This window comes from Microbacterium sp. NPDC064978, from assembly GCF_044543605.1.
GTDB lineage: Bacteria > Actinomycetota > Actinomycetes > Actinomycetales > Microbacteriaceae > Microbacterium > Microbacterium meiriae.
The window spans coordinates 448,281-561,876 of sequence record NZ_JBITWF010000002.1 but is presented as its reverse complement, the minus strand read 5'-3'; the positions used below and the strand labels follow the sequence as shown (position 1 = coordinate 561,876).

Sequence of the window (113,596 nt, the reverse complement as noted above, 5' to 3'; positions counted from 1 at the left end):
GAGAGGTACCCGAGCCAGTTGTCAGGCGGTCAGCAGCAGCGCGTCGGGGTGGCCCGCGGGCTCGCCGCCGATCCGAACATCCTCCTCATGGACGAGCCGTTCGGAGCGGTCGACCCCATCGTGCGCGCCGACCTCCAGCAGGAGACCCTGCGGCTGCAGCACGAGCTCGACAAGACGGTCGTGTTCGTCACGCACGACATCGACGAGGCGTTCCTCCTCGGCGACCAGGTCGTCATCCTCGACAAGGGCGCCCGGATCGTGCAGGTCGGCAGCCCGAGCGAGATCATCGAGAACCCGGCCGACGACTTCGTCTCCTCGTTCATCGGAGCCGACCGCGGCCGTCGCGCGCTGCACCTCAAGCAGACCCCGCGCGGGACCGTGGTCGTCGACTCCGAGGGCCGCACGCAGGGAGCGATCGTCGATGCGCCGGAGGGCGTGGTCGACGGAGCAGATGCGATGAAGGCGGCCCCGTGAACTGGGTCGGCGACAACCTCGGGCTGATCCTCGAGCTCACTGCCGTTCATCTGCAGCAGAGCGCGATCGCCATCGTGCTCGGGTTCGTGCTGGCGCTCCCACTGGGGTGGGTGGCCTGGCGGTATCAGCTCGTGAAGGGTCCGGTCATCGTCCTGACCGGACTGCTGTACACGATCCCGTCCCTCGCCCTCCTGATCTTGCTGCCGTCTGTGGCGGGCTACCCGGCGCGCAGCCCGGTCAACCTCGTCATCGGTCTCACCATCTACGCGATCGCGATCCTCGTGCGCGCGGTGTCCGACGGCCTGGACTCGGTCGACCCCGCGATCCGGCAGTCCGCGGTCGCGATGGGCTACGGCGGGTTCCGCCGCTTCTGGACGGTCGACTTCCCGCTCGCCGGGCCGGTCATCCTCGCGGGCCTCCGCGTGGCGGCGGTGAGCACCATCTCGCTCGCGACGGTCGGCATCCTCGTCGGCGTCACGAACCTCGGCTACCTGTTCACGAACGGCCTCCAGCGCCGCATCCTCGCCGAGGTCTTCACCGGCATCGTCGCCGTCGTCGTCATCGCTCTGGTCATCGACCTCCTGCTCGTGCTCCTCGGGCGTGCCCTCATGCCGTGGACGCGGGCGGCGGCCACCCCCGCCGCCGCGCGTCGGACGATCACGTTGAGGACGGCCGCATGAACGTGTTCACCGAGGCCTTCGCCTGGCTGTTCTCCCCCGACCGCTGGGTCGGGACGTACTCCCTCCCCGTCCTGTTCGGCCAGCATGTCTTCTACACGGTGGTCTCCGTGCTGATCGCCGCGGTGATCGCCGTACCGCTCGGCTGGCTCATCGGGCACACCGGGAAGGGGCGGGAGATCGCGGTCGCCGTCTCCGGAGCGGCCCGCGCCATCCCGTCCTTCGGACTCATGGTCCTCCTGGTGCTTCTGCTGGGCGTGCTGCGCACACCGCTGGCGGCGATCATCACCTTCGTCGTCCTGGCGATCCCGTCCCTGCTGGCCGGCGCCTACACGGGCCTGGAGGCAGTCGATCGCCGAACCATCGATGCGGCGCGGGCGATGGGGATGACCGGCTGGCAGGTGTTCTGGAAGGTCGAGGTGCCGCTCGGCATGCCGCTGCTGGTCGGCGGCCTCCGTTCGGCGTTGCTGCAGGTGATCGCCACGGTGACGATCGCGGCCTACGTGAACCTCGGCGGCCTCGGCTGGCCGATCATCCAGGGCATCCCGCTCCGCCGTTTCGACCAGGTGCTCGGCGGCGCGATCCTCGTCGCGGTGCTCGCGCTCCTCGTCGACCTCCTGCTCGCGCTCGCCCAGCACGCCGCGGTGCCCCGCGGTGTGCGCACCCGTCCGCAACGCCGCCGCGCTCGGGCGACCGCCCCCGCGGCCGCACCCGCCTGACCCACAGCATCGTCCCCCAGAGAAGAGGAAGTCCATGTTCACCGCACGAAAGTCCCGCCTCGCCCTTGCCGGCGGCGTCGCGCTCGCCGCCGCCCTCGCCCTCTCCGGCTGCGCCAACAGCAACCCCCTGGACGCGCCCACCGACGACTCCGGCGACGGTGGGGGCATCGACACCATCGTCATCGGCTCGCAGGCCTACTACTCGAACGAGATCATCGCCGAGATCTACGCGCAGGCGCTCGAGGCCGCCGACTTCGACGTCGACCGTCAGTTCAGCATCGGCCAGCGCGACGCCTATATGCCGGACGTCGAGTCCGGGGCGATCGACCTGTTCCCGGAGTACACGGGCAACCTGCTCGAGTACCTGGACAAGGATGCGACCGCCACGAGCCCGGACGACGTCTACGCCGCGCTGAAGGACGCGCTCCCGGACGGCCTCACCGCGCTCGACTACGCCGAGGCGTCCGACCAGGACACCTACACGGTGCTCAAGAGCTTCGCCGAGGAGAACGACCTCACCTCGATCGCCGACCTCGCGGACGTGACCACCCCGGTCACGATCGGTGCGGCGCCCGAGTTCGAGCAGCGCCCGTACGGTCCGGCTGCGGCCAAGGAGGTCTACGGCGTCGACCTCGCGTTCTCGGCCACCGGTCCCACGACGCTGGAGTCGCTGCTCGCCGGAGAGATCCAGGTGGCGGACATCTACTCCGCCGACCCCGCATTCCAGACCGAGGACATCGTGGCGCTGGAGGACCCGGAGAACATCATCCTGGCCTCCAACGTCGTGCCGATCGCGTCCAGCGACGTGGCCGACGAGATCGCCGACGTCATCAACGGCATCAGCGCCAAGCTGACCGCCGAGGAGCTCGTCGCCCTCAACGTGCAGAGCACGGTCGACCAGAAGTCGGCGGAGGACATCGCGAAGCAGTGGCTCACGGACAACGACCTCATCTGAGTCGTTCCCGCGAAGCGCCCGGCCCTCAGGGCCCGGGCGCTTCGTCGTTCTCGCCCACCCGCGTGCACAACTCCGGAGATCTCGCCCGACACGCCGCGGAGCACCCCCGGCCGACGGTGTGTCGCCCCGAATCTCCGGAGTTGTGCACGGGGCGGGGTCAGGTCCGAGCGTCCTGCTTCGGCACGACCACCTGCTTGACGATGATGAGGATCGAGGCGGTGACGGGCACGGCCACCAGAGCGCCGAGCAGGCCGAGGAGCGTGCCGCCGGCGAGAGCGCCGATGACGACGAGCGAGCCCGGCACCGCGACGGCCTTGTTCATGACCCGCGGCGTGAGCACATACGCCTCGATCTGCATGTAGACGAGGTAGATCGCGGCGAAGATCAGGGCGGCGATCGGGTTCGTGAACAGCGCGAGGATGGTGCCGATCATCCAGAACAGCACCGAGCCGACCAGCGGGATGAGCGTGACGCAGAAGGCGATGGCGGCCATGAGCGGCGGGAACGGCAGACCGAGGACCGTGTAGAGGATGAGGGCGAGGGTCGCGTTGCAGAAGGCGAGGACCACCATCCCCATCACGTAACCACCCACGGAGTCGGTGATCTGCTGGGAGATGTCGTCCGCGCGGCCGCGGTCGCGGGCCGGGACGAGGCGCAGCAGCCCCTGGCGCATGGCCGGGAGCGTCGCGACGAAGTACAGGGTCAGTACGAGCACGACGATCGCGCCCGAGATGCCGCTCGCGATGGACGCACCGACCTGCAGCGCGCCTCCGCCGATCGTCGCGAGGTTGCCGAAGTCCGACAGGAACTTCTCCACCTCCGATACGAGGTCCTGGAACTGGTCGCCGAACTGGTCGTTGAGGGTGGCGTAGATGTCGGACTTCGTGAAGTCCCGGATCATGCCGGGGACCGACTTCACGAAGCCCGCGATCTGCTCGACGACGATGGGAACGATCATCCAGAGGACGAGGCCGACGACGACGATGAGGGCGAGGATCGTCACCACGACGGAGAGCGCGCGGGACAGCCCGCGGCGTTCCAGGAAGCGGACGGCCGGGTCGAGGCCGAGCGCGGCGAACAGCGCGAGCGCGATGTAGATGAGCACGGTGGAGAGGTTGTAGAGCGCGCTGCCGATCACGAGCGCCCCGAGGCCGCCGAGCGTCACGAGGAACCCGAAGACGAACGGCCGATCGATCCGCGTCCAGAACGAGCGGCTCGGCGTGGTCGGCTCGATCACCACGGGCCGGGGCGGGCCGGGCGCCATCGGCGTGTTTCCCGGCGCCTCCACCGCGGCGCCGACGAGCGCGGCATCGACGGGGGCGGGTTCCGGGGCGCGGCTGCCCTGGTCGTCCTGGGGAGCGGAGGCCGGCGACTGGTCGTTGCTCATGAGCACACGATAGCGGTGCCCCTCGTCGGGGGCAGGGTGATCTGCGGCTCTAGAGTAGGGGCATGACTGCCGCTGAGGATCCGAAGGCCGAACTGCTCCGGCTGCGTGCGAGCATCGACAACATCGACGCGGCCCTGATCTTCCTGCTCGCGGAGCGGTTCCGCGCCACACAGCAGGTGGGACACCTGAAGGCCGAGCACGCGATGCCGCCGTCCGACCCGAACCGCGAGGAGCAGCAGGTCGCCCGGCTCCGGGCGCTCGCCGAAGACGCCCACCTCGACCCGGAGTTCGCGGAGAAGTGGTTCAACTTCGTCGTCGCCGAGGTCATCCGGCACCACACCGAGGCCGCCGAGGGACGCTGACTCCGCTCGTCAGGCCCCGCGCGCCGCGAGCAGCCGATCGCGCACCTCGCGCCGCAGCACCTTGCCGATGAGCGACCGCGGGAGGTCGTCGACGACGGTGATGCGCCGCGGCACCTTGTAGGCGGTCAGCCGCGTACGGCAGAAGTCGCGGAGCCCCTCCATGTCCTCGGCGGCGCCCTCACGGAGGACAACGGCCGCCGCGACCTCTTCGCCGCCGCTCGACCGGGGCAGCCCGACGACGGCCGCCGCCACGACGTCCGGGTGGGCTTCGAGCGCGTTCTCCACCTCGCTGGGCGCGACGTTGAAGCCGCCGGTGATGATGAGCTCCTTCCGGCGGTCGACGATGGTGACGAATCCGTCCGGTGAAACCTCCGCGATATCGCCGGTACGGAGCCAGCCGTCCGGCAACAGGGCCTCGGCCGTCTCCCCCGGCCGACCCCAGTAGCCCTGGAAAACCTGCGGTCCGCGCAGCAGCAGCTCGCCGGGCTCGCCCGTGGGCACGTCGGCGTCGGGGTCGTCGGGATCGACGACGCGGATCTCGGTGCTCGGGAACGGCACTCCCACCGTGCCGGGCCGCCGGGTCGGACCCATCGGGTTGCCGAGCGCGACGGGGGAGGCCTCGGTCATCCCATAGCCTTCGACGAGCAGCCCTCCGGTCGCCTCCTCCCAGCGCCGCACGGTCTCGACGGGGAGGCTCATGGCCCCGGAGATCGCGAACCGGACGCTCGAGAGGTCGACGGTGCCGCGTCCCGCCGCCCGCGCCAGCTGATCGTAGATCGGCGGGACGGCGGGGAGGAAGGTCGGCGGGCTCGTGCGGGCGGCGTCGGTCACGAGGCCCAGGTCGAACGTCGGGAACAGCACGACCTTGGCCCCGATGCTCAGGGCGAACGTGAGGCACAGGGTGAGGCCGTACGCGTGGAAGAGCGGAAGCACGGCGTAGAAGGTCTCCTCGCCGTCGCGGAGCCCGGGCACCCAGGCCCGCCCCTGCATCGCGTTGGCCCGCAGGTTCGCATGGGTGAGGATGGCCCCCTTGGGAATCCCTGTCGTGCCGCTCGTGTACTGCAGGACGGCGGTGTCGCCGAGCGACGGCGCGGGCGTCCGTCGGGGAAGCCGCCGGTGGGACACGAGCTTCTTCCACGGCGTCAGGTGCCGCGCGCGCGGCGTGCCGGTCAGCTTCGCCCGGGACGCCCGGGCCTTCGGGACCGGGAGTCGCAGCAGGAGGCGCTTCGACAGGGGCATCGCCGCCGTGAGGTCGACGCTCACGATGTGGTCGACCCGGAGATCGTCCGGGAATCCCGCCACGGTGTCGGCGACCTTGTCCCACACGATCGCGACCCGGGCCCCGTGGTCCTCGAACTGGTGGCGCAGCTCTCGCGCCGTGTAGAGCGGGTTGTGCTCGACGACGATCGCGCCGAGACGCAGGACCGCGTAGAAGGCGACGACATGCTGCGGGCAGTTCGGCAGCACCAGCGCCACGCGGTCGCCCTTGGTGACCCCGAGGTGGCGGAGTCCTTCCGCAGCGCGGTCGATCTGCTCACCGAGGTCCCGGTAGCTCGTGACGGCGCCGAAGAACTCGAGGGCGGGCCGCCGCGCGTACTGCCGGATGCCGGCGGCCAGCATCTCCGGCAGCGTCTGCGTCGGCTCCTCGATGTCGGCCGGCACGCCCTCGGCATAGGAGCGGAGCCAGGGACGGGAGGACAGCGGCGCGTCGGTCATACCCTCATCCTCCGACACGGACCTGTGCTCCGCCTCCCCCTTGCGCTCACCGCCGTTCGGCGGCAGTCACCCGTCCGCGAGCATGCCCATGACGATCGCGTCGACCCATTCGCCGTCCCAGCGCAGCGCCTCCCGGCGCCGGCCTTCGACGACGAACCCGGCCTTTTCGTAGGCGCGCTGCGCCCGCGGGTTGAAGGCGTACACCTCGAGCTCCACACGATGCAGCCCCACCGCGTCGAAGGCGTGACGGAGCACCGCGCGCGTGGCCTCCGTCCCGTATCCGGCGCCGAACCACCGCGGACCCGCGAGCGCGATGCGGAACCCTGCGGAGAGGTTCTCCTCGTCCAGGTCGCTGAGGACCACCTCGCCGATGTGCGCGCCGTCGTCGCGACGGAGGATCGCCCAATCCGCCCGGTCCTCCCGGTCGGCGAGCGACCGGAGCCAGGTCTCCACGCCCTCGCGCGTGAAGCGCGCGTGGGTGCCGGTCAACCGCAGCACCTCGGGCTCCTGCAGCGCCGCCCAGGTGCCGTCGAGATGCTCGGGTCCGAGCGGCACGAGGTCCAGTCGCTCGGTGGACAGCGCGGGGACGGGAGTGAGAGAGAGCGCCATCAGACGGTGAGCACCCGCCCCGTGACGATGCCCTCGACCGCGCGCACGTACGCCTGGCCGACCTCGTCGTCGGTGACCGGGCGGTGGCCGGGGAAGGTCGAGAAGTACCCGGGGGAGTTCGCCAGCACGTCGGGGGAGACCGCGTTGATGCGGATCCCCCGCGGGGCCTCGGCTGCCGCCGTGATCACGAACGACTCCAGGGCGCCGTTGGCCATCGCCGCCGCCGCTCCCGACGCGATCGGCTCTCGCGCGAGCACGCCGCTGGTGAGGGTGATCGAGCCGCCGTCGGTCACGTGGTCGAGGGCGATCCGCACGACGTCGAGCTGCGCGAGGGTCTTCCCGGTGAAGGCGGACAGGTAGTCGTCGCGGTCGAGATCGGTGAGCGGCTTGAAGGGCACGGAACCCACGGCGACCACGACGGCATCGACCGGGCCGACCCGCTCGAAGAGGCTGCGGATGGAGGCGGGATCGGTCACGTCCACGCTCTGCTCGCCGGAGCGGGACGCCCGCACGACCTCGTGTCCGCGGACGTCGAGGGTGGCGGCGACGACCCCGCCGATGCTGCCGGTCGCGCCGATCACGAGTGCCTTCATGCGGATTCCTCTCCCAGGACGGATCGAGGCGACGGACCGGCCGCCCCGCGGGATCGAGTCTCCCATCCTTGGCCGGGCGGGAGGGAGCGGATGCTCACGGACGGAACGGATGGCCACCGTCCTCAAGCACCATGCCCCTGACCCGCGACGAGGATGCTGCCATATTTCTCGATCGGTATGAATATATGTTCGACCTCCGAAGCAAGGGGAACATATGACGTCGGCCTCGTTCTCGCGGTCGTGGACAACGATCGGAACGATCGGGTGGCGTGATGCTGGGCAGATCGGCAAGGGGGCCGGAGTTGTGAGCGGACAAGCGCGCATCTGGGCGCAGCGGAAAATGATCTTTGGTACGGGCGGCTGGGACATTCAGACGATGCAACCCTGCCTCCGTCTGAACGGTGGCGGGGGCGGCAGCAAGTCGCAAAGCGTAGTCTGCTCCATCTACTAGAAGGGGGACCGTTCATGTCTCATGAAGCGACCATCGACCGGAGCAGGCGAGAAGGGGTCATCTTCCTTGCGATCGCCGCCGGCGGAATCCTCACGTTGATCTCAGCGGTTCTCGCCCTCCCCATCGGAATCGCACTAAGCGTCACTAGTGCTGTCCTAGCGGTCGTGACTCACGGCGTGAAACGAAAGCTCCTGGCAGCGATCGCGAGCTCCGGCGCAGTGCTGTGCGCGACGATTGCGCTATCGCTGCTTGCCACCAGGTTCTGACCACGCCCTGGGGAGAGGGTCAGCGCGGGCTGAACTCGGCGGCCACCACGCGGGTCGCCGCGCCGAGCAGGACGGCATCGTCGACCGCGCTCGGCACCACGGTGGGCCCGAGAGAGGGGTGCGAGGCGGCTCGGACCGCGGTGGCCGTCGCGTCGACCAGTGCGGCTCCGACGATCTCGTCGGGACCGCTCAGCACGATCGTCGGCAGGTCGACGGCGGCGGCGATGACCGAGAGCGACGTGCCGAGCCGCGCACCCGCGGCGGCGAGCACCTGCGGGCGGTCCGCTCCCGAGGCGTCCAGGCGCCGGGCGATGGCGGGAGCCGCGGCCCACGCGTGGACGCAGCCCTCGCGGCCGCACAGACAGGCCTCGCCGGGGTCGCCGCCAGCACCGACGTGCGCGAGCTCGCGGGCACCGATGGATCGTTCGACCGGGGCGCCGTCGTCGCCGACCACGCGGATCGCGGTGCCGATGCGGGTGCCGAGGCGGACGAGGAGGAAGTCGGTGCCGACGGAGCCGAACCGCTGCTCGGCATCGGCCACGAGATCGGCGTCGTCGAAGAGGTGCACGGGGGCGTCGAGGATCTCCGCGAGTCGTGGCCCGAGACCGAGCAGCGCGGAGGAGCCGGTGGGCACACCGATGCCGATGCCGAGCGCGGGACCGTCGGCGAGGCTCCGCAGCTCCGCGACGAGACCGGCGACGGCTTCCGCGGGGTCCGGGATGCGCGGCCGGTGGAGGCGGTGCGAGAGGCGCCCGTCGGGCGAGGCCAGCGCCCCGATGACCTCACCGGGCACGGAGAGGTCGAGCGCGATGACCTGCACGGCGCGCTGGTCGAACTCGATCATCACGGCGGGCTTTCCCGGCCGGGACTCCTGACTGGGTCCGCTCTCCCGGATCACGCCGTCGGCGAGCAGATCGCGCACGACGTCCGACACGGTGGGGCGGGCGAGGCCGGTGAGCCGGGAGAGATCCGCGCGGCTGAGAGCCGACTGCTCCATGAGCGTGCGCAGGACGAGGGCGCGGTTGCGTTCCCGGATGCCGCGAGCGTGGCCGTTGGACGACGTCTGCGCGTCTCGTGTCCGATCGGCGGCGCGCTCTAGGATCTGGGGGTAGCGCATGATGCTCCTCCCGATCGACGCTCGGGCTGACTAAGTTCAATGAATAAACTAACGGACCGAGCGTACGGAGCGGTACGCGCGCTGTCAATCGACGGACCTCGGCCCCGAGAAGGAACTCGCAGATGTTCACCCACGACGACGCGCTGGACACCCAGGCGGCGGTTCGGCGAGCGAACCTGCGGCGGGCGCTCCAACTCGTCTTCCAGGCGTCCGGTTCGCAGACGCGCGCCGGTATCGCGCGGGCGACCGGCCTCACAGCGGCGACCGCGTCGTCCCTCGTCGCGGAACTCATCGAGCACCGGCTCATCGCGGAGGGCGAGCAGGCGGTGAGCACGGGGGGCAAACGCGCGACCACGCTCAGCATCGACGCGGAGCATCATCTGATCCTCGTGCTCGTCGTGCAGCCGACCAGTGCGTACCTGGCGCTCGTCGCCCTCGACGGCTCCGAGGTCGCCCGCCGCAGCGTCTCCTACACGACGCAGACCCGCGACCGGGTGCTGGACGAGACCGTCGCCGAGGTGGTGGCCGCCTACGGCGCGCGGCTGCTCGCGATCGGCGTGCAGGTCCCGGGGACGACCGACGGGCGCACGGTGCTGGAGAGCGTGCAGCTGGAGTGGCACGAGGTGCCGCTGGCCGAGCGCTTCGAGACCATTGCGGGCGTCCCGGTCCTCCTCGTCAACGACGTGGACGCCGAGGCCATCGCGGAGGCCGGTCTCGACGCCGCCCCGTCGGGATACCGGCTGTTCATCCACAGCGGCGGCGGCATCGGCGCCGCGGTCACCCTCGACGGAGAGCTCGCGCCGGGGCCTCGCGACCGTGCGGGGGAGATCGGGCATGTGCAGGTGGTGTTCGGCGAGGCCGCGCGTCCGTGCCGCTGCGGACGCCGCGGCTGTCTGGAGTCGGCGGCCGCGATGGGACCGATGCTGGGGGAGGAGTTCTCGGACGCGCTGGACGTGCCGGCCGTCCGCACCCTCGTCTCCCGTGCGGATCAGACGCTGATCGACGACGGCGCGCGGGCCCTGGCCCGTGCCATCAAGCTCATCGGGGCGCTGCTCGATCCGATCGAGGTCGTCATCGGCGGTCCCGCGACGGAGCTCGGTCCTCGGTTCCTGGAGCGTGTCCGCGCCGAGAGCGGCTATCCCGCCCGCGGCACCGCCGACGTGCCGATCCGCTACGCCGATCCCCGCGTCGCTCCTTCCGCCGGGGCCGCGCAGGCCGCCCTCACCGCGGTCCTCGGCGTGCGATGGAGCCCCGAGCAGCTCCGCGCCGGCGGCCCCCGCCCCTGACCCCGCCCCTGACCTCTGCCGGCGGATGTTCCGGCTGCACGACCCGGGTACGTTCGCACGACCGGATCCGTCCGGAACCCCTGCACGCGCGCCGCGGTCGTGCAGGTGTGCCGGACGGGAACCCGGGGGGTGGACCGGAAGCCGGGTGGGTTACTTCACGCTGCCGGCGGTGAGGCCGCCGACGAGACGCTTCTCGATGAGCATGAACAGGATGATGACGGGCAGGATCGCGACGATCGAGACGCCGAAGACGTACTGCCAGCTCGTCTCGTACTGACCGACGAACTTCGTGAGCGCGACCGACAGCGGCTGGTTCTTGTCGGTGGACAGGATCACCAGCGAGGCGGCGAACTCGTTCCAGCAGGCCACGAACGTGAACACGATCGCGGTGACGATGCCCGGCCAGACGAGCGGGAGGTTGATCCGGAACAGGACCGTGAGGCGCCCGGCGCCGTCGATCTGCGCGGCCTCGTCGACCTCCTTCGGGATGCCGGCGAAGAACGAGTGCATGATCCACACCGCGAACGAGAGGTTGAAGGCAGCGTTGATGAAGATCATCGCGGTCCAGGTGTCGCCGAGGCCGAGGACGGTGAACTGCCGGAACAGGCCCGAGGTGAGCACGGCCGGCTGCAGCATCTGCGTCACGATCACGAGGAACAGGAACACCATGCGCCCGGGGAACCGGAACCGGGCCGTGTAGTAGGCCGCGGGGAGCGACACGAGCAGCACGAGGAGGGTCGCGAACACGGAGATGACGATGGTCGAGACGAGGTTGTACGGCAGTGGCGTCTCGGGCGTCGACCACATCGTGAGGTAGTTCTCCCAGTGCCACTCCACCGGGAGGTAGGTCGGGTCGACCGAGCGGATCTGCGCCTTCGTCTTCACCGAACCGAAGAACATGATGAGGTACGGCAGCACGAAGATCGCGAGCACGAGGAACCCGGCGGCGGTGCGCAGGATCACCCGGGGCAGAGTCACCTGGTCGGCGGTGTAGCGGCGCCGACGGCCGGGGATCGGCGGGGTGCGTCGTCCGCGGGAGTCGGCGGTGGTCACGAGGGCGGTCTCGGTCACGGTCATGATCAGACCTCCTTCATGGGCTTGACGATCTTGACGTAAGCCGCGACGATCGCGATCACGATGAGGAAGGCCACGACCGACAGCGCGCTCGCGACGTCGACCTTCTTCTGCAGCTCGATGTACTTGAAGATCAGGGTCATGATCGTGTCGGCGCCGTAGCCCGGGATGGACCCGGTCATCACCTTGAGGATCGGCAGCGAGTTGAAGACGTTGATGATGTTGATGAGGATCGCCACGGCGAGGGCGCTGCGCAGCTGCGGCAGGATGATCGACCAATAGGTGCGGGCGGCGCCGGCGCCGTCCATCTTCGCGGCCTCGATCGCGTCGGCGGGGACCGCCTGAAGCCCCGCGAGGATCGTGTAGGTCGTGAAGGGCAGCGACACGAACACCGCGATGACGATGGACCAGACGAACGCCGTCGTCGGGTTCTTCGTCCAGCCGTAGCCCACCGCGTCGTCGGAGAGCCCGATGTCGTAGAGGAACTTGTTGAACACCCCGAAGTACGGTTCGAGGCTGTAGTAGAAGACCATCGTGGTCATCACCACCGACGCGGCCCACGGCACGATGACCGCCATCCGCACGAGCTGGCGACCCGGGAACGCCTTGTTGAGGATCTGCGCGAGGCCGAGCGAGATGACGACCGTGAACAGCACCACCGACACGACCCAGACGATCGTGCGGACGAAGATCGGCCAGAACTCCGGGAACGTGAAGACGGTCACGAAGTTGTCGAAGCCGACCGAGCCCTTGTCCAGACCCGAGAGCGAGATGTCCCGCGTGGAGTTGAAGAACATGACGCCGGCGGGGAACAGCACCACGCCGATGATGAGCACCAGCGCGGGAGCGATCCAGGGCAGCGCCTGGAGGAGGTCCCGCCCGCCGGGGCGACCGCGCACGGCCGTCCCGACGTCCGGGGTGCGGGGGCGGCCGGTGGCCGCCCCCGCGAGGTTCGAGGATTCTGTCGTCTGGCTCATGGGGGATTCCCGAACCTCTCCGTTCCGCGGGTCAGCCCGCGTCCACCTGGTCCTGGATCTGCTTCAGCACATCGGCCGCCGGCTGGTCCTGGATCTGTCCGAACAGCGACTTGAAGGCGCCGTCCGCGGCCGACCACTTCGGGTTGGTCGACGGGTAGAACTGCGCGTCGGGCAGCACGTCGAGGAACGGCTTGAGGGCCTCCTCGCCGGACAGCTCCTCGGCGCCGGACTTCGTGACGGGGAGGAAGCCCTCCGCCTGCACCCACGGCACGTAGACCTCAGGCGAGTAGAAGTGGTCGAGGAACTTCGTGATCGCCTCCTGCTTGTCGCCGTCGTTCTCGAACGCCATCAGCTGGTCCATGACGCCGAGGGTGAACGGCGAGCCGTCCTTCGTCGGGATCGGGACGATGGAGTAGTCGAGCTCCGGGTTGTTCTCGGCGATCTGACCGACCGTCGGCGGCAGGCCGACCTGCATGCCGATCTTGCCCTGGATGAAGATGTCCATCAGCGGGGAGCGCTGCGTGGAGCCGGGGTCGGCCTGGGTCGCTCCGGCGTCGATCATCTTCTTGATCTGCTCGGCGCCGACCAGGTTCTCCGGGGTGTCGATGGTGATCTCCGACGCGTCGCCGAAGGATCCCCCGCCGCCCCAGAGCCACACGGCGGCCTCGGCCTGTGCCTCCTCCGAGCCGAGCGGCATGCCGTAGCCCGCGACACCACCGCCGAGCCCGGACACCTTGGTCGCCGCGTCGAGCAGGGAGTCCCAGTCGGTCGGCGCCTCGACGCCCGCCTGGGAGAGGAGGTCGTTGTTGACGAACAGGGCGCGCGCGGAGGCGATCATCGGCAGCGCGTAGGCGGTGCCGTCGACCTCGGCGTTGGCGAGGAAGGAGTCCTGGAAGTCGGAGTAGACGTCGTCGGACACGACCTCCTCGACGGGGTAGAGCAGCTCGTCCTCGACGAAGCCCGCGAAGGGGCCGCCGTTGTAGATGTCGGGCGCCTCGCCGGCCTGGACCTTCGTGGAGATGACCTTCTCGAGGTTGTCCCACGACTGCACCTCGAGGTTGACCTTGATGTCGGGGTTGTCTGAGGTGAACCCGTCGATGACGTCTTCCCAGAGACCCTTCGTGGCGTCGGAGTAGCTGGGGACGAGCAGGTCGAGCGTACTGGCGTCGTCGCCGCCGCCGCTGTCTCCTCCCGATCCACCGAAACCGCAGGATGCGAGCGACAGCGTGGCGACGGCCGCGACCGCTGCGGCCCCGTATCGCCGTGACTTGTTCATGGGCATTGCATTCCTCACTGTGGGTGCTGCTCCAGCGGGCGGGATCCGCTCTCCGGAGAGGGGGGTGGTGCACAGTCGCAGAACACTCCACGCGACGGTGCGTGATGATCGCGCCGCCTGAGCGGTCGTGATCGTCCGAGCGGGGGCTCGGGGGAACTCGTCCTGATTATTTGTCAGGCAAACAAACAAATCAAGATGTTGCTCTCCTGGGACGAAATACTATGATCGGATAACGCCCGAAACAATCACAAGTACGCAACATCTCGTCCGAAAGGCCTCTTCATGACCGCTTCGCTGCCCGGCGCACACATGCGCGCAGAGCTCCGCTCCCAGCCGGAGATGTGGGCCACCGCCGCCGAACTCACCGCCGAGCAGGCTCTGCTGCCGGCCCGGGGTGCACGGGTCGCGGTCGTCGGCTGCGGCACGTCGTGGTTCATGGCGCAGTCCTACGCCGCGCTGCGCGAGTCGTCCGGCCACGGCGAGACCGACGCGTTCGCGGCCTCCGAGGCCTTCGTCGACCGCGGCTACGACGCCGTCGTCGCCCTCACCCGCTCCGGCACCACCACCGAGGTGCTGGAGCTCGTCGACCGCATCAAGGGGCGCACCCGCACGATCGGCGTGATCGGCGACCCCGACTCCCCGCTCGTCTCCCTCGTCGACGATGCCGTGCTGCTGCCGTTCGCCGACGAACAGTCGGTGGTGCAAACGCGCTTCGCCACGACCGCGCTCGCCCTCTTCCGGGCGTCGCTGGGTGAGGACCTCTCCGGAGCCATCGCCGACGCGTCGGCCGTGCTGGCCGAAGACGGGGACGACATCGAGCTGCGCGATGCCGAGCAGTACACGTTCCTCGGTCGGGGCTGGACGATCGGCCTGGCCCACGAGGCCGCCCTGAAGCTGCGCGAGTCGTCACAGTCGTGGACCGAGGCGTATCCGTCGATGGACTACCGTCACGGTCCGATCGCCATCGCCGCCCCGGGCCGGGTGACGTGGCAGTTCGGAGAGGCACCGGAAGGACTGGCCGCGGAGGTGCGCGCCACGGGCGCCCGTTTCGAGCACCGCGCGATCGACCCGCTCGCCGATCTCGTGCGCCTGCACCGGACAGCCCTCGACCGTGCCGTGGCCCGCGGGCTCGACCCCGACCAGCCGCGCAACCTCACGCGATCCGTCATCCTGGATGCATGACGCCAGCGATCCCCGGAGCCGAGCGATGACCCCGAACGACGCCGCGGACGCGATCCCCGACGTCGCGAGGGACGAGGCCGGCGAGAAGCTCGCCGCGGTGCGCACGCTCGGCGCCGGGTCGCCCGTCCTGGCCTTCGACGTCGGAGGGACGGACATCAAGTCGGCGCTGTTCGATGCGGACGGGCGGGCGCTCGGTCTCCGCCGCACGCCCACCCCCACGGCCGACGGCGACCGCACCCCCGCGCTGCTCGACCGGCTGCAGGTGCTCGCCGCGCAGCTCCGCGATGAGCATCCCGATGTGACGCCGCGCGCCGCCGGGCTCGTTGTGCCGGGGATCGTCGACGCGGCCGCCGGGATCGGAGTGTTCGCGAGCAACATGGGCTGGCGGGACGCACCGCTGCGCGCGCTCGCCGCCGAGCGTCTCGGCCTCCCCGTCGCGTTCGACCACGACGTGCGCGCCGCGAGTTGGGCCGAGCACGAGCTGGGCGGCGCGCGGGCCTACGACGACGCGGTGATCCTCGTGATCGGCACCGGGATCGCGGGGGCCCTGCTCGTCGGCGGCCACCCCTACACGGCCGGAGGCTACGCCGGCGAGATCGGTCACTCCCCGATCGCCGACGGACCGGTGTGCCCGTGCGGTGCCCGTGGCTGTCTGGAGGCCGTGGCCTCGGCGGGCGCCATCGCGCGCCGCTACCGGGAGGCCACGGGGACGACCCCGGACGGTGCCAAGGACGTCATCGCCCGCGCGGCCGCCGGGGATCGGGTCGCCGCGGAAATCTGGGACTCGGCGCTGGACGCACTCACCCTGTCGCTCGCGCAGCTGACCGCCGTGGTCGCCCCCGAGGCCGTGGTGATCGGCGGCGGACTGTCGCGGGCGGGCGGCGCGCTCTTCGACGAGCTGCGGACCCGTCTCGCCGCCCGCCTCAGCTTCCACCGCCTCCCCGCGCTCGTCCCCGCCGAGCTGTCCGGCAACGCGGGCCTGATCGGCGCCGCCCTCCGCGCCAGGGAGCTCGCATGATCCTCACCGTCACCCCGAACCCGGCCCTGGACCTCACCTGGCGGGTCGATCGCCTCGTCGCAGGCGGGACGCACCGCACGGACACCGGGGCGTCCCGCGCCGGCGGCAAGGGCCTCAACGTCGCCAGGGTCGCGCACGCCGAGGGGGCGTCCGTCCTCGCGCTGACCACGGCCGGCGGTCCGGTCGGCGCGGAGTTCGCCGCGGAGCTCACGGCCAGCGGCCTGCCCCATGTGCTCGTGCCCGTCGCGGCCGACACCCGTCGCAGCATCGCCCTCGTCGACGAGGCCGCGGGCGACACCACGATCGTCAACGAACGAGGGGTGAACCCCACCGATGCCGAGTGGGGCGGGCTTCTCGCGGAGATCGTCGACCGGCTTCCCGGCGCCGGGGTCCTCGTCGTCTCCGGGAGCCTCCCCCCGGGAGCGCCGGAATCGCTCGTGCCGATGCTCGTCGCGGTGGGCGCCGACGCCCGGGTCCCGGTGATCGTGGACACCTCAGGCCCGGCCCTCCTGCGCGCCGCCGACGCCGGAGCCACCGTGCTCAAGCCCAATGCCGCGGAGCTCGCCGAGGCCACCGGCATCGACGACCCCGTCGAGGGGGCCCGGTCGCTGCTGGCCCGGGGCGCCGAGCTCGTGCTCCTGTCGCTCGGGGCCGACGGCATGCTCGCGGTGACCGCGACCGATCTCCTGCACGCCCGACTCGACGAGCCGCTCTCCGGCAACCCGACCGGTGCGGGAGACGCCGCGGTCGCGGCCTGCGCCGTGCTCTCCGCGGAGGGCGAGCGTGATCCCGAGGTCATCCTCCGCCGCGCGACCGCGTGGTCGGCGGCCGCCGTGCTCATGCCGCTCGCCGGCGACATCTCTCCACGCTGGCGCGCGCTCGAGGAGCAGCTCCGCGTGTCCCGCCCCGACCCCGCCTCTTTCCGGAAGGACCCTTCGTGACCCTCGTCTCCGCCCGGGAGCTCCTCTCCGCGGCTGCCACCGCCGGCACCGGCATCGGTGCCTTCAACGTCATCCACCTGGAGACCGCGGAGGGCCTCGTGCGGGCCTCCGCACTCGCACAGCTCCCCGTGATCCTGCAGATCTCGCAGAACTGCGCCGACTATCACGGCGGTCTGGAGCCGATCGCCCTCGCGACGCTCGCCGCGGCACGACGCGCGGAGACCCCGGTGGCGGTGCACCTCGACCACGCGGAGCGACCGGAGCTCGTCGAGGAGGCGGTGGCCCTCGGCTTCGGCTCGGTCATGTTCGACGGCGGCGCGCTGCCCTACGACGAGAACGTGGCGGTGACCGCCGAGGTCGCCGCCCGGGCGCGCGCGGCAGGGGTCTACGTGGAGGGCGAGCTCGGCGAGGTGGGCGGGAAGGACGGCGCCCATGCCCCCGGCGTGCGCACCGATCCGGACGAGGCGCGGGCGTTCGTCGCCGCGACCGGGGTGGACGCGCTCGCCGTGGCCGTGGGGTCGTCGCACGCCATGACCGACCGCACCGCCTCCCTCGACCTCGACCTCATCGCCCGCCTGCGGGCGTCCCTCCGCGGTGCCGCCTCCGACGGGACCGACGTGCCACTCGTGCTGCACGGCTCCTCCGGGGCTGCCGACGCCGTGATCGCCGACGCCGTGCGCGCCGGGATGACGAAGGTCAACGTCTCCACCCACCTCAACGGCTTCTTCACGCGCGCGGTCCGCGAGGTGCTCGCCGCCGACGAGCGTCTCGTCGACTCCCGCAAGTACCTCGCTCCCGCCCGCGCCGCCCTCGCGGACGAGGCCGCCCGGATGCTGCGACTGTTCGCCCTGCTGCCGTCGCAGAATCCCGCTCCGGTCGCAGAGGTTCCCGGCAGGGCTGCGACCTCGACGCGAAACGACGACCGGTGAAGCGCGCGGCCCGACTGCACGCGATCCTCGACCTCCTCGCGGCGGACGGGGAGGTGACGGTGGAGGAGCTGGTGGAGCGGTTCGGAGCCTCTCCGGCCACCACCCGCCGCGACCTCGACTCCCTCGCCGAGCAGCGGCTGCTCACCCGCACGCACGGCGGGGCCGTTGCCCAGACCGTCGCCTACGAACTGCCCCTCCGCTACAAGAGCCATCTCCGCACGCACGAGAAGGAGAGCATCGCACAGACCGCGGCGGCGCTCGTCACCCCCGGTATGGTGGTCGGCCTCTCCGGCGGCACGACGACCACGGCCATCGCGGCCGCGCTCGCCGCCCGCGAGGACCTGGCAGCGGAGGGCGGGATCACGGTGGTCACGAACGCCGTGAACATCGCCGCTCAGCTCGCCACCCGGCCGGAGATCAAGGTGGTCGTCACGGGCGGTGTCATCCACTCGCGCACGTACGAGCTCGTGGGCCCGTTCGTCGAGCAGCTGCTCCGCGGGGTGCGGCTGGACCTCGCCTTCATCGGTGTGAACGGGATGGACGCGACAGCCGGGGCGACCACGCAGGACGAGCGCGAGGCGGCGGTGAACCGGATGATGGCGGAGCGTGCGCGGCGCGCCGTCGTCGTGACCGACGGCAGCAAGCTCGGGGTCGAGGCGTTCTCCACGGTCGGCGGGCCGGAGCTCTTCGCCACCGTCATCACGGATCGAGGAGCCGACGGCGCCGCGGTCGATGCGCTGCGCGCCGCGGGGTACAGCGTCCTCCTCGCCTGAGGCGCTCCGGCCGCCCGCGGACACCCCGAGGGCCTCGGCGTCCCCAGATCGCCGAGGCCCTGCGGGAGCGTCGCGGCTGCATACCGTGACCCTCCCGAGCAGATGGTGTCCGTCTCGTCTTCCCGCTCCCCAGCGGCGTTTCCCCAGAACCGACGGCGCCTCCCTCGGGCCTCTCCCTTCGAGGCCTGTCGCTCGACACCTTCCGAAGAACAGGAGAGGGTGGGTGCGATTCTGATACCTCGGTCCGGCAAAAAAGTCAGAATCCGTTGCCGTGACACTGGAATGGGGCGGAAACCCCCGTCGTCAGCGCGGCGCTCGCCAGGGCGTCGGCGGGAGAAGCACCGGTCGAGAGGCCGTCGTGGACCGCGGTGAGGAGCTCGCAGGCGTCGTCGTCCGGCACCGTGACCGGGGCCGCGATGACCGAATCCGCGCCCGCGTGCAGCCAGACCCGCGTCATGCCCAGGGCCTCCTCTCCCCAGCGCACGGAGGAGCGCCCCAGCTCGCACGCCGAGAGGATCACGGTCCGCGGCACCCGGGGGATGAGGTCGACGTCGTAGCCGAAGAGCACCCCGTCGGCGAGCTCGAAGCCGGAGAACAGAGGATTGTCGACCGCATGGCGTCCGTGCGCGGCGATGTGGAGCACATCGACGGAACCGGCCAGTGCCGTGGCGGCGGTCACGGTCGCCTCGGTGCCCTGCAGCAGGCGGGTCGCCCCCCGCGTCGTCCATGAATCCGCCGCGCGCCGGACCTCTTCCGCCGCCCGCGGTACCCGTGGTCCCGCCGCGAAGCCCACGCTCGGGGTCGAGGCGGCGGCCGTCGTGCCGTGAAACCAGCGCGAGACCGAGGTCGCGAGGGTGAACGGCACGCCGTGCATGCCGGGGAGCATGGCCCACGGCACCCCGCCGAGGATTCCGGGAACGGTGACGACGAACCGCTCGGCGCCCGCGGCGGCCCCGCGCATCGGCCCGAGCAGCTCGTCGTCAAGGACTGCGAGGCGTGCCGTCAGAGCGCGCGCGGTCACCGGCCCCATCGCGCCGCCCCGCGTGAGCGCGGCCATGTCGAGGTCGGCGCGCAGGCCGTCGAGAGCGGTCCGTACCCGCGACCACGACAGGTCGACGACGGTCGCGCCGTCCGGCCGCACCACCACCCCGTGCAGGCCGGTGCCGGTGTAGACGTAGGCCAGCACCGCCGTATCGGACGGCAGGAGCGCGGAGGTCTCGGCGAGCGTCCGGCGCTCCCTCGTCGCTCCCGAGCCGGTGGCGGACCACTGCCGCTCCCGCACCCGGTCGCGGAGCGAGCGGACGGTGGGGTCGGTCGTCCAGTCCGCCCCCGCGAGGTCGGCGCGCAGCATCCGCAGTTCTGCGAGGTCGGCGGCGAGGGCGTCGTCGTGCGGGGGGCGGACGGGGGCGACCTGTTGGCTGAGGTGCCGGGCGCGCTCGGACCACTCGAAGAGCGTCGCAGGGTCGCGGCGGCGGACGGCGGCGGCGAGCCCGGTGAACACGAGGTCGCTGGCGTGCATGGCGACGGAGGCCTGCAGGTCGAGGGCGCCGAACGACCGCTGCCACGCCGACATCAGTTCGAGCCCGGCGGCCGCGGCGCGCAGCGCCTCCCCGTCACGGCCGCGTCCGGCGGCGCGGGCCGCGCGGACCTCCTGCGCACGGAGCCGCAGCGGCGTCGGGGCCGAGGCGGGGACGCGGGGGAGGCGGCCGGTGCCGTCGCGGCGGGCGCTCAGCCGCAGGGCCGTGGCCTCGGTGCGGAAGCCGCTCCGGTCGAGCTCCTGCGCCACGCGTTCCCACGCGTCCGCATCGAGGGGGCGGTCGGGCCGGATCCGCTGCCGCGCCTCCAGCTCCACCGCGGCGGCTCTGGCCGCCCAGCCGCTGCTGCCGAGGGCGGTGAAGCGTCGGGCGGCGGTGCGGGCGGCGCGCTCGGCCGCTCGAGGGTCGTGCCGGACGAGCGAACGGGCGAGGTGGAATTCGGCCTCACCACGGGCCTGGCGCATCCGCTGCGCACCGAACTGTACGGCCACGCGGCCGAGCAGCGCCTCCGCCTCGGTGGTCAGGCCCGCGTCGCGGAGCACCTCGGCGCGGTCGAGGTCGCTGATGGCGGTGGCCAGGGCGCTGGTGGCCGCGAACGTCGGCCGGGACGCGGCCATCAGGCGCAGCGCCGACACGAGGTCCCCGCCGAGCAGCGCGGCATAGCCGAGGTTGTGCGTGGCCTCGGCGAGGGAGTCCCGTTCCTCGTGCGCCTCGTAGATCCCGATCGCACGTCGGAGGTCGGCCATGCAGGTGTCCAGCTGATGGCGCTGCATCCGCACCACCGACCGGTTCATCAGACAGTTCGCGAGGGCCGGCGTCTCGGCACCGGCAGCGGTGAGGGCGTCGATCGCGGCGGTCAGGCTCGCCTCGGCCTCCTCCATCCGTCCGCCGTGCATGAGGAGGGCGCCGAGCTGCCCGCCGAGGAGGGCGACCGTCTCGGCCTGCAGTCCGTCCCTGGCCAGGGCCTCCCGGCACAGCGCCTCCGCCGCCGCGGGCTCACCGGTCTGCGCGAGCACATACGCCGTCGTGCCGTCGATCCGCGCGCGGAGGTCGACGTCGTCCGTGCGGGCGGCGGCTTTCTCCAGCTCCCGCCGGGCGCGGGTGAACTGCCGGGCGTTGGCCGCCTCGACGCCGCGTCGGTGCAGCGCGCTCGCGGACAGGGGCATCCGTCCAGGATGCCGTGCCGGGGTGGTCGTGCGGAAGGGTGCGAGGCGTCAGGACCTCTCGTGCGGCGTCGGCAGCGACGTCAGGACGGCGGCGACGGCCTTCGCGGCGACGGCGGGCTTCACGCCCTGGGCGGGGACCGCGCCGAGCTGGGCGGCGACCCGTCCGGCGATGTACGGAGCCGCGAAGGAGGTGCCGCTCCACACCGCGAAGCCGCCTCGGTAGTCGTCCGGGTCGAGCGTCTCGCGCGGCAGCCCGTCGACGTCTGCGCGGGTCGCGGCCTGCGCGCCGCCGACGAAGGCCGGCGAGGTGCTGACCACCGCGGCGCCCGGGGCGTACACCTGCACCCACGGGCCGACGTTCGAGAACAGGGCCACGGAGTGCGCCGACGGGTTCAGGGCGCCGACGGAGACGTGCGGAGCCCCGTGGTCGGACCGCAGCCCGTTGTCGGCGCCGGGCCACGGCCACAGCGACGCGGGGAAGGAGGGGCGGTCGATCGCGTCGTTGCCGGCCGAGCAGACGACCACGCAGCCGAGTTCCCTGGCCTTCGCGAGCAGCTCGTACAGCGTCGTGCTGAAGAGCCCGTCGGTCGGGGTCTCGTGGTAGTAGCTGAGGGAGAGGTTCAGCACGTCGATCGGGAAGCCCGTCGTCGGATCCTCCCGATGCCGCCGGAGCAGCTCCACGACCTGCGCCACGGTCTCGAGGAGCGTGCTCTCGTCCACCACCCCGAGCGCGCCGGCGACACGGATCGACAGGATGTCGGCGTCCGGAGCGGCCTGACGCACGAGGCCCGCGATGAAGGTGCCGTGCCCGGCCACCGCGTCGATCTCGCCGTCGAGCTGCCCGTAGAGGTCGGGGTAGCGCTCCGGGTCGGCGTCGTCCGTGAAGCCCACGGGGACGCCGTCGAGCTCCACGTGCCGGGTGACGATGTCGGACGGCAGCCAGGCGTGCTCGCCGCACCCGGTGTCGAGGACCGCTACGACCGGCCGTCGTCCGCGCTTCGGAGCGGCGGCGCGGGCCGGGGCGGGACCGAGCCAGGTGACCGGCTGCCGCGCCCCGCGTCCGGGCTCCAGGTAGTCGTCGCTGCCGCCTCCGCCGGGTGCCGCACCGCGGACGGGGTTCGTCCGGGTGAACGGGTTGGTCCGGGTGAACGGGTTCGTCCGGGTGAACGGGTTGAGTCCGACCGGATCGATCGAGAGCACGTGCTCGAGGCTGGTCCGCGGCATCGTCGAGCGCGACAGACGGCGCGCGCGTTGCAGCACCCGCCAGGCATCGGGTGCCACGGGGGACTCGCCCCTGGTCGGCTCATCCGGCGTGGTCAAGCGCGCCCGCAGGAAACCCGCGACGCCCGGCACGAGCTCGCCGTTCCCGATCTCCCGCTCCGGCGACTCCAGCTCCAGCCGCCAGCCGAAGGAGTCGGCGGCATCCCTCAGGGCGCGCAGCTCGCGGTCGTACGCCTCCTGCTCGTCGAGGGCGCGCGTGATCAGCAGGCGCTCCGGCAGGTACGCGGTGGGGAACGCTCGGATCCCGTCCACCGGTTCGGTGCTGGGGTCGAGGGCGGTCCCGCGGCGGATCGATCCCTCCGCGCGGTCCTGCCAGGTCCATCCCTGGGGTTGCTCCATCGGTCATCCTCTCCGTGGGCATCGACGGCGACGGCGTCGGCGATGCGGGGTCACAACTCGAACTGCGGGGTCTCCAGGGTGCGGGTCTCGTCGCCGACCGTCGCGGTCAGGCGCACGCGGCTGAGCCCCGACGGCACCTCGTCGAACATGAATCGGCCGGTCTCCGCCGGGGTCGTGCGGCGTTCGCGCTCGCCCTGCAGCAACACGATCTCCGCAGCGGCGGTGTCCACCCAGCCGTCGATCCGTCGTCGTCCGGACGCGGTCGTCGTGACGTGGAGGAGGATGCTCGTGCTGCCGTCGCTGAACTGCAGGGTGAGGGCGTCGGTCTCGCCGCGGACCGTGCCGAGCTGGCCTTCCACGAGGGTGAGCAGCGCGTACTCGCGGTTGAGCCCGTCCGCCGCGACCGCGGCGACCATCCGGTCGATCAGCCCGGCAGGGACCGGATCGACCTCTCCCCAGAGGCTGCGCAGGCGGGCGAAGAGCCGGGCGTCGTCCTCATCGCTCATGATCGTCCCTCCGTCCGACGGGCCGGGGCGTCGAGGAGGTCGCGGAGCTTCGCGAGGCAGCGGCTGCGGGTCGGCCCGATGCTGCCGACCGGCATGGACAGGTCGCGGGCGAGGCGCGCATAGTCGGGGCGGTCCTCGAAGGCGATCACCCGGAGGAGACGCTGGCAGCGCTCGGCGAGGCGGCGGACCGCGGCCCAGAGCCGTCGGTTCTCGTCGTCCAGCGTGGCGTGCTCCTCGGCGGACGCCTGCTCCGGAAGCAGGGCGTCCAGGTCGTCGGATTCCGCGGTGTCGACGCGACCGTTCGCCTTGCCGACCTTCCAGGCCTCGCGGCGGGCGGTGGTCGTGAGCCACGCGGAGACGGCCCGCGGGTCGGCGATGGCACCGTGGCCGCGCACGAGCTGGAGCCAGGTCGTCTGCACGACGTCTTCCGCGAGGGTGCGTTCGAGGCCGTAGGCGCGCACGACGTGCCACAGCACCGGCGTCATCAGCCGCACCAGGTCGTCCATCGAGCGGCCGTCGCCATCGCGCCACGCATCGAACAGGTCCGCGGCACGTTCCCAGCGTGCGCGCCCGTCGTCGGATGCCGGATCGAAGGCGGCGCCGGGGGCACCGTCGATCATGAAGCCCATTGTGATCACACCTACCAGGAGCACGGCAAGGGCTCGGTGATACATGTCGCGGTCCAAGAATTCCGACGCCCGAATCCGTGGGGCGACGACACCCTCGATAGCGTGGAGGGGTGATCGCTCTCGTCGTCGTGCTGTTCCTCAATGCCGGCTTCAACGTGCTCGTCTGGCCGCGGTTCTACAAGCGGGTCGCGAACGATCCGCGCGCCAGGGACGAGAACGGCAAGGCCACCCCGTTCCTCCGCGTGCACGTCATCCTCATCGCGATCGCGCTGGTGCTCGCCGTAGCCTCCGCGGCGGCGGGGATCACCGTGCTGGCGGTCGCGCCCTAGCGCACTGTCTCCGCCTCAGTCCGCCTCGTACTGGGCGGCGTGTGCGGCCCACCGAGACTCGACGGGAAGGTTGCGGAGGGCGCGATTCCCGATCGCGAGGGCGGCGGCCAGCACGCACAGGGCTGCGCAGATCAGGATGGTGCCCTGGCGTCCCGCCCACGCGAGGCCGAAGCCGGCGATGAGGGGGGCGAGCGGCATGGCTCCCATCGCAAGCACGCCGATGGCGCTGTTCGCGCGCCCCAGCAGTCGGGAGGGCGTGGCCACCATGAAGTAGCCCATCATCCCCGCATTGAGGGCGGGGAGGAGGAGCACCGAGGCACCGAGGACGACCGCGACGGCCCACGGCGCGGACACGAACGACAGCACCACGGCGCAGAGGGCGACGACCGTGAGTCCGCCGATCGTCAGCACCCCCGCCGGGATCCGGGGCACGAGGAACGGGGCGACGACCGCGCCGACGAGCATCACGGCGCCGATCGCCGCGCTGACCGTGCCGATGAGCAGTTCGGAGTGCCCCGCCTGCTGCAGGGCGTAGACGACGGTGGTGATCGCGGCGTTGAAGCCGAGGTTGATGATCGTCATGATGAGCATGACGCCGCCGAGGTCGGGGCGGGACAGCAGCCAGCCGAATCCCTCCCGGAACTCCCGCCAGGCGTTCGGGCGGGCCGGGGGCGCGTCGAGGTCCGCGTCCTCCTCGGCACCGGTGTCGGCGATGCCCGCTCGCCTGGTCTGACGGCCGAGCAACCCGGCGGTCACGGCCGCGACGAGGTGGCAGGCGGTCATGACGACGCCGACCAGCCAGCCGCCCACGCCGAGCAACAGCCCGCCCAGCGGCCCTCCTGCGAGCTGGAGGGCAGCGTCGCGCCCCTGGTTCGCGGCCTGCGCCCGCCCCATCGCGTCATCCGGGACGATCTCCTTCAATGCGCTCTCGCCGGCGACGTCGAAGAGGCCGCTCCGTGCGGCCAACAGCACGTCGATCACGAGGAGGGTGGCGAAGGTGAGAGCGCCGCCGAGGGCGAGGAGCGTGAAGGCTCCGGCCAGCACGATCCCCAGGATCGAGCCGACGAGCATGAGCACGATGCGCCGGTGCCGGTCCGCCAGGATGCCGCCGACCAGCGTGAGCAGCAGGCGGGCCACCATGCCCGCACCTGCGATGACGCCGGCCTGCGCGGGGTCGTTCGTGATGATCAGCGCGAGCAGCGGCACGGCGAATCCGAACAGGGCAGACGCCAGGCCTTTGCTCGTATCGCTGACGAGCCAGGTGAGGTAACGCGTGTTCCGCAACAGGCGGTGGGGGGTGGGCGTCATCGTCATGGCTCGACGATAGTTGCGCAAGACTAATTGCGCAACTATTCGTGCGGAATTGCGTGACTAGGATCGGGGAATGGCCGACGACGCGGAAACGACCTCCCGGGAGGACGCCGCCTTCATGACGTCGGCCATGCTCAAGGCCTACTCGCACCCGTTGCGCCGACAGATCCTCCGCCTGATCGCCCGGCGGGGATTCCTGCGCGCGGCGGACATCGCGGGCGAGCTCGATGTGCCCGCCAACAGCGCCAGCTTCCACCTGCGAGTGCTCGCCGAGGCGGGGCTCATCGAGGAGGCGCCGGAGCAGGCCAGAGACCGCCGCGACCGCGTGTGGACGGGCCGCAAAGGGGCCCTCAATGTCGGCGGTCCGGAGAACCCCGTGCCCGACGAGGCGCTCGGCGGGGCCGTCGTGGCGGCGCTCGCCGAAGACCACCAGGACCTCGTGCGGCGGGTGATGGCCTGGACCCCGGAGTACGTTTCCGGCCGCACGGCCGAGGTGCACGCGTCATTCGTGCAGCGCACCATCCGCCTCACGGAGGCCGAGTTCGACGACGTGATGCACAACATCAACGACGTGCTCTCCGCCGCCGACGCCGCGCACGACGACACCGACCCGACCGGCCGTTACTGGCAGATGGACATCGTCGTCGCCGACGACACCATCTGAGTCACTCGTCGTCGTCGTCGGGGCGCTCGCCGCTGAGGATGAGGATGCGGCGGAGGTGCATCGCCGTCAGCACGCCCGGTCCCATCGAACTGCGGACGTCGAACGTGCGGTCGTCGACGCGCTCCAGCAGGAGCCGGATCGCCCGCGCCGCCTCGCCGCGACGGCGGTGCGCCGCGCTCGAGGCGGGGTCGTCCTCGGCGATGACGTCGGCGACGGCGTGGCAGGCCGCGGACAACGGCTCGGGCAGCGCGGGGTCGAGGGGCATGCCGGCGGGGCGCTCCCAGATCGTGTCGGCCGTGGCGTCGGCGATGTCGCGGATGAGGTGCGCGATCCGGTCCAGGGTGGAGAGCTGCTCGTGGATGTGGGCGGTTCCCGCGTGCCGACGGCGCGCTCGGGGGTTGTAGCGCACGCTCTCGTCGGCTTCGGCCAGGGCCGCACGGAGGTCGGCAGTGGTCTCGGCGAGCGCGGCGGCATCGTCCGCCCACTGCGCGGTCTCCGGCGGCCAGGATTCGGAGACCGCGGAGCCGATGTCGTGCAGGTGTCCCGCGAGCTGTCGGCGGAACTCGTCCACCCGCGCCTCTGCCGACCCGATGAGCGGTGCGGGCGCGAAGAGAAGGTTCACCACCAGGCCGATCACGACTCCGACCCCCATCTGGGCCAGGTAGCCGACGGAGTAGTCGTCCGCGTTCTGACCGCCGATGATGAGCACGAACAGCGCCGCCATCGGGACGTACTCCTTGCCGACGCCGAACCAGCCGGTGCCGGAGACGAGGACGCCGAGGCCGACGACGAGGGGGATCGTCCACCACGTCGGTCCGACGGTGAGCACGATCACCGCGGCCAGACCGATACCGGTGGCCAGGCCGAACAGGGTCTGCAGGCTCGACCGCATGGACCCCATGAGCGTCGGATACATGCTCACGAGCGCGCCGAGGGGTGCGTAGTACGGGTACTCGTCGGTGACTCCCGGCATGTGCGGCGCGATTGTCCACGCGAGCCCGACGGCGAGCGCCGTCTTGACGACGAGGAGCAGGCGGGCGGGTCGGACCGCCTCGCGAATGGTGCGGGCGAGGTACGAGCGGCGCTCGCGGACGCGCAGGCGGGAAAGGTCAGGCGTCACGTCATCCTCTCCTCGCGGCGGTCGGGTGGTCCTCTCTGGCGAGGATAGGGCCGAGGGCCGCCTGCGGCCACCGGGTTGCCTCGGCTCGGGCCGCCGGGTAGAGGCGGTAGGACGCGGATGCCGCGACCGCGCGGGGTGCGCAGCCGCGGCATCCGCGGATTCGGATCCTTGCGTCAGGGCGTGGCCCGACGGAACGCGAGGAACGAGATGACGCTGAGGACGGCCACGACCACGAGCCCCCAGAGCGCGAGGCCCACGGCGCCGAGGTCGAGGATGCCGAGCCACACGTCGCCCCACAGCTCGAGCCGTGTCACCAGGTACACGACCCCCACGAGGAGGAGCGCCAGGGCGACGCCGACGATGGTGAGGACCATCGGACCCCAGCTCTTGTAGATGGTCGCGCCGGTGAACCCGACCACGAAGAAGAACAGGGCGAGGGTGAAGTAGACGACGAAGGCGCCGAGCGGGCCGGCCTCCCACAGCCACGGCAGGTGGAACACCCAGCCGTTCACGCCGTAGCCGTTGGTGGCGAGCTCGATCGCACCGCCCAGGAGGAACAGCACCCCGAGCAGTGCGCTCCCGAGGATCGCGGTCAGCAGCGTCCCGATGAAGAACTCGCGCCGGGTGACGCTCATGGCCTGCGAGAACGGGAACGTCAGCGTCATGGCCGACAGACCGATCGCGAAGAAGTACCACAGCGGCGCCTGGCCGCCTCCGCCGTACTTGGGGGCATCGCCCGGGATCATCGCGTAGATGAGGACCGAGATCACGACGGCGGAGCCGAGGATGATCAGCGGGACCCAGACGAAGGTCTGCCGGTTGATGAGCTGCAGTCGGATGACGTTGAGTGTGCGTCGCATCAGCGGACTCCTTCCGTGGTGGCATCGGCTCTCGTGGCGCCGCGGCTCTCGGCCTTCTGGGTGAGGCGGACGATGAGCTGCTGCAGCGAGACGGGGGCGAGGTCGAGACCCGCGGCCCGCACGTCGGCGCGGTCGTCGGCGGTGAGGGTGCCGAGCACGGTGGCCGAGGCGACGCGGCCGAGCTCATCCCGGTGCAGCACCTCGCGGCCGGCGGTCCAGGCGTCGACCCTGGTGGCGTCGCCGACGACGGTCACGGCGCGGTCGCGGACGGCATCGGTGTCCTCGTTCAGGAGGATCTGGCCGTTGTCGATCACGATGACCTTCTCGATGAGGTTCGCGACCTCGTCGATCAGGTGCGAGGAGAGGATGATCGTGCGCGGGTGCTCCGCGTAGTCCTCCACGAGCCGGTCGTAGAAGATCTGTCGGGCGACGGCGTCGAGCCCCAGGTAGGGCTCGTCGAAGAACGTGATCTCGGCGCGCGAAGCCAGGCCGATGATGACGCCGACCGCGGAGAGCTGCCCGCGGGAGAGCTTCTTGATGGTCTGCTTCATCGGCAGCTGGAACTCCGCGATGAGCTCGTCCGCGAGGTCCTGGTCCCAGTGCGGGAAGAACAGGCGCGCGGCGGCGAACGCGTGCCGCGGGGTCGCGTCGTCCGGGTACTTCTGGCTCTCCCGGACGAAGCAGATCCGGCCGAGCACGTGGGCGTTCTCGTACGGGTGCTCGCCGAACACCTTCACAGTGCCGGAGGACTCGAAGTTCTGCGCCGTGAGGATCGACATGAGTGTCGTCTTCCCGGCACCGTTGCGGCCGAGGAGCCCGTAGATCGAGCCTCCCTCGAGCGAGAGCGACACGTTGTCGAGCGCCCTCTTCTCCTTGTAGCGCTTGGTGAGGTTCTGCACCTCGATGACGGCGGTCATGCGGGGTTCTTCCCTTCTGGGGTGGGGGCGGATGCGGCGCGCTGCCGGAGCAGGTCCGCGAGGTCTTCCGCGCCGAGACCCAGCGTGCGGGCCTCCGCGAGGAGCGGGTCGATGTAGCGGTCGGCGAAGGCCGCGCGGCGCTCGCCAAGGAGCAGTTCCCTGGCGCCTTCCGAGACGAACATGCCGATGCCTCGGCGCTTGTGGAGCACTCCCTTGTCGGTGAGCATGGCGACTCCCTTCGCAGCGGTGGCGGGGTTGATGCGGTAGAACGCGGCGAGCTCGTTCGTCGAAGGGGCCTGCGCCTCCTCGGCCAGCGAGCCGTCGAGGATGGAGTCCTCGATCTGCTCGGCGATCTGGAGGAAGAGCGGCTTGCCTTCTTCGATCACGAGTCCTCCGTGGTTGCTGGGTTACTTACTTGACTAAGTAACCATGGGACCCGGTTCCGTGTCAACCCTCTCCTTCGCGGGCAGGCACAGCTTCGGAGATCTCTGTCGACACGCCGCCTGACGGGCGGTCCGGGCGGCGTGCCGGCCGTCAGCTCCGAAGTTGTGCACGGGGGGGGCGAGGCGGGCCGCGTACAGTGGGCTGGTGCCGGAGTTCCCCTACAGTCGCCTGCGTCGCTGGCCCGACGTCGAGGCGGACAATCTCCAGGCCCACGATGCGACCGACCTCCTGCTTGTGGAACGCGCACTCGCGCTCGACGTGCCGGGGTCCGAGACGGTCGTGATCGGCGACGAGTACGGCGCGATCACGCTGGCTCTCGCGGCTGCCGGGCGCTCCGGGATCCGGGTGCACCAGGACCTCGCGACCGGACGCCGCGCACTCGCCCGCAACGCCGAGGAGCTCGGGAGCGGTGGGTTCACCCCGCATGAACTCGACGAGGGCCTGCTCGCCGGTGCACAACTGGTGCTGCTGCAGCTCCCGAAGGCCCTCGCCGAACTGGAGGAGATCGCGGATGCGGTCGCCCGGTGGGCTGCGCCTGACGTGGTGCTCGTCGCAGGCGGTCGGGTGAAGCACATGACTCTGGCGCAGAACGAGGTGCTGGGGCGGAGCTTCGCCCGGGTACAGGCGCAGCGCGCCGAGCGGAAGTCGCGGCTGCTCGTCGCCTCCGAGCCGCTCCCGGTGCCCGAGTCGCCGCCGTTCCCGGTCACCGCGCGGCACGGCGACCTCGTCCTCGTGGCCCACGGCGGCGCCTTCGCCGGGTCCCGCCTCGATATCGGCACCCGGGTCCTGCTCGAGGTGCTCGACCTCGACGGTCCACAACTGAGGAGAACAGAGGTGACACGCGCCGAGAACGAGCGGAACGGCGGTGAGAGCAGCCGTTCTTCCGGAGTTGTGAACGGCGGACGCCGCGTGCTCGACCTCGGCTGCGGGACCGGAGCGCTCGCCGTGTCCTGGGCGCTCGCCCACCCGCAGGACCGCGTCGTCGCCACAGACCGCTCGGCCGCCGCCGTCGCCTCCGCCCGTGCCACCGCGTCGGCGAACGGCGTGGCCGACCGGGTCGAGGTCACGCACGACGACGCGGGTTCGGCGCTCGCCGCGGGGAGCTTCGACACGGTGCTCTTGAATCCGCCGTTCCACCTCGGCGCCAGCGTGCACACCGGCGCCGCGACCCGCCTGTTCGAGGCCGCCGCGCGTCTGCTCCGACCGGGCGGGGACCTGTTCACGGTGTACAACTCGAGCCTCGGCCACCGGGCCGAGATGAGCCGTCTGATCGGCCCCACCGACCAGCTCCGGCGCACCCCGAAGTTCACCGTGACGCGCACCGTCCGGCGCCCGTGAGTACGCCGCACCGAGATTGCTAGACGCTCGTACTATCCCCCGGTCAGCGGCGGAAACCCGGGTACGTCCGTGGAGCAGGATTTGCCGCTGACCGGCCATTTCGTTACGTTGGTCTGCGGGCCTGACGGCCCATAGACCAGTCCGCGGTCACGTCCTTCCTTCGATGAGCTGTGCGGCGAAGAGGCGTGGGCGTACGGTCGATCCCCTCTGCGGCGGATCCGAAATCCGCCGCCTGTGCCGCCACAGCGAAGACGTCGAACGGCCTCGTGAGGATCACCCGGGCGTAACCGAAGCAGGCTCAGCCACCCGAAGGCCGAGCCGCAGGGGAAACGTGTCCGAAACAGCACTCGAAGCGCGCCATCTGTACAAGGTGTTCGGGAGGAATCCGAGCGCCGCCGTCCGCCGACTGAAGGCCGGGGAGAGCCGCACGGCCGTCGCCGATGCGGGGACCGCCGCGGTCATCGACGCCAGCTTCACCGTCAACCGCGGTGAGATCTTCGTCATCATGGGCCTGTCCGGATCGGGCAAGTCGACCATCATCCGCATGCTCAACGGCCTGCACGACATCACCGCCGGCACCGTCACCGTGGGCGGCGACCCGATCACGGGGATCCCGGCCGCGCGCCTGCGCGAGATCCGCCGCGACCGCATCTCGATGGTGTTCCAGCACTTCGCGCTGCTGCCGCACCGCACGGTCGCCGCGAACGTCGCCTACCCGCTCGAACTCAAGGGGGTCGGCAAGGCCGAGCGCCAGGCCAAGGCCGAGGAGATCCTCGCCCTCGTCGGACTCGAGGGGCAGGGAGACAAGCTGCCCTCCGAGCTCTCCGGCGGCATGCAGCAGCGCGTCGGCATCGCCCGCGCCCTCGCCGCCGACAGCGACATCCTGCTCATGGACGAGGCCTTCAGCGCGCTCGACCCGCTGATCCGCCGCGAGATGCAGGAGCAGCTCCTGGAGCTGCAGCAGAAGCTCCAGAAGACCATCGTCTTCATCACGCACGACCTCAACGAGGCCATGTTCCTCGGCGACCGCATCGCCGTCATGCGCGACGGGCGCATCGTGCAGATCGGCACGCCGGAGGACATCCTCATGGACCCGGCGAACGACTACGTCGAGCAGTTCGTGCAGGACGTCGACCGCGCGCGCGTGCTCACCGCCGCGAACGTCATGGAGCGTCCGCGCCCCGTCGTCGCCGAGTCGGCCGGTCCCCGCACGGCGCTCCGCCAGATGCGGGACGCCTACATGTCGGCGACCTACGTGGTCGGCAAGGATCGCCAGCTGGTCGGCGTCGTCACCGACCGCGACGCCGTGAAGCTCGTCCGTCAGGGCGCCACGCGCCTCGACTCGATCATCAAGCCGGTGCTGCAGAGCGTCCGCGAGGACGACGTCCTCATGAACCTGTTCGTCCCCGCCGTCGAGTCGCCGCTGCCCCTCGCGGTGACGGATGCCGACGGCCGCCTTGCGGGCGTGATCCCGCGCGTCACCCTGCTCGCGGCGCTCGGTCCCGGGCCCGGAGCGACCGAGGAGATCCTGCTGCCGATGACCCCCATGCCCCAGGCCGAGATCGACGCCGTGCTCGACGACGGATGGACGGCCGAGCCCGGCCCTTCGACGAGCTCAGGGACCCAGGGTGGGTTCGGCTCAGAGGCCCAGGTCGACACGGAGGAGGTGCGCTGATGGACGGTTTCCGCATCCCCGTCGGCGACTGGGTCGCCGCCGGCGTCGACTGGATCACCGCCAACCTCGACGGTCTGCTCGACGCGGTCTCGTTCGTGGTGAGCTTCCTCGTCGACGGCCTCACGCGCCTGCTCCTCACCCCGCATTTCGCGGTCATCATCGTGATCGCTGCGCTGATCGCCTGGGTCGTGCGCTCGTGGCAGCTCGCGATCGGCACGATCCTGTCGTTCGGGCTCATCGTCGCCATGGACCTCTGGGTCCCGGCGATGCAGACGCTCGCGCTGGTCCTCGTCGCCGCCGTGGTGGCCGTGCTGATCGCGGTGCCACTGGGCATCTGGTCGGCGCGCAACGCGACGGTGCGCGCGACGTTGAAGCCGGTGCTCGACTTCATGCAGACCATGCCGGCCTTCGTGTACCTGATCCCTGCGATCGTGTTCTTCGGCATCGGTGTGGTGCCCGGACTCGTCGCCACCGTGATCTTCGCGCTGCCTCCCGGCGTGCGCCTGACCGAGCTGGGCATCCGCGGTGTCGACGCCGAGACCGTCGAGGCCGGACACGCCTTCGGAGCGACGCCGAGTCAGATCCTCCGCGGGATCCAGCTGCCGCTCGCGATGCCGACCATCATGGCCGGCGTGAACCAGGTCATCATGCTCGCGCTGTCGATGGCGGTCATCGCCGGTATGGCCGGAGCCGACGGGCTCGGGAAGATGGTCGTCGAGGCGATCTCGACGATCAACATCCCCAAGGGTGTCGAGGCGGGACTGGGCGTCGTGCTCATCGCCGTGTTCCTCGACCGGGTGACCGCCGCTCTGGGCGCGCCCGGCGAGAACCGCTCCTCGCTCCTCGGCATGCTGAGGCGTCGCGGTTCGTCCCGGCCTTCCGCTCCCGTGGCGTCGGAGCCCGCAGCCTCCGCGCCCGCCGACTCCGCCCCGACCGAGTCCGAGCTCGCCCGCGCCTGAGCGCCCCGCCCCGCGCCCCCGTCTCCGTCCCCCACCCCCTTTCGTCCGGTGCGGGATGGAAAACGGGCGCGTGGGCGCGGCTCCCGGCACGGTTTCGATCCGGCACAGCTGTCCCGCGGCCTCGTCCGCACCTCCTGAATCACATACGGAACGCAAGAGAGAGAGTCACATGAAGAAGAAGATCCTGACCATCACCGCCCTCGGTGCAGCCGCAGCGCTCACCCTCGCCGGATGCAGCGGCGACGGCGCCGGTGGCACGAGCGGCGGCGGCGACGGTGCCGAGGACAAGGGCACCATCACCCTCGGGTTCCTGCCCTCCTGGACCGACGGCCTCAGCACCGCCTACCTCCTGCAGGACCAGCTCGAGAAGATCGGCTACACGGTCGAGATGAAGACGCTCACCGAGGCCGGCCCGCTCTACACCGGACTCGCGCAGGGCGACGTCGACATGTACCCGTCGGCGTGGCCGGAACTCACCCACGCCTCCTACATGGACACCTACGGCGACGACATCGAAGACCTCGGCACGTACTACAAGAACGCGAAGCTGACCCTCGCGGTGCCGGAGTACTCCGAGCTCACCTCGATCGAGGACCTCGCGGGCAAGGGCGCCGACTTCGACGGCAAGATCTACGGCATCGAGCCGGGTGCGGGCCTGACCGCCCAGACCCAGAAGATGATGCCCGAGTACGGCCTCGACGGCGAGTACGAGCTCGTCACCTCGTCGACCGCGGCGATGCTCACCGAGCTGAAGACCGCGACCGACAAGAAGGAGGACATCGTCGTCACGCTGTGGCGTCCGTTCTGGGCGAACGACGCCTTCCCCGTGAAGGACCTCGAGGACCCGAAGGGTGCCATGGGCGAGGCCGAGGGCCTGCACTTCCTGGGCACCACGGGCTTCGCGGACGAGTTCCCCGAGGCGGCCGAGCTGATCAAGAAGATCAAGCTGGACGACGAGCAGTACGGCGCGCTCGAAGACCTCGTGGTCAACGAGTACGGCGAGGGCAAGGAAGCCGACGCGGTCGACGCGTGGCTCGAGGAGTACGGCGACCAGTTCGACTGGACCGTCACCAGCTGACACCCGTCGCACCTCTCGAAGGAGGGTCTCCCGCAGCGGGAGGCCCTCCTTCGTCGTGGGTGACCCTTTTCGCTCGCGGTCACGGTCATGGTCGCGCTCAGCTATTCCGATCGTCCGGTCTGATCGCGCTGTCCCCCGAAGGGGGGACAGCGCGCCTACGACAGCCCGGGTACTGTCCTGTACAGGCGGGATGTTGAACTCGATACAAGAAGAGGTATCTGATGAATCGACAGAACCGATTCCCGCGCGTCGGTATCGCGAGCGTCGTCATAGTCGCCATGCTCGCTTCCTCCGGGGGTGTGGCAGCGAACGCGTTTGAAATCGACGGTACGGAGGAAGCCGTGGATGTCGTCTCGTCCGCCGCGGAGATCCATCCGCAGGCAGATGAAGTGACGCAGGTGCCGTTGCAGCCTCTGAACGGAGCGCTCGTCTCAGCCGGGGAGGACGCAACCGTATCCGTGCCTCGCGCCTTCTCGGACCCGATTGAAATCTCGCCGGCCGGTACGTGGGGAGGGGAGCTGACGGGCCTCACGATCGGTCTGCCTGAGCAGGTTCAAAGCGCTGAGGTGTCCGTTGCACAGGACGGGAGCGCGGTGGGCGAGGGGTCAGAGGTGACCGGGGTGATTCAGGCACTTGAGGGTGGTTTGCGCATTAGCACGGTCATCACCGGCCCGGATGCGCCCGGACGCTTGTCGTATGCGCTGCCCGACGATGTGGATATCGCGATCAACGAGGACGGCTCGGCTTCATTGAGCAGAACTGCCGTGGACGACGGCACTGAGGTACTCACCGCAATGATCGGAAGGATTGGCACACCGTGGGCTACGGATGCGAGAGGCCAGCGCATCGCGACGCACTACGAAGTCTCCGGCAGCAAGCTCGTCCAGGTCGTCGATCACCATCAGGGTGGCGGTTAACGTCACATCCTTGGCAGGCGCGCTCCTTGGCTTCGGTGCGGCACTCCTTAATGTCTGCAACATCAAGAGCCGTGGTGTTTGGGTAGGGCACACCTGGGTGACTGGAGTTCTGCCCTTCGCCCCTACGGTGATGCGGTCCGGCTACTTCTGCGTGCCCAATTAGCGTGAAAGGGTCTCCTGCGGTGGAGAAAACCATGACCAATATGTTGTTAGCGGCGCTGATGGTTTTGTCCACGGGCGCCTTGATGTCGACCGACCTTCGCCATATACGAGTGGTGCACGTAACGCTGTGGGGGCTCATGCTCTCAGAAGTCGCCCTCCTCGCTCTGCTGGTCTTCGTCGATGGAGCGAGTGCTGCGGGGTGGGTGCCGCTGATCCTCTGCATCGTCGCGGGAGTGAACGTCGCATTGTGGATCGGAGCTATCGTCCGGTCGTCGGGAGGAGCCGGTAGCGAGATCTGACACCCGTCGCACGTCTCGAAGGAGGGTCTCCCGCAGCGGGAGGCCCTCCTTCGTCGTGGGTGAGCCCCCCTTATGCTCATGCCCGGAAGGTGGAAGCATGGCCCGCACTCGCCGACCCGCCCGGGTCGCGGAGGGGGGAAGAGACCGATGTGCACAGGACTGAGCTTCACGACCGCCGACCACTACTTCGGGAGGAACCTCGATCTGGAGTTCTCCTACAACGAGACGGTGACCGTCACGCCGCGGAACTTCCCGTTCCCGTTCCACCGGCTGCCGTCGTTGCCGACGCACCACGCGATCATCGGGATCGCCACGATCGCCGACGGCTACCCGCTCTACTACGACGCGGTCAACGAGAAGGGGCTCGGCATGGCCGGGCTCAACTTCCCGGACAACGCGCACTATCCGGCACCGGGGTCGGGGGATACCGAGGTCACGCCGTTCGAGTTCATCCCCTGGGTTCTCGGACAGTTCGAGACCGTGGCCGAGGTGAAAGAGGCCCTGCGGTCGGTGAGTCTCGTGGACATCAACTTCAGCCCGGAGTTCCCGCTGTCGCCGCTGCACTGGATCATCGCCGACAAGAGCGCGTCGATCACGGTCGAGAGCGTGCGCGGCGGCCTCAAGGTGTATGACAACCCGTGGGGCGTGCTCACGAACAATCCCACGTTCGACATCCAGAGCTTCCGGCTCAACGACTATCAGCACCTCTCGAAGCGGCAGCCGGAGAACACCTTCGCCTCGGACGTCCCGATGGACCTCTACAGCCGGGGCATGGGCGGGATCGGCCTGCCGGGCGACCTGTCGTCGTCGTCGCGGTTCGTGAAGGCGGTGTTCACACGCATGAACTCGGTGTGCGGGACGTCGGAGTCGGAGTCGATCAGCCAGTTCTTCCAGATCCTCGGCTCGGTCGCCCAGCAGCGCGGGTGCGTGCAGGTCGGCGATGAGGACAAGTACGAGATCACGATCTACTCGTCGTGCGCCAACACCGCGACCGGCGTGTACTACTACACGACCTACGAGAACAGCCAGATCACGGGTGTGGACATGCACAAGGAGGATCTCGACGGCTCCGAGCTCGCGGCGTATCCGCTCGTGAAGGGCCAGCAGATCGCGATGCAGAACTGATCTCCGGAACGCGCAACCCCCTCATCGGCCGGCGGGTCGCGGCGTAGCCTGTGGCCGTGGACGGGTTCGCGGCGGTCGACTTCGGGTTCGCCCGCGAGGTCCTGCAGCGGGGCATCGCGGCGCTGTACCTCGTCGCGTTCGTCTCGACGCTGAACCAGTTCCGTCCGCTCCTCGGCGAGCATGGGCTCCTGCCCGCGCCCGTGCTGCTCGACTGGGTGACGCAGAAGCGCGAGCGCCGGAAGCTGCTGCACCCCACGCTCTTCACCCGCGTCCGCTACACCGACCGGCGCCTGGTGGCCCTGTCCTGGGCGGGGATCGTCGTCGCCGCGCTGCTCGTCGTCGGGGTGCCGCAGCTCGGACCGCCGTGGGTGCCGATGCTCGCGTTCCTCGCCCTGTGGTTCGGCTACATGTCGGTGGTGAGCGTGGGGCAGACGTTCTACTCGTTCGGGTGGGAGATGCTGCTGCTGGAGGCGGGGTTCCTCGCGGCCTTCCTCGGCTCGAACGACCAGCCGCCGCCGACTGTGGTGATCGTGCTGTTCTGGTGGCTGCTGTTCCGGCTGGAGTTCGGCGCCGGGATGATCAAGATCCGCGGCGGACGCGAGTGGCGCGACCTCACCGCGATGACCTTCCACCACGAGACCCAGCCGATGCCCGGGCCGCTGAGCCGCCAGGCGCATCTGCTGCCGCGGTGGTTCCACAAGCTCGAGGTGGTCGGCAACCACATCGCGCAGCTCGTCGTGCCGTTCTTCCTCTTCGCGCCGATCCTCACCCTCTGGCTCCCCGACAGTGCTGGCTGGGTCTCTGAGCCTGTCGAAGGGGCCGCGTGGGTCGGTGCCGTCGCCGGGGGGATCGTGATCGCGACGCAGCTGTGGCTCGTGCTCACCGGGAACTTCGCGTGGCTGAACTGGGCCACGATCGTGCTCGGGTTCTCCGCGATCGGCCTCCCCGGCATCGGGACTCCGGAGCGGACGCCGGAGACCTCGCTGCCGTGGACGGTGTCGGGCATGCCGCTGTGGTGGGTCGTGGCGACCTCGGCGGTCGGGGTGCTCTTCGTCGTGCTGAGCGTGCCCGCGGTGCGCAACCTCTTCGCGCGACGGCAGCTCATGAACGCGAGCTTCAACCGCTGGCAGCTCGCCAACGCCTACGGAGCCTTCGGCACGGTCACGCGGGAGCGGGTCGAGATCGTCGTCGAGGGGTCGGACGACGAGGAGGGCCGGCACTGGCGCGAGTACGAGTTCCGGGGGAAGCCGGGGGACGTGCGGCGGATCCCGCGGCAGTTCGCTCCGTATCATCTGCGGCTGGACTGGCTGATGTGGTTCCTGCCGCTCGGGCACTCGCTGGACGACTGGTTCTCCGTGTTCCTCGTGCGGCTGCTGGAGGCGGATGCCCCGACGCTGCGGATGCTGCGCGTCGACCCCTTCCACGGCGAGCGGCCGCGGTGGGTGCGAGCCGTGTCCTACCGCTACCGCTTCACGACCGGCGTCGAACACCGTGCCGACGGCGCGGTCTGGGTCCGGACGGGTCGCCGGGTGGTGCTCGGTCCGGTCGGGCTCCGCTGAGGTCGCAGATCCGCACGAGGTCGCACGGATTCCGGGCGAAGCTGCGACCTCAGCGAGAATCTGCGACCTGACGCAACCCGACGCGACGGAACGCGGCCGGGAGAACACGCGCCGAGCGCGGCGAAACGCCCCGGCCGGGGAGAGTCCCCGGTCGGAGCGTTCCGGATCGCTGGACGTCGATCAGCTGACCTTCTTCCGGTAGGAGATGATCGCGAAGACGTAGGCGACCGCGAGGATCCCGACGCACCAGGCGAGAGCGACCCAGATGTCGGACCCGACCGGCTCCCCCGCGAACAACGCCTGGATGGAGTTGACGATCGAGGTCACCGGCTGGTTCTCCGCGAACCACTGCACCGGAGCCGGCATGGTGTCGGTCGGCACGAACGCCGAGCTGATGAACGGCAGGAAGATCAGCGGATACGAGAAGGCGCTGGCCCCGTCGACGGTCTTGGCGTTCAGGCCCGCGATGATCGCCAGCCAGGTGAGCGCCAGGGTGAACAGCATCAGGATGCCGATCACTCCGAGCCAGGCCCAGACGCTCGCCCCGGTGCGGAAGCCCATCAGGAACCCGACCCCGAAGATGATCGCGAGGGTGATCGCGTTCGCCGTGAGGGACGTGAGCACGTGGGCCCACAAGACGCTCGACCGGGCGATCGGCATGGAGTGGAACCGCTCGAAGATGCCGCTCTGCATATCGGTGAACAGCCGGAACGCCGTGTAGGCGATACCCGACGCGATCGCGATGAGCAGGATGCCCGGCAGCAGGTAGTTCACGTAGTTCTCGGCCCCGGTGCTCTGCTGGAGCGCGCCGCCGAAGACGTACACGAACAGGAGCATCAGGGCGATCGGGGTGACTGCGGTGGTGATGATCGTGTCGGGGCTGCGGAAGATGTGCCGCATCGAGCGGCCGGTGAGCGTCGCCGTGTCGGCGGCGAAGTGCGTGGTCATGCTGCATCTCCTCTCTTCGCCTGGGTCCCTGAGCCCGTCGAAGGGCCGATGAGGCTGAGGAAGATCTCCTCGAGGGTGGGCTGCTTCTCGACGTACTCGACCTTCGCGGGCGGAAGGAGCCGCTTCAGTCCGGCGAGGGTGTCGTTCGCGATGATGCGGCCCTCATGCAGGATCGCGATGCGGTCGGCGAGCTGCTCCGCCTCATCGAGGTACTGCGTGGTGAGCAGCACGGTCGTGCCGCCGCTCGCGAGTTCCTTCACGACGTCCCACACCTCGATGCGCGACTCGGGGTCGAGGCCCGTGGTCGGCTCGTCGAGGTAGATGACATCGGGGTCGCCGACCAGGCTCATCGCGATGTCGAGTCGGCGTCGCATCCCGCCGGAGTACGTGCCGACCTTGCGACCCCCGGCCTCCGTGAGCCGGAAGCGTGCGAGGAGCCGGTCGGCCACCGCACCCGGGTCGGGCAGGTGCCGCAGCTTCGCGACGAGCACGAGGTTCTCGCGTCCGGTGAGGATCTCGTCGACCGCGGCGAACTGCCCGGTGAGGCTGATCCTCTCCCGCACGCCGAGGGGGTCCGCCGCGACGTCGATGCCCTGCACCGACGCGGCGCCGGCATCCGCCTTCAGCAGCGTGGAGAGGATCCGGACCATCGTGGTCTTGCCCGCGCCGTTCGACCCGAGGAGGGCGAAGATCGATCCCCGCTCCACCTCGAAGTCGACGCCGCGCAGCACGTGCAGGTCCTTGTACGACTTCTCGATGCCGCGGACGGAGATCGCAGGCGTCGTCATGATTCCTCCTCCTTCTTCTTCGCGTCGTCGAACGCCTTGATGAGGCGTGCGCGCTCCTTGTCGATCCACTGGCGACCGCCGTACGCCGCGGCGTAGTTCTCGGCGAACTCGACCGGGTCGTCGCCGACGATCGCGCTGACCGGGGTGCCGTCGATCGCGGCGCGCTCCCACATGTCGGCGATGTCGAGGAACATCTTCACGATGGTGTCGCCGTCGGTGAGGCCCCCGTAGGAGAGGTTGTAGCGCTGCTGGGCCTTCGCCATCTCCCGGTACGGTTCGGGGAGGGCGTTGATACGGGCCTGCGCCTGCTTGTACTGCTTCTTCTCTTCGAGTGATCCGGTGATCGCTTCGATCCACTTCGCGGCCATGCTCAGTTCTCCTTGTTCTCGGTGTCGCGCTTTTCCAGCTGTTCGATGTGCGTCTTTAGGAAGCTCCAGGTGGTCCAGAACTCCTCGAGCTCCTGTCGGCCCTGGGCGTTCAGGGTGTACACCTTCCGGGGTGGGCCCTTCTCGCTCGGCACCTTCTCGACGTCGACGAGGTTCTTCTGCTCGATGCGCACCAGGAGTGCGTAGATCGTGCCCTCGGCGATGTCGGTGAACCCGTGGTCTCGGATCCGTGCCGTGATCTCGTACCCGTAGGCCGGCTGCTCGGCGAGGAGGGCCAGCACGATGCCCTCCAGGGTTCCCTTGAGCATCTCGGTCATCTGCTTACCCATCGGTACCCTCCTCTCGTTGTTTGTCTTCCGTTCGGTACTCAGTGTTGCTGGGTACCGGTACAAAGTAACACCGAGTACCGGTACTTAGCAACACCGAATACTGAATCTCTTCGCCGAGACCCCGGGTACGCGGCGAGACCCCGGGCTGCAGACGCGAGAACCCCGGGGCGTCGACGACAACCCGGGGTCTCAGCGAAAGAGGGGAGGGAGCGGAAGCGTCAGCCGCGGAGATAGGCGAGGACGGCGAGGACGCGGCGGTGGCCGCTGTCACTGGCGGCGAGCCCGAGCTTGGCGAAGATGTTGCCGATGTGCTTGCTCACCGCGGTCTCCGTCACGAACAGGCGTGCGGCGATGGTGGTGTTGTCGAGGCCCTCGGCCATGAGCCCGAGCACCTCACGCTCCCGCGGAGTGAGGGTCTGCACGGGGTCGTCGGCGCGGCGCCGGCTCATGAGCTGCGAGATGACCTCGGGGTCCATCACGGTCCCCCCGGCGGCCACCCGGCGCAGGGCGTCGACGAACGCGGCGACCTTGCCCACGCGCTCCTTCAACAGGTAGCCGAGGCCGTCCGCCCCCGCCGCGAGGAGCTCCCCCGCGTACCGGTCCTCCACGTACGCCGAGAGCACGAGCACCGGGAAGCCGGGGCGGCGGGCTCTCGCCTCGGCCGCGGCCTTGAGCCCCTCGCTGGTGAAGGTCGGCGGCATCCGCACATCGACCACCGCCGCATCGGCCTCGTCGAGGAGGGCGAGGAAGCCCTCCGCGTCCGGCACGGCGCCGATCACGTCGAAGCCCTCACTGCGCAACAGGAGCGCGAGGCCCTCCCGCAGCAGGGTGTCGTCCTCCGCGATCACGATCCGCATGGCAGCTCCGTTCGCAGGATGGTGGGTCCCCCGGCGGGACTCGACAGGTCCATCGTGCCCTCGCACGCCTCCACCCGGCGTCGGATCCCCGCGAAACCTCCGCCCGGACGCTCGACCGCGCCGCCGACCCCGTCGTCCTCCACCGTGATGAGGAGCAGCTCGCCCTCTCGCTCGACCCGCACCGTGGCGCGGGTCGCGGCGCTGTACTTGTTCACGTTGGTCAGCGCCTCCGCGACCACGAAGTACGAGGCCGACTCGACCGCTGCCGGCACCCGACCGACGTCCGCGGCGTCGAGCGTGCACGGGACGACGCTGCGCCCGGCGAGCGAGGCGAGCGCCCCCTCGAGACCCAGTTCGTCGAGGATCGGCGGATAGATGTCGTGCACCGTGCGGCGGAGACCGGCGAGGGCATCGGTCGCCGCGTCCTGCGCGCGCCGCAACGGCTCGAGCACGTCGCCGCCCGTCTCCTGGGCGCGCTCCGCGATCCCCAGCATCATCACGACGTTCACCAGGCGGTTCTGGGCGCCGTCGTGCAGGTCGCGCTCGATGCGACGGAGCTCGGCGGCATGGGCGTCGAGGGCGGCCGCGCGGCTGAGAGTCAGCGCGTCGACGCGGGCGGCGAGGCGCGACTTCTGCGGCGTCGCGAGGAGCTTCGCCGAGACGAACGCCACCAGCCGGGCGACCACCGGCACGAGGAACAGCGCGGCCACCGCATAGGCGAGGGCGACGAGCGGCATGGTCCACGCCAGCTCCCACGACGTGACCGGGTACGGTGAGCCCACCGGGTCGTCGGCCGGGGCGAACTGCCAGTACCAGGTGACCGCGAGGCTGTTGACGGCGGACAGGGGCAGCGCGAGCGTCAGCAGCGACAGCCACATCACCGGGAAGGCGTGCACCGTGAGCCACAGCGCGTCTCGGGCGGTGGCGCGAGAGAAGGCGTAGCGGAGCCGTTCGTCGATCGTCGCGCCGCGCGGCAGCGTGCGCGTGAGCGGAGGGAGGTCCTCCCCGCGCCGGCGTCCGATCCGGCGGCGCGCCCGGTCGCTCCAGGCATGCAGCACCTGCACGACCTGCGGGAGCAGCAGCACCCCGCCCGTGATGAGCATGAGCGGCAGCAGCACGAGGATGACGCAGAACAGCGCGAGGGACACGACGGAGGCCCCGAGTTCGACGGCGAGGAACCGCGCATCGGGCAGCCATCCACGCAGCCAGCGGCGCATCCATCCGTCGTTCACCCTGCAAGTCTGCCCGAGCGCCCCGCGGCCCGCGGTAGAGCCAGCTCCACCATCGATGCGGCACCGTGCGGGATGGGAGCCGTCGCGCGGCTTTCCTACCGTCGAAGCATGACCTCCCTCTCCTCTGCGCCGCTCGTCGAAGCGGCCCCCGCCGAGGCCCTGCGCCTCAGCGGCCTCGTCAAGACCTACGGTTCCGGCAGCACCCGGGTGACCGCACTCCGAGGCATCGACCTCGCCATCGCGCGGGGCTCGTTCACCGCGATCATGGGGCCGTCCGGCTCCGGCAAGAGCACACTGCTGCACAGTGCCGCAGGTCTCGACCGCCCGACCAGTGGCACGGTGCACCTGGGCGGCACCGAGATCTCCGCGCTCACGCCCCGGCAGCTCACGGCCTTCCGCCGCGACCACGTGGGCTTCGTCTTCCAGGCCTACAACCTGCTGCCGGCGCTGAGCGTGGAGGACAACATCACCCTCCCGCTGCGCCTCGGCCGCCGCCCCCTCGATCACGGCCGGCTCGAGACGCTGCTCGACGCGGTGGGGCTCACCGACCGTCGCCACCGTCGCCCTGCCGAGCTCTCCGGCGGACAGCAGCAGCGCGTCGCAATCGCCCGAGCCCTCATCACCCGCCCGCACGTCGTGTTCGGCGACGAGCCCACCGGGGCCCTGGACTCCCGCACCGGGAAGCAGGTGCTCGACCTCCTCGCGCACACCGCGAAGGAGCTGCATCAGACCGTGGTCGTCGTCACCCACGATCCCGTGGTGGCCTCGCACGCCGACCGGGTGATCTTCCTCGCCGACGGGGCGTTCGCCGGACATCTCGACGGCGGCACCCCGCAGCAGATCACGGATCGCATGAGCACGCTGGGGGAGTGGTGATGTCGGCCGCGCCGCTCGGGCTCGGACGGATCGTCCGCGCCGACCTCCGTCATCATCGGCGCAGTCTGGCCGGGGTCTTCGTCGCCATCTTCGTCGCGAGTGCGCTCGTCACCGGACTCGGCGTGCTCGTCGAGTCCGGCATCCGCGGCGGCCTCGCCCCGCAGCGCTACACGGCGGCCGAGGTGGTCGTCGGGGCGGTGCAGCAGGTCGACGTGCCGGAGGACCTGCCGGTGCCGCTGCGTGAGCGCGCTCCCGTCCCCGCCGACGCCGTGCGCGAGATCGCCGCGCTTCCGGGCGTCGAGGCCGTGGTCGCCGACGTGACCGTGCCTCTGTCGGTGCCCGGCGGGACGGCCCCTGCCGTGGTCGAGGCGCACCCCTGGTCCGCGACGGCACTCACCGGCTTCACGCTCGCGGAGGGGCGGGAGCCCGCCGCCGACGACGAGGTCGTGGTGGTCTCCGGAGCCGGGCACGCCGTGGGCGACTCCCTTGCGCTCGCCCACGGCGGCATCGCGGCGACGTACACGGTCGTCGGTGTGGTCTCGGCGGAGAGCCTGCCGGAGCGCGCGGTGTCGGTGTTCCTGACGGACGAGCGCATCCGCGACCTCGACCCGCACGACGGGGCCCCGCAGGCGCTCGGCGTGTTCGTCGACGGGGACCCCGAGCGCACGGCGGTCGCGATCCGCGAGGCGTTCCCGGATCTGGTCGCCCGGACCGGAGACGCCAGAGGAGACGTGGAGTTCCTCGACTCGGCGGCGGCGCGCACCCTGCTCATCGCGATCGGCAGCGCGTTCGTGGGCACTTGCATCCTCGTCGCCCTGTTCATCGTCGCGGGCACGCTGTCGCTGTCGGTCCAGGCGCGTCGCCGCGAGTATGCCCTGCTCCGCGCGGTGGGGGCGACCCCGTCGCAGGTGCACGCCCTCATCGCGCGGGAGACGCTCGCGGTCGCCGTCGTCGCCGCGCTGCTCGGGATCGCCCCGGGGTACCTGCTGTCCTCCGCACTGCAGTCGGCGTTCGTGGCCGGAGGAGTCATCCCCGGCGACTTCGCCCTCGCGCTGAGCCCGTTCCCGGCGCTGAGCGCACTGGTGCTGGTGCTCGGAGCGGCCTGGGGAGCGGCACGCATTGCAGCGCGGCGCCCCGCCCGCCTCGATCCGATCGAGGCGCTGCGCGAGTCCTCGACGGGCCAGGGCCCGATCGGCCTGCCCCGCATCATCACCGGCATCGTGTTCGCCGCCGCCGGCGTCTCGGTCTCGACCGTCCCGCTGATGCTCCGCGGCGACGCAGCGGTCGGCGCCTCCGCCGGGGCCGCGATCATGCTCATCGTGGCGCTCGCGCTCCTGGGACCGTGGCTCGTCGCCCTGTGCGTGCGCCTCGTCGGGCCGGTGCTGCGTCGTTCGTCGGCCGCGGGCTTCCTCGCCGCCGCCCACACCACCGCGGGCAGTCGGCGGATGGCGGCCGCGATCCTCCCGATCGCCCTCGGCATCGGGTTGGGTCTCGTGCAGATCGGCGGGCCGGCGATCGTCGCGGACGAGGCCGCGACCCAGGCCCGGGCCGGGGTCACCGCCGACCTGCGTGTGGCCGCTCCGGCCGGGCTCTCCCCCGACGCCGTCGGCGCGCTGCGCGACGAGCCGGGGGTGACGGCAGCGACCGGCGTGGTCGTCAGCACCGCGGTGCTCGACTCGCTCGACATCGAAGGTCAGATCGAGCGCACGGAGTACGTGCTCCAGGGCGTGGACCCGACGACCGCGGACGGCCTGCTCGACCTGCGGGTGCAGGAGGGGTCCCTCACCGCCCTCGACGGCGGTGCGACCGTCGCGGTCAGCGCCGATGCGGCGCACACGCTCGGCCTCGACGTCGGCGACCCGGTGACGGGCGTCCTCGGCGACGGGGCGCCGCTGGAGGCGACCGTGGTCGGCATCTACGAGCGCGGTCTCGGGTTCGGCGATCTCACCATGGCGGTCGACCACGTCCGCGCGCACACCTCCGCAGCGCTCGACTCGTTCGCCCTCGTGTCGGTGGACGGTGACGCGCCGGCCGACGCCTTCGCCGCCGACGGTCTGCAGGTGGCCCCCGGCTCGGGTCAGAAGCCCAGCATGACCGGGGCCGTGTCGCAGCAGGGATGGGTGAGCCTCATCGGTCTGCTGGTCATCCTCGGGTACATCGCGATCGCCGTCGTGAACACGCTCGTCATGGCGACGGGGGAGCGGTCCCGGGAGTTCGCCCTGCTGCAGCTCATCGGCGCCTCCCGGGGACAGGTGCGCGCCACGATGCGCACCGAGGCGATCCTGATCGCCGCCCTCGCGATGGTCTTCGGCGTGCTGGTGGCGATCCCGCCGCTGATGGGGATGAGCTACGGCATCTCCGGGCAGCCGCTCCCGGCGATGCCCGTGCTCGGCTCCCTCGCGATCGTCGGCGGCATGGGCGCACTCGCCCTCGTCGCGCTGCGGGTCGCGACAGGGGCCGCGCTGCGCCGCCGCCCGATCGAGGAGATCGGCTCTCGCGAGTAGGCCCGCGACCACCGGGGGGCGCATCGGGATCCCGGTGCGCCCTCCGGCGTGCCGTCCCGGGGTGAAAAGCAGGGGTGAATTCCCCCGGTTCGGTCGGGGGCCTCCGCGGCAGCCGGGCAGGCTGGCGGAGGCCCGGACCGAGTCCACCCTGCCCGAAAGGGTGCTCGGCGGTCGCCTGAGGGGGCGGGGGGCTTCCGTGTGCGCGGATGCGTGCCGGAACGCGATGAATGGGGAGAGCAGTCATGGGATTCCGTGTTGCCCGCAAGGACCGCACGTCCGATGGCCTTCCGCCGGAGCGGCACAGCCGCTGGCGGGGCCGGACGAAGAGGCTGATCGGCGGTGCCGTGAGCACGGCGCTCGTCGCGTCGTCGATGATCGTCGTCGGCGGGACGCTGACCGCCGCGCCTGCCGCCGCGGCAGAGCCGTTCCTCTGCACGCCAGGAGCGGTGTACGTGCAGAGCGCCACCGAGGTGCGCGAGTTCGCCGTGAACGAGCAGGGCGGCACCCTCGGCGCCACGAGCATCGGCCTCGGCCACTCCGACAACGGGCTCGGCCTGTCGGCGGACGGAACGTACGCGTACACGGTGACCAACGTCGGCACGACAAGGTGCTGGCCAAGCACTACCGTCGGGGCGAGGGAACGACGACCCGAACGCCGTTCACGCTGGGAACCAGCCGCACAGACTCCTCTGTCCTCCGAGGGGCCGTGCATCCCGTCACGGGCGTGTACTACTTCGCCAGCGGCACGCTCGATGGCGCCATCAACCTTTATGCGTGGAACGAGAGCGTCACGCCGCAGACCTACGTGCAGGTCGGCAAGCTGCGCCCGACTACCGGCAGCAGCGCCTTCGGGGCCAACGGCGACATGGCCTTCAGTGCCTCCGGTCAGCTCGTGCTGGTCGCCGACCGATACATCTACTCCGCCGACCTGCCCGCAACGCTCCAGCCCAGCACGGCCACGATCGATGCCAAGCAGGTGCACGACATGGGCGCGGGCGTGCAGGGCAACGGCATCGCGTTCGGGAACCTCGGCCACATCTTCGTCTCGGTTGGGGGGACCAACCCGTACATCGTCGAGGTCGATCTGCCCCGCGGACAGACCGTCAACACCACCTCGCTCGGGTCCTTCTCGCCCACCGACATGGCGAGCTGCACGTTCCCGAACACGCTGACGCTGAAGAAGGATCTCCCCGAAGGCCGTCACGCCGGGACCGACCAGTTCGGGCTCCGCGTGCAGTCGCCGGTCGGCTACCAGGTCGCGCAGACCGACGCCGTCACCCGTGGCGACCGCTCCGGTCTGCAGCCGGACTACGTCGGCCCCGTGTTCACCAACCAGGGGGACACCTTCCGGCTGTCCGAGTCGGCGGCGGGCTCGACCGACCTCACGAAGTACGACGCCTCCCTCGTCTGCCTGCAGGTGAACGCCGACGGCTCGACCACCCCGGTGGCCGTCACCGCCGACGGACAGGTCACCCAGCCGTCCGGCCCGCTCGGCACCGACGTCACGTGCACCTACACGAACGTCCGCCTCGCGCCGGACCTCGCTCTCCGCAAGACCTCCGACCCCGCCGACGGCACCGCCGTGCAGCCCGGCCAGCGACTGACCTACACGGTGCAGGCCGAGAACACCGGCAACACCCGCCTCGACCCGGTCACCGTGACCGACGACCTGTCGGGTGTGCTCGCCAACGCCGAGTACCAGGGCGACGTGGCGACGGCGATCGACGGCGACCCGGTGTCGTCCGGTGCCGCCACCGTCACGGGCGACGACCTCGCCTGGACCGGTGCCCTCGAGCCCGGGCAGGTACTCACGATCACGTACTCCGTCGTCGTCGACGAGGGCGTGGAGGGCGAGCGCATCGCCAACCGCGTCACCGCATCCGGCACCCCGCCCGGCGGTCTGCCTCCGATCACCCCTCCAGCCGTCACCACCGAGCACCCCGTCGCCGGCTTCGAGGTCGCGAAGACCTCCGATCCCGCCGCGGGCACCGTGGTGGAGCCGGGCCAGACCATCGAGTACACCGTCACGGGCACGAACACCGGGGCGACCGTCCTGAACCCGGCGACCGTCACCGACGATCTCTCCGGCGTGCTCGCGAGCGCCGCCTTCAACGACGACATCACGACCACGGTCGGCGGCACCACCGTCACCACGGGCGGCGCGACCCTGACCGGGAACGCCCTCGCCTGGACCGGAACGCTTCAGCCCGGACAGACCGTGACGATCACGTATTCGGTGACCGTGGGCGACGACACCTCCGGCGAGATCCTGCGCAACAGCGTGACCGGATCGGGCACTCCCACCACCCCGAACCCGGGCGACCCGACCGGGCCGCAGGTTCCGGGTGACCCCATCGTCCCGCCGACGGTCACCACCGAGCACCCCGTGATCGGCTCCGGCTTCACGATCTCGAAGTCGGCCGACCCCGCCTCCGGCACGGCCGTGTCCGCCGGTGACACGATCACCTACACGATCACCGGCACCAATACGGGCGACACCGACCTCGATCCCGCGGAGATCGTCGACGACCTGTCGGGCGTGCTCGGCTCCGCCGGCTACAACGACGACGTCACGGCCGACCGCGGCTCCGTGCGGGTCGCCGACGCCACCCTCACCTGGACCGGCGCTATCCCGCGCGGGGAATCGGTCACGATCCGCTACACCGTGACGGTGGACGCGGGTGTCGAGAAGGCCCTGCTGCACAACGTCGTCACCGGATCGGCCACGCCGCAGATCCCGACCGACCCCGCCGACCCCTCCGGGGCGAAGACCCCGGGGACCCCGATCGTCCCGCCGGCGGCGGAGACGGAGCATCCCGTCGTCGACACGGGCTTCGAGGTCACGAAGTCGGCCGACCCGGCCTCCGGCACCGCCGTCCGCGCGGGTGACACGATCACCTACACGGTCTCGGGCGTCAACACCGGCAACACGGTCCTCGACCCCGCGACGATCGTCGACGACCTCTCGGACGTCCTCGCGAACGCGGAGTACGGCGGCGACGCGAAGGCCTCGTCCGGATCCGTCACGCTCTCCGGCACCACCCTCACCTGGACCGGGACGCTCGCTCCCGGCGACCGCGTCGACATCACCTACACGGTGACGGTGGACGAGGATGCGACGGGCGTGCTGCTCCGCAACACGGTCTCCGGTGAGGGCACCCCGCTGATCCCGACCGACCCGACCGACCCGGAGAGTCCGACGACGCCGGGCACCCCGGTCGAGACCCCGCCGGCGACGACGGAGCACCCCGTCGCGACCCCCGGGTTCACCGTCACCAAGACGGCCGACCCGGCGACGGGCACGCGCGTGGACCCCGGCAGCGTGATCACCTACACCGTGACCGGCCGCAACACGGGCGACACCGTCCTCGACCCCGTCGAGATCGGCGACGACCTGCGCGCGGCGCTGGCCCACGCGTCGTACAATGACGACGTGTCCGCCACCCGCGGCGACGTCCGCGTGGCCGCGGGCGCCCTCTCGTGGAACGGCGTGCTGCGCCCCGGCCAGGACGTCGTGATCACCTACTCGGTGACCGTCGACGCCACCGCCGGCGGCGAGACCATCGCGAACACGGCGACCGGAGAGGCGACCCCGCTGATCCCCGCCGACCCGAGCGACCCGGAGAGCCCCACGACTCCCGGCACGCCGATCGCGCCGCCGCCGTCGAGCACGGAGCACCCCGTGAACGAGCCCGGCTTCGCGTTCGCCAAGACCGTCGACCCCGCCGCGGGCACCGCAGTGGACCCCGGTGACGTGCTCACGTACACGCTGACGGCCGCCAACACGGGCCAGACGGCGCTCGACCCGGTGACGATCACCGACGACCTGTCCGGCGTGCTGCCGTACGCGACGTTCAACGCGGACGCCGTGGCGAGCATCGCGGGTGCCGCTGCGGCTCCCGCGACCCTGGACGGCACCGAGCTGTCGTGGACGGGGGCGCTCGCGGTCGGCCAGACCGTGACCGTCACCTACTCCGTGACCGTGAGCGCCGACGGCGTCGGCACCGTGATCGAGAACGCGGCGTCCGCGACGGCGACCCCGCCGGGAGGATCGACGATCACGCCGCCGCCCGGTGTCACGACCAACCCGGTCAACGAGCCCGGATTCTCGGTCTCGAAGAGCGTCGACCCGGCTGCGGGCACGGCGGTCGACCCGGGCAGCGTCCTCACCTACACGGTGACCGGCGTGAACACGGGGGAGACGGCTCTCGACCCTGTCACCGTCACCGATGACCTCTCCGGTGTCCTGGCGCACGCCGAGTACAACGACGACGCGACCGCGACGATCGGCGGCACGGTGACCACCGCGCCGACGGTGGCCGAGGGGGGGCTGTCGTGGACGGGTGCGCTACAGGTCGGCGAGACCGTCACGATCACCTACTCGGTGACCGTGCGGGCGGATGCCGGCGGGTCCATGATCGAGAACTCGGCCTCCGGCTCGGCGACCCCGCCGGGTGGCGTGCCGCCTATCGAGACGCCGCCGGCGACGACCGAGAACCCCGTGAACGAGCCGGGCTTCGAGCTGCGCAAGTTCGCGGACCCCGCCTCCGGCACGCGTGTCGACCCGGGCAGCGTCGTCACCTACACGGTGACCGGCGTGAACACGGGGGAGACGGCGCTGGCTCCGGTCCGCATCGTCGACGACCTGTCGGGCGTGCTCGCCCACGCCGCCTACAACGGCGACGCGACGGCGACCCTGAGCGACGGCACCGCCGCGACACCCGTCGTCGCGGGAGATGAGCTCACCTGGACCGGTGACCTCGCGGTCGGCGAGCGCGTCACGATCACCTACTCGGTGACCGTGCACGGCGACGCCGGCGGCGCGATCATCGCGAACACCGTCGAAGGCACGGCGACGCCTCCGGGCGGCGCCGAGCTGACCCCGCCGCCGGTGACGACGGAGAACCCCGTCGGCACCCCGGGCTTCACGTTCGTCAAGACGTCCGACCCCGCATCCGGCTCCGCCGTCGCGACGGGCAGCGTCGTGACCTACACCCTCACCGGCACCAACACCGGCGAGACGGGTCTGGACGAGGTCGTCGTCACGGACGACCTGGCCGGAGTGCTGCGGCACGCCGACCTCCGCGGCTCGGCGACCGCCACGGTGGGTGACCGTGCGGTGGCCGCGCCGACGATCGACGGCACGACGCTGCGCTGGACCGGCAGCCTCGCCGAAGGGGAGCGCGTCGTGATCACCTATGCGGTGACCGTGCACGCCGACGCGGCGGGAGCGACGCTGCGGAACGCGGCCACGGCGTCGGCCACGCCTCCCGGCGGGGAGACGATCACGCCGCCGACGAGCACGACCGAGAACCCGGTGCTGACGCCGCTCGCCCTCACGGGTGGACAGCTGGCCCCGTGGGTCCTCGGGCTCGCGATCGCCCTGCTGATCGGCGGTGCCGTGCTGCTGCTGGTGCGCCGACGCCGCATGCAAAGCTAGCGGTTCCGCCGGAGAGCCCCGCCCGTCGTCTGCGACGGGCGGGGCTCTCGTCATCCGCGGAGGAGGCCGTGCCGGGCGGCCTGTTCGAGCGCCTCCGTACGGTTGGCCGCGTCGAGCTTGCGGTAGATGCTGCGGAGCTGCGTCTTCAGGGTGTTCGGCGAGACCTGGAGCTCCGCGGCGATCTCGGGCAGCGGCGCTCCGGTGGTGAGCGCGTGCAGCACCACCTGCTCCCGCGAGGACAGCCTCGGGCGGGCGGCGAACGACGGCAACGCGGATCGGCCGGGCAGCGGCGCGCCGCCGATCGGAGCGAGGTCGGCCCGGACGGCGGCGAAATCCTCGGCGCTGAGCAGCGCCAGCGGGGTGCGCAGTCCGCGGTCGGCGAGCTGGGCGTTCAGCACCGCGGTCACGGCCTGCGCGGCGGCGGGACTGACCCGGTGGAGGGCGGCACTCTGCACCGCCGCGGCCTCCGCGCGCTCGCGTGAGGTCGTCGGCTCGAGACGCGTGTGAGAGAGGAGCCGCGCCGCCTCGGGGGCGCGACCGTCGATCAGGGCGACCCTGGCTCGTTCCAGAAGGGTGCCGAAGCGGTCCGCCCCGGCGTCGCGCTGCTTGACGCCGCGCGCGGCGCGGATGTCGCCGAGGGCGAGGTGGAGCAGGATCCGCGGGCGGCTCAGCGCCTGGCGGGCCGGCGGAGAGCCGGCCTCGCGTCCGCGCAGTCGGGCGAACGACTCCAGTCGCTCCAGCCCGCCGGCGGCATCGCCCTCGTGCAGCGCGATCCAGGCTTCGACCGTCGCCATCGTCGTCCAGTGCTCGCTCGTCGCCCGGTGCGGGAGGAAGGCGCGCGCGTGGTGCTTGGCTGCGGCGAGGTCGCCGTCCTCGACCGCCAGCATCGCCTCGGCGACGCGGTAGAACGTGCCGCGGTAGCCGTCCAGCTGCGCGGGATCCCACGAGCCGTCGCGGATGATCTCGACATAGTGCCGGGCCTCCGGCAGATCGCCGTTGAGGGCGTGGATCCCGCCGAGGAGGCTGACGGCGTGGAACGCCTTCCCGCTGCCCTGCGACGCCGCGAGGGCGGCGGCCTCGTCGAAGAGGCGCACGGCCTGTTCCCGACGGCCGCCGTAGTAGAGCGAGATGCCGAGGTGCGTGCACAGCAGCGGCATCTCCATCGCGTACTGCTCCCACTGGGACTCGGGTGTCTCGGTGAACAGAGCCAGCGCGCGGGCGGCCACCTGCCCCGCCCTGTCGGGCATCCCGATCACGCGCAGCGCCGCACTCTCGGCAGTCCAGATGAACAGGCGCTCCGTCGGCGAGAGCGTGTTCCGACGGGCGTTCGCGGCGGAGATCGCCATCCGCAGCAGTTGCAGTCCGCGCACCCGCCGGAGCCGGTTGGCATTGAGGCAGATGCCCAGGAGCATGGCCACCAGCGGCTCCTGCTTCAGCCGGGCGAGAGGCAGGTCGCCCAGCAGCGCCACGACCCGGCGACCGTCGTGGTCCAGGAGGTGGCTCCACCCGGACATGATGACGTGGGCCGCGAGGTGGAGGTCGTCCTCCTCCATCGCGAGGCGCAGTCCTTCGAAGGGGGCGCCGCGGCGCAGGGCGCCCTCGATCGCGAGGCGTCGGAGCACGCGGATCTCGGCGGGGAACCGCCGCAGGAGGTCGTGACGCAGCAGGGTGCGGGCCGGCGCGGCGATCGTGAAGGTCCGGCGCCCGGAGTCCGTCGACCATCGGCCGAAGCCGAACGCCTCGGCCTCGTCGAGGGCCGCGCCGATGTCCGGATCGCTGCTGAGGGCCTGCGCCAACGGCAGGTCGACCGTGTCCGTGATGCTGATCCGGATAAGACCCTCCAGGACGCCGGCGCCGAACGTGCCCTCCTCCATGCGGCTGCGGAGGTAGTCGTCGACCGCCGCCGTCGCGACCTCCACGATCGTCGTGCCGTCGGGGGCACGGCCGCGGAGAGCGACGGCACGCACGACCGCCGCGAATCCCTCGGTGGCCGCCCGCACGGCGACGGCGGTGTCCTCGTCCACGTCGAGAGCGCGGCGGATCTCGTCGGTGTCGAACGCGAGGTCTTCCGGAGAGATCAGCGCGGTGTCGATCACGAGGCCGATGCCGTCGCTGTCGAAGGGACTGGGGCGATTCGTGGCGACGATCAGGCGGACGTGCGACGGGACGGCGACCGTGCGGCAGAGGTCGAAGACCGCATCCCGGTCGAGCGCGGCGGCGTCGTCCAGGACGATGACGACAGGCTCCTCGCGATCGCACAGGTAGTGCCCGACGGCGGGCCAGCCGTCCCCGGTGGCCGGATCGGTGCTGCCTGCGTCCGTGTCCGTGTCCGTGCCGCGCAGCACCCGCAGCAGCGCAGATGCCAGTGCCGGGCTCGTCGCCAGGGCCGGTGTGACCGTGAGCCACACGACCCGGGCGGAGCAGGTGAAGGCCCAGCCGACCAGGGCGGTGGTCTTCCCGGAGCCCGCGGCGCCGCGCAGCAGCGTGAGCGGAGCCCCGGCATCCAGCACCGCGTTCAGCCGCGGACGCCCGATCACGTGCGCGGAAACCCGCGGAAACCTCGTGTCCCCTTGCGCGCCGAAAGCCGGCATCGTCCCTCCCCAGGTACGCATCCCCACCCCTACGATATCCAAACCCGCACGGTGCAGGACGCTGCGGAGCGGGGGCGCCGGGAGTTCTAGGCTCGGAGGAGTGAGTGGTCCGATATCGCCCGTGTCCCGCCGTGTGCCGACCAGCGCCCTGCTCGTGAGCGCAGCCCTCGGCGCGGTTCAGGCCCTCGTCTTCCTGGCTGTCGTCCCGGTCACGAGCGTGCTGGCCGCCGCCTCCCCTCCCGCGTATGCCCTGGTCGCGGCCGTGCACACCGCACTGCCCTTCCTCGCCCGCGTCGTCACCCGGGTCCCCGGCATGGCGACGCTGGCCGCCTTCGTGACCGGGGTGCTGACGCTCGCGGTGTCCCCCATCGGGCTGCTCGGGGTGGTGCCGCTCGTCCTCGGCGGCGCGGTCCTCGACCTCGCGCTGCCGTTCCGGCGCGACGCCGCGGTCCGCCCGGGTCGTGTCCTGCTCGCCGGCGCCGTGACCGGGGTGGTGCTCTTCCTCGTGGCCCTCCCGGTGTTCTCCCCGGAGCACCTCGTCCCGCCGGTGCTCATCGCCACGCTGCTCGGCCGGGTGCTCGGGGAGCTCGCGGTGGCGGGAGTCGTCCTCGCCGTCCGCCGGCTGCTGCGTCGCGCCGGCGTCGCCCGCTGACTGCGGTTCACTATACCCCCACCGGGTATAGTGGACCCATGGCCGGTCGTCGCGTGCTCCAGAGGGCGCTGCTCGTCGTCCTCCTCGTGGGCGGCGTCGTGCTCGGGCTCCTCGGCATGCACGCGCTCGACACGCACGGCACCCCCGGAGCGCACGCGATGGCGGGCCACGCGGCACCGGTGCCCGCGCACCCCTCGGCGTCGGCGGCGCATGCGGCGTCCGTCGCCGAGGCGGCCGTCGCCCCCGACGACTCCGCGGGGGATGGCGGCGCGGCCTGCGTCCTCGCGCTCCTCGGCGGACTGCTCCTGGTGCTGCGCCCCATTCGCGCGGCCGTGATCGCTCCCCTGCTGCGCGCCCTCCGCGTGCGCGCGGGAACCGCCGCCGCCCCTCTCCGTCCCCCCTCACTCCACGTCCTCTGCATCAGTCGGACCTGATCGGCGCTGGTGAGCGCCCGGGCTCCGCGACCGCGGACGCCCTTCCGACAGACAGAGATGAGAGAGAAATGAAGAATCGAACCGCTGCCGCCGCCGCCCTCGTGCTGGTCGGAACCCTCGCCCTCGCGGGATGCGCCTCGGCCGCACCTGCGGGACCGGCTGACCACTCCGGTATGGATCACTCCACCTCGGACGCCCCGCTGGCCGGAGCGAACGAGGCCGATGCGATGTTCGCGTCCATGATGATCGTCCATCACGAGCAGGCCGTCGAGATGTCGGACATCGTGCTCGCGAAGGATGACGTCGACCCACGGGTGACCGACCTCGCCGAACGCATCAAGGCCGCTCAGGGCCCGGAGATCGAGCAGCTGCAGGGATGGCTCGACGACTGGGGTGCCGAGGCGGGTGACCCCGCCGAGATGGACCACGGTGACGGCATGATGAGCGACGACGACCTCGCCGCGCTCGAAGCCGCCGCGGGCCCGGAGGCGTCCCGGCTGTTCCTGGAGCAGATGATCGCCCACCATGAGGGCGCGGTCGAGATGGCCGAGACGGAGGTCGCGGACGGCGAGAACGCCGACGCGGTCGCCCTCGCGCAGGACATCGTCGACGCGCAGACCGCGGAGATCGCGGAGATGAAGGAGATCCTCGCCACGCTCTGATCGGCACCGGGCCCCGTGTCGCCTCCGCGGCGCGGGGCCCGTCGACCTTCTGCGCCTGTCCTTTCCGCGCTGTTATGTACGTTTTACACTACTATGGACTCATGAGCGAGATCGCGATCACGGAAGCCCGGGGGCGGCTGGCGTCCATCATCGACGAGGCGCGCAAGGAGCCCGTCTATCTCACCCGACGAAACCTCCCGGTGGCGGCTGTCGTCGATGCCAGCCTGCTGGAGCGGCTCCTCGAAGACGCGGAGGAACTGGCCGACATCCGCGCGGTCGATGCCGCCTGGGAGGAGACCGCCCGACTCGCCGAGACGCCGATCCCGTGGGAGGAGGTGAAGCGGGACCTCGGGCTCGTGCCGTGACCTACGACGTCCAGGTCCTGCCCGTCGCCGTGCGGGCGATCCGCAAGCTCCCTCCTGAGGCGAGGCGACGTATCCAGGCCGTCATCGAGCTCCTCTCCGAAGACCCACGGCCCCCCGCGGCACGCAAGCTCACCGGCCGACCGGAGTGGCGGGTGCGGACGGGGGACTACCGGGTTCTCTACCGGATCGAGGACGGGATCCTGGCGGTCGTCGTCGTGCACGCCAGCCACCGTCGCGAGGTGTACCGCTAGCGATCGCGGCGGCGCAGGCGGCGCAGCGGGGCAGACAGGCGGTGCCAGAGCGTCGGCGCGGGCTCCTCGTCCTCCGCGGGCGGCGGGGCGACGGCGAACTGGACGAACTCCTCCGCGCCGTGGTGCACGACGCGGTAGAGCGCCGTGCCGATGAGCACACCCAAGGCGATCGACATGACGGAGACGAGGGCGGCGGTGAAGTCGGCGAGACCGTTGTCGGTCGCCACCGCCTCGGTGAGTCCCACCAGCCCCGCCGCTCCCGGCACCAGCAGCCAGAACGCGGGGAGGAACGTGAGCTGCGACGGGGCCCCGTGGCGCAGCCCGGCGATCCAGAACACGACCGGCGTGACGGCGACCGCGCCGACGAAGCCGCCGACCGCCGGGTCGATGAACTCCGTTCCCGCCCATTGGCCGAGGTAGGCGACGACCAAGGCGAGCAGCACCCACCCGAATGTGGACGGCGGGGAGGAGAAGTGCAGGTAGTTGCCGAGCGCGAACACGAGGATGCCCAGCAGCGGCACCCACCAGGGCAGGTAGGACGAGGAGGCGTCGAGCGCCTCGTACGAGTCGCTCGAGACGCCCACCACCGCGCCCGCGGCGAGGATGCCGAAGGCGAGGAGGGCGAGCTGCACGAACCCGTAGATGAGGCGGGACGCACCGGAGATCATCTGCCCGGCTGCGAGCTCGACCGTCGCCGTGGTGAGCACGCCGCCGGGGAGGAAGGTCACCAGCGGCGCGATCAGCAGCCGGATCGGGTCGCCGATCTCGATCACCTCCGCGAGCAGGAACACCGCGGCGGCGCACACGAAGGCCGCGGCGATGGGCATGACCAGCTGCAGTGTGGGGGAGCGCACGAGCTTGAGCAGGCCGATCCCGAACCCGAGCACGAAGGCGACGAGCGTGCCCTGCCAGGTCGGCGCGAGCAGGAGCGCGAGGCCGGTCGTGAGGATGGCATGCCCGAGCGTGCGGGTGAACCAGCCGAGCCGCGGGCGCATCGCGCCGATCTCGTTGAGCCGCCGGATGCCGTCCAGCGGGTCCACGGCGCCGGTCTTCGCCTGCGCGATGAGGTCGTACAGCGCGGCGATCTGGTCGAAGCGGAACGAGGCGTTCGTGGCCGACCGGAACGCGACCCGCTGCTCCTCCGCGTCCCCCGTCTCCACGATGATGATCGTCGGCAGGACGACGAAGTCGGCGCCGTCTCCCCCCGATGCCGTGGCCACCTCGGCGATCGTGTCCCGGATGCGGTCGACGGACTCCGCCGATGCATTCATGCCCTGAGCCAGTCCCAGGAGGAACTGCCGCAGCGCCGACCGGTCGACGACGTCGGTCATGTCACGTGAACAGGAACGACAGCGCCACCCCGACGACGATGGCCGTGCCGACGTAGACGAGGTTCGGCAGCTGGAACGAGTGGTCGATGACGAACTTGCCCATCTTCGTCGTCCCGGTCTGGTCGAACGCGACCGTCGCCACCTGGCTGCCGTTGGCGGGCAGCGTGTAGATGCCCATCGCCGCCGGCCACAGCCCCACCAGCAGGGAGGCGGGCAGACCGATCGTGATGCCGATCGGGACGATCGCGTTCGTGGCGCTCGACTGGCTGGTCGTGAGCATGGCGACCGCGAAGAGCGCCAGCGCGAACAGCAGAGCGCCGAGGAAGGCGGACGATCCGGAGACGACCGAGCCCAGCCCGTCGACGATGAGGGTCTGGTTCGCGGCGACGAACGTGTTGGCGAGCCAGGCGATGCCGAACAGGGCGATGGCCCCGACGATGCCCGCGGGGAACGTGGACTGCTTCGGCACGTCGGCGGCCTTGACCTTGCAGAACACGAAGATCAGCGCGGCGATGATGCCCATGACGACCTCGATGATCACCGTGACGCTCAGGCGGAGCGGGTCGCCGTCGTCATCGGTGCCGATGACCGGACGGAGGTTCTCGAACAGGCCGAAGAAGACGATCACCGCGACGCCGGCGAGGAACAGCGAGGCCGAGAGCACGGCGGTCGGCGGGAGCTTGTTCTCGTGCGCGTCGACGGTGGGCGGCTTGATCTGCCCCTCCGCCAGGCGCTTCTGGTACTCCGGGTCGTCCTCGAGGTCCTTGCCGTGACGCATCATGACCAGGGCGGCGACGAGCAGGCCCGCGATCGAGGCCGGCCACATGATGAGGAGCAGGCCGCCGAGGTCGACGCCCTGCGGCGCGAGCAGCACGACCATCGATGCGGTGGCCGCGGAGACCGGCGAGCACAGGATGCCGACCTGCGAGGCGACGGCCGAGACCGACAGCGCCCGCTCCGGCCGGATCTTCTGCTGGTAGGAGACGTCGTAGATCACGGGCAGCAGCGGGTAGAAGATGTTGCCGGTCCCCGCGCCGACCGTGAAGAGGAACGACATGGCCGGCGCGAGGAAGACGACGGACTTCGGGCGTTTGCGGATGACCTTCGCGGCCACCGACACCATCCAGTCGATGCCGCCGGCGGCCTGCATGGTCGAGGCCGCGGTGATGACCGTGATGACGATGAACACCGCGTCGACGGGGGCGTTGCCGGGGGCCTCCCCGAACACGAACACGAGCACCGCGACGCCGACGAGGCCCCACACGCCCAGGCCGATCCCGCTCGTGCGGGTGCCCATGAAGATCGCCAGGACGACGACGATGAGCTCGGCGACGAGGATCCAGACGCTGTCGTTCACGACGACGGCCCCTTCACGACCGGCGCCGCCCCGGTGAGGACCTGCACCGGCAGCTCGGTCTCGACGATATTCCCGTCGGCCGCCTCGACCTTCAGCGCCAACGCGTTCTCGACCGGGCTGACCGCCGTGACGAACTCGCTGTTCTCGAAGTGCAACGACTGCAGGTTGCCCACCGCATACCCGGTGGAGAGCTCGCCGCTGAGCAGGGAGGCGTGGAAGAGCGGCCGTCGCTGGTCCTCGGCGTCGTAGTGCGGACAGAAGCTGCCGTGCAGGAACCCGAGACCCTCGGGGAGCACCTGCAGCGTGGGTCCGTAGCTGTCGGTCGTGCCGCCCTCGAACCAGCAGATGCCGCCCGCGCTGCCTCCCGTGAACACGACGTTCGACGAGGGGTCCTCCCACATCTCGCGCATGATCTCGTCGAGGCCCTGACGCTTCCAGACGTCGAGCATGTTGGCGGTGTTCCCGCCGCCGACGTGGATGACGTCGAAGCCCTTCACGAACCCGGCCAGGTCGTCGACGGCGCGATGGAACAGCGGCAGGTGGTGCGGCGCGCATCTGTCGGAGTCGTACGTGGAGTAGAAGCTCACGATGTAGGCGGTGTCATCGCCGGTCGCGGTGCCGACGAAGAGGACCCGAGGCCGCTCCTTGCCGGTGAGCTTCAGGATGTACTCGTGCGTCGGATCGTTCCGACGTTCCATCATGGCCTTGCCGGCCCCGGTTGCGACGACGTGCGACATGCCCCCACCTCACTGTCGAGTGTGAATGCGCTCAACCTAGCGTCGCGCCGTCACCGCCGTCCAGAGCGGTCACCCTGGCCGGGTGAATCCCGGCCTCTCAGCCGAAGACGCGAGCCGTGCCGACCATGCCTTCCAGGAGGGCGGCTGTGCGGGCGCGCGGTCCCTCCGGCGCGATGCCGAGGACGCGGGCGAGCTCCAGGGCGAGAGCGGCGTGTCCGGCGGCGCTGGGGTGGAAGGGGTCGTTCATGAGGCCCCACGGCATCCCGCCACCGCCCAGCTCCGCGAAGTGCGCGTACTGGTCGACGAGGATCACGTCCTCCGCGGACGCGACCCGACGGACGGCCTCCGCGAAGTCGGCGATCCGCGCCCGCTCCGGCGCGTTGCGGACGTCGATGGCGGGCGGCGTCTGGAGCACCGGGATGGCGCCGAGTTCGCGCACCCGGCTCACGAAGTCATGCAGGGAGGCGGCGTAGTCATCCGGCGAGATCACCGGTCGGGGCCCGCCGTCCGAGGCGTCGTTGGTGCCGACCATGAGGGTGACGACATCCGGCTGCCAGCCCGCGACCCGACGCCCCCAGTCGTCGAGGATGTCGACGATCCGGTTGCCGCTGATCGCGGTGTTGAGCACGATGTCGCGGACGCGCTCGAGCTCGCCCCTGATCAGCTCGTGGAGGTGCTCCTGGTAGCTGCGCCCGCCCTGGGTGTGCACCAGGCCGTGGGTGATCGAGTCGCCGGTGATGACCCAGTTCAGCGGTGCCGGGTCGCGGAGCGCGTCGGCGAGGCGGCGGAGGTCGTCGTCGGCGGTGGCAGGGGAGGCGGAGGGGGCGATCGGCACGTTTCCGAGCTTATCCGGCGTAATGCTCAGGGGCCGTTCCCGTCCTGTTTGCCGAGGGGCGAGGCTGGGCATGTGAGCGCGGACGGGATCCGTGGCCCAGGACGTCGTCGAATCCCCAACCCGACGACGTGGAGAAATCGAGTCCCTCGTGCGGCGGGCTGCTCCCCCGGCCCGCCGCACATCCCCGGGTCTCGGGGCGTTCCGTCGGCCCATTCCGGAACGCCGATATACGCGCGGCTGCGAACACCTGCGATGCGCCGCATGAGGGGTACCGTCGTTGGCGGCCTGTTCGAGGGAGGGGAACCTTGCGGGCCGGGGGAGAGCTCCGCGGCATCGCCGCGGGCGGAGAGAGTGCGACGCCGCGCGGCGTGGAGACACGTGCGGCGTGCATCGTCGCGTTCCGCAATCCTGCGGAACGCGCGTAGTACGTCGGGCCCCGCCGTGTCTCATCTTCGACCGTGCCCACGTCGCGTGTGCGCGGCTGTCACCGGAGGAACACATGCTGACCCATTCGCCACCCGTCCGACCCCGCTCGGGACGGAGCCGCATCGCCCGCCGCGTCGCCGCCGTCGCCATGATCGTCGGCGGATTCGTCGGAGCCCTGCTCGTCCCCGTCGCGGCGACCGCGGCCCCGCCGTACACGACCGGCGCGACGGTCGAGTCCCTGGCCTTCACGGAGACGGCCGTCGCCAGCGGCACGAAGGCCGAGCTGACCGGCACCTGGTCCCTGCCGGACAACCCGGTCGCACCTGCCGGCTTCGTCGTCGAGCTCCCCGAGGGCCTCCGTGGGCTGCCGGACACCTTCCCGTTGCTCGACGCGGCGGGAGCTGAGGCGGGACGCTGCGTGACGACCGCCGCGCAGCTCGTCTGCGACATCGACAGGGCTTACCTCGAGGAGCACCCCGTCGGTCTCTCCGGAGGCTTCTCCTTCTGGGCGACGGTGACCACCGAGGTGAGCGAGACCACCACGGTCACCTACGACTTCGGTGACGTCACCGCTTCCGTCGATGTGAAGCCGGACCCCTTCATCTGCACGACCGACTGTGACTTCCGAGGCCGCGCGGACTTCAAGAGCGGGGAGTACCAGAACACCTCGGACACCATCGCGTGGGACGTCGCCGTCGGGGCGGGAGCGAAGGGCATGGCCGCGGGTCAGGAAGTCGTCGTCACCGACGTCATCGGCTCCGACCAGGAGCTCCTGCGCGAATCCGCCGCCGGGGAACGCTACCCGTCGCTGTGGGTCGCCACCGGTCTGCAGACGCTCCCCAGCGGTCTCGTCGTCCCGGGGCCGGTCACCGAGGTCCCTGCCGCCGACTACACCGTCTCCGCCGACGGGACCACCGTCACCTTCACCGCCGTCGAGGGCGGCTTCTACAACGTGCACTACCTCTCGCGGGTGACCGACGACGGTGCGGCCGGCACCTACCGCAACGCCGCCGAGATCCGGGTCGGCACCGAGACATCGTCGACGGTCACGTCGGAGGTCACCCGCCACGGCGGCTCGGGGACGGGGAACGGCACGCGCGTCGGGCGCTTCACGGCGCTGAAGACCCTCAGCGGTCCGGCGGCCGCGACCGAGCGGATCCCCGCCGGGACCCGGTACGTGCTGGAGTACACGTACCCGGCAGGGCCGGGCTTCCCGGCGGGCTCGGGGGTGCTCGATCTCGAGGCCGGATCGCCGGTGACGAGCCCGGCGCTGCCTGCCGGCGCGGAGGTCACGGTCCGCGAGCGGGCGCCGGAACCCGTGGCCGGCACCGCCTGGGGCACGCCTGTGATCAGCCCGGAGCGGTTCACGGTGGGGGACGAGACCGTCACCGTGAGCGTGCAGAACCCGGTGGCCGTCGTGCCCCCGCCGCCCGTTCCGGCCACGCCGAGCACGCCGGCCACGCCGAGCACGCCGGCCACGCCGAGCACGCCGGCGACGCCGTCGGGCACTCCCGGGGGCTCGCTGGCCACGACCGGCGGGGAGATCGCGACAGCGGGTCTGCTCGCCGGGGTGCTGCTTCTGGGGATGGGAGGTGCGCTGGCGGCCGCGCGACGCGCACGCCGCGGGAACCGCTGATCGCACGCGCCGGGCGGGGTGCGGCCTACATCCGTCGGGCCGCACCCCGCGTCGGCGCGAGAACGCACGGGTGAGGTCTGTCGCCTCACCGACACAGGCCCTCGGGGGAAGGGAACACCATGAGCGACGAACGCAGAGACGAGGAGAGGGAACGCGACGCGGACCTGCTGGACCGGGTCCGCGGGGGTGACGAGCAGGCCTATGCGGAGCTGTGGGAGCGCTACGCCCCCGCGGCGGCGGCCGTGGCCCGCAGCTACTGGTGGTCAGCCGATGCCGACGACCTCGTCGCAGAGTCCTTCACCCGCATCTATCAGGCGATCCAGGCCGGGAAGGGGCCGACGGCCGCGTTCAAGCCGTACCTGTTCGCCACGATGCGCAACCTCGCCATCAGCTGGGGCCGCGCCCGTCGCGAGGTGCCCATCGAGTACATCGAGGCGGTGGAGGACCCGAACAGCACGGATGCCGCGGCCGACGCCGATTTCGACGCCTCGCTCGTCTCGCAGGCCATCCTGGCCCTGCCGGAGCGCTGGCAGGACGTGCTGTGGTTCGGCGAGGTCGAGCACCTCTCCATGCACGAGATCGGCAAGCGCCTCGACATCAGCGAGCGCGCGGCCGCGGTCCTCGCCTTCCGTGCCAGGGAGGGGCTCCGGCAGGCCTGGATCACCGCGCACGTCGCGGCCCGCCCGCCGGCCTCCCGGGAGTGTCAGTGGACGATGGGGAAGCTGGGCGCGCACGCCCGCCAGCGCCTCACGCCCCGGGACACGGCCCGTGTGCACGCCCACCTCGACGAGTGCGCCGACTGCCGCGCCAAGGCCGAGGAGGCGCGTCACGCCAGCTCGCGCATGCTGTCCGTCCTCTTCCCCGCCGGCATCACGGTGGGGGCCGGTGCGCAGATCTGGCAGTCGCTGACATCTGCCGGACTGTCCGCCAGCGCCGCCCCGCTGCCGCCCACGATCGCTGCTCCGGTCGCGGGTATCGCTGCGGCGAAGGCCACCATCGGTATCGTGGCCGCGGTCACCGCGACGACGCTCGCGGCGACCGTCGCCGCCACGGTGGTCGGGGGCACCGCCGTGGTCGCGGCGCCCGCCGCCACGGAGGTCGTGACGTGGAGCGTACCCACCCCGGTCCCATCCCCGGAGGCGACATCCGCCCCGGCGGCGACGCCGGTCGCGAGCCCTCCGCCGTCGGCCGCGCCGGAGCCGTCCGCTCCGGCAGCGCCGCCGCCGGAGCCGGAGCCGGAACCCGTCCCCGAGGCGAGCGTGCCGAGCCCTCCTGTCCTCATCGACGTGCCAGGGCAGGTCTCACGCACCGAGCTGCTGTCCGTGACCGTGGCGTGCGAGGTCGGTGCCGACCTCACGGTGTCCGCCTACGGCGCCACCCTGGCGGCGGGGACGTGCGCGGCGAACGAGCGATGGCAGGCGAGCTTCCGCGTCGACGCCTATCCGGTGCCCGCCGGGACCGCGGTGACCCTGAGTTTCGCGCAGTCCAACATCGCCGGGATCTCCGGCGCGGCGAGCGCGGAGGTGGTCATCGTGGATTGATTTCGGAACCGCGCGTAATCACACCCGCGGATCGCTGTCCTGTAGGAGTCCGCCATCTCCGGATACCAGCGGATGAAGAGATCGAGATTGGAACCACATCGCCATGAGGAAACGATCGGGCGCCTTCGTGCTCGGATTGCTGCTCGCCCTGGGTACCGTCGCTGCCGCGGCACCCGCTGACGCCGCGACGGGAGCCGCGACCATCGTCGACGCGAACACCGGCCGGTTCACGCTGCCGGACGGCACGATCGCCACCGCCACACTCGCCGGCGGCTCCCGAATCTTCGGCGGCGAGGGTAAGACGCTGAGTTCCTGGAGCGGCACGGACGCCATGTACGCGGCCGGTGTCTCGGCGAAGGACCTCGCGACGCTCGACGTCCACTCGAACGCGAACTGCGGGACGTCGTCGCGCTGCGGCGAGGGGCAGCTCACGATCACGTTCGATCGCCCGGTCGACGATCCCGCGATCCACATCGCCGAGTTCGGCGCCGGGACCGGCGGTACCGGACTCGGCGGGATCTCGGTCGCAGACGGCATCCGTTTCGCCTCCTCCGACGGCGGCGCCACCCGTGCGGTCGTCTCCGACGGCGCCACTTTCGTGGACGGAGGCGACGGCTACTCCCGCGGCGACATGAGGATCTCCTGCACCGCGGCCTCGCGCCCCGGCGGCTGCGGAAGCTTCACCGTCCCGGGCACCAAGATCACCCGGATCGTCTTCGACGTCGCCCGCTTCGCCCTCGGCGGCACGCAGACCGCAGCGCTGGACGGCTACGCCCTCGGGGTGACCGCCACCGCCACGCCGGACCCGAAGGTCGCCGGACTCTCGATCGCCAAGGTCGTCGACAAGGCCGCGGCCGCACCGGGCGACGTCCTCGACTACACCATCACCGTCCGGAACACCGGCGAGGCGGAGGCCCGACAGGTGCCCGTGACCGACACGCTCCCCGCCGGACTGCGCGAGGCGACGGCCGATCAGGGCGGCGTGGTCGCCGACGGCGCGGTCGCCTGGACGATCGACGCCCTTCCCGCCGGCGGCACGAGCACCCTGCACGTCTCCGGGACCGTCGACCGCGCAGGCGCGGGCACCACCCTCGTCAACCGCGCCGTGGTGGAGAACCCCGCCGGTGTCCCGGCCGAGACGCCGGCGCCCACGTCCTCCACGCCGTGTGCGGACGACGCGAGTGTCGCCTGCGCCTCCACGGTCGTCGCCGCCCTGCCGGCGTTGTCGCTCGCGAAGACCGTCGACAAGCAGGTCGCCGGCCATGACGAAGCGCTGTCGTACACCCTGGTCGTCGGCAACGCCGGGACGGCCCCGGCGACCGATGTCCCCGTGACCGATGTCCTTCCGCCCGCCTTGACCGCGGTCTCGGCCGATCAGGGCGGCGTGGTCGCCGACGGCGCCGTCCACTGGACGCTCCCCGAGGTCCCGGCCGGCGGCGAGGTCGTGCTGCACGTGACCGGCATGACGCCGGGAGGTCTCGACGAGGCCCAGCTCGTGAACCGCGCCACCGTGCAGAACTCCGCCGCTGCGCCGAACGGGACGCCTGCGCCGACGGTGACCACCCCGTGTCCCGACGACCCGCAGCAGGCATGCGCCCTGACCGCGGTGGCCCCGCTCGCCTCGTTGGAGATCGACAAGACCGTGGCGCAGTCCGCCGCGCCGGCCGGGTCCATCCTCGACTACACGATCACCGTGTCGAACGTCGGCCCCGGTGTCGCGACGCAGATCCCCGTCGTCGACGACCTGCCCGACGGTGCGCGGTTCATCGCCGCCTCGACCGGGGGCGTCGCCGTGCAGGACAGGGTGGGCTGGGTGGTGCCGGAGCTCGGCCCCGGGGAGTCGGCCACGATGACCCTCCGCGCGCAGCTGCCGCGGGACGCCGAGGGCACCGTCGTCAACCGCGCCACCGTCGCCTATGACGAGTCGATGATCGCCGGTCTGCGGGCAGCGGCTGTCCAGGCCGGGATCGCCGTTCCGGACGACCTGTCCGGCCTCCCCGCGCTGCCGCCGCTGTCGGCGACGCACGCCTGCGCGGACGACGCGCAGTGGTCGTGCGCGGCGACCGTCGTCCGTGCCCCTGCCGCTGCAGGGCTCGCGCAGACGGGCGGCACGCCGCTCTCCGTCCTCCCCGCGATCGCGCTGCTGGCGGGTGGAGCTCTGCTCCTCATCGTCTCCGCGCGTCGCGCGACCCACCGATAACCACTGATCGCGTCAGCCACGGGGGACCTCCCTCCGGGGGCTGATCGAGGTACCCAGAAATGCACTTCTCACAGTCCACTTCGTCCGTTCCGCTGCCGAAAGGCTCCGTCATGATCGTCTTCGGGACCCGTCCCGAGATCATCAAGCTCGCTCCGCTCGTCCGCGAACTGGGAGATGCCGCCTTCGTCGTCCATACCGGGCAGCACTACGACCCGGGGATGTCCCGGGTGTTCCTCCGGTCCTGCGGGATCGAGCGCGTCGATCTCCAGCTGCATGTCGGCGGTCTCCCGCGCGCGGCGCAGATCGGGCGCGCCGCCGAGCAGATCGCCGAGGCCATCACCCGCTTCGAGCCGCAGTACGTCGTGGTCCAGGGCGACACGAACGCGACGTTCGCCGCCGCTCTCGCCGCGAATGCCGCAGGGGTGCGCCTCGGGCACGTCGAGGCGGGACTGCGGGCGCACGATCGCCGGATGCCCGAGGAGCACAACCGGGTGATGGTCGACCACATCGCCGACGACCTGTTCGCGGCGACGGAGGCGAACCGTGCCAACCTCCTCGCCGAGGGCATCGACGAGGAGCGCATCCTCGTCACCGGCAATCCGGTGGTGGAGGCGGTGCGCGCCCAGCGCGCGGGCGCGGCCGGCGATGCGGACGAGCTCGCGCGGCTCGGATTGACGCCTGCCGGCTTCGTGCTCGCCACACTGCACCGTCAGGAGAACGTGGACACTCCGGAGAACCTCCTGGCCACCCTCCGCGCGTTCAACGCGATCGCGGCGTCGGGGTGGCCCGTCGTGTTCCCCGTGCACCCACGCACCAGGGCGATGCTCACCTCGCTGGACGCCACGCACCTCCTGGACGCACTGATCGCCGAGGAGCCGCTCCCCTACGAGCGGTTCCTGGCGCTCGCCGCCCACGCCGCTCTGCTGGTCTCCGACTCCGGCGGCATCCAGGAGGAGGCGACGGTGATCGGCCGCCCCGTCCTCGTCGTGCGGGACTCGACCGAGCGCCCCGAGGCGCTGGGCGCCTTCACCCGGCTCGTCACCCCGCAGGAGCTCGCTCCGGCCGCCTCCGCCCTGCTCGGCGCGGTGGAGCCGACCCTCGCCCGACTCGCCACCCTGCCGTCCCCCTTCGGCGACGGGCAGGCCACCGCGCACATCGCGGCGCACATCCGCAGCACCGTCGCCTCGACCCGCACTGAGGAGTCCTGATGTACAGCAACGCCCTGACCACCCCGCTCGCCACGGTCGGCGCCCTCGCCGTCACAGGTCCGGAATCGATGACCACCTGGGTCATGGCGGCGGGGATCGCGGTGACCGTGGGGGCGGGGCTGCTCCTGCGCACCCGCCTGCTGCGGCGGTCGGCGCCGGCTCCCCGCCCGATCCGTCGGTCCGTCGCGCCGGAAGAGGACCCCGCGCGGGGGAGGACACCCTGATGTTCCCGGTGCTCAACGCGTTCACGGTCCTGCTCGGCGTCGCGTTCGTCACGTACGTCCTGTTCATCCTCATCCCCTATCTCCGTTATCCGAAGACCACCCCGGGCGATCCGGCGAGCTTCGAATGGCACTTCTTCATCCCGTGCCGGGACGAGGAGGCGGTGATCGATACGACCGTGTCGCGGGCGCGGCGGGATTTTCCCGGCGCCCACGTCTGGGTGATCGACGACGACAGCGAGGACGCCACGGCATCGATCGTCACCCGATGGGCCGAGGCCGACGAGCACGTGCATCTCGTTCAGCGCCGTCGCCCCGAGGCGCGGACCGGCAAGGGCGACGCACTCAACGCCGCCTATCATCAGCTCCTGGCCTGGCTCCCCGCAGACGCCGACCACGATCGGATCGTCGTCGTCGTCATCGACGCGGACGGCGAGATGGAGCCCAACGCCCTCGAGATCTGCGCCGCCGACGACATCTTCGGCGACGAGAGCGTGGGGGCGGCGCAGATCGCGGTCTGGATGAAGAACCGCGACGACCCGAAGCCCTACCCGCACGGCGGGCGGTTCGCCAACACGTTCGCGCGGTTCCTGCTGCGGATGCAGGATCTCGAGTTCCGCACCACCATCGCCGCGATGCAGTCGCTCCGGGCGAAGACCGGGACCGTGGGGCTGGGCGGCAACGGCCAGTTCACCCGGCTCTCCGTGCTCGATGCGATCGGCGACACCTTCGGCGAACCGTGGCACGGTGCCCTGCTCGAGGACTACGAGCTGGGCGTCCATGTCGTGCTGGCGGGCTACCAGGTCCGCCACGTCTACGACACGCACGTGAACCAGGAGGCGCTGCCCTCGATCCGCCGTCTGCTCACGCAGCGCACCCGGTGGGCGCAGGGGAACATCCAGTGCGTCAAGTACATCCGCGAAGTGGTGAAGTCGCCGTACGTCGACAACGCCGGGGTCATCGAGACCGTGTACTACCTCGTGCTGCCCTTCCTCCAGATGCTCGGAGGGCTCTCGTTCCTCATCCTGTTCGGCGCCCAGGTCGGGTACTGGGTGCAGCAGCCGGAGCTCCTCCAGGTCGCGCTCGGCGACACCCTCGGCGTCCTCGGGCTGCTGTTCGCCTTCTCCGTCGCCCCGTTCGCCGTCTGGGGGTTCGTCTACAAGATCCGCTGCGAACCCCAGGCGAGCTGGCTGACGGCGCTGGGGTGGGGGCTCGGGGTGTGGCTCTACGTCTATTACATGTACATCTGCATCGCGCGGGCGTTCCTGCGCATCGTCCGGGGCAAGAACGGATGGGCCAAGACACGCCGCAATGCGGAGGCCCACGTCGTCGTCAACGGATCCGTCGCCGTGGAGGCCTGATGACCACCGTCACCGAAACCCTGCCCGCCCTCCGCGCCCGTCGACTGGATCGGGTGTCGCCGCCGAACCGTGCCGCGCGGGTGGTCGTGGCCCTGCTGATGCTCGCCGCGGGCGGAGCGCTCCTGGCGGTCAACACCTCCTTCCGCGCCGTCGAGGCGGTCGTCGCGACGTGGCTGCTCTCGCCGTTCGTCGAGGGCCAGCGCGCGGCGATCGGCGAGCACTATCTCGTCTGGACCCCGACCGGAGACCTGATCGCTCTGCAGATCACGGTCGAGTGCACAGCACTCCTGATCGGGCTCCCGCTCACCGTGGTCGCCGCGGTGATCCTCGCCTTCACCCGCGTGCGGTGGAGCCGGCTGTTCGGCGGGCTCGCAGCCATGTGGGGGATCGTCTTCGCGGTCAACATGCTGCGGCTCGTCCTGATCGGCTGGGCCACCCAGACCTGGGGTCTCGATCCGGGCTACAAGGTGAGCCACGTGTTCGTGGGTTCCCTCGTCGGCGTCCTGGGGTACGTCGTCGGACTCGTCGTCATGCTGCTGATCATCGGCGTCCGTGCCCCGCAGCGCCGGAATGCTCGCCGTCCGCGGGCGTAATCGACCCCCGTCCCCCCCCGTCTCATTCGCGGCGAAGCACTCTGCTCGTCGTGTCCACATCAAGAAAGAGGCTCATCATGAAGAGCATCCTCAAGACCGCGTGCAGCGCCGGTGTCGGCCTGCTGATCGTCGGGGGCTCGCTCCTCGGCGCGCAGGGGGCCATGGCCGCCGACCAGCCCGACTCCACCGACGGCGCATCGAGCGGCGGCATCTCCTCGGTCCGCAGCACGGAAGACGTCGACGGTCAGGCCTCGACCCGCGGCTACCTGGGTCGAGCCACCCAGACGGCCGCGACGGGCGTGACGCCGGGGTCGGAGATCAAGGAGGGCGCGATCGTGCAGCTCGTCAACGACGAGCAGATCGACGGCGTCTACAAGGTGATCCTGCCCGTGCCGGCGCACACGACCTTCGCGTCGGCGACCAGCGGCGGTCAGCTCGTCGGCGGGAACGTCGTCTGGACGTTCAACGTCACGCACGACGGCGGCACCAGCATCGTCACCCCGATGGCGACGTTCACCGTCGACGCCGACTACTGGGGTCCGCAGATCACCAACAGCGCCAAGGTGCTCTACACCGGCGGCGTCTTCACCGACGACCACCGCTTCACCTACAACTACAGCCACACCTTCGCCGAGCGTCCGCCGGTGCCGGTGGCCGATCCTGCCGTCGGACTCGCGGGCGCCGGTGTGATCGCCGTCGGAGCTGCCGGCGCGTTCGCGCTGCGTCGTCGTCCCTCGGCGACCCGGTGACGGGCGCCGGACAGACACGGAGGGACAGAGACCTGTGAAGAAGACATCCTTTCTTCGGGGTGCGCTGACCGTGAGGGTGCTCACCGCTCTGGCGGCGGGCGCCCTCGCGGGCGCCCCCGCCGCCTCGGCGGCCGACGTCAACGGCTGGAGCGGATCGGGAGACACCCGCACCGCGTCGGCCGCCGGAGCGACGGCCCGCATCACCACCACCGACAAGGTGCAGATCAAGAGCTCCGGTGACGTCGTCAACCTCGCCACCGTGCGCGACGGCGGGGAGCTCGGGCTCAACGTGATCGGCCTCAACGAGGGCTACCCCTGCAAGAACGGCATCGAGTGCGTCCGCGGGAACGTCGTGGTCGACTTCGGCCAGCAGGTGACGAACCCGAAGATCACCCTCGCCGACCTCGGCGGTGACGTCTACTCCATCGGCGGCGTCGTGCAGTCCTCGGCGAAGTACACGCTGAAGACCTCCGGGGTGAGCCTCAGCGCCGTGAGCGGCAACCTGGACGTGACGTCGAACACGATCACCTCGACCTCCTTCGCCGCCAAGACCGGCACGGTGCAGGTCAACGGCACGGTCTCGAAGGTGGAGTTCCAGCTCAGCATGCGCTCGAAGGGCGCGTTCCTCGGGCTCGTGCCGACCTGGACGAAGGTGCCGAGCGACCTGCACAGCATCGACATCGACGTGGACAAGCCGACGGCGCCCGCGCTGACGGTGGACAAGAACGATCACCGCGACAGCGCCGTGATCGGCGACCAGCTCTCGTACGACATCGTGGTGCGCAACACCGGCACCGCTGCGGCGAGCAACGTCGTCGTCAGCGACGACCTGCCGGCCGGACTCACCGGTATCACCGCCTCGTACACCGCTGGCACGACCGGTCAGGTGTCGGTCACCGGGCAGCGCGTCCAGGGCACGATCCCATCGCTCGCTCCTGGCGCGTCCTCGACGATCACCGTGAAGGCGACCGTCGGGGCATCCACGCCGATCGGGAACCTGCGCAACAACGCCTGCGCCGTGGGAGCCGCCACGAACCAGGCCTGCGACTGGGACGACACCACGATCACCAAGAAGACCACGCCCGTGCTGACGATCAGCAAGGACGACGGTCAGGGTGATGTGAAGCTCGGACAGGACCTGACGTACGACATCGTCGTGCGGAACACCGGCGACGGTGCGGCCACGAACGTCGTGGTCAGCGACCCGCTCCCGGCCGGTCTCGACTTCGTCTCGGGCAGCGGCCCGTCGGGTGCGACGATGAGCGCCTCCGGGCGCACCGTGACCGCCAACCTCGGCACACTCGAGGCAGGGCAGTCGGTCACGCTGAAGGTGAACGCCAAGGTCAACCAGTCGGCTCCTCCCGGGGCGCTGACCAACCAGGCCTGCGCGGTCGCCGGTAACGCGGCGAACGTCTGCGCGACCGACACCGACACCGTCAAGCGCGAGTTCTTCCAGTACACGTTCAACTCGAACCCGACCGACCCGACGCCGGGCCAGGCCGTGACGTACCGGATGGAGTTCGGCAACAACGGCAACGTCGACTCGGCGAACGCGGAGATCGCATACACGCTGGCGGGCATCCTCGACGATTCCAGCTGGAACCCGTCGAGCGTGACGGCCAATCGCGGCACCGTCACCGTGAGCGGCGACAGCATCGACTGGAAGGGACCCCTCGCCTCGGGTGAGACGGTCGTGATCACCTTCACCGGTGTCTGGAACGGGAACGGCGACGGTTTCGCCTTCCCCAACGTCACCTACTACGGCAGCGCGCGCTAGCCGGAACTCAGGCGAACGCGCGGGTGCAGGCCCATTCCTCTGGGGTGGCCTGTGCTCGCGCGTTCGCCTGTTTCCGCGCGTCGGCGGGGTCAGTCGCGGTCGGCGCGGCTGATGAGGTCCATCAGCTCGTCGAGCGTGTCGACGTCGATGACCTCGGTGCCGTCGGGCTCGCGCACCTCGATGCCGTCGACCTCCAGCTCCTCATCGAGCTGCACGAGGATGCGCGACTCCGGGAACTGCCGGGGGGCGACGAACGCGAGCAGCACGGCGTCCGCGAACACCACGACCGACGTGGCCTCGAGGTCGTCCCGCAGGTCGACCTGCTCGACCACCGGCTCCTCGTCCACCGCATCCTCGATGTCCAGCGCGACCTCCTCGACGATCGCCCGCCACCGCTTCTCGCTCATCGAGAGCACGCGCGCGATGGCCGCCACGAGCTCGTCCGGATCCATGTCCTCCGCGCTCTCGTCGCCGTCGAGCTCGGGGTCCACGTTCACGTTCACGACGGTGCCGGCGGCGTCCAGGCTCGCCCGTCCGTAGACGAGACCGTTCTCGGAGACGGGGTCTTCGAGCAGACCGCTCTCGACGATGCGGGACAGGAGGATTTCGAGCGCCATGCTTCCAGTCTCGCGCATCCTGCCTTCCGTGGCCCCTGGTTCTTCCGCGACCTCGGCCCAGGGTCGCGCGTAATCGAACACCCCTTCGCGCCTCTTGTTCACTGGACCATCCCGACTCGACGGCCCAGGGCCGCGTTCGAAAGGCAGGCTGCTGTGATCCGTCCCCTCTCCCCCGGCATCGGCGTGGCGCTCGCCGTCGGTGTCGCTCTCGCCCTCGCGATCCCGTCATCCCCGCTCCCGGCGGCTGCGGAGGTCGCCCCCGACACCCCCGCCCTGAACTGGGTCGTGAACACCGCCCCCGGCGGTCCGAGCGAGGAGACGCTGCGTGCGGCCATCGCCGACGCGGGAGGGACGTTCCTGATCTCGTACCCGGAGATCGGGGTCACCGTCGTCCGGGCGCCCGAGGGCGGGTTCGCCGCGCAGCTCCGCGACCTCCCGTGGGTGCAGTCCGTCGGTCCCACCCGCACGTCGACCACGCCCGACCGCCTCCCCGACCCCGCCGAGTCCGCGGCAGGCGTCACGGAGGAACCCGAGGCGATGCCTGCCGAGGGCACCGCGTGGGACACGGTCGCCGTCGGCGCGACGACCCCGGGCGGCGCAGGTGTGGTCGTCGGGGTCGCGGACAACGGCATCGATGCGGGGCACCCCGACCTCGCCGACCGCATCGACCCCGCTCTCTCGGTCGGCTGCGGCATCAACGGCGTCCCGGACACCCGACCGGCGGCGTGGGCTCCGGAAGCGGGACTCTCCGGGGCCCACGGGACGCATGTGGCCGGCAGTATCGCGGGTGCTACCGACGGCGCCGGCATCCGGGGGATCGCCCCGGACGCGCGGGTCGCCGCCATCAAGGTCGACAACCAGACCGGGCACATCTACCCGGAGGCCAGCATCTGCGCCACGATGTGGGCGGTCCGGCACGACATCCCGGTCGTGAACCACAGCTATTACGTCGACCCCTGGTACGTCTGGTGCGCCGGCGACGAGACGCAGTCCGCCGCGCTCGAGGCCCTCCGCCGCACATACGCGTACGCGCATGAGCAGGGCGTCGTCACCGTCGCCGCCGTGGGCAACGAGGCGCAGGACCTCGCCACCATGACCACCGATGTCGTCAGCCCCAACGACGGTGCACCCGAGCCGCGCCCCGTGGACGCCTCCTGCCTGAAGGCCCCGGCCGGGCTGCCCGACGTGATCTCGGTCGCCGCCGCCGACCAGGACGAGACCAGCGGCGCCGTCGTCATGGCCCGATTCTCCAACTACGGAGCGGGCACGGTCACCGTCACCGCACCCGGCGTCGTCTGGTCTGCGGTGACCCGTCAGGACGACGGCTCGATCTACGCGCTGTTCCCCGGCACCTCCATGGCCTCCCCGCACGTCGCGGGGCTCGCCGCGCGGCTGCTCGCGGCCGACCCGACGCTCACCCCGGACGAGGTCACGCGCCGTATCACGGCAACGGCCGACGGGGTCGCGGACGAAGGGCCGGACCGGATGGGCGCAGGCCTCATGGACGCCGACATCGGCGCCTCCGTCCCCGCCGTCGGCGTCTACTCCCGTGTCGCCCTCACCGGTCAGCCGTTCCGGGTGACCGGCAGCGGGTATCCGCCGCGGAGCCGTGTGGAGCTTCGCGTGGGCACGGCCACCATGCCGGTGCAGACCGACGGGCAGGGACGGTTCGCGACCGTGTTCCCCATCCCGGCGGATGCCCCTGCGGGCGTGAGCACTCTGACCGCCGGCGCGGCCCGTGCGCCCATAGTCATCCGCACTTCTCCGGCTGCGCCGACCATCCTCACCCCGAAGGCCGGAACCACGGTCGCGGCGACCACCACGACGATCTCGGGTACCGGCGTCCCGGGCTCGCGCGTCCGCGTGCACGTGCGCGACGGGGAGCTCACGCCGTTCCTGCGGTTCGTGACCGTGCGCGACGACGGCACCTGGACGGTGGACGCGCCGCTGACGCAGGGGACCTACGAGGTCGTGGCCCGGACGGTCATGGGCACCGACACCTCGGCCACCACCGCGCCGATCCGGTTCTCGGTGCACACGAAGTCGGCGATCGGCTACTCGGTCGAGCTGTCCCCGCAGCCGGGAGCCGCGCAGGACACGCTGATCGTCCTGGACCTCGCCAACGCCGGGGCAGTGGGAGGACGGGCTGTCGTGGACATCGATCTGACGGCGTTCGCGGATGTCGAGGTCCCCGTGCCGCCGGTGGGCGAGGTCGAGCGGACGGCTCGGGGGCTGCGGTGGACCCTCACGCTGGACTCGGCGCAGAAGGCCCAGCTGCAGATCCCCGCGACCTCCGGCGACGACCCGGCGTTCCCCGTGATCGCTGTTCGATGAGACAGGCGGTCACGCCGGTTCAGGCGCTTTCCGGAAGCGATGGCCTGAATCGGCGCGACAGCCTGCGCGTCACAACCACTTCTTGTACTTGAACACCCCGAACAGGCCGACGGCGAAGGCAAGCATCGCCCCGATCGCCATCGGATAGCCGAACGCCCAGTGCAGCTCGGGCATCACGTCGAAGTTCATGCCGTAGACGGTGCCGACGAGGGTGGGCGCGAAGATGATGGCCGCCCACGAGGAGATCTTCTTGATCTCATCGTTCTGGGCCAAACCCGCCTCCGAATGCCGCCGGGCGACGAGGGCCGACTGCACCGTGAGGGCGTTCTCCAGGATCGCCCGGAACGAGTCCACGCGCTCGTTGACGCGGATCGTGTGGTCGAGCACGTCGCGGAGCGAGCGCTGCAGCTCCTCGTCGATCCGGTACTTCTCCGACCCGCGGCGCAGCCACTCCAGCATGCCGCTCAGGGGGTGCACGGCGCGCTGGAAGTTGATGACCTCCCGGGAGAGCTCGTAGATGCGGCGGGAGAGGGCGTCGTCGTCGCTGTCGCCGAAGAGCTGGTCCTCGATCTCGTCGATGTCGTTCTCGAGGCCGGCGACGACGGGCTCGTACTCGTCCACGACCTCGTCGAGGATCGCGTAGAACACCGCCTCCGGTCCCATCGCGAGCAGCTCCGGGTTCGCCTCCATCCGGCGGCGGACCGCGGCGAGGTTCGGCGACTCGGCGTGGCGGATCGTCACCACGAAGTCGGGGCCGATGAACAGGTGCAGCTCCCCGAACTCGATCGACTCCTCCTTGTCGCGGTACCGGGCGGGGCGCAGCACGGCGAAGAGGGTGTCGCCGTAGCGCTCCACCTTCGAGCGCTGATGCCCCGAGAGCGCGTCCTCGACGGCGAGCGGATGCAGATCGAACTCCCTGGCGACCGAGGCGACCTCCTCGGGACTCGGTCGATACAGACCGATCCACGCGATCCCGCCGGCGGCATCCAGCATCCGGTAGGTCTCGTCCAGGTTCTTCGGGGTCTCCACGCGACGTCCGTGGACGTACACGCCGTTGTCGATGAGCGCCATGATGCGGCTCCGTTCTCGCGGGTGCACGCAGACCAGGGTCTGCGTGCGGATTCGTCAGGGGGCGGGAGACGCCGCCGATGACTGCGAGGCGAGAGGCACGGACGCGGAGCGGGAGCTCAACGCGCAGATGCAGGGAAGCGCGACGCAGCGAGGGCGGCGTCGTTACTATCGTCGGACATCGCCATCACCGCCTCTCCGTGCTTCTCCGGGGGCCAGCTTACCCCTCCGTTTCGAATCGCCCGAATGGCCCATTCCGACCGGAGATGCCGCCACGTGCGCGATTCGAAGGATCAGGGGATGATGGCGTCGATGTAACCGCCGTCGACGCGGACCGCGGCGCCCGTCGTCGCCGAGGCGAGCGGGGACGCGAGGTACGCGACCATGTTCGCGATCTCCTCCGGCTCGATGAGCCGCTGCAGCAGGGACTGGGGGCGGTGCACGCGCATGAACTCACGCTGCGCCTCCTCCCACGGCAGCTGCGGATCCACGAGCGAGTACACGAAGTCCTCCACGCCGCCGGTGTGGGTCGGGCCCGCGAGCACCGAGTTCACCGTCACGCCCGTGCCGGCCGCCTCCTTCGCGAAACCCCGGGACACCGCGAGCAGCGCGGTCTTCGACATGCCGTAGTGGATCATCTCGGCGGGGATCACGACCGCGGAGTCGCTGGCGATGTCGAGCACCCGACCCCAGCCGCGCTCGCTCATGCCGGGCAGGGTCGCGCGGATGAGCCGGACGGCGGCGAGCACGTTCACCTCGAAGTACCGCCGCCACTCGTCGTCGGAGATGTCGAGCGCGGGGGTCGCTCCGAAGATGCCGAGGTTGTTGACGAGGATGTCCACGTCTCCGGTGGCGGCGAGGACCGCAGCGGCCCCGTCCTCCGTGGTGACGTCGCCCGGCGCTGGGACGAGGTTCCGGTCCGGATCCTCCGCCTGCAGGGTTGCGATGACCGACGACACGGTCTCGGGGTTCCGGCCGTTGACCGCGACCCGCGCTCCCGCGTCGGCGAGGGTCGTCGCGATGGCGAGTCCGATGCCCTGAGTGGAACCCGTGACGAGGGCGGTTCTCCCGGCGAGGTCGATGCGCATGATGTCTCCTTCGTGTCGCTGCGGCCCCGGGTACAACGCCCGTCGCGCCGGTTTCATGCCCGCTCCGCCGGCACCCCGGTCCGGGAGAGGCGGTACTCGACCATGCGCGCACCGTCTCCGTGCGGGACGAGAAGCGCACCCGCGGGTCCCGAGTCAGGTGCGGGACGGGAAACGGGCCGGGGACGAGAGCGGAAGGCGCGGGTTTGATCTCGCACGGGGGGACGCCGTGGGTGCGGGATGGGAAACGTGCCGGGGGCGCGTGCGGGAGGGGCGTTTTCGATCCCGCACGTGCGCACGCCCCGGGGGGCTAGAGGGGGATGGGGGTGCCGGCGCGGGACGCGGACTCCTGGGCGGCCTTCACGATCTCGACGGTGCGGATGCCGACACCGGCGTCGGGCTGGGGCTGACGGCCCGCGCGGACGGCCTGCACGAACTCCTCGAGCAGCAGGGCGTCGAGGTCGGCCCCGACCGGGGTCCAGGTCTCTCCGTGGGCATCGTGCCCGGCCACGCCCTTCGCGAAGGGGCTCACGGTCACGGTCCCGCGCTCTGCCACGACCTCGAGGGTGAGGCCGCCCCAGGTCGCCGAGCTCGTCGGCCAGCTCCACGAGCAGTCGATCGTGGCGACCACGCCGCTCGGATACTGGATCGTCACGAGGCCCCCCGTCTCGACCGCGAGGTCGCGCTCCCCGTGCAGGATGCTGTTCGACACCGCGCGGACGGTCTGCGCGCGCTCTCCCAGGAGCTCGTCGAGGAGATCGGCGCAGTGCACGACGTGGTCGACCAGGGCGCCGCCGCCGGCGAGCTCGGGGTCGGTGAACCAGGTCCGGTCCTGCGGCAGCTTGCCGTTGTTGATGCCGGTGACGCCGAGGATCGCCCCGAGGCGTCCGCTGCGCAGCTCGGCGACCGCATCACGCACCGCGGGGGAGAAGCGCACCGGGTACGCCACCATGAGCAGCACGCCCGCCCGGCCGCAGGCGTCGCGCATCGCGATCGCGTCCTCGACCGTCGTCGCGAGCGGCTTCTCGCACAGCACGTGCACGCCGGCCGCGGCGGCCTGCTCGACGAGGGCGCGGTGACGGGAGTTCTCGGCGGCCACGACGACCGCGTCGGGGCCCCACGCGAAGGCGTCCTCGTAGGTCTCGACGTACGCGACCCCGAGCTCCGCGGCCAGGGCGGCGCCGCGCGGAGCGTCGTCCGGGGCGGAGGCGCCGTCGGGGTCGGCGGCGATCAGCTCGACGTCGGGCATCTGCTGCAGCGCGTGCACGTAGCTGAGGGCGTGCGTGTGCGCGAAGGACAGCACGGCGATCCGCAGCGGGCGGGGAGCGGTCATCGGGTGGCCTCCTCGGCGACGGCGACGGCGGGGGACGAAGCGGGGAGGGCGACCGGGGCTCCGGAGGCGATCGAGGCGTAGGCGGCCTCGGCGACCGCGACCGCCCGGATCCCGTCCTCCGGGGTGACGGCGGCGTCGCGTCCCTCCGCGATCGCGGCCACGAAGTCGGCGATCTCCGCGTAGTACGGGCTCTCCTCCGGTGACATCGGCGGCAGGTAGTCGGTCGCGCCCTCGACGAGCACGGCGTCGGTGCGCAGCGTGTGGTCCTCGGCGCTGTCGTAGCGCAGGCGCCCCTCGGAGCCGGCGACCTCGACGCTCGTGCGGAAGGGCATGCCGGGCTGCACCCAGCTCGCGTGCACGTGGCTGATGACCCCGTTGCGATGGGTCAGCACGACGTGCGCCGTGACCGGGGCCGGCACACGGTCGTCGACCGTCGGCGGGTTCTGCACGGCGTAGACGCTGTCGACCGGGCCGGCGAACCACAGCGCCTGATCGATGTCGTGGATCATGAGGTCGCGGATGACGCCGCCCCCGGCGCGCTCCGAGAAGAACCACGGGGCCTGGGGCGCGGCGCCGAGGCGACGGAAGCGCTGCACGGCGGGGATGCCGATCTGCCCGGCGTCGATGCCGGCCTTGATGCGGGCGTACTCCCCCATGTACCGGACGACGTGCGCGGGGAACAGCCGCACTCCCGCGGCGGCTGCGGCGGCGGTCACCTCGGCGGCGGCCTCCGCGGTCGCGGCGAGCGGCTTCTCGCAGATCACGTCGAGCCCGCGGGCGATGGCGCGCAGGGCGAAGTCGGCGTGGGTGCTGCTGGGGGTGACGATGTCGACGACGTCGACCTTCTCGAGGAGCGCGTCGACGTCGGCCACGACCTCGAAGCCGTACTCGGCGGCGATCTCCTCGGCGCCCTCCTTCGAGGTGACGAAGCCCTGCACGCCGAGCGCCCGCCAGGCGTCGGCGTGCACGCGGGAGATCCCGCCCGCGCCGATGAGTCCGACCTTCAACGTGCTCACTGCTTCTCCTCGGGGTCGTCGCCGGCCGCGGGGTCGTGCGGCAGGGGGGTGATCGGTGGGGCGGGCATGTCCTCGATGCCGTAGATGTCGCCCGGATGCCGCTGGAACGCGTGCACGACGGCGCCGTGGGCGGCGGCTTCCGCTCCCAGCCGTGCCTCCGCGACGGGCACCTGGAACGGCAGTCCGAGGTGGCCGGGCAGAGCGGCGCGCAGGGGGTCGAGCAGCTGTTCGTGCGCGGCCGAGAGTCCGCCGCCGATCACGACCATGGCGGGGTCGACCGTCATGATCAGGGTCGCGATCCCATGGGCGAGTTCATCGATGAAGCCGTCGAGCTCCTCCTGGGCGGCCTGCTCTCCGGTGCGCGCCAGGGCGAACACCTCGGCGGCCGTCGGGGCGGTGCGCCACGAGATCTGCCCGGTCTCGGTGTTCAGGCCACGGAACGCCAGGCGACCGATGTCTCCCGCCGCGTTGTGGATGCCGCGTCGGGGACGGCCCCCGAGGATGAGGCCCATGGCGATGCGGTTGCCGACGGACAGGTAGATGACGTCGTCGACGAGCTGCGCGACGCCGAGGTGGTGCTCCGCGACGGCCGCGAGTCGCACGCCGTTGTCGACGGCCACGGGGCAGCCGAACGCCTGACGCAGCTGCGAGCCGATGTCGATGCCGGACCACTCCGGGATGACGACCGAGGTGGTGACCCGTCCGTCGTCGTCGACGATGCCGGGCAGGGAGACGCCGATCGCCCGCAGACCGGTCCGCGGCAGCGAGAGCGGGGCGAGAGTGCCGCGGACGTCGTCGATCACCGCGGCGAGCTTGGCCGGGCCGTCCGGCTGCTCCGCGACGCCGGGGAACGCCCGCTGGGCGATGACCACGCCCGCGAGATCCGCGACGACGACCCGCACGCTCGCGACCCCGATGTCCACGCCCACCACCACACCGGCCGTGGCGTGGAAGGAGTAGCGGCGGGCCGGGCGCCCCGCGCCGCCGCCGTTCTGCGCGGGAGCGTCGACGAGGAGTCCGGAGTCGGAGAGCACCGCCACGGCGTTCTCCACCGAGGTGCGAGAGACCTCGAGCGAGCGGGAGAGGTCGCTGACGGTCGCCGGCCCCGCGTCCCGCAGCCGGAGTGCGGACCGCGCCACGATCGAGAGCGGACTGGTCGCGCCCATCGGGTCCCTCCTTCGTCTCCGCCGTTGGTGCGATCAAATTAGCACACCCGATTCTCAGATCGGGGATTGTTGTTCACGGCCGAGAAACACGGCCGAAACAAGCCTCTGAGAACTTGTGCTTGACGAATTATCCAAAGCCAATGTCATAATGAACCGTACTCAGCACGGTTTACGCAAAGGAGCACCATGCGCGTCAGCAAGATCACCGGCGTCGTCGTGGGAGTCGCGGCCGCCACCCTGTTGGCCGGATGTTCGGCCGGCGGAGGCAACACCGCAGAGGGCGAGCAGGACATCACGGTCTGGCTCTACCCCGTCATCGCCGACGAGGCGATGCACAAGGACTTCTGGGACTCGACCATCGAGGCGTTCGAGAAGGAGAACGAGAACGTCAACGTGAAGTACGAGATCTTCCCGTGGGCGAACCGCGACGAGGCCCTGCAGACGGCGATCGCCGCCGGCAAGGGACCGGACGTCGTCTACCTCATCCCCGACCAGCTCGCGGCGTACCAGAAGTCGATCGCGCCGCTGAACGACCTGCTCAGCGAGGAGCGCCAGGGCGACCTGCTCCCCAACGTCAAGGAGTCGGTCACGCTCGGCGGCGACATCCTCGGTGCCCCGATCCTCACCAGCGCGCAGCCCCTCATCTGCAACGCGGCCGCGTTCGAGGCCGCCGGCGTGACCGAGTACCCGGAGACCTGGGACGACATCGCCGAGATGGCCCCGGCCTTCGTCGACAAGGGCATGTACGCCCTCAACTACCCGGCGTCGGCCGAGAACACCCTCAACCTCACCTACTACCCGCTGCTCTGGCAGGCCGGTGGCGAGGTCTACACCGAGGACGGCGAGGTCGGCTTCGACAGCAAGGCCGGCGAAGAGGCCCTCAGCTTCCTGACCGACCTGGCCGAGGAGGGCGCGCTCGACCCGGAGGCCCTCACCACCAACGTCCCGCTGGAGCAGACCGCCATCGCCCAGGGCAAGGTCGCCTGTACCTGGAACAACGCCGTGACCGAGGTCGCGCCGTTCTGGGGCGAGGAGAACGTCAAGGTCCTCGCGCCGCTGACCGATGAGGAGTCCGTCGCCTACGGCACCGTCGGCTCGCTGTCCGTGCTCAAGGGCTCGAAGGCCCCGGAGGCTGCAGCCGCGTTCGCCGAGTTCGCGACCGGCGCCGACGTCGTCGAGCCGTACCTCAAGGCCGCCGGGTTCTTCTCGGCCCTCAGCACGACCGAGCCGCTGTACGCCGACGACCCGCTCCTCGGCGAGGTCGAGAAGTACGTCCCCGACACCACGGTGGGCGAGCTCGACGCCAGCTCCCGTGCGCTCATGGGCGTGCTCTCGCCGGAGATCCAGGCCGCCCTGCTCGGCCAGAAGTCCCCGGCCGACGCCCTGAAGGACGCCGCGGCCGCCGCAGCCCCGCTGCTGCAGAAGTGACACCCCGGGGGCGTGCGGGTACCCGCCGCACGCCCCCTCTCTCCGCCCCCCACGTGAGGAATCGACAATGACGACGGCCACCACGGCGCCGAAGCCCGCAGGACGGGTCGCCCGGGTGCTCGCCCGACGGGAAGCGCGCGTCGCATTCCTGTTCGTGCTCCCCGCCTTCCTGCTGTTCATCGCCTTCCGCTTCGGCCCGAGCATCGCGGGTGTGGCGCTGAGCTTCTTCGACTACGACATCTCCGGCGAGATCGCCTGGCGCGGCCTCGACCACTTCCAGCGCCTCGTCGCCGACCCGCTGTTCTGGCGGGCGCTGGGGACCACCCTCGTCTACACGGTCTTCGCCGTGCCGATCGCGCTCGTGCTGTCGACGATCATGGCCCTCGGCGTGCGCCGCGCCTTCCGCGGCGCCCGGTTCTTCCGCTCGATCTTCTTCCTCCCCGTCATCACCTCGCTCGTGCTGGCCGGCTCGATCTTCGTCTGGATCTTCTCCGCCAACGGTCCGTGGTCCGCCCTGATGACCCCGCTCGGCCTCGGCGGCTCCTGGCTCGGCAGCACGGTGCTCGTGATCCCCGCGATCGTCGTCGTCGGCGTCTGGTCCCGGTTCGGCTACGGGATGATGATCCTCATCGCCGCCCTGCAGGACGTGCCGCGCGAGCTGGAGGAGGCGGCGCTGGTCGACGGCGCGAACGCCTGGCAGCGCTTCCGGTGGATCATCCTCCCGCACCTGCGCCCGACGTTCTTCTTCCTCGCGGTGATCGAGACGACCGCCGCCTTCCAGGTCTTCGACGTCATCTACGTGATGACCCAGGGCGGCCCGGCGAACGCCAGCTACTCGCTCGTCTACATGCTCTACGACCAGGGCTTCCGCTACTTCGACTACGGCTACGCGGCCGCGGTGGGCGTGGCCCTGTTCATCATGACCCTCGTGGTCGCCCTCATCCAGCGCCTCGTGATCGGAAAGCAGAAATGACCGCCCTCCTGCAGCCGCCGACGCAGACGACGCCACCCGCGACGCGTCCCGCCGCGCGCAAGCGCCGCTCGTTCCGCGCGCTCGAGCCGACCGGCTGGGGCATCGCCGTCCGCTGGATCTGGCTGAGTCTCGCCGGCATCCTCAGCTTCTTCCCCTTCTATGCGATGGTCGTGCTGAGCCTGAAGCCGGGCATGGTCGTCGAGCTGCCCGGCTCGCTGATCCCCTGGAACGACATCTCCTTCGAGGCGTACGAGCAGGTGCTCGGCGGACAGAACATCCTCGTCTGGCTCTTCAACACGCTCGTCTACTCGCTCGTGTCGGTCGTGGCGGTGCTGTTCCTCTCCGCGCTCGCCGGATACGCCTTCGCCAAGAAGCGCTTCCGTGGCAAGGAGGTCATGTTCTGGTCGTTCCTGGCGATGGTCATGGTGCCGTTCCACGTGACGCTGATCCCGACGTTCATCCTCATGGCGAACCTGGGCGGCATCGACACGTACTGGGGACTCATCCTGCCGACGCTCGCGAACGCGCAGGCCGTGTTCTTGATGCGCCAGTTCATCCAGGGCCTGCCGGACGAGCTGTTCGAGGCCGCCCGCATCGACGGCGCCGGCGAGTTCCGCATCTTCCTGCGGATCGTGCTGCCGCTGTGCAAGCCGATCCTCGCGACGCTCGGGATCTTCGTCTTCCTCTGGCACTGGAACGACTTCCTCTGGCCGCTCATCATCGCCAAGTCCAACTCGATGTTCACCCTCACCGTGGGCATCTCGTCGCTGCAGCAGCAGGATGTGCCGCTCAGCACCATGCTCGCCGGCTCCGTCGTGGCGCTGCTGCCGATCTTCCTCGCGTACCTCATCGCTCAGCGGTACGTGCAGGAGGGCGTCACCGGCACCGGGATCAAGGGCTGAGAAGAAGGGAACCGCACCACCATGACGCAGTACGCATTCGCCTCCGAGGCCGAGCTCGAGGAGGCGCTCGCCACCCCGAGCGACGGGCTCGTGGCCGACCTCGCGCAGGGCTCCGGAGACCTCGTGATCCTCGGCGCCGGCGGCAAGATGGGCCCGACCCTGGCGATGCTCGCCCGGCGCGGCCTGGACGCCGCCGGCCGCACCGACGACGCGGTGTACGCGGTCTCCCGCTTCGGCGACGCCGCCATCCGCGAGCGCCTGGAGGCCGCGGGGGTGCGCGTCGTGCCGTTCGACCTCATCGAGAACGACGACCTCTCCGGTCTCCCCGATGCCCCAAACGTGGTGTTCATGGTGGGCGCGAAGTTCGGCGCCGCGACCAACGCCTCCTGGGCCTGGGAGGTCAACGCGGCTCTGCCCGACCGCATCGCCCGCCGCTACCGCGACAGCGCGATCTCGGTGCTCTCCACCGGGAACGTGTACCCGTTCGTCCCCGCCTCCTCCGGCGGCGCCGCCGAGGAGACCACGCCCGCGCCGATCGGCGAGTACGCGCAGTCCTGCCTCGGACGGGAGCGCGTGTTCGAGTTCGGGGCGCAGGAGCGCGGCACCAAGGTCGCGATCATCCGCCTGAACTACGCCGTCGACCTCCGCTACGGGGTGCTCGCCGACATCGGCAGCGCCGTGCACGCGGGGGAGCCGGTCTCGGTCGCCACCGCCAACGTCAACGTGATCTGGCAGGGCTACGCGAACGAGGTCGTGCTGCGGAGCCTCGCGCACGCCTCCACCGACCCCTTCGTGATCAACCTCACGGGACCGGAGCTGCTCAGCGTCTCCTCGATCGCCCACCGTTTCGGCGCCCTGTTCGAGCGGGAGGTCGAGATCGTCGACGAGCCGATGCCGACCGCGCTGCTCAGCGACGCCCGGCGCTGCATGGCCCTGTTCGGCTACCCGTCCGTCTCCTCCGAGGAGCTCATCCGCATGCAGGCCGGCTGGATCCGCGACGGGCTGCCGATGATCGCCAAGCCCACCAAGTGGGCCGTGCGGGACGGGAAGTTCTGATGACCGACGCCGCTGCGCACACGGCGACCGTGCCGTCGCTGCGCCCTGAGGCCGCTGCGACCCTGGCCCGCGGCGCCGTGATCCCGGCCCATCCGCTCGCCCTCACCGCAGAGCGCACGCTCGACGAGCGGCGGCAGCGGGCGCTGTCCCGCTACTACCTCGACGCCGGGGCCGGCGGTCTCGCCGTCGGCGTGCACACGACGCAGTTCGAGATCCGCGACCCGGAGCACGCGCTCTTCGAGCCGGTGCTCGCACTGGCCGCGGAGGAGATGGACGCCCGCGACGACGCGACCCTCGTGCGCATCGCCGGAGTGGCGGGCGACACCGCGCAGGCGGTCGCCGAGGCGGAGCTCGCCCGCTCCCTCGGCTACGACGCCGTGCTGGTGAGTCCCCGCGTCGCGGGTGCGGACGAGCGTGCCCTGCTCGACCGCGCCCGCGCCGTCGGCGAGGTGCTGCCGCTGGTCGGCTTCTATCTGCAGACCGCGATCGGCGGGCCCGTGCTCGACCGCGAGTTCTGGCGGGAGTTCGCCGCGATCCCGTCCGTCGTCGCCGTGAAGGCGGCGCCCTTCGACCGCTATCGCACGCTGGAGCTCGTGCGGGGCGTGGCCGCCTCGGGACGCGCCGACGAGATCGCGCTGTACACCGGCAACGACGACGCGATCGTCGCCGACCTGCTCTCCGAGTTCCATGTCGACTCCCCGTCCGGGCGGCGCACCCTCCGGTTCGTCGGCGGGCTGCTGGGCCAGTGGGCCGTCGGCACGCATGCGGCCGTCGCGCTGCTGGAGCGTGTGCACCGAGCCCTCGCGGGAGACGCGGAGGCCTACCGGGAGGTGGGACGCCGTGCCTCCGACATGGTGGACGTGAATCAGGCCGTTTTCGATCCGGGCAACGACTTCCACGGGGTCATCGCCGGGGTGCACGAGATGCTCCGCCAGCAGGGCCTCCTCGAAGGCATCTGGTGCCTCGACCCGGCCGAGGGCCTCTCCCCGGGGCAGGCGGAGGAGATCGCCCGTGTCCGGCAGGCGTACCCGGAGCTCAACGACGACGCGTTCATCGCCGAGAACCTCGAGGCCTGGCTGCGATGACCGCGGGGACGGGCGCACCGACCGTGGTCGCGGTCGTCTCCGCCGAGCTGTTCGCGGAGTTCTTCTCGACGGACGATGCGGCCCGCCTGGAGACCATCGCGGCGCGGCTCGGTGGGTCGTTCGTGCGGGTGGACCGCCTCGCGGAGGCAGTGCTCGACGAGGCGCGCGTCGTGGTGACGAGCTGGGGCGTGGGTCCTTTCGACGACACCGTGCTCGCCACCCTCCCGAAGCTCGAGCTCATCGCGCACACCGGCGCCACGATCAAGCCCTTCGCCACCGACGCGCTGTTCGACCGTGGCGTGCGGGTGACGCAGGCCGGGGCGGGGATGGCCCGGTCGGTGGCGGAGGTGTCGCTGACGTTCACGCTCGCCCTGCTGCACCGGGTGCCGGAGATGCATGACGCCCTGCGCGTCGGCGACGGCTGGTGGGACGCGGAGGCCGTCGGGGTGCAGCACGAGATCCTCGGGGCGCCCATCGCGGTCATCGGCGTCTCCCGGACCGGGCGGGCGTACCTCGAGCTGATCCGGGCGCTCGGCGCGCAGCCGCTGCTCGTCGACCCCACGCTCGACGCGGCCGAGGCGTCGTCCCTCGGGGCGGAGCTCGTGGGGCTCGACGCCGCGCTTCGCCGCGCGCAGATCGTCGCGGTGCACGCCCCGACGTTGCCGGAGACGCACCACCTGATCGGTGCGCGCGAACTCGCCCTGATGCCGGATGGCGCGGGCCTGGTGAACACGGCGCGCTCGTGGCTGGTCGACGAGGCCGCCCTGCTCGCCGAACTCCAGCGCGGTCGGTTGAGCGCCGCGATCGACGTGTTCGACGAGGAGCCGTTGCCCGTGGAGAGTCCCTTCCGCTCGGCCCCGCGGGTGCTGCTCACCCCGCACCGCGCGGCCGGGACCAGGGAGGGGCGGCTGCGACAGGGGCGGATCGTGGCGGACGAGCTCGACGCCTTCGCCGCGGGGCAGCCCCTCGGACACGCCGTCCACCGCGACCAGCTCTCCTCGATGGCATGAGCGCCGTGCTCGTGCGGTCGGCGCGCGCGGAGGATCAGTCCGCCCTCGCTGCACTGTGGGCGGCCGCCTTCACGCCGCCCCTCGCGCCGGACCAGTGGCTGGTGGACGACGAGCGGCTGGATCACACGATCGTCGCCGCCGACGACGACGGCCTGTGCGGGTCGATCTACGGGTTGCCGAAGCGCCTGCGGGAGTCGGACGGCGGCGTGGCGCAGGTGCACGCGATCGGCAGCGTCGCGGTCGCCGAGCGGGCTCGCGGTCGGGGACTGGCCCGCCGGCTCGTGGCGGCCACCCTGGACGCGGCCGGTGACGCCGACTGGGCCCTGCTGTTCACCGGGACTCCCGAGGTGTACCGGTCGAGCGGCTTCGCGACCATCTCGATGCCCCGCACGATGGCCGGGCCGTGGACGGCGTCGGCGACGGCCGCAGAGCACGCCTCGGTCCGCCGTGAGTCCGTGGGACTCGGTGTCCTCGGCCCGGTGCGCGAGGTCTACGAGCGCTCCCGCACCGGTGCGGTCGTGCTCGCTCCGGTGCGCAGCGACCGCGACTGGACGATGGCGGAGGTGCGGCTACGGGGCGCGACGCTGTACCGGTTCGCCGAGGCGGAGACGACGGTCGGCTACGCGGTGGCGGAGGTGCGCGACGGCGTCGGGCTGCTGCACGAGAGCGCGACCGATCCCACCCTGGCCGATCCTGCCGCGGTGCGTCGCACCCTGCTGGACGCCGTGGCCGCGGACTGGGCCGCGGCGGGCGTCCGCACCTGCGAGCTGGCCGTCCCCGCGCTCGCCGCGGACGAACGCGCCGTCCGCGCGTTCGCTCCGGCGGCCGTGCGGCAGGACGACCGCACCGGGATGATCCGGCCGCTGCGCCGCGAGGCCCGGGTGGACGGCATCCGCCACTTCACGGCGGGCGACTACTTCTGAGCATCCGCTCGGAGAGCGCTGGGGATCGGGGACTGATCGGTGACCGCGATCCGGCCGAGGGCCGGACGCCTGACCGCGGCGAGGACGCCGCAAGGAGGATGAGCATGACCCAGCTGGACACCACCACGGAGACCGCCGCGCTGCGCAGTCGACGCATGCTGCTCGCCGGTTTCGGCGCCGCCGCCCTCGGCGGGGTCGCGGCGATCGGCACCCCTGCCGTCGCCCAGGCCGCAGGGCCCACCGTGCCGCAGGAGTCGTCGGGCTCCAAGAACGTCGCGCACGGAGGCGTCGCCACCGCTCTCGCGACGCGCAAGGGCAAGGACGGCGACCTCGTGCGCACGAGCGGCTACGCCGCCCCGGGCGACGGCGGCGACGGGCTCTACCGGTTCGTGAAGAAGGACGCCCCCGCGGCCAACGGCGGCACGGTGCTCGCGGGGCCGAAGGGCGGCGCCTGGGTGCTCGTGCACGACGGCACGGTCGACTTCCGGAAGTTCGGCATCATGGACGCCTCCGCGCCCGCCGACGACGCGCTCGACACGATGGTGGGCGACGCCCGCGTGCGGCGCGTGGAGGCGCACACCGACCTCAACTTCGTCCGTCGTCATAAGTTCTCCCGGTCGAACATCGCCTTCGACTTCGGGCACCACCTGATGACGACCGAGGGTATCGAGAACGCCGGGAAGGACGACCCCTTCGCGGCCGTCATGTTCTTCCGCGGCGAGGTGACCGACGCAGTGCAGGAGGCGAAGCTCGGGGAGGACGTGCCCGACCTTGCCGACATCTTCCCCGTCGCCGACTCCTCGTTCTTCGCGGTCGGGGAGTGGTACGCCGCCGAGGTCAACGCGCTGTCTGGTCGCTGGGAGCGCGAGCTGCAGCGGCTGGTGCAGGTGACCCAGATCGTCGACGGTCGGCACATCCGCGTGAACTACAAGAACGGCTGGCCGCTCGGCAAGGACCGCACGATGACGTGGCGGCATGTGAAGCCGGTGCAGGACGTGACGGTGTCGAACCTCAAGTTCCTCGGCAAGGGGACGGACGAGTACACCGGGTCGCACCCGCTGGCCTTCGAGTACGCGGTGCGCTGCGACGTGGACCACATTGACGGCACGGCGACCTTCTGGCCGCTGATCCAGCGCCGGTGGAACACGTACTTCACCACGGAGAGCTGCACGCTGAAGAACCCGACCTCCGTCACGTGGGGTGGCGCCGGCTACCTGACGCAGCAGATCTACTGCCTGTACGGGTACGTCGCCAACTGCCACACCGCCAACGCCCGGCACCTCAACGACTTCACCGCCAGCGCCTACTGCCTCGTGGAGAACTGCCACGGCGACGGCGACGACCAGGGACCCTTCGTCACGCACGGCCAGTACGAGCACGACCTCACCTACACGGGCAACTCCGGACTCATGACGTTCGCGAACTCCGGCGCCGCGTGGGGATCGGCGGCCAAGCGCATCACCGTCCGCAAGCACGTGTGCTCGTGGTTCGTCGCGCGCGTGCGCATCACCGACCTGACGCTCGAGGACGTGCAGGTGATCGGCAAGCAGTCACTCGCCGGTTCCGGGATGCTGTGGATCAACGCGGACGGCGCGCAGCTGCGGGGCTGCACCGCGTCGGACACGCTCGTCATCACCCAGGCCTCCGACAACTCCGCACGCCCGACCGTGATCGCCGACTCGCACTTCACGTTCGTCGCTCCCGGCGAGCTCACCAATGCGACGGTGAAGACGCCGGTGACCTTCGTCGACACGGTGCTCGACCGCGTCGGCGGCATGAAGATCAACGGGCCGGGTGCAGTCACCTTCCGCGGCTCGACCCTCACCGCGGCGGACGATGCCGCCCCCATCGCCTCGGCGACGGGCAAGCTGCGCGTCGAGGGCTCCACGCTCCGGAACGCCCGCATCGCGGCAGCATCGAAGGACCGTCAGGTCGTCGAGATCGCGGGTTCCGAGGTGTCGGCGAAGGGCGGGACGACGGTGTCGCGGTCGGGTGCGGGCGAGCTGCACCTGACGCTCGCCGACAGCACATTCCGGGCGGAGGGGGCGACCACGCACGTCGCCGTGACGAGCGGCGCGACCCACTACCGCGCGGTCGGCAACCGGTTCGAGGGCGGCGCCCTGGAGCTCCGCGACGACGCCTTCGGGGCCGGCTCGACACTGCTGCACACCGGCAACGTCGAAGCCGGTGTCACCCGGTCGGCGTTCCCCGCCGAGGGCGACCGCGTCGTCGACACCGCCAACCTCGTCGTCGGCTGATCCCGCCGGGCACGACTTCGGAGCTGCGGCGCGACTCGCCGCCTCCCCGGCCCCGCCTACGGCGTGTCGCCGGGGGTCTCCGAAGTCGTGCCCGGGCGGCGCAGCGGTGGGGCTGCTTGTCGCCGGTGTGCTCACCACGGGTGCCACGGTGGCGGCAGCAGGCGGACCGGCGCCCCAGTCTGTCCAGGCCGTCTGGAAGCCGATTCCGGCCGATGGCTCCGGGGGCAACCAGTCGGGTTGCGTCCTGCTGTCCGGATGCTTCGGCGGATGAGGGCCGCGATGAAGGGCCTGTTGGTCACGGTCGTTCTCGCGACGGGGGTGGTGGTCGCGGCAAGTGCCGCGCCGGCGCCCACCGTCGTCCAGGCCGACTGGAAGCGCACCATCATGGCAGGGTGAGTTGATCCCCCGGGCGTAACTCCGGAGATGCGGCGCGATCCGCCGCCGCCTCGGCCCCGCCTACGGCGTGTCGCCGGGGTTCTCCGGAGTTGTGCCCGGGCGGTGCCGGGGGCTGTCCGGGTTCAGCGGGACTGACATCCTCAGGCCTCGGGTAGCCCGACGAGCTCGGCGCTGCGCCGCCAGAGGGCCTCGGCGAGAGCGGGATCGTTCACCTGCGGGTTCACGCGGGTGGTGAGGACGCGCTCGTCGTAGTACCCACCGGAGATCCAGGTCTCGCCGGGCGTGCCCTCGAGGAACCAGCGCAGCGTCGCGCCGCCGCGGTCGCTGCCGATGAGGACGAGGGGGCGCAGCGGGGTGCGGTAGACGAGGCGCATGATGCTCGACGACTCGGCGGCGAAGTTCGTCGCCACGGTGCCGGGGTGGAAGGCCACCGCGCTGAGCCCCTGCGCATGGAACTTCTCGTGCAGGCTCTTCGCCATCAGGACGTTGGCGAGCTTGGCGTCGCCGTAGGCCTTGTTCGGGGAGTATCGGCGGGTGTTGTCGAGATCGTCGACGTCGAGATGCCCGAAGAGGCGGTGGGCGACACTGGAGGTGTTCACGACCGCGCCGCGCGCGGCGAGGAGTTGCGGGAGCAGGAGGTTCGTCAGCAGGAACGGGGCGAGGTGGTTCACCTGCATGGTCTTCTCGTGCCCGTCGACGGTGGGGGTGCGGTCGCCGAAGATGCCGCCGGCGTTGTTGGCCAGCACGTCGATGCCCGCCGCGCCCACGGCGTCCGCGAGCTGCGCGGCGAGGGTGCGCACGTCGTCGAGGCGCGCGAAGTCGGCAGTGAACCACTCCGCGCCGGCCTCCTCCGCCACGGCCCGCATCTTGTCGGGTGAACGGCCCACGAGGAGCAGGCGGTGCGGGGATCCGGCGAGCTGGCGGGCGGCGGCGGCGCCGATCCCGTCCGAGGCTCCGGTGAGGACGATGGTGCGCGCGGCCACGGCGGCGCTCACTCGGCCGACGGAGTGATGCGGCGCACGGCCCTGGTCACGTGCTCGGCGATCACCGCGCGCGCCTGCTCCGGATCGCCGGTCGCGATGGCGTCGACGATCTGCTGGTGGCTGCGCACGTGCTCCTCCTGCTCGGCGGGGTCGAGGGCGGAGTTGGCCGCCTGGATGAACCCGGCGATCCGGCCGCGGAGCTGGGCGCTGAGCTCGTCGAGGAACCGGTGCTCGGCGAGGTCGGCCAGGGTCTCGTGGAAGAGGCGGTCCTGGCGCAGGACCTCGGCGACGTCGCCCGGCGCCGCATCCGCCATCGCCTGGATGATGGCCTCCAGCCGGGCCGCCGACTCGTCGTTCCAGCGTTCCTGCACCCGGATCGCCATGAACTGCTCCAGCACGATCCGCAGGCTCGAGATCTCCTCCAGGTCCTGCGCGCTGAGCTGGGCGACGCGGGCGCCGCGGCGGGGCTCGCGGGTGATGAGGCGCTCCTCGGCGAGCCGGGTCAGGGCCTCGCGCACGGGGATGTGGCTGACGCCGAGACGGTCGGCGAGCTTGCGCTCCACGAGGCGCTCGCCGGGGGCGAGTTCTCCGGAGTGGATCGCCGCCCGGAGCTCGTCCGTGACCTGCTCGGCGATGTTCTGATCCGACACGCTGCGCATCCGGGGCCCTTCTCGATCTCGCGCGGCCCGGTGCTCGTCGAGCGGGGGCTCCTTCGCTCGGTCGATGCTATGGCATGAGGCCGGGACTGGACAGGAACCGCGCGGTGCTAGATGCTATAGCAAAACCCGAAACCGATGACGAAGGAGTTGTCATGTCCGGCAGAGAGACGCTCGCGCAGGCGCGCGCCGCGGAGGACGCGGTGGGAGCCACCGCCATGAAGAAGGCGATCTGGAGGCTGGGTCCGTTCCTCGGACTGCTCTACCTCGTCGCCTACATCGACCGGAACAACGCGGGCTTCGCGAAGCTGGAGATGACCGCCGCCCTCCAGATCACTGAGGCTGCCTTCGGCTTCGCGGCGGGCATCTTCTTCATCGGCTACCTGCTGTTCGAGGTGCCGAGCAACCTGCTGCTGGAGAAGTTCGGCGCCCGCAAGTGGATCGCGCGCATCATGATCTCGTGGGGCATCGTCGCCGCGCTGACCGCCTTCGTGCAGGACGCGACGCAGTTCGCGATCGCGCGCTTCATCCTCGGGATCGCGGAGGCCGGATTCTTCCCCGGCGTGCTGCTCTACCTCACGCTGTGGTTCCCGCGGCAGTACCGCACGCAGGTGCTCGCCGTCTTCGTGCTCTCGAACCCGATCGCCAACGCGGTCGCCGCGCCGCTGTCCGGCTGGATGCTGGAGCTGCACGGGCTGTGGGGGCTCGAGGGCTGGCAGCTCGTCTTCCTGCTGCAGGGCGTCCCGGCCGTGCTCCTCGCGTTCGTCGTGTTCTTCTGGCTCCCCGACCGCCCCCAGGACGCGCGCTGGCTGAACCCCGCCGAGCAGCGCTGGATCACCGACACGCTCGCCGCCGAGACCCAGGCGACCGAGCAGCGGCACGGACGTCTTCGTCTCGGCGAGGTCTTCCGCAACGGGCGCCTCTGGACGCTCATCGTGCTCTTCTTCGGTGTCGTGTTCGGTGCGTACGGGCTGGGGATGTGGCTGCCGACCATCGTGAAGAGCATGGGCGACTTCTCGAACTCCACCACGGGGTGGCTCGTGGCGCTGCCGAACCTGTGCGCGGCCCTCGTGATGCTGCCGTGGGAGCGCGCCGCCCGGAAGCAGGGCAACATCCCGCTGCAGATCGGCATCACGCTCAGCATCACCGCCCTCTCGCTCATCGCAGCGGTCGCGGCGCAGGGCACGCCGGTGCTCGCGCTCGCAGCGCTGTGCGTCGGGATGTCGGCGCTCTTCTCGACCACCCCGCTGTTCTGGAGCCTGCCGCCCATGGTGCTCACTGGCACGGCGGCCGCGGCCGGCCTCGCCTTCATCAACTCGGTCGGCAACCTCGCCGGCTTCGCGGGACCCTACGCGATCGGCTGGATCAGCGAGACCACGGGGTCGGCGGTGTGGGGCCTGCTCCTCATCTCGGGGCTCACGTTGCTCGGGGCGACGATCGCCTTCGTGCTCAGCCGCCGCACGGACTTCACGACGGCGCCCGACCTCGCCGTCGAGGCGTCCACGGCCCGGCGATGACCGGGCCGGGTCGGCGGTCGTGACGAGAACGTGACCCCGCCGGCCCGGTTCGCTCTAGACGCCTCTCCGCTTTTGCTACATGCTATAGCGCAACACCCTTACCCGAAGCACCACCCGACCTTGGAGGCACCCATGTCGCGTCGTCGTGTTCGGCTCGGCGGAGCAGCAGTGCTGCTGACCGCCGCGCTCATCACCGCTGGTTGCAGCACCTCATCCACCCCCGACGGCCAGGCGCAGGAGGGCGGCACGCTCACCGTCGCCGCCGCGCAGGGCATCCCGCAGCTCAATCCCGCCATCCGTACGTTCGCGTGGGAGGAGGTGCTGTTCCCGCTGCTGTGGAACGGCCTCACCACGACCGACGAGTCCGGCGAGGTCGTCGGCGATCTCGCCGAGAGCTGGGAGGCCTCCGATGACCAGAAGACCTGGACGTTCACCCTCCGCGACGGCGTGACGTTCTCGAACGGCGAGGACTTCACCGCCGACGACGCGGTGGCCGCCTTCGACTACTACCTCGACCCGGAGACGGCGACGCAGGAGAAGAACAAGATCTCGATGGTCACCGACGTCGCCGCGCCGGACGAGAAGACCGTCGTGGTGACGCTGTCCGAGCCCATCGCGACCTTCCCCGCGGGCATCGTCTGGGTGAAGATGATCGACGTCGACGCGCTCGACACGATCGACAAGGAGCCCATCGGCACCGGGCCGTACGTCGTGGACGCCTTCACGCCCGACGACAGCCTCACCCTCGTGCCCAACCCGGAGTACTTCGGCGAGGCGCCGGCGCTCGACGAGATCACGATCGTGAAGGCCGCCGAGTCCACCGCCGCCGTCACCGGCCTCCGCTCCGGCGACATCGACGTGCTGTGGTCGGTGCCGCAGGGGGATGTGGCGGGTCTGGAAGGCGGCGACATCGCCCTGGTGAAGCCCGAGAACCCGAGCCAGTGGCCCTCGTGGGAGATCGACACGACCTCGCCGCCCTTCGACGACGTGCGCGCCCGGCAGGCCCTGGCCTACGCGATCGACCGCGAGGCCATCCTCGACGCCGCCTACTACGGCCAGGGCACGGTCTCGCCGACGAACAACGCGCTCGGCGAGGTCAACCCGTGGTTCGGCGGCGAGCTGACCGATTACTCCTATGACCTGGACAAGGCGAAGGAGCTGTTCGCCGAGGCCGGGGTGACCGAGGGCAGCACGCTCACCTGGTGGGGCGTGGCCGGACAGTACCCGGAGTGGAACACGAGCGGCGAGATCCTGCAGGCGAGCCTGAAGGAGATCGGCATCACGCTGAAGATCGACAACAACGACATCGGCACCTGGGTCGACGCGTTCTACCCCGCGGGCAAGAGCTACCCCGGGTACATCGTGCCGAACTTCCAGTCCACCCCGCCCGAGCCGGCCTACTCGCTGAACTTCTACCTGGAGGGGCGGTGCGAGTGCAACTGGGTCGACCCCGACTTCCAGACGGCGTTCGCCGACGCCGTCGCCGAGCCGGACGAGACCGCGCGGGCCGAGAAGTGGGGCACGGTGCAGACCATCATCAACGAGCAGGTGCCGCTCATCGTGCCGCTGCAGTCGACGGTCGTCACCGCCACCAGCACGGCGGTCGACGGTGTGTGGGTCGAGGGCGGCGGACAGCTGCACCTCGAGGGCGCGCAGCTGAAGGGCTGACGTGGTCCTCTCCGTCCTCCGGCGGGTGGCGATCAGCATCGCGATGCTGATCGCCACCTCGCTCCTCGTCTTCGTCGTGCTCCGGCTGCTGCCGGGCGACCCCGTCATCACCCGCCTCGGCTCGACGCCGGGCGTGGATGCCGAGACCATCGCCCGGCTCCGGGAGGAGGCAGGCCTCGACGCCCCCGTCATCGAGCAGTACCTGCGGTGGATCGGCGGCGTCTTCACGGGCGACTTCGGCCAGTCCTACTTCAACCAGTACTCGGTGACGGAGCTCATCGCGCAGCGCCTGCCCGCGACGCTGGAGCTCACGCTCATCGGGGTGCTGCTGGCCGTGCTCATCGCCACCCCGGCTGCCGTGTTCGCCTCACTGCGTCCGCTCGGCGTGGTCGACAGGGTGCTCACCGCGATCTCGACCGCGGGCATGGCCCTTCCGCAGTTCCTCATCGGCATCGTGCTCATCGTCGTGTTCGCCGTGCAGCTCAAGGTGCTGCCGGCCCGCGGCTACACGCCGTTCGCGGAGGACCCAGCCGAGAACCTCGTGCGCATGATCCTCCCCGGCCTCACCCTCGCCTTCGCGGCGGCGCCGCTGCTCATGCGGTTCCTCCGGGCCTCGATGGTCGAGGTGCTGGACGCCCCCTACATCCGCACCGCGAAGGGCAAGGGACAGTCGGCGAGTGGCGTGGTGCTCGGCCACGCGCTCCGCAACGCCCTGATCCCCGGACTCACCATGCTCGGCCTGATCATCGGCTACACCCTGGGCGGCGTGGTGATCGTGGAGTACGTGTTCGGCGTCCCCGGACTCGGCTCGCTCGCGATCGACGCGGTCTTCAAGCGGGACTACGCGGTGCTGCAGTCGGTCGTGCTGCTGATCTCCGCGATGTTCATCCTCACCACGCTCATCGTCGACCTCCTCTACGGGGTGCTCGATCCGCGTCTTCGTGCAAGGAGCAGCCGTGGCTGACACCCTCACCCTCGCGCTGCGCTCCGCGCGTCCCCGCCGACGGGTCGCCGTCGCCTCCTGGATCCCGCTGGGGCTGCTGGCGATCATCGTCCTCGCCTGCGTGCTCGCCCCGCTCCTGGCCCCGTACGACCCCGCGGCGCAGTCGTCCGACCGGTTCGCGGGCCCCTCGGCGGCGCACCTCTTCGGGACCGACGAGCTGGGCCGCGACCTCTTCAGCCGCGTGCTCTACGGCGGCCAGCTCACCGTGTTCATCGCCGGGGGCGCGACGCTCGTGGCCATGGTCCTCGGCATCGCGTGGGGCATGGCGGCGGCGTTCGGGCGCGGCTGGGTCGATGAGATCCTCATGCGCCTCGCCGACACGGTCATGGCGATCCCGCAGATCCTGTTCGCGCTCGTCTTCATCTCCGCCTTCGGCGCCGACCCCGTGAAACTCGCCGTCATCATCGGGGTGCTCCTCACGCCGACCACCGCGCGGCTCGTGCGGTCGTCGGTGCTCAGCGAACTGCAGGAGGACTACTTCACGGCCGCTGTGGCGTTCGGCTCGACCCGGCGCCGACTGCTCTTCGCCGAGGTGCTGCCGAACGCCAAGGGGCCGATCGTCGTGCAGGCGGCCATCAACGCCGCCAACGCGATCCTCCTGGAGGCGTCGATGAGCTTCGTCGGGCTCGGCATCGCGCCGCCCGAGGCCACCTGGGGCACGCTCGTGCAGCAGGGCTACCAGAAGATGTACCAGTCCATCGGGTACGTGCTGTTCCCCGCCCTGTTCATCTTTATCACCATCTGGCTGCTCAACGTGCTCGCCGACCAGTTCGGCGGCGATCGGAAGGGGAGGGGCCGATGACCGACCTCACGCCCGTCCTGCAGGTGCAGGATCTCACCGTCTCCTACGGCGACGTCATGCCCGTCCAGGGCATCACGTTCGCGGTGCGGCCCGGTGAGCGCATCGGCCTCGTCGGCGAATCCGGCTCCGGCAAGTCGCTCACGGCGCTGTCGATCATGCGGCTGAACGACGGGGCGACCCTCGGCGGCAGCATCCGGCTGCGCGACCGCGAACTGCTCACGCTGAGCCCGCGGGAGATGACCCGCGTGCGCGGAGGCGAGATCGCGATGGTCTATCAGGACCCGATGTCATCGCTGAACCCGGTCCGCACGATCGGGCACCAGCTCGTGGAGGCGATCCGGCTGCACGACCGGGTCTCGGCGGCGGCCGCCCGCGCGCGGGCCGTCGAGCTGCTGACCGAGGTCGGGGTGCCGCTGCCCGAGGAGCGTCTGGGCCAGTACCCGCACGAGTTCTCCGGCGGGATGCGGCAGCGCGTCATGATCGCGATGGCCATGTCCTCCCGGCCCGCCGTGCTCATCGCGGACGAGCCGACCACGGCCCTCGACGTGACGACGCAGTCCCGGATCATCGACCTCCTCGATCGGCTCGCGGAGGACCACGGGACCGCGGTCGTGCTCATCACGCACGACCTCGGCGTCGCCGCCGGGTTCTGCGAGCGCATCCACGTGATGCGGCACGGGCGCGTGGTCGAGGAGGGGCCGGTCGACCGCATCTACACGGCCCCGGAGCATCCGTACACGCAGGCGCTGCTCGGCGCGGTCGTCGACCTCACGGTGGACGTGCAGCAGCCCATCCGCACCGCCGCGGAGGTGCTCGAACGCGGGACGGAGCCGCTCGCCGAGGCCGGGTCGATCAGCGCGGTGGATCGGGCGCGGGAGTCCGGCGACGTGCTGGTGGACGTGCAGGGCGTCTCGAAGGTGTTCACGCTCGGCTCCGGGCGCCGGGTGACCGCGGTCGACGACGTGTCGTTCCAGATCCGGCGCGGCGAGACGGTCGGGCTCGTCGGCGAGTCGGGCTCCGGCAAGTCGACCGTGTCGAAGGCCGTGCTCGCGCTCGGCGGCATCGACGGAGGCACGGTCGTCTTCGACGGGCAGCGCCCGCACGACCTCCGCGGCGAGGAGCTGCGGCGGCTGCGCAAGCGCATGCAGATGGTGTTCCAGGACCCGTTCTCGGCCCTGAACCGGCGGCAGACCGTCGCGCAGATCATCGAGGCGCCGCTGCGCGCCCACGGCATCGGCACCCGGGCCTCCCGCGCCGAGAAGGTGCGCGAGACCATGCACCGCGTGCGTCTGGACGAGGAGTTCGCGCACCGGCTGCCGCGCTCGATGTCCGGCGGGCAGTGCCAGCGCGTGTCCATCGCCCGGTCGCTCGTGCTCGAGCCGGAGTTCCTCGTGCTCGACGAATCGGTGTCGGCGCTCGACGTGTCGATCCAGGCGCAGGTTCTCAATCTGCTGCGGGAGCTGCAGGCGGAGCTCGGCCTCACCTACCTCTTCATCAGCCACGACCTGGCGGTGATCCGGTACATGTCCTCGACGGTCGCCGTGATGCAGCAGGGCCGCATCGTCGAGATCGGGGCGCGCGACGCGCTCTTCGCGAACCCGCAGCACGAGTACACGCGCGGGCTCATGGCGGCGATCCCCATCGCCGACCCGGTCCTCGAGCGCCGACGGCGCGCGGAGGCCGCGGCGCTCTGGCAGGCCCAGGGCGGGCAGACGGGCGCGGTCCCTGCCGCGCTCGCAGGACGAGGAGGACGACGATGACCACCATGGATCAGGAGACGGGGCCCTCGACGGACGCCGCGGGCGCCGGCGCGGCGGTGCGGTCGACCGGCCGCCGCGCGCTCATGGCCGGGCTCGGCGCGGTCGCGCTCGGCACGGTGGGCGTTCTCGCGAGCACCGCACCGGCGCAGGCCGCGCCGGTCGCCGCCGGCGCCAAGGACGTCACGCGAGCGGAGTCCGTCGCCGACCTGGCCCGTCTCCGCGCCCGCGACGGCGAGGTGGCGGTCGTCGCCGGGTACCGGAAGCCCGGCGACGCCGGACTGCTCGTGTACGTGGGCAGCGAGAACGCGAAGACCAAGGTCAACGGCGGCACCGTGATCGCGGGGAAGCACGACACCCGGTGGGTGCTGCAGCACGACGGCACCGTCGACTTCCGGGTCTTCGGTATTACAGGACCGGAGAAGCCGGCCGACGATGCGCTCGCGGCGATGGTGAACGATCCCCGCATCCGCCGCATCGAGGCGAGCACCGACCTCCTGTTCCGGCGTCGGCATCGCTTCACCCGGTCGTACGTCGAGATCGACTTCGGCGGACACGTCATCACGACGGACGGCATCGAGAAGAACACCCACGACAACCCGTTCGGTGCCGTGATGTTCTTCACCGGAGTGCCGAAGGACGTCACGGTCGAGCACGCGCTGGCCGAGGCCTGGCCGGAGTTGACCGACGCGGTCGCCGTGCCGGACGCGTCCCGGTTCCCCGTGGACTCGTGGTGGGCGGTGCAGTGCGACCCCGTCGCCGGAGGAGGGGCTGATGAGCGCGAGCTGCAGCGGTTCGTGCAGGTGACGCAGCAGATCGACGGCACCCACATCCGCATCGATTACCTCAACGGCTGGCCGCTCGACACGGGGCGGAAGCTCATCTGGCGGCAGATGGCACCGGTCGCGGGCGTGCGGATCGCGAACATGCGGTTCCTCGGTGCCGGTCCCTTCGACGGTCCCACCGACGGCTCCTTCCCCGACTCTCGCGAGCTCACCGGCTCCCACCCGATCGCCTTCGAGTACGCGATCCACTGCGACGTCGCCGACGTGCACGCGAGCCGCACCTGGTGGCCCGTGATCATGCGGCGCTGGAACACGCACTTCACGACGGAGCGCTGCTCGGTCGAGAACCCGCCGACCGTGTTCTACGGCGGTGCGGGGTACCTGACGCAGCAGATCTACAGCCTCTACGGCCGGGTGAGCGACTGCACGTCGTCGAACGCCCGGCACCTGAACGACCTCACCGCCAGCGCCTACTGCCTCGTCGAGAACTGTCATGGCGACGGCGACGACCAGGGCGGCAATCCCTTCACCACGCACGGCCAGTACGAGCACGACCTCACCTTCATCGGCAACTCGGGGCTGATGGACATCGCCAACTCCGGCGCGCAGTGGGGAACGGCCGCCAAGCGCATCACGGTGCGCGATCACGTCTGCTCCTGGTTCGTCGCCGGGACGAAGATCAGCGATCTGACGCTGGAGAACGTGCGCGTCATCGGCCGCTCGACCTTCGATCCGCAGGCGACCATGACCATCAACGCCGACGGCGCCCAGGTGCGCGGGTGCACCGCGGGGCTGTTGGCGATCGGACAGCGGTCGCAGCGCTCGTCGCGGCCGACCGTGATCGCGGACTCCACCTTTGCGCTGCCCAAGGATCAGGTGCTCGTGCAGACCCCGGTCACGGCTCCCGTCCGCTTCGTGGACTGCACGATCACCGGGATCGACGGGGTCAAGGCGCGCGGGTCTGGGCCGGTCGAGTTCGTGGACTGTCGTCTCAGCGGCCCGGCGGGCGGCGCCCCGTTCGAGGTCGGCGCATCGAAGGTGACGATCCGCGGCGGATCCGTGCGCGACGTGCGCCTGACCGCGACAGCGGTGCGGGATCAGCTCATCGCTCTGGACGGGGTCGAGCTGTCCACGGAGCGCGCGGACGGCGCTCTGCTCAGCAGGGCCGCAGGCGCCGGCGTCGTCACCTGGCGGGTGAGCGGGGTGACCTCGACGGTGCCGAAGGGCGCTGCCCACCTCGACATCGGCGCGGGCGTCAATCACGCCCGCGTCACCGGCAGCCAGTTCGTCGGCGGACGACTGCGGCTGGCGGACGGATTCGCCGAGCCGTCGACGCTGCTCTACAGCGACACCGTCGAGCGCGGCGTCGAGACCGCACTGCCGGAAGCCGGACCGCGCGTCGTCATCGCCGACGTGCTGACGAGCGCGTGACGGACGGCATCATGGATATCAGGGAGGACCACGCGTGAACGACACCGCAGCGGCGACGCACCTCGGAGACCGCATCCGCATCCCCCGCACACGGGCGCGCATCGGCATCGCCCGGCGCGACATCACCCCGCCCGTCGGCATCCGCGCCAAGAACTGGGGACCGGCCGACTGGGAGCGCTCCGAGGGGGCGCACCGGCCGTTCGAGCTGACCGCGCTCACGGTGGTGGCCGTGGACGAGCGGCCGCGGGTGCTGCTCGCCGTGGACGGCACGTGGTGGCGCCGAGTGGCCGACGAGCAGGGCGTGCGCGGGGCGATCCTCGACGGTCTGGGCCTCGAGCCCGATCAGCTCATGCTCTCCCTCTCGCACACCCACGCGGGGGCCGTGCTGTGCGCCGCGGACGCGCATCTGCCGGGCGGCGAGCTCATCCCCGGGTACCTGGAGGCGCTGTCCACCGCGGGAATCGCGGCAGGGCGGGAAGCGCTGGAGACCGCGCGACCGGGACTGATCGAGTGGACCACGGGCACCTGCACCCTCGCGGCGGAGCGGGAGCTCGACCTCGACGGCCGCGCGCTCGTCGGCTACAACCCGCAGGGCACCGCCGACGACACGGTGACGATCGGCCGGATCAGCATCGACGGAGAGGTGCGGGCGACGCTGGTGAACTACGCCTGCCATCCGACGACCCTGGCCTGGCAGAACCGAGAGGTGTCGCCGGACTACGTCGGCGCGATGCGCGAGATCGTGGAGGCCGCCACCGATGCACCGTGCCTGTTCGTGCAGGGGGCCTCGGGCGAGCTGGCCCCGCGGGAGCAGTACACCGGCGACGTCGCGGTGGCCGACCGGCACGGACGTTCACTCGGGCACGCGGTGCTCGCGGCGCTGGACGGGCTTCCGGTGCCGGGCGAGGAGCTGACGCTGGACGGGGTCGTGGAGTCGGGTGCTCCGCTCGCGATCTGGACCGGGACTCCGGCGGACGGCGGCGAGGCGGCGGCGGGAGTCGTCTCGTCGGTCGAGCTGCCGCTGCGCGACCTGCCCACCCTGGACGAGCTCGCCGAGGAGTGGAAGGACATCGACCCCCGGTCGCGGGAGGAGCGTCTCGGACGGGCCCGGAACCTCCGCGACGGGTACATCGAGGGCCCGACCGTGTCGCATCCGGTGTGGGCGTGGCGGCTCGGTGACGCCGTGATCCTGGGGCATCCGGGCGAGGCGTATTCCCGGCTGCAGACGACGCTGCGGGAGCGGTTCCCGGAGACGCCGATCGTGGTGATGAACCTCACGAACGGTCCGGGCTTCGTGTACCTCCCGACCCGCGAGGCCTACGACCGCGGTGCCTATCAGTCGTGGCAGACGCCCTTGGCCCCCGGTGCCCTGGAGCTCCTGGAGTCCCACGCCGTGTCGTTGGTGGCCGGACTGCGGGGGTAGCCCCCTTTCGAATCGCCCACTTTGCTCCATTTCCGGCCGAAATCGAACCAGTTGCGCGATTCGAACCGGATAGAGTTGCTATAGCAAATCCCCGAGGCAGAGGAGAGACATGACCGCGCGCCCCGTCGCCATCGTCACCGGAGGCTCGGCCGGCATCGGCTGGGAGATCGGACAGCGACTCTCCGCGGACGGCTACCTCGTCGTCGCGACCGACCGCGTCCCCGGGCTCACCGCGGGCGAGAACCCCGCCGGGATCCTGTGGCGGGAGCTCGACGTCACCGACCACGCCGCCGTCGACCGGGTCTTCGGCGAGATCGAGGCGGAGCTCGGGCCCATCGAGGTGCTCGTGAACAACGCCGGCATCCAGCGGCACCGCGGCATCGAGGACCTCACGTGGGACGAGTGGTCCGCGGTCGTGGACGTGAACCTGCACGGGGTGTTCTCCGCCCTCCAAGCTGCAGGGAAGCGGATGCTCGACCGGGGTGAAGGCCGCATCGTCAACATCTCGTCCATCTCCTCGCGAGGCTCCGCGGGGCGGGCGCCGTATGCCACGACCAAGGCCGCCGTCATCGGCCTCACCTCCACGGCCGGAGCGGAGTGGGCGTCGCGAGGGGTGCGCGTCAACGCGGTGGCCCCGGGCTACGTCGACACCGGTGTGTTCCGGCAGGGCGTCGAACAGGGGACGCTGAGCCTCGACACGATCCTGTCCCGCATCCCCGCGAAGCGCCTGGCCGACGCGAGTGAGATCGCCGCGGCCGTGAGCTTCCTCGTGTCGGACCAGTCGCGCTACATGAACGGTCAGACGCTGTACGTCGACGGCGGCTTCATGGTGGACTACGGCGTGCCCCTCGCGAAGAAGCCCGAATGACCACCGTCGCCCGGATCGACACGGCCACGGCGGTGCTCCCCCTTCCGGCACCGCTGCAGCTCGGTGCGATGACGGTCACGCGACGGGAGTATTCCGCGGTGCAGGTGACGGCGGACGACGGCACCACCGGGGTCGCCTACTGCCTATCGCGCGAGGCCCCGATGGCGGAGATCGTCGAGCGCCTGGTGGCTCCGCACGCAGTGGGGCTCGACGCCGACGACCCGGCGGCCGCGTGGGACCGGATGCTCCGCGGCAGTGCGATCGTCGGACGGGTGGGGCTCGTGCGGCGGGCGATCGGTCTCGTCGACATCGCCCTGTGGGACATCGCGGCCCGTCGTGCCGGCGTGCCGCTGTGGACCCTGCTCGGCACCGGTGACGCCCCGCGGGAGGGGATGCTCGTCGCCGCGTATCCCTCTCCGCAGCGGACGCCGCGGGAGGTCGCCGATGAGGTGCTCGCGCAGGCGGACGGCTGGGCGCAGGTGAAGATCTCCCGCATTCCCGATCCGGCATACATGCGCGAACTGCTCGCGATCCTCGGCGCCGAGCTGCCGTCCGCGACCGGTCTCGTCGTGGACGTGGGCTTCGGCTGGCCCGATGCGGAGGCTGCAGTGGCGGAGGTCGCGCAGTGGGGCGACCCGCGCCTGGCCTGGCTGGAGGACCCGCTGCTCCCCGAGGACGCGGCCGGCGTGGCCCGGATCCGCCGGGAGACCGGATTGCCGGTGGCGGTGGGCGACGAGGTGACGGACCCCGCCGTGCTCCGGGCTCTCGTGGAGGTCGGCGAGGTCGATGCCCTCCGCCTCGACGTCGTCGCGATCGGCGGCATCACGCCCGCCAGGGAACTCATCTCCTGGGCGGCAGAGCGCGGCGTCCCGGTGTCCGGACACGTGTACCCCGAGGTCACGGCGCACCTCGGCATCCAGGTGGAGACCTTCGCCCGCGGGGTGAATCCCTACGACCCCGCGCCCTCGTTCGTGACGGGCGGTCCGGAGTTCGCCGGGACCGTGACGCCGCCTGCAGCTCCTGGGCTCGGCTTCGGCCTCGATCCCGCCGTCTTCCGATTCGAGAGGGACTGACATGACAGACTCCCCGCGTAGCGTGGTGGTGACCGGCAGCGGCAAGGGCATCGGGCGCGCGGTCGCCGAGCGGCTCACCGCCGACGGCTGGATCGTGGTCGGGCTCGAACGCTCGCCCGGCTCCGGCACCGTCGAGGACGGCATCGTCGCCGAGGTGGTGCTCGGCGACGCCTCCGACCGCACCGCCCATCAGCGCGCGGCCACCGCGGCACGCGCCAGGGCACCGCTGGCCGGCTGGGTGAACAACGCCGGCATCACGAAGCGCACGCCGCTGCACGAGCTCGACGAGACGGTCGTGCGCGAGATCGTCGACATCAACGGCTTCGGCTACCTCTGGGGCTGCTCGACGGCCGTGTCCGCGTTCCTCGATCAGGGCGAGGCGGGCGCGATCGTGAACATCGGGTCGATCCACGGTCGATCGAGCTTCGTGGACCACGCCGCCTACGAGTTCACGAAGGGCGGCATCGACGCCCTGAGCCGCAGCGTCGCGGTGACATATGGCGGATTGGGCATACGGGCGAACACCGTCGCGCCGGGCGGCGTGCGCACTCCGCATCTGGAGGCACAGATCGCCAGGGCCGCCGACCCCGAGGCGGAGGAGCGGCTGCTCGCGGAGGGCCCGCCGATGGGACGCATCGCCCGCGCGGAGGAGGTCGCCGCGGTGACGGCGTTCCTGCTCTCCGACGAGGCCCCCTACCTCTCGGGCCAGTCCATCGCGGTCGACGGAGCCTGGACCGCGTCGTTCGGGGACATCGCGCTCGACCCCGCGCTGCGGGAGCGGTTCGCGGCGCCGTCGGCTTCCTGAGCCCCGGCCACGCCGATGTCCCCGGTCCGTGCGACGATCCGCTCGTCGACGGGAGAACGGGATGCGCGGGGAAGCGACGGTTCTGCACGCCGATCTCGATGCGTTCTACGCCTCGGTCGAGCAGCGTGATGCGCCGGAGCTCCGCGGGCGCCCGGTGATCGTCGGCGGCGGGGTCGTGCTGGCCGCGAGCTATGAGGCGAAGGCACGCGGCGTCCGCACGGCGATGGGCGGACGGCAGGCACGAGAGCTGTGCCCCGACGCCGTCGTCGTGCCGCCGCGGATGGAGGCCTACTCCGCCGCCAGCAAGGACGTCTTCCGCATCTTCCGCGACACCACCCCGCTCGTGGAGGGTCTCTCGATCGACGAGGCGTTCCTCGAGGTCGGCGGTCTGCGTCGCATCGCCGGCACTCCCGAGGCCATCGCCGTCCGGCTGCGGGAGCGGGTGCGCGCCGAGGCGGGCCTGGCCATCTCGGTCGGCGTCGCCCGCACGAAGTTCCTCGCCAAGGTCGCGAGTGCGGTGAGCAAGCCCGACGGACTCCTCATCGTCGAGCCCGACCGGGAGGAGGAGTTCCTGCTGCCGCTTCCCGTCGAGCGGCTGTGGGGCGTCGGCGCCGTGACGGCGGAGAAGCTGCACCGGTACGGCATCCGCACGGTCGGCCAGCTCGCGGAGCTCGAGGCGGCGACGGCGGAGCGGATGCTCGGGAAGGCGACCGGAGCGCACGTCCATGCTCTCGCCCGCCTGCGGGATCCGCGCCCCGTGGACACGACGCGGCGCCGCGGGTCGATCGGGTCGCAGCGCGCGCTCGGGACCCGTCCCCGGTCGGCCGACGAGCTCGACGTCATCCTCACCCAGATCGTCGACCGGCTCGCGCGGCGTCTCCGCGACGGCGGCCGCGTGTGCCGGACGGTCGTGCTGCGGCTGCGCTTCGGCGACTTCACGAAGGCCACCCGCTCGCGGTCGCTTCGGGCGCCGACCGACCGCACCGCCCTGCTGCTCGCCGTCGCCCGCACGCTCCTCGCCGCGGCGCAGCCCGAGATCAGCGGTCGCGGGCTCACCCTGCTCGGCCTCTCGTTCACCCAGCTCGATGCCGCGGACAGCGTCCCGCCCGAGCTGCCGATCGACTGGGGCGACGAGTCCCGCCTCGATACCGTGCTCGACACGCTCCGTGACCGCTACGGCTCCGCCTCGGTCTCCCGCGCCGCCCACCTCGGCCGCGACCCCGGTTGGTCGTCCCCGGTGCTTCCGGAGCACCACTGACCCTCTTTCGAATCGCCTGAATGGTCCCATTTCGACCGGAAATACAGCCAATCGGGCGATTCGAAGCGGGTCAGGCCTTGAGCATCGACGCCCGCGAGATCACGCCGTCGACCACGTCGAAGGTCGCGATGGTCTCCGTGGCGACGCCGGCGTTGATGACCTGCTCCTGCGCGACGACCCAGCGGGAGCCGAACAGGACGCTCGTGTCGATCACGCAGGAGAGCTCCGGGTTCTGCAGCCGCGGCTCGTAGAAGGCACGGATCGCGGCCGAGCCGACGAGGGGTTCCGGCGCGACCCCGGTGACCACGGCATCGTCGGCATATGTCGCGACGAAGGCGTCGAGGTCGTGCGCGTTGAAGGCGTCGAGCTGCGCCTGCACGGTGTCGAGAGCGGAACGGTCGAGGGCGGTGCGGTCAGTCAATGCGAACTCCTCCGTTGACGTCGTAGGTGGCTCCGGTGATGAAGCGGGCGCGCTCCGAGGCGAGCGACGCGATGATCCAGGCGACGTCCTCCGGCTGACCGAAGGCGCCGAGGGGGATGCCCGACTCGAGCTTCGCGCGGCCTTCACCCTGGAGCTGATCGGTGATCGCGCTGGCGACCGGTCCGGGGGTGACGGCGTTGACACGGATGCCCTCGGCGGCGAGGTGCCGGGCGAAGCTGCGGGTGATCGCGAGGATCGCCCCCTTGCTGGCCGCGTAGTGGATGCCCGTCTGCAGCGCGCCCACCTGGCCGGCGATCGAGGCGATGTTGATGACGGAGCGGTCGCCGTCGGCAGCCCGGAGCAGAGGGAGCGCCGCGCGGGTGAGCAGGAAGGTCCCGCGGGCGTTCGTCTCCAGGACGAAGTCCCACTCCTCGATGTCGATCTCGGGATACGGGGTGTACGGGCACACGCCGCCGTTGTTGACGAGGACGTGCAGGTCGCCCCAGGCGTCCGTGATCTCGGCGATGAGCGCGGCGATGGAGTCCGGTTCGCGGAGGTCGAGGCGCGACACGTGGACGTCCGGGGAGCCCGCCGCGCGGCACTCCTCCGCCACGCGGACGGCTTCGGCCTCGCGTCCGGCGTAGGTGATCCAGAGGGCGACGCCCTCGCGGGCGAGTTCGAGGGCGGCGGCGGTTCCGATGCCGGAACTGGCGCCCGTGACGAGTGCGCGGCGAACAGTCATGCCTAAACGCTATAGCAAGAAGCGGTCTCGCGACAGCGGCTGTACGCGAGCTTGCTAGATGCTATAGCATCGCATCCATGACCGCGCCGCTCATCCTCGTCACCGACTGCGACCTCCCGGGAATCGTCATCGAAGACACCCTCCGCGCCGCCGGCCTCCGTGCCGAACGGGCCGCCTCCGGGAGTCCGGACGACATCGCCGCCGCCGGAGCCGACGCCGAGGCGCTGGTCGTGCAGTGGGCGCGCATCGACGGCCCCCTCATGGACCGCCTGCCGAACCTCCGTTTCATCAGCCGGGTCGGCATCGGCTACGACATGATCGACGTCGAGGCCGCCACGGCCCGCGGCATCGCCGTCGCGAACACGCCGAGCTACTGCATCGAAGAGGTCGCCGCGCACACCGTCGCGATGATCATGACCCAGGCCCGCGGCCTCTCCGCCTACGACCGGGCCGTGCGCGACGGCGTCTGGAAGGCCGTCGACGCCCGGCCGCTCGCCGTGCGGCCGTCCTCCACCACCGTGTCGGTGCTCGGGTTCGGGCGCATCGGATCGATCGTCGCCCGCGGGTGCCGGGCGCTCGGCTTCCGCGTGCTCGTCGCCGACCCCTACGCTTCCGACGACGCCGTGCGCGACGCGGGCTGCGAGCCCGTCGACATCCCCTCGGCGATCGCCCGCGCCGACATCCTCACGCTGCACGTGCCGCTGACGGACGAGACCCGCCACCTGATCGACGCCGCGGCCCTGGCGACGATGAAGCGCGACGCCGTGATCGTGAACACCTGCCGCGGCCCGCTCATCGACGAGGACGCCCTGGCCGCGGCGTTCCGCGACGGGCGGCTCGCCGGTGCCGCCCTCGACGTCTTCGCGGAGGAGCCCCTCCCCGCGACCTCCCCGCTGCGGGCGCTCGACACCGTGCTCCTCACGCCGCACGCCGCCTGGTACTCCCCGGAGGCCCTGGCGGATCTTCCCGTGCACGCCGCCGAGAACGTGATCCGCTCGCTCGCCGGCGAGGCCGTGCCCATCGTCAACCCGGCCTTCGCCGCCGCGCGCTGAGAGGACTCCCATGGAACTGCTGCGACTCGGCGAGATCGGCCACGAGCGCCCCTACGTCCGCGATGACGAGGGCGTGGTGCGCGATCTCGGATCCCTGACCCGCGACATCGACGGCGCCTTCCTCGCCGCGGACGGCATCGCCCGCGTGCGGGCGGCGCTCGCGGACGGCTCGCTGCCGCAAGCCGAGACGACGGGACTGCGCGTCGGCGCCCCTGTGGCGCGGCCGACCGCCGTGATCTGCATCGGACAGAACTACGCGGCGCACGCGGCGGAGTCCGGCGCCGAGCCGCCCGCACACCCGGTGGTGTTCTTCAAGCACCCGAACACGGTCGTGGGCCCGGACGACGTCGTGCTCCTGCCGCCGGGCGCCGAGAAGGTGGATTGGGAGGTCGAGCTCGCGGTCGTCATCGGCCGCACGGCGCGGTATCTGCCCTCCGTCGAGGCCGCGCGCGACGTGATCGCCGGCTACACCATCTCGAACGACGTGTCCGAGCGGGCGTATCAGCTCGAGGTCTCCGGTGGACAGTGGTCGAAGGGGAAGTGCTCCGAGACGTTCAACCCCCTCGGCCCCGCGCTGGTGCCCACCGACGAGGTCGACCCCCAGGCGCTGCGCCTGCGGTCCTTCGTGAACGGCGAGCCGCGGCAGGACTCCTCCACCGCCGACATGATCTTCCCCGTGCTGCAGCTCGTGCACGAGCTCAGCCACTACCTCGTGCTCGAACCAGGAGACGTCATCAACACCGGTACCCCGCAGGGCGTCGCGCTGTCCGGGCGCTTCCCCTATCTGCAGGACGGCGACGAGATGACCATCGAGATCGAGCGGCTCGGCCGTCAGCACCAGCGCACGGAGCGGGTCCGGCTCGGGTGAGGCCTGTGCCCGGGGCACGGTTCCTTTCGCTGAGTGCAACCGTGTCCCGGGTAGAGGCCTCTCCCGGGCACCCCGCGGCCACAGGCATCCGCGCCGGCTCAGGCGGGTGGAGGGGAAAGGTGCCTGATGTCGCGCGAGCGCCTGAACCCGCGCGAGGGTCAGCCGGCGAAGGGGAGGACCGGGAGGCCGTGCACCCCGGGACGCACCGCGAAGACCGACCCCGCGGCAGTGCCGTGATCGGGCGGCAGGCCCTGCGCGGAGGTCGTGATGAAGAGCGTGCCGAGGTCGTCGCCGCCGAACGTGCAGGCACTGACCTGGGGCACCGGCAGCACGATGTCCTCGCGCACGGCCCCGGACGGCTCGAACCCGCGCACACGGCTCCCGCCCCACAGCGCGACCCAGACGCTGCCGTCCGCGGCGACCGTGAGGCCGTCGGGCACGCCGTCGTCTTCGGGGATGTGCGCGAACACCCGGCGTCCGCGGAGGTCGCCCTCGGCCACGTCGAACACGTCGATCCGGCCGGTGTCGGTGTCCACGTAGTAGACGCGGCGGCCGTCGGGGGAGTAGCTGACCCCGTTGGACGAGGTCACGCGGGGGAGCACCGTGGTCACGTCGAGCGCGGCGTCGATGCGCAGCACGGTCCCTGCACCCTCGGCGGAGTCCGTGGACATCGATCCGGCCAGAAGTCGCCCTCGCGGGTCGCAGCAGCCGTCGTTCATGCGCACCGCGCCGTCGTCGAGCAGGGTCGCGACGGGACGGGCCTCCGTGTCGGGGCCGTCGGCGAGGTACAGGGTACGCGCGCCCACCGCCACGAAGCCCCCGGACGTCCGCGGACGGAAGAACGCGAGGTACTCGTCGTCGACGTGCTGGCGGACGATATCGTCGCCGCGGAGGGTGAGCAGGTCGCCCGCGTCTCCGTCGACCCAGCGCAGCCCGCCCCACCCGGGCCACCAGACCGGGGCTTCGGCGTGGACGGCGACCGGGCCGGTCACGTTCTCGGGAGTCATGCGCCCTCCGCCGTCCGCCGCGGGTCGGTCACGGGCAGCGGCTCCGGAACGGGGCCGTCATGATCCGCCGCTGCGGCACGGGCGGACGGAAGCTCCTTCGCCACCTGCTTCTCGAGCACGGTCACGGCCTCGTCGGAGAGCAGGATGAGGCCGTCGAGCTCCTCGCGCACCCGCTTGTACGCGATGTTCCGCTCGGACTGCGTCGCCGACTCGTCCACGGCGACCTTGAGGAGCTGCTGCGCACGGTCGAGGCGCTTGCGCTCGGCCTCGGTGAACGTCGAGTCGCGCAGCCGACGGGCGTCCTTCTCCGCGATCTCGAACGCGACGGCGTAGTCGCCGACTGCCTGCAGGTACTCCGCGATCTGCTGCTCCGAGAGCGTCGCGTCGGCGGAGGCCGGACGCAGCGCGTCCGCGGTCTTCTTCGCGCGGAGGAAGGCGGCCGTCAGCGGCTGGCGGCCGTCGCTCATCGCGGGGAAGGCGATCAGCTTGGCGACGTCGAGCTCGTAGTCGAGCCAGCGCGCGGTGATCTCGTCATGCTCCGCGAAGAGGCGGGCGAGCAGGTCGTCGGGCGCCACCGACGCGGTCGTGTCGACCACGGTCGGACCCTGGCGCTTCGCCTGCCGTCCGGCCGCGCGCGCCTCGATCTCGGCCGTCTTCAGCTGCGCCTTCATACGCAGCGTCTCCAGCCGGCGCTCGTGCCGACGCTTGGAGCTGCGCTCCCAGGCCTTGGCGGCGCCGCCGGCCATGCCCATGATCGGGAAGATGAGCCACCAGTAGTCACCCGCGAAGTTCCAGAAGCCCCGGATGAACTCGTCCATGATGGGTTCAGCCTACTGCGCGACGGCGGGTCGCCGGGGGCCCGCACGCGAGGGAGGGCGGCCGCATGAAGAGCGTCGGCATCGTCGGGATCGAGAACAGCCACGCCACGGAGATCGTCCGCTTCCTCAACGTCGAGGCCCCGGACGTGCCCGTGCTAATCACGGCCCTCGTGGCACGGGAGCCGGAGCGCACGCGGGAACTGGCCGCGCTCGGCGGCATCGAACGCGTCGTCGACGAGGCGGGCGCGCTCCTCGGCACGGTGGATGCGCTCATCGTGACCGCCCGCGACGGTGCCGATCATCGCGCCATCGCCGTCCCCTTCCTGGAAGCCGGGGTGCCGGTCTGGGTCGACAAGCCCCTCGCAGCAGCGGTCGCCGATGCCGACGCGATCCTCGCCGCCGCGCAGGGTGGGCAGGCGCCCGTCACCTCATCGTCCACGCTCCGCTGGCTCGCCGACACCGCGGAGCTCGTGGCGGAGGCCGGCCGCATCGGGGAGGTCCAGGCGGTCACCGTCACGGGGCCTGCCGATCCGGACAGCCCGTACAGCGGCATCTTCTTCTACGGCATCCACATCGCCGATCTCGCCCAGGTTCTGCGGCCCGGCATCGCGGAGGACGTCGAGGTGCAGTTCCTGCCCGCGGGTGTCGTCGCCCGCTACCGGGTCGGCGGGGTGCCCGTCACGCTGGAGTTCGTGCGTCCGGAGGGCGACCGTCAGGTGCCGTTCCG

General features: G+C 71.1%; 101 protein-coding genes (2 of these 101 only partly in view). 61 read left to right on the top strand and 40 right to left on the bottom strand.

Annotated features, from left to right (window positions below):
- The 4 genes in view from ACIGJI_RS09555 to ACIGJI_RS09540 are tightly spaced (at most 34 nt apart) and all read left to right on the top strand, a layout consistent with a single transcriptional unit that may run on beyond the window.
- On the top strand, positions 1-474 hold the 3' portion of the coding sequence (locus ACIGJI_RS09555; RefSeq protein WP_259954095.1) for an ABC transporter ATP-binding protein. It extends 387 nt beyond the left edge of the window; the window shows 474 of its 861 coding nt (coding positions 388-861); its start codon lies beyond the left edge, outside the window; the stop codon is at positions 472-474.
- Entirely contained in the window at positions 471-1,154 is a 684-nt protein-coding gene (locus tag ACIGJI_RS09550; protein WP_303709595.1) for an ABC transporter permease, read from the top strand. The genes ACIGJI_RS09555 and ACIGJI_RS09550 overlap by 4 nt, the downstream gene beginning before the upstream one ends.
- Positions 1,151-1,870, top strand: a complete 720-nt coding sequence (locus ACIGJI_RS09545) for an ABC transporter permease (protein ID WP_025104209.1) — start codon at positions 1,151-1,153, stop codon at positions 1,868-1,870. Before ACIGJI_RS09550 ends, ACIGJI_RS09545 begins: the two co-directional genes overlap by 4 nt.
- Before the next feature lie 34 nt (positions 1,871-1,904).
- Positions 1,905-2,825, top strand: a complete 921-nt coding sequence (locus ACIGJI_RS09540) for an ABC transporter substrate-binding protein (protein WP_363445245.1) — start codon at positions 1,905-1,907, stop codon at positions 2,823-2,825.
- Between the two features lie 157 nt (positions 2,826-2,982).
- Here the strand turns inward: ACIGJI_RS09540 and ACIGJI_RS09535 are convergent, their stop codons facing one another.
- Positions 2,983-4,212 carry an AI-2E family transporter gene (locus tag ACIGJI_RS09535; RefSeq protein ID WP_363445243.1) on the bottom strand — a complete coding sequence of 410 codons (1,230 nt, stop codon included), beginning with the start codon at positions 4,210-4,212 and terminating at the stop codon, positions 2,983-2,985.
- A gap of 62 nt (positions 4,213-4,274) precedes the next feature.
- Here ACIGJI_RS09535 and ACIGJI_RS09530 point away from each other — a divergent pair, with 62 nt between their 5' ends.
- Entirely contained in the window at positions 4,275-4,574 is a 300-nt protein-coding gene (locus ACIGJI_RS09530) for a chorismate mutase (protein ID WP_025104206.1), read from the top strand.
- A gap of 9 nt (positions 4,575-4,583) precedes the next feature.
- On the opposite strand, the gene ACIGJI_RS09525 is transcribed toward ACIGJI_RS09530, so the two are convergent.
- From ACIGJI_RS09525 to ACIGJI_RS09510, 4 genes are all read right to left on the bottom strand, one after another.
- Entirely contained in the window at positions 4,584-6,290 is a 1,707-nt protein-coding gene (locus ACIGJI_RS09525) for a long-chain-fatty-acid--CoA ligase (RefSeq protein WP_363445241.1), read from the bottom strand.
- 66 nt (positions 6,291-6,356) lie between these two features.
- Entirely contained in the window at positions 6,357-6,899 is a 543-nt protein-coding gene (locus ACIGJI_RS09520) for a GNAT family N-acetyltransferase (protein ID WP_187662869.1), read from the bottom strand.
- Entirely contained in the window at positions 6,899-7,492 is a 594-nt protein-coding gene (locus ACIGJI_RS09515) for a short chain dehydrogenase (protein WP_187662870.1), read from the bottom strand. The genes ACIGJI_RS09520 and ACIGJI_RS09515 overlap by 1 nt, the downstream gene beginning before the upstream one ends.
- A 736-nt stretch (positions 7,493-8,228) precedes the next feature.
- Positions 8,229-9,326, bottom strand: a complete 1,098-nt coding sequence (locus ACIGJI_RS09510) for an ROK family protein (RefSeq protein WP_363445239.1) — start codon at positions 9,324-9,326, stop codon at positions 8,229-8,231.
- A gap of 122 nt (positions 9,327-9,448) precedes the next feature.
- On the opposite strand from ACIGJI_RS09510, the gene ACIGJI_RS09505 reads away from it, so the two are divergent.
- On the top strand, positions 9,449-10,612 hold the full coding sequence (locus ACIGJI_RS09505; protein WP_363445237.1) for an ROK family protein: 1,164 nt from the start codon (positions 9,449-9,451) through the stop codon (positions 10,610-10,612).
- 150 nt (positions 10,613-10,762) lie between these two features.
- Here the strand turns inward: ACIGJI_RS09505 and ACIGJI_RS09500 are convergent, their stop codons facing one another.
- Genes ACIGJI_RS09500 through ACIGJI_RS09490 form a run of 3 tightly spaced genes read right to left on the bottom strand, consistent with a single transcriptional unit; the run spans position 10,763 to position 13,945 of the window.
- Complete coding sequence (locus ACIGJI_RS09500) at positions 10,763-11,689, bottom strand: carbohydrate ABC transporter permease (protein ID WP_025104200.1); 927 nt, start codon at positions 11,687-11,689, stop codon at positions 10,763-10,765.
- Positions 11,690-11,691: 2 nt separating this feature from the next.
- Positions 11,692-12,663: a carbohydrate ABC transporter permease gene (locus ACIGJI_RS09495; protein ID WP_268777549.1), complete on the bottom strand. Its 972-nt coding sequence runs from the start codon at positions 12,661-12,663 to the stop codon at positions 11,692-11,694.
- 31 nt (positions 12,664-12,694) lie between these two features.
- Positions 12,695-13,945, bottom strand: a complete 1,251-nt coding sequence (locus ACIGJI_RS09490) for an extracellular solute-binding protein (protein WP_363445234.1) — start codon at positions 13,943-13,945, stop codon at positions 12,695-12,697.
- A 276-nt stretch (positions 13,946-14,221) separates the two neighbouring features.
- On the opposite strand from ACIGJI_RS09490, the gene ACIGJI_RS09485 reads away from it, so the two are divergent.
- Genes ACIGJI_RS09485 through ACIGJI_RS09465 form a run of 5 tightly spaced genes read left to right on the top strand, consistent with a single transcriptional unit; the run spans position 14,222 to position 18,782 of the window.
- Entirely contained in the window at positions 14,222-15,121 is a 900-nt protein-coding gene (locus ACIGJI_RS09485) for an SIS domain-containing protein (protein ID WP_259951719.1), read from the top strand.
- 25 nt (positions 15,122-15,146) lie between these two features.
- Entirely contained in the window at positions 15,147-16,139 is a 993-nt protein-coding gene (locus tag ACIGJI_RS09480; protein ID WP_259951720.1) for an ROK family protein, read from the top strand.
- Positions 16,136-17,080: a 1-phosphofructokinase family hexose kinase gene (locus tag ACIGJI_RS09475; protein ID WP_363445232.1), complete on the top strand. Its 945-nt coding sequence runs from the start codon at positions 16,136-16,138 to the stop codon at positions 17,078-17,080. The genes ACIGJI_RS09480 and ACIGJI_RS09475 overlap by 4 nt, the downstream gene beginning before the upstream one ends.
- The gene (locus tag ACIGJI_RS09470) at positions 17,077-18,009 is read left to right on the top strand and encodes a class II fructose-bisphosphate aldolase (RefSeq protein WP_366244257.1); all 933 of its coding nucleotides are present in this window, start codon (positions 17,077-17,079) and stop codon (positions 18,007-18,009) included. The genes ACIGJI_RS09475 and ACIGJI_RS09470 overlap by 4 nt, the downstream gene beginning before the upstream one ends.
- Positions 18,006-18,782 carry a DeoR/GlpR family DNA-binding transcription regulator gene (locus ACIGJI_RS09465; RefSeq protein ID WP_268777543.1) on the top strand — a complete coding sequence of 259 codons (777 nt, stop codon included), beginning with the start codon at positions 18,006-18,008 and terminating at the stop codon, positions 18,780-18,782. Before ACIGJI_RS09470 ends, ACIGJI_RS09465 begins: the two co-directional genes overlap by 4 nt.
- Before the next feature lie 256 nt (positions 18,783-19,038).
- Here the strand turns inward: ACIGJI_RS09465 and ACIGJI_RS09460 are convergent, their stop codons facing one another.
- The 4 genes from ACIGJI_RS09460 to ACIGJI_RS09445 are packed head-to-tail and all read right to left on the bottom strand — an operon-like array spanning position 19,039 to position 24,229.
- Positions 19,039-21,483, bottom strand: a complete 2,445-nt coding sequence (locus ACIGJI_RS09460) for a CHAT domain-containing protein (RefSeq protein ID WP_363445228.1) — start codon at positions 21,481-21,483, stop codon at positions 19,039-19,041.
- Between the two features lie 48 nt (positions 21,484-21,531).
- Positions 21,532-23,103 carry a S8/S53 family peptidase gene (locus ACIGJI_RS09455; RefSeq protein WP_363445226.1) on the bottom strand — a complete coding sequence of 524 codons (1,572 nt, stop codon included), beginning with the start codon at positions 23,101-23,103 and terminating at the stop codon, positions 21,532-21,534.
- Between the two features lie 50 nt (positions 23,104-23,153).
- Positions 23,154-23,609, bottom strand: coding sequence for a hypothetical protein (locus ACIGJI_RS09450; RefSeq protein WP_268777540.1), 456 nt, complete (start codon positions 23,607-23,609; stop codon positions 23,154-23,156).
- The gene (locus ACIGJI_RS09445; protein ID WP_232089144.1) at positions 23,606-24,229 is read right to left on the bottom strand and encodes an RNA polymerase sigma factor; all 624 of its coding nucleotides are present in this window, start codon (positions 24,227-24,229) and stop codon (positions 23,606-23,608) included. The genes ACIGJI_RS09450 and ACIGJI_RS09445 overlap by 4 nt, the downstream gene beginning before the upstream one ends.
- Before the next feature lie 119 nt (positions 24,230-24,348).
- On the opposite strand from ACIGJI_RS09445, the gene ACIGJI_RS09440 reads away from it, so the two are divergent.
- On the top strand, positions 24,349-24,567 hold the full coding sequence (locus tag ACIGJI_RS09440; protein WP_259951727.1) for an SCO4848 family membrane protein: 219 nt from the start codon (positions 24,349-24,351) through the stop codon (positions 24,565-24,567).
- Positions 24,568-24,582: 15 nt separating this feature from the next.
- Here the strand turns inward: ACIGJI_RS09440 and ACIGJI_RS09435 are convergent, their stop codons facing one another.
- Complete coding sequence (locus tag ACIGJI_RS09435) at positions 24,583-25,881, bottom strand: MFS transporter (protein WP_363445223.1); 1,299 nt, start codon at positions 25,879-25,881, stop codon at positions 24,583-24,585.
- 70 nt (positions 25,882-25,951) lie between these two features.
- Between ACIGJI_RS09435 and ACIGJI_RS09430 the strand changes: the two genes are divergently transcribed.
- A complete protein-coding gene (locus ACIGJI_RS09430) occupies positions 25,952-26,542 on the top strand; it encodes a transcriptional regulator (RefSeq protein ID WP_187662885.1) in 591 nt (196 codons plus the stop codon).
- A gap of 1 nt (position 26,543) precedes the next feature.
- Here ACIGJI_RS09430 and ACIGJI_RS09425 read toward each other — a convergent pair whose 3' ends face one another.
- The 4 genes from ACIGJI_RS09425 to ACIGJI_RS09410 all read right to left on the bottom strand — a co-directional run bounded on the left by ACIGJI_RS09425 (position 26,544) and on the right by ACIGJI_RS09410 (position 29,825).
- Positions 26,544-27,662, bottom strand: a complete 1,119-nt coding sequence (locus tag ACIGJI_RS09425; protein ID WP_259951730.1) for an aromatic acid exporter family protein — start codon at positions 27,660-27,662, stop codon at positions 26,544-26,546.
- A gap of 173 nt (positions 27,663-27,835) precedes the next feature.
- Positions 27,836-28,522, bottom strand: coding sequence for a hypothetical protein (locus tag ACIGJI_RS09420; protein WP_187662887.1), 687 nt, complete (start codon positions 28,520-28,522; stop codon positions 27,836-27,838).
- Entirely contained in the window at positions 28,522-29,439 is a 918-nt protein-coding gene (locus ACIGJI_RS09415) for an ABC transporter ATP-binding protein (RefSeq protein ID WP_363445221.1), read from the bottom strand. The genes ACIGJI_RS09420 and ACIGJI_RS09415 overlap by 1 nt, the downstream gene beginning before the upstream one ends.
- A complete protein-coding gene (locus ACIGJI_RS09410; RefSeq protein ID WP_025104181.1) occupies positions 29,436-29,825 on the bottom strand; it encodes a GntR family transcriptional regulator in 390 nt (129 codons plus the stop codon). The genes ACIGJI_RS09415 and ACIGJI_RS09410 overlap by 4 nt, the downstream gene beginning before the upstream one ends.
- A 202-nt stretch (positions 29,826-30,027) precedes the next feature.
- Between ACIGJI_RS09410 and ACIGJI_RS09405 the strand changes: the two genes are divergently transcribed.
- From ACIGJI_RS09405 to ACIGJI_RS09370, 8 genes are all read left to right on the top strand, one after another.
- A complete protein-coding gene (locus ACIGJI_RS09405; RefSeq protein WP_363445219.1) occupies positions 30,028-31,221 on the top strand; it encodes a methyltransferase in 1,194 nt (397 codons plus the stop codon).
- Positions 31,222-31,552: 331 nt separating this feature from the next.
- Positions 31,553-32,896: a glycine betaine/L-proline ABC transporter ATP-binding protein gene (locus ACIGJI_RS09400; RefSeq protein WP_232089145.1), complete on the top strand. Its 1,344-nt coding sequence runs from the start codon at positions 31,553-31,555 to the stop codon at positions 32,894-32,896.
- Complete coding sequence (locus tag ACIGJI_RS09395) at positions 32,896-33,855, top strand: proline/glycine betaine ABC transporter permease (RefSeq protein WP_363445217.1); 960 nt, start codon at positions 32,896-32,898, stop codon at positions 33,853-33,855. Before ACIGJI_RS09400 ends, ACIGJI_RS09395 begins: the two co-directional genes overlap by 1 nt.
- A gap of 169 nt (positions 33,856-34,024) precedes the next feature.
- The gene (locus tag ACIGJI_RS09390) at positions 34,025-34,933 is read left to right on the top strand and encodes a glycine betaine ABC transporter substrate-binding protein (RefSeq protein ID WP_259951737.1); all 909 of its coding nucleotides are present in this window, start codon (positions 34,025-34,027) and stop codon (positions 34,931-34,933) included.
- 221 nt (positions 34,934-35,154) lie between these two features.
- Positions 35,155-35,850 carry a hypothetical protein gene (locus ACIGJI_RS09385; RefSeq protein WP_259951738.1) on the top strand — a complete coding sequence of 232 codons (696 nt, stop codon included), beginning with the start codon at positions 35,155-35,157 and terminating at the stop codon, positions 35,848-35,850.
- A gap of 182 nt (positions 35,851-36,032) precedes the next feature.
- Positions 36,033-36,311: a hypothetical protein gene (locus ACIGJI_RS09380; RefSeq protein ID WP_280565816.1), complete on the top strand. Its 279-nt coding sequence runs from the start codon at positions 36,033-36,035 to the stop codon at positions 36,309-36,311.
- A 147-nt stretch (positions 36,312-36,458) separates the two neighbouring features.
- Positions 36,459-37,436, top strand: a complete 978-nt coding sequence (gene bsh / locus ACIGJI_RS09375) for a choloylglycine hydrolase (protein ID WP_187662893.1) — start codon at positions 36,459-36,461, stop codon at positions 37,434-37,436.
- A gap of 56 nt (positions 37,437-37,492) precedes the next feature.
- Positions 37,493-38,995 carry a lipase maturation factor family protein gene (locus ACIGJI_RS09370; RefSeq protein WP_363445215.1) on the top strand — a complete coding sequence of 501 codons (1,503 nt, stop codon included), beginning with the start codon at positions 37,493-37,495 and terminating at the stop codon, positions 38,993-38,995.
- Positions 38,996-39,175: 180 nt separating this feature from the next.
- Here ACIGJI_RS09370 and ACIGJI_RS09365 read toward each other — a convergent pair whose 3' ends face one another.
- The 6 genes from ACIGJI_RS09365 to ACIGJI_RS09340 all read right to left on the bottom strand — a co-directional run bounded on the left by ACIGJI_RS09365 (position 39,176) and on the right by ACIGJI_RS09340 (position 43,535).
- Positions 39,176-39,943 carry an ABC transporter permease gene (locus tag ACIGJI_RS09365; RefSeq protein ID WP_187662895.1) on the bottom strand — a complete coding sequence of 256 codons (768 nt, stop codon included), beginning with the start codon at positions 39,941-39,943 and terminating at the stop codon, positions 39,176-39,178.
- Complete coding sequence (locus ACIGJI_RS09360) at positions 39,940-40,731, bottom strand: ATP-binding cassette domain-containing protein (protein ID WP_363445213.1); 792 nt, start codon at positions 40,729-40,731, stop codon at positions 39,940-39,942. The genes ACIGJI_RS09365 and ACIGJI_RS09360 overlap by 4 nt, the downstream gene beginning before the upstream one ends.
- Positions 40,728-41,099, bottom strand: a complete 372-nt coding sequence (locus tag ACIGJI_RS09355) for a DUF1048 domain-containing protein (protein ID WP_268777527.1) — start codon at positions 41,097-41,099, stop codon at positions 40,728-40,730. The genes ACIGJI_RS09360 and ACIGJI_RS09355 overlap by 4 nt, the downstream gene beginning before the upstream one ends.
- Before the next feature lie 2 nt (positions 41,100-41,101).
- Positions 41,102-41,446, bottom strand: a complete 345-nt coding sequence (locus ACIGJI_RS09350) for a PadR family transcriptional regulator (RefSeq protein ID WP_187662898.1) — start codon at positions 41,444-41,446, stop codon at positions 41,102-41,104.
- Positions 41,447-41,664: 218 nt separating this feature from the next.
- A complete protein-coding gene (locus tag ACIGJI_RS09345) occupies positions 41,665-42,303 on the bottom strand; it encodes a response regulator transcription factor (RefSeq protein ID WP_187662900.1) in 639 nt (212 codons plus the stop codon).
- Positions 42,291-43,535, bottom strand: coding sequence for a sensor domain-containing protein (locus ACIGJI_RS09340; RefSeq protein WP_363445210.1), 1,245 nt, complete (start codon positions 43,533-43,535; stop codon positions 42,291-42,293). The genes ACIGJI_RS09345 and ACIGJI_RS09340 overlap by 13 nt, the downstream gene beginning before the upstream one ends.
- A 108-nt stretch (positions 43,536-43,643) precedes the next feature.
- On the opposite strand from ACIGJI_RS09340, the gene ACIGJI_RS09335 reads away from it, so the two are divergent.
- The 3 genes from ACIGJI_RS09335 to ACIGJI_RS09325 all read left to right on the top strand — a co-directional run bounded on the left by ACIGJI_RS09335 (position 43,644) and on the right by ACIGJI_RS09325 (position 52,355).
- The gene (locus ACIGJI_RS09335) at positions 43,644-44,411 is read left to right on the top strand and encodes an ABC transporter ATP-binding protein (RefSeq protein ID WP_187662901.1); all 768 of its coding nucleotides are present in this window, start codon (positions 43,644-43,646) and stop codon (positions 44,409-44,411) included.
- Positions 44,411-46,915 (top strand): FtsX-like permease family protein, encoded by a 2,505-nt coding sequence (locus ACIGJI_RS09330; protein ID WP_363445208.1) that lies wholly within the window; start codon positions 44,411-44,413, stop codon positions 46,913-46,915. Before ACIGJI_RS09335 ends, ACIGJI_RS09330 begins: the two co-directional genes overlap by 1 nt.
- Before the next feature lie 706 nt (positions 46,916-47,621).
- Complete coding sequence (locus tag ACIGJI_RS09325) at positions 47,622-52,355, top strand: isopeptide-forming domain-containing fimbrial protein (RefSeq protein ID WP_363445206.1); 4,734 nt, start codon at positions 47,622-47,624, stop codon at positions 52,353-52,355.
- Between the two features lie 50 nt (positions 52,356-52,405).
- Here the strand turns inward: ACIGJI_RS09325 and ACIGJI_RS09320 are convergent, their stop codons facing one another.
- Positions 52,406-54,967 (bottom strand): LuxR C-terminal-related transcriptional regulator, encoded by a 2,562-nt coding sequence (locus ACIGJI_RS09320; RefSeq protein WP_363445204.1) that lies wholly within the window; start codon positions 54,965-54,967, stop codon positions 52,406-52,408.
- Between the two features lie 79 nt (positions 54,968-55,046).
- On the opposite strand from ACIGJI_RS09320, the gene ACIGJI_RS09315 reads away from it, so the two are divergent.
- From ACIGJI_RS09315 to ACIGJI_RS09295, 5 genes are all read left to right on the top strand, one after another.
- Positions 55,047-55,598 carry an ECF transporter S component gene (locus ACIGJI_RS09315; protein WP_366244249.1) on the top strand — a complete coding sequence of 184 codons (552 nt, stop codon included), beginning with the start codon at positions 55,047-55,049 and terminating at the stop codon, positions 55,596-55,598.
- A gap of 38 nt (positions 55,599-55,636) precedes the next feature.
- On the top strand, positions 55,637-56,032 hold the full coding sequence (locus tag ACIGJI_RS09310; protein WP_363445200.1) for a DUF6153 family protein: 396 nt from the start codon (positions 55,637-55,639) through the stop codon (positions 56,030-56,032).
- A 68-nt stretch (positions 56,033-56,100) separates the two neighbouring features.
- Positions 56,101-56,694: a DUF305 domain-containing protein gene (locus ACIGJI_RS09305; RefSeq protein WP_280565792.1), complete on the top strand. Its 594-nt coding sequence runs from the start codon at positions 56,101-56,103 to the stop codon at positions 56,692-56,694.
- 101 nt (positions 56,695-56,795) lie between these two features.
- A complete protein-coding gene (locus tag ACIGJI_RS09300; protein WP_268777520.1) occupies positions 56,796-57,059 on the top strand; it encodes a type II toxin-antitoxin system Phd/YefM family antitoxin in 264 nt (87 codons plus the stop codon).
- Positions 57,056-57,310, top strand: coding sequence for a type II toxin-antitoxin system RelE/ParE family toxin (locus ACIGJI_RS09295; RefSeq protein WP_363445197.1), 255 nt, complete (start codon positions 57,056-57,058; stop codon positions 57,308-57,310). Before ACIGJI_RS09300 ends, ACIGJI_RS09295 begins: the two co-directional genes overlap by 4 nt.
- Here the strand turns inward: ACIGJI_RS09295 and ACIGJI_RS09290 are convergent.
- The 4 genes from ACIGJI_RS09290 to ACIGJI_RS09275 form a co-directional block, all read right to left on the bottom strand.
- Positions 57,307-58,641, bottom strand: coding sequence for a threonine/serine exporter family protein (locus ACIGJI_RS09290; protein ID WP_363445195.1), 1,335 nt, complete (start codon positions 58,639-58,641; stop codon positions 57,307-57,309). The genes ACIGJI_RS09295 and ACIGJI_RS09290 overlap by 4 nt on opposite strands.
- Position 58,642: 1 nt before the next feature.
- Positions 58,643-59,998, bottom strand: coding sequence for an anaerobic C4-dicarboxylate transporter family protein (locus ACIGJI_RS09285; protein ID WP_187662909.1), 1,356 nt, complete (start codon positions 59,996-59,998; stop codon positions 58,643-58,645).
- Positions 59,995-60,735 (bottom strand): peptidase E, encoded by a 741-nt coding sequence (locus ACIGJI_RS09280; RefSeq protein ID WP_280565789.1) that lies wholly within the window; start codon positions 60,733-60,735, stop codon positions 59,995-59,997. Before ACIGJI_RS09280 ends, ACIGJI_RS09285 begins: the two co-directional genes overlap by 4 nt.
- 97 nt (positions 60,736-60,832) lie before the next feature.
- Positions 60,833-61,570 carry an SGNH/GDSL hydrolase family protein gene (locus ACIGJI_RS09275; protein WP_363445193.1) on the bottom strand — a complete coding sequence of 246 codons (738 nt, stop codon included), beginning with the start codon at positions 61,568-61,570 and terminating at the stop codon, positions 60,833-60,835.
- 499 nt (positions 61,571-62,069) lie between these two features.
- Between ACIGJI_RS09275 and ACIGJI_RS09270 the strand changes: the two genes are divergently transcribed.
- The 9 genes from ACIGJI_RS09270 to ACIGJI_RS09230 all read left to right on the top strand — a co-directional run bounded on the left by ACIGJI_RS09270 (position 62,070) and on the right by ACIGJI_RS09230 (position 73,282).
- Positions 62,070-63,632 carry a DUF5979 domain-containing protein gene (locus ACIGJI_RS09270; RefSeq protein WP_363445191.1) on the top strand — a complete coding sequence of 521 codons (1,563 nt, stop codon included), beginning with the start codon at positions 62,070-62,072 and terminating at the stop codon, positions 63,630-63,632.
- Between the two features lie 119 nt (positions 63,633-63,751).
- The gene (locus tag ACIGJI_RS09265; protein WP_363445189.1) at positions 63,752-65,173 is read left to right on the top strand and encodes a sigma-70 family RNA polymerase sigma factor; all 1,422 of its coding nucleotides are present in this window, start codon (positions 63,752-63,754) and stop codon (positions 65,171-65,173) included.
- 103 nt (positions 65,174-65,276) lie between these two features.
- Positions 65,277-67,373, top strand: coding sequence for a DUF11 domain-containing protein (locus tag ACIGJI_RS09260; protein WP_363445187.1), 2,097 nt, complete (start codon positions 65,277-65,279; stop codon positions 67,371-67,373).
- 110 nt (positions 67,374-67,483) lie between these two features.
- Positions 67,484-68,581, top strand: a complete 1,098-nt coding sequence (wecB, locus tag ACIGJI_RS09255) for a non-hydrolyzing UDP-N-acetylglucosamine 2-epimerase (protein ID WP_363445185.1) — start codon at positions 67,484-67,486, stop codon at positions 68,579-68,581.
- Complete coding sequence (locus tag ACIGJI_RS09250; protein ID WP_315638281.1) at positions 68,581-68,805, top strand: LPXTG cell wall anchor domain-containing protein; 225 nt, start codon at positions 68,581-68,583, stop codon at positions 68,803-68,805. Before wecB ends, ACIGJI_RS09250 begins: the two co-directional genes overlap by 1 nt.
- Positions 68,805-70,163, top strand: a complete 1,359-nt coding sequence (locus ACIGJI_RS09245) for a glycosyltransferase family 2 protein (RefSeq protein WP_363445183.1) — start codon at positions 68,805-68,807, stop codon at positions 70,161-70,163. Before ACIGJI_RS09250 ends, ACIGJI_RS09245 begins: the two co-directional genes overlap by 1 nt.
- Entirely contained in the window at positions 70,163-70,756 is a 594-nt protein-coding gene (locus ACIGJI_RS09240; protein WP_363445181.1) for an exosortase/archaeosortase family protein, read from the top strand. Before ACIGJI_RS09245 ends, ACIGJI_RS09240 begins: the two co-directional genes overlap by 1 nt.
- 77 nt (positions 70,757-70,833) lie before the next feature.
- Entirely contained in the window at positions 70,834-71,505 is a 672-nt protein-coding gene (locus ACIGJI_RS09235) for a hypothetical protein (protein ID WP_187662919.1), read from the top strand.
- Positions 71,506-71,539: 34 nt separating this feature from the next.
- Positions 71,540-73,282, top strand: a complete 1,743-nt coding sequence (locus ACIGJI_RS09230; RefSeq protein WP_363445179.1) for a DUF11 domain-containing protein — start codon at positions 71,540-71,542, stop codon at positions 73,280-73,282.
- Between the two features lie 89 nt (positions 73,283-73,371).
- Here the strand turns inward: ACIGJI_RS09230 and ACIGJI_RS09225 are convergent, their stop codons facing one another.
- Positions 73,372-73,899 (bottom strand): cytochrome C5, encoded by a 528-nt coding sequence (locus tag ACIGJI_RS09225; RefSeq protein ID WP_259951761.1) that lies wholly within the window; start codon positions 73,897-73,899, stop codon positions 73,372-73,374.
- Positions 73,900-74,052: 153 nt separating this feature from the next.
- Here ACIGJI_RS09225 and ACIGJI_RS09220 point away from each other — a divergent pair, with 153 nt between their 5' ends.
- Positions 74,053-76,233 carry a S8 family serine peptidase gene (locus ACIGJI_RS09220; protein WP_363445177.1) on the top strand — a complete coding sequence of 727 codons (2,181 nt, stop codon included), beginning with the start codon at positions 74,053-74,055 and terminating at the stop codon, positions 76,231-76,233.
- Positions 76,234-76,302: 69 nt separating this feature from the next.
- Here the strand turns inward: ACIGJI_RS09220 and corA are convergent, their stop codons facing one another.
- From corA to ACIGJI_RS09195, 5 genes are all read right to left on the bottom strand, one after another.
- Positions 76,303-77,304, bottom strand: a complete 1,002-nt coding sequence (corA, locus tag ACIGJI_RS09215; RefSeq protein WP_187662923.1) for a magnesium/cobalt transporter CorA — start codon at positions 77,302-77,304, stop codon at positions 76,303-76,305.
- A gap of 290 nt (positions 77,305-77,594) precedes the next feature.
- Positions 77,595-78,389: an SDR family oxidoreductase gene (locus ACIGJI_RS09210; protein WP_363445175.1), complete on the bottom strand. Its 795-nt coding sequence runs from the start codon at positions 78,387-78,389 to the stop codon at positions 77,595-77,597.
- A 307-nt stretch (positions 78,390-78,696) separates the two neighbouring features.
- Complete coding sequence (locus ACIGJI_RS09205; RefSeq protein WP_363445173.1) at positions 78,697-79,719, bottom strand: Gfo/Idh/MocA family oxidoreductase; 1,023 nt, start codon at positions 79,717-79,719, stop codon at positions 78,697-78,699.
- Positions 79,716-80,735 carry a Gfo/Idh/MocA family oxidoreductase gene (locus ACIGJI_RS09200; RefSeq protein ID WP_363445171.1) on the bottom strand — a complete coding sequence of 340 codons (1,020 nt, stop codon included), beginning with the start codon at positions 80,733-80,735 and terminating at the stop codon, positions 79,716-79,718. Before ACIGJI_RS09200 ends, ACIGJI_RS09205 begins: the two co-directional genes overlap by 4 nt.
- Positions 80,732-81,901 (bottom strand): ROK family protein, encoded by a 1,170-nt coding sequence (locus ACIGJI_RS09195; RefSeq protein ID WP_363445169.1) that lies wholly within the window; start codon positions 81,899-81,901, stop codon positions 80,732-80,734. The genes ACIGJI_RS09200 and ACIGJI_RS09195 overlap by 4 nt, the downstream gene beginning before the upstream one ends.
- Before the next feature lie 186 nt (positions 81,902-82,087).
- On the opposite strand from ACIGJI_RS09195, the gene ACIGJI_RS09190 reads away from it, so the two are divergent.
- From ACIGJI_RS09190 to ACIGJI_RS09155, 8 genes are all read left to right on the top strand, one after another.
- Positions 82,088-83,329, top strand: a complete 1,242-nt coding sequence (locus tag ACIGJI_RS09190) for an extracellular solute-binding protein (protein ID WP_363445167.1) — start codon at positions 82,088-82,090, stop codon at positions 83,327-83,329.
- 67 nt (positions 83,330-83,396) lie between these two features.
- The gene (locus ACIGJI_RS09185) at positions 83,397-84,302 is read left to right on the top strand and encodes a carbohydrate ABC transporter permease (RefSeq protein ID WP_187662929.1); all 906 of its coding nucleotides are present in this window, start codon (positions 83,397-83,399) and stop codon (positions 84,300-84,302) included.
- Positions 84,299-85,204, top strand: coding sequence for a carbohydrate ABC transporter permease (locus ACIGJI_RS09180; RefSeq protein ID WP_187662930.1), 906 nt, complete (start codon positions 84,299-84,301; stop codon positions 85,202-85,204). The genes ACIGJI_RS09185 and ACIGJI_RS09180 overlap by 4 nt, the downstream gene beginning before the upstream one ends.
- 21 nt (positions 85,205-85,225) lie before the next feature.
- A complete protein-coding gene (locus ACIGJI_RS09175; RefSeq protein WP_363445164.1) occupies positions 85,226-86,260 on the top strand; it encodes an epimerase in 1,035 nt (344 codons plus the stop codon).
- Positions 86,260-87,345, top strand: a complete 1,086-nt coding sequence (locus tag ACIGJI_RS09170; protein WP_268777501.1) for a dihydrodipicolinate synthase family protein — start codon at positions 86,260-86,262, stop codon at positions 87,343-87,345. Before ACIGJI_RS09175 ends, ACIGJI_RS09170 begins: the two co-directional genes overlap by 1 nt.
- The gene (locus tag ACIGJI_RS09165) at positions 87,342-88,355 is read left to right on the top strand and encodes a hydroxyacid dehydrogenase (RefSeq protein WP_363445162.1); all 1,014 of its coding nucleotides are present in this window, start codon (positions 87,342-87,344) and stop codon (positions 88,353-88,355) included. The genes ACIGJI_RS09170 and ACIGJI_RS09165 overlap by 4 nt, the downstream gene beginning before the upstream one ends.
- Positions 88,352-89,278 carry a GNAT family N-acetyltransferase gene (locus ACIGJI_RS09160; RefSeq protein WP_259951769.1) on the top strand — a complete coding sequence of 309 codons (927 nt, stop codon included), beginning with the start codon at positions 88,352-88,354 and terminating at the stop codon, positions 89,276-89,278. The genes ACIGJI_RS09165 and ACIGJI_RS09160 overlap by 4 nt, the downstream gene beginning before the upstream one ends.
- Positions 89,279-89,382: 104 nt before the next feature.
- Positions 89,383-91,536: a peptidase C14 gene (locus ACIGJI_RS09155; protein WP_363445160.1), complete on the top strand. Its 2,154-nt coding sequence runs from the start codon at positions 89,383-89,385 to the stop codon at positions 91,534-91,536.
- Between the two features lie 536 nt (positions 91,537-92,072).
- Here ACIGJI_RS09155 and ACIGJI_RS09150 read toward each other — a convergent pair.
- Together ACIGJI_RS09150 and ACIGJI_RS09145 are read right to left on the bottom strand one after the other, a co-directional pair.
- A complete protein-coding gene (locus ACIGJI_RS09150; RefSeq protein ID WP_363445158.1) occupies positions 92,073-92,927 on the bottom strand; it encodes an SDR family NAD(P)-dependent oxidoreductase in 855 nt (284 codons plus the stop codon).
- Positions 92,924-93,574: a GntR family transcriptional regulator gene (locus tag ACIGJI_RS09145; RefSeq protein WP_280565755.1), complete on the bottom strand. Its 651-nt coding sequence runs from the start codon at positions 93,572-93,574 to the stop codon at positions 92,924-92,926. The genes ACIGJI_RS09150 and ACIGJI_RS09145 overlap by 4 nt, the downstream gene beginning before the upstream one ends.
- A gap of 152 nt (positions 93,575-93,726) precedes the next feature.
- Between ACIGJI_RS09145 and ACIGJI_RS09140 the strand changes: the two genes are divergently transcribed.
- From ACIGJI_RS09140 to dinB, 11 genes are all read left to right on the top strand, one after another.
- Entirely contained in the window at positions 93,727-95,088 is a 1,362-nt protein-coding gene (locus tag ACIGJI_RS09140; RefSeq protein WP_363445156.1) for an MFS transporter, read from the top strand.
- Positions 95,089-95,220: 132 nt separating this feature from the next.
- Complete coding sequence (locus tag ACIGJI_RS09135) at positions 95,221-96,756, top strand: ABC transporter substrate-binding protein (RefSeq protein ID WP_187662938.1); 1,536 nt, start codon at positions 95,221-95,223, stop codon at positions 96,754-96,756.
- Between the two features lies 1 nt (position 96,757).
- Complete coding sequence (locus ACIGJI_RS09130; RefSeq protein ID WP_363445154.1) at positions 96,758-97,720, top strand: ABC transporter permease; 963 nt, start codon at positions 96,758-96,760, stop codon at positions 97,718-97,720.
- On the top strand, positions 97,713-98,561 hold the full coding sequence (locus ACIGJI_RS09125; protein ID WP_363445152.1) for an ABC transporter permease: 849 nt from the start codon (positions 97,713-97,715) through the stop codon (positions 98,559-98,561). The genes ACIGJI_RS09130 and ACIGJI_RS09125 overlap by 8 nt, the downstream gene beginning before the upstream one ends.
- Positions 98,558-100,321: an ABC transporter ATP-binding protein gene (locus ACIGJI_RS09120; protein WP_187662940.1), complete on the top strand. Its 1,764-nt coding sequence runs from the start codon at positions 98,558-98,560 to the stop codon at positions 100,319-100,321. The genes ACIGJI_RS09125 and ACIGJI_RS09120 overlap by 4 nt, the downstream gene beginning before the upstream one ends.
- Positions 100,318-102,534, top strand: coding sequence for a peptidase C14 (locus ACIGJI_RS09115; RefSeq protein WP_363445150.1), 2,217 nt, complete (start codon positions 100,318-100,320; stop codon positions 102,532-102,534). The genes ACIGJI_RS09120 and ACIGJI_RS09115 overlap by 4 nt, the downstream gene beginning before the upstream one ends.
- Positions 102,535-102,568: 34 nt before the next feature.
- Positions 102,569-103,957 carry a hypothetical protein gene (locus ACIGJI_RS09110; RefSeq protein WP_363445148.1) on the top strand — a complete coding sequence of 463 codons (1,389 nt, stop codon included), beginning with the start codon at positions 102,569-102,571 and terminating at the stop codon, positions 103,955-103,957.
- Positions 103,958-104,066: 109 nt separating this feature from the next.
- Positions 104,067-104,825, top strand: a complete 759-nt coding sequence (locus tag ACIGJI_RS09105; protein ID WP_085604421.1) for an SDR family NAD(P)-dependent oxidoreductase — start codon at positions 104,067-104,069, stop codon at positions 104,823-104,825.
- Positions 104,822-105,898, top strand: coding sequence for an enolase C-terminal domain-like protein (locus tag ACIGJI_RS09100; protein ID WP_363445145.1), 1,077 nt, complete (start codon positions 104,822-104,824; stop codon positions 105,896-105,898). Before ACIGJI_RS09105 ends, ACIGJI_RS09100 begins: the two co-directional genes overlap by 4 nt.
- 1 nt (position 105,899) lies before the next feature.
- Positions 105,900-106,703 (top strand): SDR family oxidoreductase, encoded by an 804-nt coding sequence (locus tag ACIGJI_RS09095; RefSeq protein ID WP_363445143.1) that lies wholly within the window; start codon positions 105,900-105,902, stop codon positions 106,701-106,703.
- 61 nt (positions 106,704-106,764) lie between these two features.
- Positions 106,765-107,961, top strand: a complete 1,197-nt coding sequence (gene dinB / locus ACIGJI_RS09090; protein ID WP_259951779.1) for a DNA polymerase IV — start codon at positions 106,765-106,767, stop codon at positions 107,959-107,961.
- 70 nt (positions 107,962-108,031) lie between these two features.
- Here dinB and ACIGJI_RS09085 read toward each other — a convergent pair whose 3' ends face one another.
- Together ACIGJI_RS09085 and ACIGJI_RS09080 are read right to left on the bottom strand one after the other, a co-directional pair.
- Positions 108,032-108,382 (bottom strand): nuclear transport factor 2 family protein, encoded by a 351-nt coding sequence (locus ACIGJI_RS09085; protein ID WP_363445140.1) that lies wholly within the window; start codon positions 108,380-108,382, stop codon positions 108,032-108,034.
- Positions 108,375-109,124 (bottom strand): SDR family NAD(P)-dependent oxidoreductase, encoded by a 750-nt coding sequence (locus ACIGJI_RS09080; RefSeq protein ID WP_259951780.1) that lies wholly within the window; start codon positions 109,122-109,124, stop codon positions 108,375-108,377. The genes ACIGJI_RS09085 and ACIGJI_RS09080 overlap by 8 nt, the downstream gene beginning before the upstream one ends.
- Positions 109,125-109,201: 77 nt before the next feature.
- Here ACIGJI_RS09080 and ACIGJI_RS09075 point away from each other — a divergent pair, with 77 nt between their 5' ends.
- A complete protein-coding gene (locus ACIGJI_RS09075; protein ID WP_363445138.1) occupies positions 109,202-110,176 on the top strand; it encodes a C-terminal binding protein in 975 nt (324 codons plus the stop codon).
- A 10-nt stretch (positions 110,177-110,186) separates the two neighbouring features.
- On the top strand, positions 110,187-111,044 hold the full coding sequence (locus ACIGJI_RS09070; protein WP_259951782.1) for a fumarylacetoacetate hydrolase family protein: 858 nt from the start codon (positions 110,187-110,189) through the stop codon (positions 111,042-111,044).
- Positions 111,045-111,202: 158 nt separating this feature from the next.
- Here ACIGJI_RS09070 and ACIGJI_RS09065 read toward each other — a convergent pair whose 3' ends face one another.
- Together ACIGJI_RS09065 and ACIGJI_RS09060 are read right to left on the bottom strand one after the other, a co-directional pair.
- The gene (locus ACIGJI_RS09065; protein WP_363445136.1) at positions 111,203-112,051 is read right to left on the bottom strand and encodes an SMP-30/gluconolactonase/LRE family protein; all 849 of its coding nucleotides are present in this window, start codon (positions 112,049-112,051) and stop codon (positions 111,203-111,205) included.
- Complete coding sequence (locus tag ACIGJI_RS09060) at positions 112,048-112,869, bottom strand: hypothetical protein (RefSeq protein ID WP_187662951.1); 822 nt, start codon at positions 112,867-112,869, stop codon at positions 112,048-112,050. The genes ACIGJI_RS09065 and ACIGJI_RS09060 overlap by 4 nt, the downstream gene beginning before the upstream one ends.
- A 65-nt stretch (positions 112,870-112,934) precedes the next feature.
- Here ACIGJI_RS09060 and ACIGJI_RS09055 point away from each other — a divergent pair, with 65 nt between their 5' ends.
- On the top strand, positions 112,935-113,596 hold the 5' portion of the coding sequence (locus ACIGJI_RS09055) for a Gfo/Idh/MocA family oxidoreductase (protein ID WP_363445134.1). 187 nt of this gene lie beyond the right edge of the window; 662 of the gene's 849 nt are visible here — the first part of the coding sequence; it begins with the start codon at positions 112,935-112,937; the stop codon falls past the right edge of the window.

What these genes read in the sequence shown, in the direction of transcription:
- ACIGJI_RS09545 (WP_025104209.1), top strand. Translation starts at nt 1,151, where the DNA reads ATGAACGTGTTCACCGAGGCCTTCGCCTGGCTGTTCTCCCCCGACCGC.
- ACIGJI_RS09540 (WP_363445245.1), top strand. Translation starts at nt 1,905, where the DNA reads ATGTTCACCGCACGAAAGTCCCGCCTCGCCCTTGCCGGCGGCGTCGCG.
- ACIGJI_RS09535 (WP_363445243.1), bottom strand. Translation starts at nt 4,212, where the DNA reads ATGAGCAACGACCAGTCGCCGGCCTCCGCTCCCCAGGACGACCAGGGC.
- ACIGJI_RS09530 (WP_025104206.1), top strand. Translation starts at nt 4,275, where the DNA reads ATGACTGCCGCTGAGGATCCGAAGGCCGAACTGCTCCGGCTGCGTGCG.
- ACIGJI_RS09525 (WP_363445241.1), bottom strand. Translation starts at nt 6,290, where the DNA reads ATGACCGACGCGCCGCTGTCCTCCCGTCCCTGGCTCCGCTCCTATGCC.
- ACIGJI_RS09520 (WP_187662869.1), bottom strand. Translation starts at nt 6,899, where the DNA reads ATGGCGCTCTCTCTCACTCCCGTCCCCGCGCTGTCCACCGAGCGACTG.
- ACIGJI_RS09515 (WP_187662870.1), bottom strand. Translation starts at nt 7,492, where the DNA reads ATGAAGGCACTCGTGATCGGCGCGACCGGCAGCATCGGCGGGGTCGTC.
- ACIGJI_RS09510 (WP_363445239.1), bottom strand. Translation starts at nt 9,326, where the DNA reads ATGCGCTACCCCCAGATCCTAGAGCGCGCCGCCGATCGGACACGAGAC.
- ACIGJI_RS09505 (WP_363445237.1), top strand. Translation starts at nt 9,449, where the DNA reads ATGTTCACCCACGACGACGCGCTGGACACCCAGGCGGCGGTTCGGCGA.
- ACIGJI_RS09500 (WP_025104200.1), bottom strand. Translation starts at nt 11,689, where the DNA reads ATGACCGTGACCGAGACCGCCCTCGTGACCACCGCCGACTCCCGCGGA.
- ACIGJI_RS09495 (WP_268777549.1), bottom strand. Translation starts at nt 12,663, where the DNA reads ATGAGCCAGACGACAGAATCCTCGAACCTCGCGGGGGCGGCCACCGGC.
- ACIGJI_RS09490 (WP_363445234.1), bottom strand. Translation starts at nt 13,945, where the DNA reads ATGCCCATGAACAAGTCACGGCGATACGGGGCCGCAGCGGTCGCGGCC.
- ACIGJI_RS09485 (WP_259951719.1), top strand. Translation starts at nt 14,222, where the DNA reads ATGACCGCTTCGCTGCCCGGCGCACACATGCGCGCAGAGCTCCGCTCC.
- ACIGJI_RS09480 (WP_259951720.1), top strand. Translation starts at nt 15,147, where the DNA reads ATGACCCCGAACGACGCCGCGGACGCGATCCCCGACGTCGCGAGGGAC.
- ACIGJI_RS09475 (WP_363445232.1), top strand. Translation starts at nt 16,136, where the DNA reads ATGATCCTCACCGTCACCCCGAACCCGGCCCTGGACCTCACCTGGCGG.
- ACIGJI_RS09460 (WP_363445228.1), bottom strand. Translation starts at nt 21,483, where the DNA reads ATGCCCCTGTCCGCGAGCGCGCTGCACCGACGCGGCGTCGAGGCGGCC.
- ACIGJI_RS09455 (WP_363445226.1), bottom strand. Translation starts at nt 23,103, where the DNA reads ATGGAGCAACCCCAGGGATGGACCTGGCAGGACCGCGCGGAGGGATCG.
- ACIGJI_RS09450 (WP_268777540.1), bottom strand. Translation starts at nt 23,609, where the DNA reads ATGAGCGATGAGGACGACGCCCGGCTCTTCGCCCGCCTGCGCAGCCTC.
- ACIGJI_RS09445 (WP_232089144.1), bottom strand. Translation starts at nt 24,229, where the DNA reads ATGATCGACGGTGCCCCCGGCGCCGCCTTCGATCCGGCATCCGACGAC.
- ACIGJI_RS09435 (WP_363445223.1), bottom strand. Translation starts at nt 25,881, where the DNA reads ATGACGATGACGCCCACCCCCCACCGCCTGTTGCGGAACACGCGTTAC.
- ACIGJI_RS09430 (WP_187662885.1), top strand. Translation starts at nt 25,952, where the DNA reads ATGGCCGACGACGCGGAAACGACCTCCCGGGAGGACGCCGCCTTCATG.
- ACIGJI_RS09420 (WP_187662887.1), bottom strand. Translation starts at nt 28,522, where the DNA reads ATGCGACGCACACTCAACGTCATCCGACTGCAGCTCATCAACCGGCAG.
- ACIGJI_RS09415 (WP_363445221.1), bottom strand. Translation starts at nt 29,439, where the DNA reads ATGACCGCCGTCATCGAGGTGCAGAACCTCACCAAGCGCTACAAGGAG.
- ACIGJI_RS09395 (WP_363445217.1), top strand. Translation starts at nt 32,896, where the DNA reads ATGGACGGTTTCCGCATCCCCGTCGGCGACTGGGTCGCCGCCGGCGTC.
- ACIGJI_RS09390 (WP_259951737.1), top strand. Translation starts at nt 34,025, where the DNA reads ATGAAGAAGAAGATCCTGACCATCACCGCCCTCGGTGCAGCCGCAGCG.
- ACIGJI_RS09385 (WP_259951738.1), top strand. Translation starts at nt 35,155, where the DNA reads ATGAATCGACAGAACCGATTCCCGCGCGTCGGTATCGCGAGCGTCGTC.
- bsh (WP_187662893.1), top strand. Translation starts at nt 36,459, where the DNA reads ATGTGCACAGGACTGAGCTTCACGACCGCCGACCACTACTTCGGGAGG.
- ACIGJI_RS09365 (WP_187662895.1), bottom strand. Translation starts at nt 39,943, where the DNA reads ATGACCACGCACTTCGCCGCCGACACGGCGACGCTCACCGGCCGCTCG.
- ACIGJI_RS09360 (WP_363445213.1), bottom strand. Translation starts at nt 40,731, where the DNA reads ATGACGACGCCTGCGATCTCCGTCCGCGGCATCGAGAAGTCGTACAAG.
- ACIGJI_RS09355 (WP_268777527.1), bottom strand. Translation starts at nt 41,099, where the DNA reads ATGGCCGCGAAGTGGATCGAAGCGATCACCGGATCACTCGAAGAGAAG.
- ACIGJI_RS09350 (WP_187662898.1), bottom strand. Translation starts at nt 41,446, where the DNA reads ATGGGTAAGCAGATGACCGAGATGCTCAAGGGAACCCTGGAGGGCATC.
- ACIGJI_RS09345 (WP_187662900.1), bottom strand. Translation starts at nt 42,303, where the DNA reads ATGCGGATCGTGATCGCGGAGGACGACACCCTGCTGCGGGAGGGCCTC.
- ACIGJI_RS09335 (WP_187662901.1), top strand. Translation starts at nt 43,644, where the DNA reads ATGACCTCCCTCTCCTCTGCGCCGCTCGTCGAAGCGGCCCCCGCCGAG.
- ACIGJI_RS09330 (WP_363445208.1), top strand. Translation starts at nt 44,411, where the DNA reads ATGTCGGCCGCGCCGCTCGGGCTCGGACGGATCGTCCGCGCCGACCTC.
- ACIGJI_RS09320 (WP_363445204.1), bottom strand. Translation starts at nt 54,967, where the DNA reads ATGCGTACCTGGGGAGGGACGATGCCGGCTTTCGGCGCGCAAGGGGAC.
- ACIGJI_RS09310 (WP_363445200.1), top strand. Translation starts at nt 55,637, where the DNA reads ATGGCCGGTCGTCGCGTGCTCCAGAGGGCGCTGCTCGTCGTCCTCCTC.
- ACIGJI_RS09305 (WP_280565792.1), top strand. Translation starts at nt 56,101, where the DNA reads ATGAAGAATCGAACCGCTGCCGCCGCCGCCCTCGTGCTGGTCGGAACC.
- ACIGJI_RS09300 (WP_268777520.1), top strand. Translation starts at nt 56,796, where the DNA reads ATGAGCGAGATCGCGATCACGGAAGCCCGGGGGCGGCTGGCGTCCATC.
- ACIGJI_RS09290 (WP_363445195.1), bottom strand. Translation starts at nt 58,641, where the DNA reads ATGACCGACGTCGTCGACCGGTCGGCGCTGCGGCAGTTCCTCCTGGGA.
- ACIGJI_RS09280 (WP_280565789.1), bottom strand. Translation starts at nt 60,735, where the DNA reads ATGTCGCACGTCGTCGCAACCGGGGCCGGCAAGGCCATGATGGAACGT.
- ACIGJI_RS09270 (WP_363445191.1), top strand. Translation starts at nt 62,070, where the DNA reads ATGCTGACCCATTCGCCACCCGTCCGACCCCGCTCGGGACGGAGCCGC.
- ACIGJI_RS09265 (WP_363445189.1), top strand. Translation starts at nt 63,752, where the DNA reads ATGAGCGACGAACGCAGAGACGAGGAGAGGGAACGCGACGCGGACCTG.
- ACIGJI_RS09260 (WP_363445187.1), top strand. Translation starts at nt 65,277, where the DNA reads ATGAGGAAACGATCGGGCGCCTTCGTGCTCGGATTGCTGCTCGCCCTG.
- wecB (WP_363445185.1), top strand. Translation starts at nt 67,484, where the DNA reads ATGATCGTCTTCGGGACCCGTCCCGAGATCATCAAGCTCGCTCCGCTC.
- ACIGJI_RS09250 (WP_315638281.1), top strand. Translation starts at nt 68,581, where the DNA reads ATGTACAGCAACGCCCTGACCACCCCGCTCGCCACGGTCGGCGCCCTC.
- ACIGJI_RS09245 (WP_363445183.1), top strand. Translation starts at nt 68,805, where the DNA reads ATGTTCCCGGTGCTCAACGCGTTCACGGTCCTGCTCGGCGTCGCGTTC.
- ACIGJI_RS09240 (WP_363445181.1), top strand. Translation starts at nt 70,163, where the DNA reads ATGACCACCGTCACCGAAACCCTGCCCGCCCTCCGCGCCCGTCGACTG.
- ACIGJI_RS09235 (WP_187662919.1), top strand. Translation starts at nt 70,834, where the DNA reads ATGAAGAGCATCCTCAAGACCGCGTGCAGCGCCGGTGTCGGCCTGCTG.
- ACIGJI_RS09225 (WP_259951761.1), bottom strand. Translation starts at nt 73,899, where the DNA reads ATGGCGCTCGAAATCCTCCTGTCCCGCATCGTCGAGAGCGGTCTGCTC.
- corA (WP_187662923.1), bottom strand. Translation starts at nt 77,304, where the DNA reads ATGGCGCTCATCGACAACGGCGTGTACGTCCACGGACGTCGCGTGGAG.
- ACIGJI_RS09210 (WP_363445175.1), bottom strand. Translation starts at nt 78,389, where the DNA reads ATGCGCATCGACCTCGCCGGGAGAACCGCCCTCGTCACGGGTTCCACT.
- ACIGJI_RS09205 (WP_363445173.1), bottom strand. Translation starts at nt 79,719, where the DNA reads ATGACCGCTCCCCGCCCGCTGCGGATCGCCGTGCTGTCCTTCGCGCAC.
- ACIGJI_RS09195 (WP_363445169.1), bottom strand. Translation starts at nt 81,901, where the DNA reads ATGGGCGCGACCAGTCCGCTCTCGATCGTGGCGCGGTCCGCACTCCGG.
- ACIGJI_RS09190 (WP_363445167.1), top strand. Translation starts at nt 82,088, where the DNA reads ATGCGCGTCAGCAAGATCACCGGCGTCGTCGTGGGAGTCGCGGCCGCC.
- ACIGJI_RS09185 (WP_187662929.1), top strand. Translation starts at nt 83,397, where the DNA reads ATGACGACGGCCACCACGGCGCCGAAGCCCGCAGGACGGGTCGCCCGG.
- ACIGJI_RS09180 (WP_187662930.1), top strand. Translation starts at nt 84,299, where the DNA reads ATGACCGCCCTCCTGCAGCCGCCGACGCAGACGACGCCACCCGCGACG.
- ACIGJI_RS09175 (WP_363445164.1), top strand. Translation starts at nt 85,226, where the DNA reads ATGACGCAGTACGCATTCGCCTCCGAGGCCGAGCTCGAGGAGGCGCTC.
- ACIGJI_RS09170 (WP_268777501.1), top strand. Translation starts at nt 86,260, where the DNA reads ATGACCGACGCCGCTGCGCACACGGCGACCGTGCCGTCGCTGCGCCCT.
- ACIGJI_RS09165 (WP_363445162.1), top strand. Translation starts at nt 87,342, where the DNA reads ATGACCGCGGGGACGGGCGCACCGACCGTGGTCGCGGTCGTCTCCGCC.
- ACIGJI_RS09160 (WP_259951769.1), top strand. Translation starts at nt 88,352, where the DNA reads ATGAGCGCCGTGCTCGTGCGGTCGGCGCGCGCGGAGGATCAGTCCGCC.
- ACIGJI_RS09155 (WP_363445160.1), top strand. Translation starts at nt 89,383, where the DNA reads ATGACCCAGCTGGACACCACCACGGAGACCGCCGCGCTGCGCAGTCGA.
- ACIGJI_RS09145 (WP_280565755.1), bottom strand. Translation starts at nt 93,574, where the DNA reads ATGCGCAGCGTGTCGGATCAGAACATCGCCGAGCAGGTCACGGACGAG.
- ACIGJI_RS09140 (WP_363445156.1), top strand. Translation starts at nt 93,727, where the DNA reads ATGTCCGGCAGAGAGACGCTCGCGCAGGCGCGCGCCGCGGAGGACGCG.
- ACIGJI_RS09135 (WP_187662938.1), top strand. Translation starts at nt 95,221, where the DNA reads ATGTCGCGTCGTCGTGTTCGGCTCGGCGGAGCAGCAGTGCTGCTGACC.
- ACIGJI_RS09120 (WP_187662940.1), top strand. Translation starts at nt 98,558, where the DNA reads ATGACCGACCTCACGCCCGTCCTGCAGGTGCAGGATCTCACCGTCTCC.
- ACIGJI_RS09115 (WP_363445150.1), top strand. Translation starts at nt 100,318, where the DNA reads ATGACCACCATGGATCAGGAGACGGGGCCCTCGACGGACGCCGCGGGC.
- ACIGJI_RS09105 (WP_085604421.1), top strand. Translation starts at nt 104,067, where the DNA reads ATGACCGCGCGCCCCGTCGCCATCGTCACCGGAGGCTCGGCCGGCATC.
- ACIGJI_RS09100 (WP_363445145.1), top strand. Translation starts at nt 104,822, where the DNA reads ATGACCACCGTCGCCCGGATCGACACGGCCACGGCGGTGCTCCCCCTT.
- ACIGJI_RS09095 (WP_363445143.1), top strand. Translation starts at nt 105,900, where the DNA reads ATGACAGACTCCCCGCGTAGCGTGGTGGTGACCGGCAGCGGCAAGGGC.
- dinB (WP_259951779.1), top strand. Translation starts at nt 106,765, where the DNA reads ATGCGCGGGGAAGCGACGGTTCTGCACGCCGATCTCGATGCGTTCTAC.
- ACIGJI_RS09080 (WP_259951780.1), bottom strand. Translation starts at nt 109,124, where the DNA reads ATGACTGTTCGCCGCGCACTCGTCACGGGCGCCAGTTCCGGCATCGGA.
- ACIGJI_RS09075 (WP_363445138.1), top strand. Translation starts at nt 109,202, where the DNA reads ATGACCGCGCCGCTCATCCTCGTCACCGACTGCGACCTCCCGGGAATC.
- ACIGJI_RS09070 (WP_259951782.1), top strand. Translation starts at nt 110,187, where the DNA reads ATGGAACTGCTGCGACTCGGCGAGATCGGCCACGAGCGCCCCTACGTC.
- ACIGJI_RS09065 (WP_363445136.1), bottom strand. Translation starts at nt 112,051, where the DNA reads ATGACTCCCGAGAACGTGACCGGCCCGGTCGCCGTCCACGCCGAAGCC.
- ACIGJI_RS09060 (WP_187662951.1), bottom strand. Translation starts at nt 112,869, where the DNA reads ATGGACGAGTTCATCCGGGGCTTCTGGAACTTCGCGGGTGACTACTGG.